This window comes from Arenibacter sp. 6A1, assembly GCF_012272855.1.
Classification (GTDB): domain Bacteria; phylum Bacteroidota; class Bacteroidia; order Flavobacteriales; family Flavobacteriaceae; genus Arenibacter.
The window spans coordinates 1-105,339 of sequence record NZ_JAAXCQ010000017.1 but is presented as its reverse complement, the minus strand read 5'-3'; the positions used below and the strand labels follow the sequence as shown (position 1 = coordinate 105,339).

At 39.2% G+C, this 105,339-nt stretch carries 79 protein-coding genes, 5 tRNA genes and 1 pseudogene; 36 read left to right on the top strand and 49 right to left on the bottom strand.

Annotated features, from left to right (window positions below; genetic code table 11):
• The first annotated feature begins 1,088 nt into the window (after positions 1-1,088).
• A complete protein-coding gene (locus tag HCG49_RS14765; protein ID WP_168470293.1) occupies positions 1,089-5,111 on the top strand; it encodes a hybrid sensor histidine kinase/response regulator transcription factor in 4,023 nt (1,340 codons plus the stop codon).
• 110 nt (positions 5,112-5,221) lie between these two features.
• Here HCG49_RS14765 and HCG49_RS14760 read toward each other — a convergent pair whose 3' ends face one another.
• The 9 genes from HCG49_RS14760 to HCG49_RS14720 form a co-directional block, all read right to left on the bottom strand.
• Positions 5,222-5,659 (bottom strand): hypothetical protein, encoded by a 438-nt coding sequence (locus tag HCG49_RS14760; RefSeq protein WP_168470292.1) that lies wholly within the window; start codon positions 5,657-5,659, stop codon positions 5,222-5,224.
• 117 nt (positions 5,660-5,776) lie between these two features.
• Positions 5,777-6,193: a hypothetical protein gene (locus tag HCG49_RS14755; RefSeq protein WP_168470291.1), complete on the bottom strand. Its 417-nt coding sequence runs from the start codon at positions 6,191-6,193 to the stop codon at positions 5,777-5,779.
• A 147-nt stretch (positions 6,194-6,340) separates the two neighbouring features.
• Positions 6,341-7,039, bottom strand: coding sequence for a hypothetical protein (locus tag HCG49_RS14750; RefSeq protein WP_168470290.1), 699 nt, complete (start codon positions 7,037-7,039; stop codon positions 6,341-6,343).
• On the bottom strand, positions 7,036-11,061 hold the full coding sequence (locus HCG49_RS18755) for a discoidin domain-containing protein (protein ID WP_168470289.1): 4,026 nt from the start codon (positions 11,059-11,061) through the stop codon (positions 7,036-7,038). The genes HCG49_RS14750 and HCG49_RS18755 overlap by 4 nt, the downstream gene beginning before the upstream one ends.
• Before the next feature lie 142 nt (positions 11,062-11,203).
• Positions 11,204-11,656 carry a DUF4488 domain-containing protein gene (locus HCG49_RS14740; RefSeq protein WP_168470288.1) on the bottom strand — a complete coding sequence of 151 codons (453 nt, stop codon included), beginning with the start codon at positions 11,654-11,656 and terminating at the stop codon, positions 11,204-11,206.
• 220 nt (positions 11,657-11,876) lie between these two features.
• Positions 11,877-13,286 (bottom strand): DUF4998 domain-containing protein, encoded by a 1,410-nt coding sequence (locus HCG49_RS14735; protein ID WP_168470287.1) that lies wholly within the window; start codon positions 13,284-13,286, stop codon positions 11,877-11,879.
• 12 nt (positions 13,287-13,298) lie between these two features.
• Positions 13,299-14,492: a DUF5000 domain-containing lipoprotein gene (locus HCG49_RS14730; protein WP_168470286.1), complete on the bottom strand. Its 1,194-nt coding sequence runs from the start codon at positions 14,490-14,492 to the stop codon at positions 13,299-13,301.
• 29 nt (positions 14,493-14,521) lie between these two features.
• The gene (locus HCG49_RS14725) at positions 14,522-16,399 is read right to left on the bottom strand and encodes a RagB/SusD family nutrient uptake outer membrane protein (RefSeq protein WP_205764412.1); all 1,878 of its coding nucleotides are present in this window, start codon (positions 16,397-16,399) and stop codon (positions 14,522-14,524) included.
• A 10-nt stretch (positions 16,400-16,409) separates the two neighbouring features.
• Positions 16,410-19,616 (bottom strand): SusC/RagA family TonB-linked outer membrane protein, encoded by a 3,207-nt coding sequence (locus HCG49_RS14720; RefSeq protein ID WP_240938712.1) that lies wholly within the window; start codon positions 19,614-19,616, stop codon positions 16,410-16,412.
• A gap of 347 nt (positions 19,617-19,963) precedes the next feature.
• Here HCG49_RS14720 and thrS point away from each other — a divergent pair, with 347 nt between their 5' ends.
• The 4 genes from thrS (at position 19,964) to rplT (ending at position 23,262) form a co-directional block, all read left to right on the top strand.
• A complete protein-coding gene (gene thrS, locus HCG49_RS14715) occupies positions 19,964-21,904 on the top strand; it encodes a threonine--tRNA ligase (protein ID WP_168470285.1) in 1,941 nt (646 codons plus the stop codon).
• Between the two features lie 34 nt (positions 21,905-21,938).
• Complete coding sequence (infC, locus tag HCG49_RS14710) at positions 21,939-22,493, top strand: translation initiation factor IF-3 (protein ID WP_084668487.1); 555 nt, start codon at positions 21,939-21,941, stop codon at positions 22,491-22,493.
• A gap of 138 nt (positions 22,494-22,631) precedes the next feature.
• Positions 22,632-22,829, top strand: coding sequence for a 50S ribosomal protein L35 (rpmI, locus tag HCG49_RS14705; RefSeq protein ID WP_072764859.1), 198 nt, complete (start codon positions 22,632-22,634; stop codon positions 22,827-22,829).
• Between the two features lie 88 nt (positions 22,830-22,917).
• Entirely contained in the window at positions 22,918-23,262 is a 345-nt protein-coding gene (rplT, locus tag HCG49_RS14700) for a 50S ribosomal protein L20 (RefSeq protein ID WP_072764858.1), read from the top strand.
• A gap of 363 nt (positions 23,263-23,625) precedes the next feature.
• Here the strand turns inward: rplT and HCG49_RS14695 are convergent, their stop codons facing one another.
• Together HCG49_RS14695 and HCG49_RS14690 are read right to left on the bottom strand one after the other, a co-directional pair.
• Positions 23,626-23,898: an EF-hand domain-containing protein gene (locus HCG49_RS14695; RefSeq protein WP_072764857.1), complete on the bottom strand. Its 273-nt coding sequence runs from the start codon at positions 23,896-23,898 to the stop codon at positions 23,626-23,628.
• Positions 23,899-23,945: 47 nt separating this feature from the next.
• Positions 23,946-24,368 (bottom strand): secondary thiamine-phosphate synthase enzyme YjbQ, encoded by a 423-nt coding sequence (locus tag HCG49_RS14690; protein WP_168470284.1) that lies wholly within the window; start codon positions 24,366-24,368, stop codon positions 23,946-23,948.
• A gap of 118 nt (positions 24,369-24,486) precedes the next feature.
• Here HCG49_RS14690 and HCG49_RS14685 point away from each other — a divergent pair, with 118 nt between their 5' ends.
• Entirely contained in the window at positions 24,487-25,293 is an 807-nt protein-coding gene (locus tag HCG49_RS14685) for an HAD family hydrolase (protein ID WP_168470283.1), read from the top strand.
• Between the two features lie 416 nt (positions 25,294-25,709).
• On the opposite strand, the gene HCG49_RS14680 is transcribed toward HCG49_RS14685, so the two are convergent.
• From HCG49_RS14680 to tgt, 6 genes are all read right to left on the bottom strand, one after another.
• A complete protein-coding gene (locus HCG49_RS14680; RefSeq protein WP_240938713.1) occupies positions 25,710-26,939 on the bottom strand; it encodes an asparagine synthetase B in 1,230 nt (409 codons plus the stop codon).
• 120 nt (positions 26,940-27,059) lie between these two features.
• Positions 27,060-28,604 (bottom strand): replicative DNA helicase, encoded by a 1,545-nt coding sequence (gene dnaB / locus HCG49_RS14675; RefSeq protein WP_168470282.1) that lies wholly within the window; start codon positions 28,602-28,604, stop codon positions 27,060-27,062.
• Between the two features lie 156 nt (positions 28,605-28,760).
• Entirely contained in the window at positions 28,761-29,714 is a 954-nt protein-coding gene (locus tag HCG49_RS14670; protein WP_168470281.1) for an acetyl-CoA carboxylase carboxyltransferase subunit alpha, read from the bottom strand.
• A 58-nt stretch (positions 29,715-29,772) separates the two neighbouring features.
• On the bottom strand, positions 29,773-30,663 hold the full coding sequence (locus tag HCG49_RS14665) for a DMT family transporter (protein ID WP_168470280.1): 891 nt from the start codon (positions 30,661-30,663) through the stop codon (positions 29,773-29,775).
• Positions 30,650-31,729, bottom strand: coding sequence for an LptF/LptG family permease (locus HCG49_RS14660; RefSeq protein WP_168470296.1), 1,080 nt, complete (start codon positions 31,727-31,729; stop codon positions 30,650-30,652). The genes HCG49_RS14665 and HCG49_RS14660 overlap by 14 nt, the downstream gene beginning before the upstream one ends.
• A 3-nt stretch (positions 31,730-31,732) precedes the next feature.
• Positions 31,733-32,863 carry a tRNA guanosine(34) transglycosylase Tgt gene (tgt, locus tag HCG49_RS14655; RefSeq protein ID WP_168470279.1) on the bottom strand — a complete coding sequence of 377 codons (1,131 nt, stop codon included), beginning with the start codon at positions 32,861-32,863 and terminating at the stop codon, positions 31,733-31,735.
• A 170-nt stretch (positions 32,864-33,033) separates the two neighbouring features.
• Between tgt and HCG49_RS14650 the strand changes: the two genes are divergently transcribed.
• Genes HCG49_RS14650 through HCG49_RS14640 form a run of 3 tightly spaced genes read left to right on the top strand, consistent with a single transcriptional unit; the run spans position 33,034 to position 35,508 of the window.
• On the top strand, positions 33,034-33,879 hold the full coding sequence (locus HCG49_RS14650; RefSeq protein ID WP_168470278.1) for a transketolase: 846 nt from the start codon (positions 33,034-33,036) through the stop codon (positions 33,877-33,879).
• 38 nt (positions 33,880-33,917) lie between these two features.
• Positions 33,918-34,871, top strand: a complete 954-nt coding sequence (locus tag HCG49_RS14645; protein ID WP_168470277.1) for a transketolase family protein — start codon at positions 33,918-33,920, stop codon at positions 34,869-34,871.
• 49 nt (positions 34,872-34,920) lie between these two features.
• The gene (locus tag HCG49_RS14640) at positions 34,921-35,508 is read left to right on the top strand and encodes a porin family protein (protein ID WP_168470295.1); all 588 of its coding nucleotides are present in this window, start codon (positions 34,921-34,923) and stop codon (positions 35,506-35,508) included.
• Positions 35,509-36,308: 800 nt separating this feature from the next.
• On the opposite strand, the gene HCG49_RS14635 is transcribed toward HCG49_RS14640, so the two are convergent.
• The 3 genes and pseudogenes from HCG49_RS14635 to HCG49_RS14630 all read right to left on the bottom strand — a co-directional run bounded on the left by HCG49_RS14635 (position 36,309) and on the right by HCG49_RS14630 (position 40,770).
• A complete protein-coding gene (locus HCG49_RS14635) occupies positions 36,309-37,286 on the bottom strand; it encodes a hypothetical protein (protein ID WP_168470276.1) in 978 nt (325 codons plus the stop codon).
• 509 nt (positions 37,287-37,795) lie between these two features.
• Positions 37,796-38,125 (bottom strand): annotated as a pseudogene (locus HCG49_RS18610) (IS4 family transposase); the annotation flags it as partial.
• Positions 38,126-40,005: 1,880 nt separating this feature from the next.
• A complete protein-coding gene (locus tag HCG49_RS14630) occupies positions 40,006-40,770 on the bottom strand; it encodes an FKBP-type peptidyl-prolyl cis-trans isomerase (RefSeq protein WP_168470275.1) in 765 nt (254 codons plus the stop codon).
• A gap of 79 nt (positions 40,771-40,849) precedes the next feature.
• On the opposite strand from HCG49_RS14630, the gene HCG49_RS14625 reads away from it, so the two are divergent.
• Genes HCG49_RS14625 through HCG49_RS14615 form a run of 3 tightly spaced genes read left to right on the top strand, consistent with a single transcriptional unit; the run spans position 40,850 to position 42,305 of the window.
• The gene (locus HCG49_RS14625) at positions 40,850-41,224 is read left to right on the top strand and encodes an RNA-binding S4 domain-containing protein (protein WP_168470274.1); all 375 of its coding nucleotides are present in this window, start codon (positions 40,850-40,852) and stop codon (positions 41,222-41,224) included.
• A complete protein-coding gene (locus tag HCG49_RS14620; protein ID WP_168470273.1) occupies positions 41,208-41,795 on the top strand; it encodes a methyltransferase domain-containing protein in 588 nt (195 codons plus the stop codon). The genes HCG49_RS14625 and HCG49_RS14620 overlap by 17 nt, the downstream gene beginning before the upstream one ends.
• Before the next feature lie 9 nt (positions 41,796-41,804).
• Positions 41,805-42,305, top strand: a complete 501-nt coding sequence (locus HCG49_RS14615) for a phosphoribosyltransferase family protein (RefSeq protein ID WP_168470272.1) — start codon at positions 41,805-41,807, stop codon at positions 42,303-42,305.
• Here the strand turns inward: HCG49_RS14615 and HCG49_RS14610 are convergent.
• The gene (locus tag HCG49_RS14610) at positions 42,294-42,809 is read right to left on the bottom strand and encodes a shikimate kinase (protein WP_168470271.1); all 516 of its coding nucleotides are present in this window, start codon (positions 42,807-42,809) and stop codon (positions 42,294-42,296) included. The genes HCG49_RS14615 and HCG49_RS14610 overlap by 12 nt on opposite strands.
• Positions 42,810-42,946: 137 nt before the next feature.
• Between HCG49_RS14610 and HCG49_RS14605 the strand changes: the two genes are divergently transcribed.
• The 9 genes from HCG49_RS14605 to HCG49_RS14565 all read left to right on the top strand — a co-directional run bounded on the left by HCG49_RS14605 (position 42,947) and on the right by HCG49_RS14565 (position 47,813).
• Positions 42,947-43,019: transfer RNA gene (locus HCG49_RS14605), tRNA-Lys, on the top strand.
• A gap of 178 nt (positions 43,020-43,197) precedes the next feature.
• Positions 43,198-43,270: transfer RNA gene (locus HCG49_RS14600), tRNA-Lys, on the top strand.
• Between the two features lie 99 nt (positions 43,271-43,369).
• Positions 43,370-43,453: transfer RNA gene (locus tag HCG49_RS14595), tRNA-Leu, on the top strand.
• A gap of 63 nt (positions 43,454-43,516) precedes the next feature.
• A tRNA-Lys gene (locus HCG49_RS14590) sits at positions 43,517-43,589 on the top strand.
• Between the two features lie 154 nt (positions 43,590-43,743).
• Positions 43,744-43,816 (top strand) — tRNA-Lys (locus tag HCG49_RS14585).
• A 309-nt stretch (positions 43,817-44,125) separates the two neighbouring features.
• The gene (locus HCG49_RS14580; protein WP_168470270.1) at positions 44,126-45,049 is read left to right on the top strand and encodes a MerR family transcriptional regulator; all 924 of its coding nucleotides are present in this window, start codon (positions 44,126-44,128) and stop codon (positions 45,047-45,049) included.
• 8 nt (positions 45,050-45,057) lie between these two features.
• Positions 45,058-46,512: a phytoene desaturase family protein gene (locus HCG49_RS14575; RefSeq protein ID WP_168470269.1), complete on the top strand. Its 1,455-nt coding sequence runs from the start codon at positions 45,058-45,060 to the stop codon at positions 46,510-46,512.
• 10 nt (positions 46,513-46,522) lie between these two features.
• Complete coding sequence (locus HCG49_RS14570; RefSeq protein ID WP_168470268.1) at positions 46,523-47,362, top strand: phytoene/squalene synthase family protein; 840 nt, start codon at positions 46,523-46,525, stop codon at positions 47,360-47,362.
• A 1-nt stretch (position 47,363) separates the two neighbouring features.
• Positions 47,364-47,813, top strand: coding sequence for a sterol desaturase family protein (locus HCG49_RS14565; RefSeq protein ID WP_168470267.1), 450 nt, complete (start codon positions 47,364-47,366; stop codon positions 47,811-47,813).
• 30 nt (positions 47,814-47,843) lie between these two features.
• Here the strand turns inward: HCG49_RS14565 and HCG49_RS14560 are convergent, their stop codons facing one another.
• The 6 genes from HCG49_RS14560 to HCG49_RS14535 form a co-directional block, all read right to left on the bottom strand.
• A complete protein-coding gene (locus HCG49_RS14560; RefSeq protein WP_168470266.1) occupies positions 47,844-48,407 on the bottom strand; it encodes a TlpA family protein disulfide reductase in 564 nt (187 codons plus the stop codon).
• Positions 48,408-48,639: 232 nt separating this feature from the next.
• The gene (locus HCG49_RS14555; protein WP_168470265.1) at positions 48,640-49,200 is read right to left on the bottom strand and encodes a TlpA family protein disulfide reductase; all 561 of its coding nucleotides are present in this window, start codon (positions 49,198-49,200) and stop codon (positions 48,640-48,642) included.
• Positions 49,201-49,276: 76 nt separating this feature from the next.
• The gene (locus tag HCG49_RS14550) at positions 49,277-51,544 is read right to left on the bottom strand and encodes an aconitate hydratase (protein ID WP_168470264.1); all 2,268 of its coding nucleotides are present in this window, start codon (positions 51,542-51,544) and stop codon (positions 49,277-49,279) included.
• 196 nt (positions 51,545-51,740) lie between these two features.
• A complete protein-coding gene (locus tag HCG49_RS14545) occupies positions 51,741-52,694 on the bottom strand; it encodes an AAA family ATPase (protein ID WP_168470263.1) in 954 nt (317 codons plus the stop codon).
• A 4-nt stretch (positions 52,695-52,698) separates the two neighbouring features.
• Positions 52,699-54,144: a peptidylprolyl isomerase gene (locus tag HCG49_RS14540; protein ID WP_168470262.1), complete on the bottom strand. Its 1,446-nt coding sequence runs from the start codon at positions 54,142-54,144 to the stop codon at positions 52,699-52,701.
• On the bottom strand, positions 54,137-55,021 hold the full coding sequence (locus HCG49_RS14535) for a peptidyl-prolyl cis-trans isomerase (protein ID WP_168470261.1): 885 nt from the start codon (positions 55,019-55,021) through the stop codon (positions 54,137-54,139). The genes HCG49_RS14540 and HCG49_RS14535 overlap by 8 nt, the downstream gene beginning before the upstream one ends.
• Before the next feature lie 136 nt (positions 55,022-55,157).
• Here HCG49_RS14535 and HCG49_RS14530 point away from each other — a divergent pair, with 136 nt between their 5' ends.
• The 5 genes from HCG49_RS14530 (at position 55,158) to HCG49_RS14510 (ending at position 60,518) form a co-directional block, all read left to right on the top strand.
• Positions 55,158-55,403: a hypothetical protein gene (locus tag HCG49_RS14530; RefSeq protein WP_168470260.1), complete on the top strand. Its 246-nt coding sequence runs from the start codon at positions 55,158-55,160 to the stop codon at positions 55,401-55,403.
• Between the two features lie 18 nt (positions 55,404-55,421).
• A complete protein-coding gene (locus HCG49_RS14525; protein ID WP_168470259.1) occupies positions 55,422-56,552 on the top strand; it encodes a hypothetical protein in 1,131 nt (376 codons plus the stop codon).
• A 284-nt stretch (positions 56,553-56,836) separates the two neighbouring features.
• Positions 56,837-58,486 (top strand): beta-N-acetylhexosaminidase, encoded by a 1,650-nt coding sequence (locus HCG49_RS14520; RefSeq protein WP_168470258.1) that lies wholly within the window; start codon positions 56,837-56,839, stop codon positions 58,484-58,486.
• A 358-nt stretch (positions 58,487-58,844) separates the two neighbouring features.
• Entirely contained in the window at positions 58,845-59,354 is a 510-nt protein-coding gene (locus HCG49_RS14515) for an SRPBCC domain-containing protein (RefSeq protein WP_168470257.1), read from the top strand.
• Positions 59,355-59,624: 270 nt separating this feature from the next.
• Positions 59,625-60,518 (top strand): DMT family transporter, encoded by an 894-nt coding sequence (locus tag HCG49_RS14510; RefSeq protein WP_168470256.1) that lies wholly within the window; start codon positions 59,625-59,627, stop codon positions 60,516-60,518.
• Between the two features lie 483 nt (positions 60,519-61,001).
• Here HCG49_RS14510 and rimO read toward each other — a convergent pair whose 3' ends face one another.
• From rimO to recR, 11 genes are all read right to left on the bottom strand, one after another.
• Positions 61,002-62,303 carry a 30S ribosomal protein S12 methylthiotransferase RimO gene (gene rimO / locus HCG49_RS14505; protein ID WP_168470255.1) on the bottom strand — a complete coding sequence of 434 codons (1,302 nt, stop codon included), beginning with the start codon at positions 62,301-62,303 and terminating at the stop codon, positions 61,002-61,004.
• Positions 62,304-62,987: 684 nt separating this feature from the next.
• Positions 62,988-63,950, bottom strand: a complete 963-nt coding sequence (ftsY, locus tag HCG49_RS14500) for a signal recognition particle-docking protein FtsY (RefSeq protein ID WP_168470254.1) — start codon at positions 63,948-63,950, stop codon at positions 62,988-62,990.
• Positions 63,951-64,040: 90 nt separating this feature from the next.
• Positions 64,041-64,193: a DUF4295 domain-containing protein gene (locus tag HCG49_RS14495; protein ID WP_168470253.1), complete on the bottom strand. Its 153-nt coding sequence runs from the start codon at positions 64,191-64,193 to the stop codon at positions 64,041-64,043.
• A gap of 6 nt (positions 64,194-64,199) precedes the next feature.
• Positions 64,200-64,382 (bottom strand): 50S ribosomal protein L33, encoded by a 183-nt coding sequence (gene rpmG, locus HCG49_RS14490; RefSeq protein ID WP_072764828.1) that lies wholly within the window; start codon positions 64,380-64,382, stop codon positions 64,200-64,202.
• Between the two features lie 21 nt (positions 64,383-64,403).
• Positions 64,404-64,640 carry a 50S ribosomal protein L28 gene (rpmB, locus tag HCG49_RS14485; protein ID WP_072764827.1) on the bottom strand — a complete coding sequence of 79 codons (237 nt, stop codon included), beginning with the start codon at positions 64,638-64,640 and terminating at the stop codon, positions 64,404-64,406.
• Between the two features lie 72 nt (positions 64,641-64,712).
• Entirely contained in the window at positions 64,713-65,960 is a 1,248-nt protein-coding gene (locus tag HCG49_RS14480; protein WP_168470252.1) for a competence/damage-inducible protein A, read from the bottom strand.
• Positions 65,960-66,301: an Hpt domain-containing protein gene (locus HCG49_RS14475; RefSeq protein ID WP_168470251.1), complete on the bottom strand. Its 342-nt coding sequence runs from the start codon at positions 66,299-66,301 to the stop codon at positions 65,960-65,962. The genes HCG49_RS14480 and HCG49_RS14475 overlap by 1 nt, the downstream gene beginning before the upstream one ends.
• On the bottom strand, positions 66,302-66,913 hold the full coding sequence (locus HCG49_RS14470) for a fumarylacetoacetate hydrolase family protein (RefSeq protein WP_168470250.1): 612 nt from the start codon (positions 66,911-66,913) through the stop codon (positions 66,302-66,304).
• Between the two features lie 99 nt (positions 66,914-67,012).
• The gene (locus HCG49_RS14465; protein WP_072764823.1) at positions 67,013-67,789 is read right to left on the bottom strand and encodes a 3'-5' exonuclease; all 777 of its coding nucleotides are present in this window, start codon (positions 67,787-67,789) and stop codon (positions 67,013-67,015) included.
• A gap of 142 nt (positions 67,790-67,931) precedes the next feature.
• Complete coding sequence (locus HCG49_RS14460) at positions 67,932-69,275, bottom strand: dihydrolipoamide acetyltransferase family protein (protein ID WP_168470249.1); 1,344 nt, start codon at positions 69,273-69,275, stop codon at positions 67,932-67,934.
• A gap of 89 nt (positions 69,276-69,364) precedes the next feature.
• Positions 69,365-69,982 carry a recombination mediator RecR gene (recR, locus tag HCG49_RS14455; protein WP_168470248.1) on the bottom strand — a complete coding sequence of 206 codons (618 nt, stop codon included), beginning with the start codon at positions 69,980-69,982 and terminating at the stop codon, positions 69,365-69,367.
• A 209-nt stretch (positions 69,983-70,191) separates the two neighbouring features.
• Between recR and HCG49_RS14450 the strand changes: the two genes are divergently transcribed.
• A complete protein-coding gene (locus HCG49_RS14450) occupies positions 70,192-71,652 on the top strand; it encodes a sodium:solute symporter (RefSeq protein ID WP_168470247.1) in 1,461 nt (486 codons plus the stop codon).
• 386 nt (positions 71,653-72,038) lie between these two features.
• Here HCG49_RS14450 and HCG49_RS14445 read toward each other — a convergent pair whose 3' ends face one another.
• Positions 72,039-73,049 carry a 3-oxoacyl-ACP synthase III family protein gene (locus HCG49_RS14445; protein ID WP_168470246.1) on the bottom strand — a complete coding sequence of 337 codons (1,011 nt, stop codon included), beginning with the start codon at positions 73,047-73,049 and terminating at the stop codon, positions 72,039-72,041.
• 359 nt (positions 73,050-73,408) lie between these two features.
• On the opposite strand from HCG49_RS14445, the gene htpG reads away from it, so the two are divergent.
• From htpG to HCG49_RS14425, 4 genes are all read left to right on the top strand, one after another.
• Entirely contained in the window at positions 73,409-75,295 is a 1,887-nt protein-coding gene (htpG, locus tag HCG49_RS14440) for a molecular chaperone HtpG (RefSeq protein WP_072764819.1), read from the top strand.
• Positions 75,296-75,560: 265 nt separating this feature from the next.
• The gene (locus HCG49_RS14435; protein WP_168470245.1) at positions 75,561-75,914 is read left to right on the top strand and encodes a DoxX family protein; all 354 of its coding nucleotides are present in this window, start codon (positions 75,561-75,563) and stop codon (positions 75,912-75,914) included.
• A 66-nt stretch (positions 75,915-75,980) separates the two neighbouring features.
• The gene (locus HCG49_RS14430; RefSeq protein ID WP_168470244.1) at positions 75,981-76,613 is read left to right on the top strand and encodes an MOSC domain-containing protein; all 633 of its coding nucleotides are present in this window, start codon (positions 75,981-75,983) and stop codon (positions 76,611-76,613) included.
• A gap of 116 nt (positions 76,614-76,729) precedes the next feature.
• Positions 76,730-77,329, top strand: a complete 600-nt coding sequence (locus HCG49_RS14425) for an alpha-ketoglutarate-dependent dioxygenase AlkB family protein (protein WP_168470243.1) — start codon at positions 76,730-76,732, stop codon at positions 77,327-77,329.
• An 87-nt stretch (positions 77,330-77,416) separates the two neighbouring features.
• Here HCG49_RS14425 and HCG49_RS14420 read toward each other — a convergent pair whose 3' ends face one another.
• Positions 77,417-78,187 carry a S1/P1 nuclease gene (locus HCG49_RS14420; RefSeq protein WP_168470242.1) on the bottom strand — a complete coding sequence of 257 codons (771 nt, stop codon included), beginning with the start codon at positions 78,185-78,187 and terminating at the stop codon, positions 77,417-77,419.
• Between the two features lie 305 nt (positions 78,188-78,492).
• On the opposite strand from HCG49_RS14420, the gene HCG49_RS14415 reads away from it, so the two are divergent.
• The 5 genes from HCG49_RS14415 (at position 78,493) to HCG49_RS14395 (ending at position 84,769) form a co-directional block, all read left to right on the top strand.
• Positions 78,493-80,733: a transglycosylase domain-containing protein gene (locus HCG49_RS14415; protein ID WP_168470241.1), complete on the top strand. Its 2,241-nt coding sequence runs from the start codon at positions 78,493-78,495 to the stop codon at positions 80,731-80,733.
• Positions 80,734-80,966: 233 nt separating this feature from the next.
• Positions 80,967-81,476, top strand: coding sequence for a hypothetical protein (locus HCG49_RS18605; RefSeq protein ID WP_168470240.1), 510 nt, complete (start codon positions 80,967-80,969; stop codon positions 81,474-81,476).
• Positions 81,477-81,908: 432 nt separating this feature from the next.
• Positions 81,909-82,709, top strand: a complete 801-nt coding sequence (locus HCG49_RS14405; protein ID WP_168470239.1) for a Cof-type HAD-IIB family hydrolase — start codon at positions 81,909-81,911, stop codon at positions 82,707-82,709.
• Between the two features lie 38 nt (positions 82,710-82,747).
• Positions 82,748-84,010 (top strand): DUF819 domain-containing protein, encoded by a 1,263-nt coding sequence (locus tag HCG49_RS14400; RefSeq protein ID WP_168470238.1) that lies wholly within the window; start codon positions 82,748-82,750, stop codon positions 84,008-84,010.
• A gap of 45 nt (positions 84,011-84,055) precedes the next feature.
• Positions 84,056-84,769, top strand: coding sequence for a DUF4369 domain-containing protein (locus tag HCG49_RS14395; protein ID WP_168470237.1), 714 nt, complete (start codon positions 84,056-84,058; stop codon positions 84,767-84,769).
• Positions 84,770-84,821: 52 nt separating this feature from the next.
• On the opposite strand, the gene HCG49_RS14390 is transcribed toward HCG49_RS14395, so the two are convergent.
• From HCG49_RS14390 to HCG49_RS14350, 9 genes are all read right to left on the bottom strand, one after another.
• Positions 84,822-85,091 (bottom strand): hypothetical protein, encoded by a 270-nt coding sequence (locus tag HCG49_RS14390; RefSeq protein WP_168470236.1) that lies wholly within the window; start codon positions 85,089-85,091, stop codon positions 84,822-84,824.
• Positions 85,092-85,122: 31 nt separating this feature from the next.
• The gene (locus HCG49_RS14385) at positions 85,123-86,085 is read right to left on the bottom strand and encodes a type I phosphomannose isomerase catalytic subunit (RefSeq protein ID WP_168470294.1); all 963 of its coding nucleotides are present in this window, start codon (positions 86,083-86,085) and stop codon (positions 85,123-85,125) included.
• 101 nt (positions 86,086-86,186) lie between these two features.
• The gene (locus HCG49_RS14380) at positions 86,187-86,603 is read right to left on the bottom strand and encodes a 6-pyruvoyl trahydropterin synthase family protein (protein WP_168470235.1); all 417 of its coding nucleotides are present in this window, start codon (positions 86,601-86,603) and stop codon (positions 86,187-86,189) included.
• The gene (gene idi / locus HCG49_RS14375; RefSeq protein WP_168470234.1) at positions 86,600-87,133 is read right to left on the bottom strand and encodes an isopentenyl-diphosphate Delta-isomerase; all 534 of its coding nucleotides are present in this window, start codon (positions 87,131-87,133) and stop codon (positions 86,600-86,602) included. Before idi ends, HCG49_RS14380 begins: the two co-directional genes overlap by 4 nt.
• Positions 87,134-87,418: 285 nt before the next feature.
• Complete coding sequence (locus HCG49_RS14370; protein ID WP_168470233.1) at positions 87,419-88,387, bottom strand: type IX secretion system membrane protein PorP/SprF; 969 nt, start codon at positions 88,385-88,387, stop codon at positions 87,419-87,421.
• A 3-nt stretch (positions 88,388-88,390) separates the two neighbouring features.
• Complete coding sequence (locus HCG49_RS14365; protein ID WP_168470232.1) at positions 88,391-90,415, bottom strand: gliding motility-associated C-terminal domain-containing protein; 2,025 nt, start codon at positions 90,413-90,415, stop codon at positions 88,391-88,393.
• Positions 90,416-90,446: 31 nt separating this feature from the next.
• On the bottom strand, positions 90,447-99,146 hold the full coding sequence (locus HCG49_RS14360; protein WP_168470231.1) for a beta strand repeat-containing protein: 8,700 nt from the start codon (positions 99,144-99,146) through the stop codon (positions 90,447-90,449).
• A 349-nt stretch (positions 99,147-99,495) separates the two neighbouring features.
• Positions 99,496-102,873, bottom strand: coding sequence for an FG-GAP-like repeat-containing protein (locus tag HCG49_RS14355; RefSeq protein WP_168470230.1), 3,378 nt, complete (start codon positions 102,871-102,873; stop codon positions 99,496-99,498).
• Between the two features lie 232 nt (positions 102,874-103,105).
• The gene (locus HCG49_RS14350) at positions 103,106-105,139 is read right to left on the bottom strand and encodes an immunoglobulin domain-containing protein (protein WP_168470229.1); all 2,034 of its coding nucleotides are present in this window, start codon (positions 105,137-105,139) and stop codon (positions 103,106-103,108) included.
• Between the last annotated feature and the right edge of the window lie 200 nt (positions 105,140-105,339).

Sequence of the window (105,339 nt, the reverse complement as noted above, 5' to 3'; positions counted from 1 at the left end):
GTTCATCCTGAGCCAGGATCAAACTCTTCATCGTTGATTTTTATATAACTTGATCAACCATTAATAGCTAATTGCCCGGCCCGTGTTTTCGATTTTTATTCAATATTTCCGATCTGTCGCCAGAACGGAAATACGCTGTCTTTACAATATGTCTATGAACTTTTTATTCTTTCTCGTTTGCCTTATTTCCTAAAGCGGCTGCAAATGTACAGCTTCTTTTTTATCCGGCAAGCTTTTTTAAAAAAATAAAATTCTTTCTTTTAGCTTAACTGATAATGGAAACAAAACTCAATGAACATGGCGCTCTTAACGCCTTTTCCGTTTGCTCGGCACTGCCTCGCTAGTGGACGGCAAAGGTACGCCTCTTTCTAAAACTGGCAAGGTTTTTTTTGAAAGATTTTATGATTATTTTCAGAAGTGCTTTTAACTTATTTGTTTTCAGTTACTTACACACCTAAACTACTTGAAAGCCAAAAATTGATCAGCAATTAACAATGAATTCCATTATTAATTAGCTTCTTGCTCGCTCCGCGAAGTCTCACGACTTCGCAGAACAGGCCATCCTATATATAAGGATAGCATTGGATGTGTTTAAAATATGGCCGCCACGCTGTTCCTTTCTAGTACGGGCACGAGCGTGACGCTCGCGCCAGCGATCGGCGTTCAACTGTCCTATATATAAGGGTAGTTTAAGTCTACTGTGAACAGTAAATAAAGTTAACATTGAAATCAGTCAGCTTCGTCCTCAACTAAGTCTTTCGCAGCATACAACATTTCGAAACTTTAACTATATAATGCACCGCAAAGTCGGGGGACTTTGCGGAACAGGACTTTGCGGAACAGGCCATTTGTTTACTGTTAGTAGTAAAAAGCGTTAGGGATTGCAGCGGCATCCTTTTTTAGAGGGCCGCGGGACCTTTAAAAAAGATACAGCGGAAAGCCCGACCCGTTAGGGGAACGCCCAACCCCCTACAAAAACCACTATTGTTCGGTTTTTAACTATTTAAACATAGGAAAAGCTCTGCATTGCATATTGTATAATCGTATATTATGAGCTAATTTTACAGATTAGACCAAACACCTACCAGATGTTAAAAACCAAGCTTCTCATTATATTTTTTCTAATTTCCATTAGCTCATGGGGACAACAGGCCAAGAATTTAATTCCGATTAAGGTCACCATTGACAATAAGGATATTCTTCCCAACGATATGCTGCAGGACAGTCTTGGATATATATGGCTTGAGCATACTAGCCGTATGGTAAAATACGACGGTGCGACCTACGTGGACATTCCGTTTGATACAATTTTCCCCTTGGAAGACCACAACCAAACCGACTTTATTGAGAAAGCCGAATTGGATGAGAACGGGAAGCTTTGGGTATTGTCCTTAAACGGACGTATAGCGCATCAGAATGACAAAGGAACCTTTACACCTTATAACCTCTTTACCCAGAAACAAACATCGCCTTCCAAGAAAATAAACAATATAACAGCCAGCTCTAATTATTTGCTCTTTGGCACCGAAGACGGCAAAATTTACTTTAAAAAACCTTTAAGCACCCAAATTGACAGTGTTAACCTAGGCCAAAACGACACTTCTATCATAAGAGGAATTCATGATATTGTAGAAAAGGACGGTATTATTTGGTTTTCTACCAAGAGCGGTAGAATTTATAATTATAATATTAATACTAAAAAGAGCTCGGGCGTTTTGGCCTACGGATACAAGATTAACAAGGCTTATGGCAAAATATGGTTTGCAAATGCGCAAGGCAACCTTTGTAGTTTCACACCCAGTAAAAGCACTGAAAAATATACCGTTGAATTAGAAATAAGAAGTATTATTAAGGATATTTCATGTGACAGCAAAGGCAATGTATGGGTTGCTACCGATGGAAACGGGGTTTATCAAATGAATACTAGCACCAAAGAGGTCGTCCACTTCTATAGAAATGAAAACAGTGAGTTTTCCTTGGCCTCTAATACAGTCCTCAAAATAAGGGAAGACAACCATGGCAATGTATGGTTTTTTCCCAACAGTGAACACCTACAGATACTTCCTAACACCTTAAAGGGTTTACATTACCATTCTGGCCATGAAAATTTCACCCCCACACGAATCTTGTCGATGTATAAGGCCAACAACAATATTCTTTATATAGGCACGGACGGGAGAGGACTAACCGCCTACGATGAAAAAAACAATTCCACCACAACCTTTGATGATAAGGATGGTTTTAAAGGTAAATACGTTCAGTCCATATTGGAATTAGATGCTAGCACCTTATTAATTGGCACTTACCGAGAAGGTTTATGGGAATTAAACCCTACTACAAAACGAATCCGTCCGTATTCTTTGAGCAAGGAACTTGGGTATACACCAACCAGTATTACTGTATTGTTTAAGGACTCAAAGAATAGAGTATGGATATCGTACGAATCTGGGCTGTCCATATTTGATGCCGCAATGAAACCCTTAGCACACTTTAATTACGGTGACAACGGGCTAAAAGGCTATACCGTCATGAATATTATAGAAGACAAGAACCGCGGTATTTGGGTTAGCAGCGTCAATGGCGGCCTGTTTAATTTTACAGAAAACAAGCATGAACTGAGCAGTTCTCAATTTAAAAATATTACCCCTGAGAACAGTAGCTTGAACACTAACCTATATCATTATATCAATGATATGACGGTAGATGACAACAATAATTTGTGGTTTATTGCCAATAGCACCTTAGCCGTTTACGACATAGATGCTCAGCTATTTAAAAAATTGGAATTTCCGAACGATTTTAAGGAGATTCGCTTTAGATCAGTTCTTTCTTCGGATACTAATACGCTATGGCTGAGTACTAATGAAGGGATCTTTAAATATAACCCGAACACCCAAAATGTAGAAGAATTTGGTATTGCCGACGGGCTTCAAGGATACAATTTTAGAAGCGGAAGCAGTTACAAAGACAGCGATGGGCTCCTGTATTTTGGAGGCTCTAAAGGATTGAATTATTTTCATGCGCAGCAAATGCAACAAAAAAAGGAATACCCAAAATTATTGATCAATGGCATTGAGGTACTCAATAGACCTGCCGCATCTATTATTCCCGATCAGATAAACAAAAAAATAGAAGATATTGGACATTTAACCTTAGGCCCGTCTCAATCCTCATTTAGCTTTAGGTTTTCTGCCTTGGGAAACACCTTAAAATCGTATTACCAATACGCCTATAAACTTCACGGTTTTGACAAGGAATGGATTTCTTCCAAGAGCAACAATATGGCCACCTACACCAATATACCTCCTGGCCGCTATACTTTTGAAGTGAAGGCCGGGACCAAGAAGGGTCTTTGGGATATTTCTCCAAAAAAAGTAGCGATTATCATTGAAGCCCCTCTATGGAAGCAAACTTGGGCCTACATTCTTTATTTTATCGTGCTATGCGGGATGCTATATGCGATTACTACTTGGTTGAACCTGAAGAACAAATTTTTGGTTGCTTCTTTAAAAAACAAGCAAAACAAGGAGTTCTATGATATGAAGATGAATTTTTTCTCTAAAATGTCTCATGAAATCCAAACTCCGATCACCCTTATTAGTGCCCCAATAAAGGATATGATTAAAAATGCCAAAGAAAAGGACAGCAACCAGCAGCGACTACAAATGGTTTGGAACAATACCCAAAGGCTCTCTAGGATTGCTGCCGAGCTTACCACGATGAAGAATTATGAATTAGGAAAGCTTCAGCTCAAGGTTACCGAAGGGAATTTAATTGATTTTATAAAGGATATTGCCTATGGGTTTAAGGAACACGCCAAATACAAAGGCATTTCCCTGAAGGAAACCTATGCCGAGCTACCAGAAGCCTTGTGGTTCGATACTCAACGATTAGAGCATATTGTATACAACCTCCTTTCCAATGCGATAAAATTTACGCCAAAGGATGGCTGTATTAACTTGAATGTATCTGTCTGTGAAAAGCAGAAATACATTTTAATAAAAGTTTCCGATAGTGGTCCTGGTATCCCAGAAAAGGATATCGATAAAATCTTCAACCTCTTTTACCAATCTAAAAACGGTAAGGAAATTGGCGGTACCGGCATTGGCCTTGCCTTGGTAAAAGAATTGGCAACACTACATCATGGCGATATTACTGTACATAACAATAGTAGTAGCGGCGCTACCTTCACCCTAAAAATTCCGCTTAGCGGCGATGATTACCGAAAGGAAGAAAAGCAGGATGTAACAATACCAGAAGAAGCCCCAATAAGAACACGACCTACTTTGATAGAAAAAAACTCTTCTAAGAAAGAGAAGACCATTGCCATCATAGACGACAACTTGGACATTCAGATTTATTTGAGATCGATATTCGACGATTCGTTTAACCTTATTAGTGCGGATAATGGGCTATTAGGAAAACAGCTTATTGAGGAACATCTCCCAGACCTGGTGATCAGTGATATTATGATGCCTGAAATGACCGGGATTGAACTTTGCCAAGAACTTCAGAAAACGGAAAAAACCAGTCATATCCCAGTGGTCTTATTGACTGCTAAAAGCAGTACGGAAGTTAAAATATCGGGAATGAATGCCGGGGCCATTTCGTATTTACCGAAACCTTTTAACAGGGACGAGCTCTTGCTAAAGGTAGAGAACATTCTGATGCAGCAAGATCGGTTGATGATCAAGTTTAAATCGGATCAACTGAGTTTGCCCAATACCACGGAGGTAGACTCTAAAAGCGATGAGTTTGTCAGAAAAATGGTGGATGAAATTGAAAACAATATAGATGACATCAACTTTAAGCTCGAAAATATTTCGGACGCTTTAGGAATGAGCTATTCTGCCCTTTACCGTAAATGCACCCAAATAACGGGAAAAAAACCTGTAGAATTCCTTAGAATGTACCGTTTAAAGAAGGGGGCCATTTTGATCGGCAAATACGATTACCTTGTTTCCGAGGCGGCATACTCTGTTGGTTTTGGGGATACCAAATATTTCTCCAAATGTTTTAAAAAGGAATATGGCATGACCCCTGCTGAATTTAAGAAAGAAGCTCAAAAGGATGATTTGGAGGCATTTTTAAAGACACATGATTTAAGCTAAGGATGTCTTTTTTGGGCTCCTAGCTATCTATAAAAACCAAACCCCATCCTTTTTTTGAGTAGGATGGGGTTTGGTTTTTTAAAGAGGTGGACTTTTAGATCCTATATTTCTTACTGTTTTACATACTTATGCGCCCTCCCAGTTGACAACCGTAATTCTTGGTCTTCCATTTCTAACTGGAATCCGATAACAAAAACCTTGTCCTTAGATTTTTGAACTTTTACTAGAACATCTGTACTAGAAGAAAGTCCAAAATTTTCATTGCCTAGCTCTTTTTTATATTGCCAAGACCAACTTCCCTTTTCTACTCGCGATGTATTTTTATTTCCAAAAACCACGGTTGCCGTGGCATCGTCGTGCAAGGTAAAGGCCATCACAACCTCGTCCTTGGGATGAATTCTTTGAAAAGATTCTGACGAAAAGTGCCAATCTCCGATCATTTGTTCTCTTTGCGTCTTTAGGGAGGTTTCTTTTGCTGTTTTGCTTTCCAGGCAAGACACCAGTAGCAGTACGCAGACTAAAGCTGTTATGGTATTTTTTAATTTCATATTTTTTTTAGAGGTTACTATTGGGATGCACACTTTAGGTTTCAACAGCGATAGTTATACCACAAGCTAAATCACCCCTAGCTGTATAGGAATAGATTTATATTCATGGGAAACCTCCTAATTTTTGGTCTCCGAGGAAATAGCAGATTCCTTTTTCAGGACTTTTCTGCTCACTTTAAATCCAATACCCAAAAAAACCAGAATAATTCCAAAGATCAAATAGTCCCACTCTCCGCCAAACCTTACGGAAGGGAAGCCCGAATTTCTTTTGCTTTGGGAAAGTATCACTTTGATAATATTGGCTATCACAAAGCCAAATCCGCCAATAAAAAACAATTTGTTTAATACGATCAGGAGCCCTGAAATATCCTCCCTATTGGTGTCAGTAGTTTTATTAATAAACTTGTCCCTTAAAAAATTCAGTATAGCTAGCAGTAAAGAAAAAATAATGATCACCAGCACTAATTTTACAAAAAGCACATCATACCCATCCATACCGGGCATATTTACATTAAAAGATTGTTGATTATCCATAATAAGGCATTTAAAAATTGTTAATAGGTAGGTATGTTCATAGAAAACTCCCTGTCCATTGCTTTCGAGGGAGTTTTTTTAGAATGTCAACTGCTCTTAAGATTCAATTATTATCTTTTCTCTTTTACAACATTCTTTGTCTACACCTTATTTCACATTAAACTGAAAAAGGTCTGAATAGGAGATATTTCCTTGAGTATCCTTTGTTTTTACCTTCCAATAATAATTGGTGGCGGCCTTTACCTCAACGTTTTCTAGTTTGGATACTGTTAGGTTTTCTTTAAAGAGCTCTGGGGAATCACTTTCTCCAAAATAAAGATCATAACTTTCAATATCCTTATCTACATCACTACCGCTCCACTCTAATACTATACCCGCTGAAGCAAATGCTACCTCTTGGTTTATCTGGGGAGCAACAACCTCTGCTGGGAAGGGAGCATAAGAGGAAGACGCAACACTGGCATTATAAAATTTCCAAACAGGACTCTCGGCTTTTTCCGAAGACCCTTGACTTCTAGAGATTACATACCAAGAATAAGCCACTCCCCTTTCCAAATCAAGGGCTACCTCACTTTTAGAAATATTATGCCCTGTAATTAAACCTGTAGACAGGTTTTTCAACTTCAGCTCATACCTATTGGCATGCAAGGCATCTTCCCAGTCGAAGGTAACAGTACTTTTAGTGTCACTTTTTACAACCCCTTCGATACATTCCGAATTGTTCAAAGGAAAAACTAAAGTGGCAGCTTCAGGACTAACCACCTCTTCTTCTTTAGGTGCATCACCGCCGTCACTACAAGAAAAGGCGGTGAATATCATCAACAGTGCAATTAATGATTTTTTCATTTTTTAATTATTTTAAAGTTATGTATCCCTTCTTGGGTAGTTAAGCGAACCGAATAAATTCCACTATACACAAAGGCCACATCAACACGCAACATACTACTAGTTACCTCTTGGGTTCTGGCAAGAATTAGTTTACCTCCACTATCATACATTTGTATCTGGATCATTTTAGACTTGTCTTCCCCTAAATTCATATATAGATAGTCTTCTACCGGGTTAGGATACACCAATATTTTTTTAGCCAGCATTATTTGTTTTTCAAATACTCCCTGACAATCTTTTTCGGTAGTTACCGATATATGGTTGGCACCTTCATCCAAGGCTAGGGTAATCTCATTTTCCGATGTTTCCCAAACTTTTCCATTAATAGACACCTTATAACTAGTACCGTTGTACATCTTTAGAGATAATTCTTTGGTATCTGGATCGTAAAACGACATTACGGCAATATCTTGGGGCTCACTGACAGACACATCATAACAGCGTTCAAAAGCAGGCTGACCGTCTACAGTAAAACAAAGTTGATAGGTTCCTCCCTTAAGATCCGAAATCTCCAAAGTTTCTGTAAAACTATAGGAAGAAGTCTGACCATGCCCTACTACCTTCACCTGGTAGTTTAAGGCTTCTTTGGCAGTAATGATTAATTTTCCATTATCGCTACTTCTACAGGTTTCGGACAACACCTCTACGCTAAAATTATTAGCTGGCAAGGAAAATAAGGTACAGCCATGTTCGTCTACCACGGCATTCGGTTCAGATTTTGGGCAAAGATCGTCAACATCTAAGACACCGTCATTATCGTCATCATCGTCACAGGCATCTCCTATGCCATCGCCATCAAAATCGGCCTGATCTGGGTTATCCATCCCCGGACAATTATCGTCTAGGCAACCTATCAGGCTTACTTCTGCTATAGAGGCAAAAACTTGCCCATTGACTTCTGACAAGGCTTTTATTCTCATATAACGTCCTTTTACTGGTTCGTCAAAATTGATACGCTGTGGACTGGAACTATTTTCGAAAACCCCAGTTTTCACAGCTTCTCCCCAATTATTCTTGTCATAGCTAAAGTATAATTCGTACTCTGCTATTCTTCCGTTAGAACCATTGGATCTAGGTAAATAAGTAAATTGACTTATACTGTATATATTCCCAAGGTCAATTTGTAATTCATGCGGGTACGGATCAGTACCAGTACTCCATCGGGTATGCCATATCGTATTGGGGTCATCGTCAAAAGCCATGGTTCCCAATCCCGGATAATTTGTTTCCTCACTACTGACATGAACCAGAGACCATTCGTTCTTAGGCAATTCTCCTGGGTTGCTACAGTCCGTAATAGAGGGGCAGGTAGTAGTCACTACCATTTCTTTGATGGTCTTGGAATATACTTTTCCGTTTTGGGTGACCGTCATAGTAACATCGTAAGCTCCTGGATTTCCCAAAACAACTTTGGGGTTCCTACTATTAGCATCGCTGATATAACTCGGTGTTGGCGTAATATCCCATTTCCAAGTAGCCCCTTCATGTTTAATCATGGAATGATCGTCAAAATTTAGGGTATCTAGCATACAATTGCTGTATCCTTTTTCTACCCAGGGGTTTAAAACGGGCTCAAAATTTTGGTCTTGCATATAACTTTCCCATACACCGCCACTACCGGCCACTCTTATTTTTGCATCCCTATAAAAAGGAACTGCTGTTATGGCAGAAAAATTATCTGGGAAATTTTTTGAAAACAATTCCCAATCGTTCATTGATGCGGTTCTATAAAATATTTTTGCAGGCACACCATATCCTTTCTTGGTCACCAAATAAACTAAATCTTCGCCCGTAGCACTAGGTTGTATTACTAGGGATTTGGTATTTAAGTTAACGCTTCCGGTAATATTTTCCCAAGAATCCCCTCCGTTTATAGATTTAAAAACTTTTCCTTTGCTCCCTCCCCATGTTCCATTGGAAAAGGTAGCATAAATTGTATTCTCGTCATATGGAGAAACCACCATACTGATACGCCCTTTCATACCATCGCCTCCATTTTCACTACTAGTAAGTGAGGTTTTATTAGCCCAGGTAAGTCCACCGTCTTCACTTTTGTAAAGCCCGTAGTTTTTAACGTCGACATACATGACCTTGGGGTTTTTAAAACTCACCTCAACCTGCATGACCAAGCCCGGGAAGCTTTTTAAGGAAGAGAAGCTTTCGCCCATATCGGTACTGGTCCAAAGATCGTTACCTTCTCCAAGGAACAATACCTCGTGATAATTAGGATGGTGCACTATGCTACCTCTATTCCCTCCATACTCGAGCATATTAGGAAACTTAGAAAACAGGAACCTTCCTTCTGGTGCTCCTTCCGCTGTTTTGGGCAGTATCCACCCTTTCCCCAAATCGTTAAAGGCGACATGCCTGCTTTTTCCTTGTAACACCCAACCGGTCGGCGATTCGGCCCCTCCCATTCTTAGGGCCTTGTCCCCGTAAAAATCTGCTATCGCCGTATTCCCATTATGGTAGCGGCCTCCTACAATGATATCTTCGTTCCACCCTTGGTCGAACCCCCACATATCCGAGCCTACCATGCCATTTATTAAAGGCTGAAAATCGGTTTCAAAGGCATCTGTTGAAAAACTTAATCCACCATCGGTAGCCACATATACAGAGCCATCGTGCATCCAAAACATATCTTGAATATCTGGGTGAATAGAAAAACGCCCAAAGTACCCCCCAATGGCATCAAAAGAACTTCCGCCATTATTGGTTTTGAACAAGGTTGTTGTTCCCACCATAAATTCGTTTTCATTTAGTGGAGAAACCTCTAGGACAAGGTCGTAATATCCCTGACCGTTATTATAAGGAAAGGCCTGGGTATCACATTCTATAACTTTTGTCCACACCCAATCCCCATTGGTTAAAGTCCCTTTATAAAGCAAAGGAGAACCTTCGCTGAGCATGGTTGCATATAAGATATTGGTATTGGCTGCCGACATAGCGAGCAATCCTCCCGAATGTTCTTTTAAAGCAGCCGGAAAACTTACCATTTTAACGAATGTATTCCCCCCATCGGAAGAGGATACCACCTCAAAATTCCCCAAGCCATTTGTTGTCAAACCAAAGATCACATTACTGTTCCCAGGCATAATCTGAACATCCCAGGCCTTATTAGTTACTTTTTGCGTCCAAGAATTCCCTGAATCTGTACTAACATATATTCCCTTATTAGAAGAAATCACCAATTTATTAGGGTTGTTCTGATCTATAAGGATATGATTTACGTGCATTTCGGTATTCAGTATTGGCACCCAAGTTTCTCCGCCATCCAAGGTTTTATGTACTTGGTTGTGAGAAGAGGCATATACTAAATTGGCATTGGTAGGATGTATGGCAATACTGGTTACTCCCGAATGAAAAAGGTAATTTGGTGCCATCAATTTCCATGTTTGCCCTTTATCTACAGACTTATTAACAAAGCCAGTTTCTGTACCTACATAAATGATATTGTTATTGGATTTAGCTACGGCTACCGAATATACGTTTACTTGCCAAGGAGCAATCCCTGGTATATTGGGACTATTAGATTCGTTTAGCCAATAGGTGTTCTTTGGCCCTAAAAAGCTCCAGTTGGCATTGGAGGTATCCGTGCCTTTAAATTGTATGGATGCTCCTTTATTACTTAAGGACGATTCATCTTTCTTGGGTAGTTGAATAGTACCATCGGATTGCACATAATCGGATATTACCCGCCTCCATATTTTATAGTATTTTTCAATAGGGGTTTTCCCTGGATCTGTAGCCTTATAGGCCTTATACCCCTTTTCTATTTCCTGGAAATTAACAGGGTACTCGTATAGTTTTTTTGCCCAATCCGGAAAAGACTCTTGATAATTGGGCTTATAAGTTATGATTATTCCCGGTAATTCGTCGTAGGGAGTAATGGGTATCTGCGCCTTGCTTTCTGGTATAAAACCAAGGAAAGCAATAATGGCTATACCTTTTTTTATTAAAGAAGTAATAGTTTTTTTCACGATTTTAATTGTTAAGGTTGATTAGGCTTATTTAATAGAAGCAAATAAAGGTGGTTGTCCTTTACCCCGTAGCACTTCCAAAAGGTTTTAGTTACTACACATAGGAACATCTCCTTTCCCATTCCTGTAAATAAACAGGTTTTTACAAGGACAATGGCATTCGTGTCCATCTTTCATTGACCCAGTCTATAGTATTTGGGCTCCAGGCCATCAGCAATGTTTTCTCGTCAATCAATTCAAATTTAAGGTTGCTATTTTTTCCGTTTAGCAAAGGATTCATGGTATGTTGAACTATGTTTTCAACCAAGGTATTCTCTGATGTAACCTTATAGGTACCATATTGTCCAATTGCAGTACCTTTTGATGGGTCTTCTATTCCCCATGTTATAAAAGTATAATAGGTACCATCTGCATTGATTACCTTATAATTTCCACTTTTTACATCCATAATCTTCCCTGTTCTAGGATTGGTTATCCCTGTCTGTTTCCAGATGCCCACGAGGGTTTTGGAAGCAGGTATATGCACTGGGGAGTTTTGAGCGGATAAAGGCACGGATAAAATGCTTAATAGAAATAAAATATAGATGTTTCTCATAGGATGATATGATTATTGTATGTAATTAATCGTTTGTTGAAACAGCAAAATTTTGAATAACCTTCCAATTTATATTCTTTCTACTATAATAAGAACACCTAAAACCCAATTTGAAACTTTAAAATGTTTCTTATTCTCTTTATTCAATAGGAAGTATGGTTAGTTTTAATAAAAAAAGGAGGAGGAACTATGCCCTCCCCCTATATTTATTAATAACTATTTACTCAAGTCCGTAGACATTGATCTCTGCCAAGAAGGCATAAAAGTTAGGTCCTTCCAAGGCCACATATTTAAAATACCTAGCTTTTGGGTTTTGGGGCATTGCATATACCTGCCCATCATTAGTTTGCGGATTCATGTTGTACGACCCAAGGTCTGTCCAAGTTTCGCCATCCATACTTATCAAGAACTGATGTTTGGTCTGTCCTCGTGAATCTCCTTGTCGTCTAAACACTTCAAAACTTGTGATGGTTTTCTCTGCGCCCATATCGATTACAAAATGATGTGGATAAGGAGGTGCTTGGTTTGACCAATCTGTATGCCAAAACGTAGACAAATCACCATCTATAGTATGTAAGGCTTTGCGCGTTGGTTCATCTGAAGAATACTCTACTACTGTCCAAGCTGATTTGTCTAGCAATACTGCTGCTTCTGGCGTTACCGTAAACTCCTTTGGTCCAAAAGAGTTACCATATAAATCTGCCATAGTTACTTCTATGATTTGTTCTCCTTCTTCCATTCCCGAAACAACAGCCTTCCCATTAATATCGGAAGATGTAACTGTTTGTGTTTTTACAGCTCCGCCAGCTGTAAAACTGAACGTCACTTGTAAATTCAAGCCATCCGGATTAGACCAAGAAGCCTCTACACCACCTAGTACACTCGCAAAAGAGGTTGTTTCCAAAATGCTTGGTATTGCTGGCAAATCAATGTTTTTCCAATCGGATTCAAATTGATCAATAGAGGTCTCTTCCCCTTCTATTGCCTGGGTTGGCACGTAATAGGTACGCACCATAATAGCAGCATCCAGGGATACATCGGTCAATACGGTCTCACTTTCGTCCTTGGCTACCTCAATAATAGTTTCCTCGCCACTGTTATTTGTATATGTTACCTCGGATTTTCTTTGGTATTCGTTACTTAATCCAAAGGTGACGGTAGCATCCCCTTCTGAATAAGAAAAGCTATTGACCGGTCTACTCTCTAGCAGGGATCTATATTTTTCGCCATAGGAAGAGGCAAAAACTGATACCGGAACCGAAATATTTCCGTGTGCATCTCTACTAAACACCTCAAACTCATAGTTCTTCTCCTCTAAGTCGGTCACCATCAAATTTAATTGATCCGTTTCAGCTTCAGATTTTTCATAAGTAAACACCTGTTCGGAGTTTCCTTGATCATAAGAAACTACAATTTCGGATACGCTAAAGGCAGAGGTGATATACCCACTGATCTGCACCCTATTTTTACCAGAAAAGGACGTAATTGAATCTACTTTATTGGTATAAAATGTTTCTCCATCTTTAATGAACTCTTGGTGAACATCGTTCTGGTCTGCACAAGACACGAACATGGACAGCCCAAGTACCCCTAGGAAAAACAATTTACTTTTATTATATATTGTTTTCATTTTTCGTTTGTTTTAGTTTGAAATATTTCCCCAAAATGTTATTTCCGATGCATTGATATAACCGGCACCGTCCCAGGTTTCGTGCACTGCAAGTCTGAAATATCTAATTTCTGGTGCTTCATCAAAAGTATATTCGTCCCCTGCGTTTAGGTGATCTATATCCTCATCGGTATTTTGACCTATTGGCAAGCCCGATGGCTTAATAGACTCACACTCTCTTAAAAGTATCCAGTTCTCCAGATTTTCAGGATCTGCAGGCAATTCTTTAGCTCCGTAAACGGTATACTTTTTGGGATTTCCATGAGTATAAGCATGCAAGGACCCGTGAGACATTCTTTGATAAAGTGTAAACCTACTCAATTTAACCACCACCCCAAGATCGATTGAAAAGATCTGTGGATTAGGACGATCCCCCTGAGTATGAACGATTGATTTCATATCGTCATCATAGAAATTAGTATAATCTCCTTCCCAGGCATCCCAATTGGTATCATTGGCCAAGATTAATTTTTTGAACTGTTTCTTATCCAAACGCTCTTCAAATAATGGAATGATCATTTTATTAGGCGTAGCAGGATAAATAGTATCCGAAAAATTATCGTACCGATCTCTGATTACTGCCGCAAACTTTTGTTCTACGGACTCATATCCCCTTAACGAAAAACTAGTTTCGGACTGGGAGGTATAAATAGTCCTTACCTCTTCTAGTTCCTTTTTATCGTTTTCGGCAAACAACGAAATAGAAATAGGCGTCTTTTCTTCATTGACCCAATGAAATTTGGCCCCACCGAAATCTTGGGTAATCGCTAGATTTTGTTCAATAATTTTAACTGGAGGTGTCAGCGGATTTCCCGTAAAAGAAACAGGTTTCGAAGCATTTTCCGAACGGTCTACCGCAATTAGAGTAATGGTTTTCTCTTCGGTATCTCCAAACCCTAGAATTTCTATTTTATTGGTATATCCAGAAGACCTAGTTTCTACCTGTACTCCTTTACTATTGTTATATACTGCTTTCACATATAACAGGTCACTGTCTTTAGGCAGGTCGTAGGTAATACGAAACCCTCCATACACAGGGGTAAATTGCACATTTTCGACCCCCGCGGGAGCTTCCCCATCGATGGTGATGGGTGTATGCTCATAATCTTCTTCACAGGCTACTACCAAGAGCAGGCATACGAATAATAGACTAAATATTTTTTTCATGTCTTTATATTTTTAGTATTTGTTTAAACTTACCATCCTATATTTTGCTCTAGGCTTGGGTTGTTAATAAGTTCGGACTCTCTAATAGGCCACAAATAATCTTTAGTGGTAAAAGAAGGCGTATACAATATTCTTACATTGTAATAATCTTCCACTGACTGTCCTAAGACACTCCACCCCTTTATTGGCTTGTTCATATATACTTCGGCCAATTTCCATCTTCTCAAATCCCAGAACCTAGGACCTTCAAAAGCAAGCTCTATCATACGCTCTCTTTGAATAATGTCGCGCATCCCTTCTTTGGTGGTGGGTTTGTTTGGCTCTAAAGAGAAATCTCTCCAGCTTTCTACCACTCCATTTAATCCGGCTCTTTCTCTAATGGCATCAATATACTGATATACTTCTGCATCAGGGGCAGCCTTCACTTCGTTCAATGCTTCGGCATAGTACAAATACAGGTCTGCCAATCTGATAATTGGGAAGGCATACCTGTTAGGACTAAAACTAGTTCCGTTTTTGACCGTTGTTTTTAGGTTGACCAACTTTTTAGGCCAGTACCCTGTTACGGAATACTGAGAAATCTCAAATACGGAGGCAAATTCTCCTTTTCTACCATGTACGTACCAAGGATCGGTATCTAATTCTCTTCCGTTTCCAAACCAAGTACCTCTATCAAAAGAAAGGTCGGCATAGAACCTAGTTTCTCTATTAAAGTTTAGGATAGCCGTTTTTTGTCCTGGCTCTACATGAAAACGATCCTTGCTGGTCGCCGATTTTGTTTTATATCTGTTGGCATAGTTGTAGGTTACGTCTTCGTCAATAGGCACCCCATTTTCTGAATAATACATTTCGGCCACTCTAAGCGTAGGCGCATGCCTTGAAGCTACCGGATTGGTTGTATATCCGTACAATCTTGGCATAGCTTCTGACTGAAGACCATTAATATTGCTTGTATGCCCCCAAATGATTTCCTTGTTCCATCTTTCGGTCACCCTTCCTCTTAAGGCTGCCTTTAAGATAGTAGTATCATTTTGATCAAAAGGATCCTGATAATCATCTTTTGTGTACAATGCAACCCCTGAAGCCTCAGAGATCTCTATTGCTTCTTTAGCTGCCAAGGCCGCTCTTTCCCATTTAGAAGCATCGTATTCCAAAGGAAACAAAGGTGCCCCTTCAGAATTGGTCAAACCGCTATACACGGTATTCCCATTAAATAAAGGACTTGCATAGGTCATCAGTACTCTTGCCTTTATGGCTGCAGCGACAGGTTTGGTTACCCTTCCTAATTCTTCATCCTCATATTGTAAGGTCTCTGGCAAAAACTCAATAGCCTCGTCCATAAGTCCAACGATATATTCAAAAGACTCTTCCAGGGTGTTCCTTTCCGAACGAACTGCTTCCGTGGAGGCCGATACCTCTACTGCATCGTCCACAATAATGATGGGCCCATACATCTTTACTAAATAAAAGTGATAGTAAGCTTTCAGGAATTTAACCTCTGCCTTCCATTTGTCTTTTAGGTATTGGTCCAAACCTGGCACCTCATCTACGTTATCAAGAAAAATATTACACTTTCTTATCCCTTCGTATAAACCACCGTTCCACTTATCAAATCTAGGATTGTTTATATTCTGGAAACCTTGGGCCATCGTAGGGCCATTATAACCTTTAATAGCTTCGGGAAACCATGTTTCATCGCCTCCCTTAAGGGCCGGGTTATCGTTTACATCCCCAGGACTAGGCAAATAACCATAACAGTTATACAGAAAATTCTCTGTATTATATCGGTTAGCGAATGCTAATTCTATCGTAGCCAGGTTATCTGGAACAATGTCTAAATAATCTTCCTCGCAAGATGATACCATCCATGCCAAAAGAAAAACAAATACGTATTTATAATTTCTCATATTCTTTTTTTTAAAGTGATATTTGAATACCGGCGTTAAATACTCTTTGGGTAGGATACCCCAAACCGTTACCTGCCATTTCCGGATCCCACAACTTAAACTGACTAATGCTAAACAGGTTATTACCAGTTACATATATCCGTACTTTTTCCATTCTAAACTTGTTCATTAGTTTTTGAGGCAAGTTATATCCTAATTCTACAGACTTTAATCTTAAAAAAGATCCGTCTTGCATAAAGTAGGTACTCGTCTGGTTGTTGTTGTTATTAGGAGTAGCCGATAAACGTGGCCATTTGGCATAGATGTCTCTATTAGTTTCGGACCAGTGGCTATCTGCCCAAACCTGCAATAATTGGTTGTTTCCTTCTGCCCCAAATTGAGTATCTATAAAAGGTGCGGTATCATAAGGATTTATCCAAAAAGATTCATTGGCAAGTCCTTGGAAAAAGAAAGACAAATCAAAGTTCTTAACTCCACCAGAAACTCCAAATCCATAAACAATCTCCGGAGTAGTAGGGTTCCCGATAGGCACCTGGTCTAATTGGGAAATTCTACCATCTCCGTTCACATCCTTGTATTTAATATCTCCGCCCCCGTACTCTCCAAAAGTTTGTACTGGTGAATTGTTCACTTCCGCTTGGTCTACAAATAGGCGTTCTGCAATATATCCTCTTACTTGTCCTATAGGCAGGCCTACCCATGACTTCCATGGTGTAGCAGAGTAATCTGGCTCCTCCATTTTAGTAATTTCATTGGTAGCATAGGTAAAGTTACCTCTTGCTTGTAACCAAGCCCCATTTCCTAAATCTGTAGAATATGTCAGCGTACCATCTATACCTTTACTTTTGGCTTCTCCAATATTAGCTCTTACACCAGACTCCAAGCCCATATGAGCTAGTATGATCCTATTAGCCAAAATATTGCTTCTTTTTTCCGTAAAGTAATCGGCCTCCAAGCTCCATTTTTCAAATAAGCCAAGTTCCACACCGATATTCAGTTTCTTAGCAAGCTCCCAAGTGATATTCTCATTGGCATATCGTTGAATGGAAACCCCTGATTTACCATAATCGAAATCAGTACCGGTTACATAACCTCTACCGCTAGTCAAATTCACTTGCGACAGGTAAAAGAAACGGTCGCCAGAACCACCAATATTATCATTACCCACTAGCCCGTAGGTTCCTTTAAGCTTAAAATTGCTCACTACAGGTTTTATGTTTTCAAAGAAATCTTCGTTAGAAATAACCCAGCCCAATCCTGCAGAAGGGAAAAAGCCCCAACGCTCGTTCTTTGCAAAACGCTCAGAGCCATTGTAACCAAAGTTAAATTCTCCGAAATATTTATCGCCATACCCTAAAGTATAACGACCAGCAAGTCCCATGTTTCTGTATGGTAACGATGCCTGTAAATTTCCAGCATTGGAAACCGTTCTATTGTTCATGGTATACACCATCATTCCGGACAGGTCAAAATCTTCGCCTAATTCTTTATTATATCGTAAAGAAGCTTCTAAATAGGTAGAAGAGGTTACAAACTTTCCTGCCTCATTATAATCCAAATATTCGGTCCCACTTTCCTCGTTCAAAGGCTTTAGGCTTACGACATTGGTTTCTCTATTCAATACTGGCTGATAGTAATAAGGTCTGTAAGATCTATTGATTGCATTTCCAGACTCTCTATTGGCGTTCACTACAACTTTACCAACCAAGCCTTCGGTGACAAAAGAGAAATCTTGCTCTAATTCAATTTGCGAAATAATTTTAGATGACCCACTTTCTCTATAACCTTTCACCATATCGGCATAAGGGTTGATATAGTTACCATCGCCATAATTACCAAAAAGAACATGGTTGATATAAGAGTTCGTTTCGTCCTTTTCATAATAAGGCCTAAAATACACGGGGTTACTCCTCATTACCTTACGGTACAGTTCTTGACCAGAATCGATAGGACCAGAATAATCATCATAATTCCCGATAAAATTCAACTTCAAGGTCGTTGTTTCGGTCAAATTAATATTGGTATTAGAACGCAACTGAAATTTCTTGTAATCTATGTTATTACTGAAATTGCTTATAGAAGGCACATTAAGCACACCATTATCTTTAGAGGCTGCTAAAGACACATAGTACCTTGCCACTTTACCCCCACCATTAATACTAAAGTTAAATCGCTTATTTATGGTATTATCCTTAAACAATTCCTTTTGCCAATCGGTCGTAGGGTATAGTAGCGGATTGTTTCCAGCAATAGTTTGGTCAATTTTTTCTAAAGAATACGGCAAAATCCCTAAAGGATCTCTTGTTCTTACCGCCTCGTTATGAAGTTTCATATACGTAATAGGATCGGCAAAATCCACATCCTTTGTAGCTCCAGAAGAAGAAACTTCAAATCGAGCACTTATGCTCGGTGGTCCTTCGGTTCCTTCTTTTGTGGTCACATAGATAACCCCGTTAGCTCCTCTTGCCCCATAAAGGGAGGTAGCCGTTGCATCTTTCATAATAGAAAAAGATTCAATATCATCGGGTTGCAACCTTGCCAAGTCATTGGTCGTCAGTTCTACCCCATCGATCAAGATCAGTGGGCTGTTTCCATACCCAAAGGAAGTAACCCCTCTAATAAAGAACTGGGCATTATCTTGTCCTGGCTCTCCAGTTCTTTGGTATGCAATCATACCAGACACCTTTCCTGCCAAGGCAGTGGTTAGGTTACTGGAAGGAATTTTCAATTCTGCTGGCTTCACAGTGGCGATAGAAGCAACAACACTTGATTTTTTCTGTTTACCAAAACTTACCAGAACAACTTCATCTAGCGCTTCAGCATCTTCGGCCATAACCACATCAATAACGTCACTACTGGCTACTGTAACCCTTTTAGATTTCATACCTATATATGAATACTCTAAAATATCACCTTCATTGGCTTTAATTTGGTACTCCCCATCAAAGTTGGACTGCACCCCTCTTGTAGATCCTAATACCACAACATTTACGAAGGGAAGCACTTCTCCCTTTTCATCTTTAATAGTTCCTTTGATTACTCTTGTCTGTGTAACACTTTCATTCATTTCCTCTACAGGCGATACCGTATCATAGGCCGAGGAAATTTGAATGGACAAGAAAAACAAGGCGGTAAAGAGCGCATGCCCTAACCGTAATTTCCTTTTTGAACGGACACCTTCATGTCCACTTTCATACAGAATTGTTTTTTGCATCATGTAAATAAGTTTTAGATTATTTTAAGTTAAATTTTAGTTGGTTGAATGTGTTCCTATCGCCACAACAGAAACCACATTTTTAACTTTCGTTAAAATTCTCTAAAAACTACTTCATCAATAGTGGAAATTATCGCCACTTTAGGGGGTCATTTCTTCTAATCTGTTAATTTTTTAAGTAAATACGGGGCTTTGGGGAGGACACCTACTAATTAACCTAAAATTAACATCCTATTAATTTTACGTTAAAGGGTCTCAAAAAAAATCGACTTAAAACTAAAATTCAATCCCTCACAACGTTGTTCAACTAATCACTTTACAATATCTTTGCTCTTGTTAAAATGAATCCTATGATTAAAATTACTTTACCCGACGGAACCGTTAAGGAATTTGCTAAAGGAACAACACCTTTAGAGGTAGCCAAAAGCATAAGCGAAGGCTTGGCAAGAAATATTATTTCTGCAAAATTTAATGGAACCACGGTTGAAACGGTTACCCCTTTGAATGAAGATGGGGCTCTTGTGCTTTTTAGCTGGAACGACAAAGAGGGTAAAACCGCATTTTGGCACTCTACTTCGCACGTCATCGCTCAGGCTTTGGAAGAATTATATCCTGGCATAAAATTAACCATAGGACCTGCTATCGAAAACGGCTTCTACTATGATGTAGATTTACCTGAAGGAAGTATTTCAGAAAAAGATTTTCAACAGATAGAAAAGAAGGCTTTGGAAATTGCCAGAGGCAAGCACGACTTTAAAATGCGTTCTTCAACCAAAGCAGAGGCCTTAGAATTTTACAAATCTCAAGGTAACCAATATAAGGTAGAGCTGATAGAAAACTTAGAAGACGGCACCATTACCTTCTGCGACCATGATACATTTACCGATTTATGTAGAGGTGGGCATATCCCCAATACCGGAATCATCAAAGCTGTTAAGGTATTAAGTGTTGCCGGCGCCTATTGGAGAGGTGACGAAAAAAACAACCAATTGACCAGGGTTTATGGAATTTCTTTCCCAAAACAGAAAGAGCTTACCGAGTACTTAGCCTTATTGGAAGAAGCTAAAAAAAGAGACCATAGAAAACTTGGCAAGGAGCTAGAGTTATTTACCTTTTCACAAAAGGTAGGACAAGGTCTTCCCTTATGGCTTCCAAAAGGAGCTGCTTTAAGAGAAAGGCTAGAGAATTTTCTAAAAAAGGCGCAGAAAAAAGCCGGGTATGAAATGGTGGTTACCCCACATATCGGTCAAAAGGAGCTTTATGTTACTTCGGGCCATTATGCCAAATACGGAGAAGACAGTTTTCAACCTATAAAAACCCCGAAAGAAGACGAGGAGTTTTTATTAAAACCAATGAACTGCCCACACCACTGTGAAATTTATAACACAAAACCATTTAGCTACAGGGAACTTCCTAAGCGATATGCCGAATTTGGAACGGTATATCGTTATGAGCAAAGTGGAGAATTACACGGCCTTACCAGAGTACGTGGTTTTACACAGGATGATGCCCATATTTTTTGTACTCCCGACCAATTGGCCGATGAGTTTAAGAATGTTATAGACCTTACCTTATATGTATTGGGATCTTTAGGTTTTGAAAACTTTACGGCACAAGTTTCCGTACGGGATTTAGAAAAACCGGAAAAATATATCGGTTCTGTAGAGAATTGGGAAAAAGCAGAAAGCGCCATTATCAATGCTGCTAAAGAAAAGGGGCTTAATTTTGTGATCGAGAGTGGCGAAGCTGCTTTTTACGGTCCAAAATTAGACTTTATGGTAAAGGACGCCTTGGGAAGAAACTGGCAGTTAGGAACCATTCAGGTAGATTACAATTTACCGGAACGTTTTGACCTTACTTATAAAGGAAGCGACAACGAGTTACACCGGCCAGTAATGATCCATAGGGCTCCTTTTGGAAGTATGGAACGTTTTATTGCCTTACTCCTAGAACACACAGGAGGAAATTTCCCACTCTGGCTGGTACCAGAACAAGCTATTATACTGCCAGTGAGCGAAAAGCATGAAAAATATGCCGAAAAAGTTTTAATTTCCTTGGAAAATAACGACCTTCGCGCCCAAGTTGACAAGAGAAACGAAACGGTAGGCAAGAAAATCCGAGAAGCAGAGATGAACAAGATTCCATTTATGCTTATTGTAGGAGAGAATGAAGAGAACGAAGGAACCATTTCTATAAGAAGGCACGGAGGCGAAGATTTAGGAGCTTTAACGGTAAAAGCCTTTTCAGAATTGGTCACTAAAGAAATAAATAGTACCTTAAAGTCCTTTTAATAAAAAAATTAAGTTTAATTAAAAACCACAAGTCATAGCAATACGTAAAAGATTCAGACCCCAACCTAGAAGGGAAAATAAAAACCCGCATAATATCAATGAACTGATTTTATCGCCCAAGGTTAGGTTGGTTGGCGACAATGTAGAAGTAGGTGTGTACAGCACAAGGGATGCTTTAGCCAAAGCCCAAGAATTGGAATTGGATTTAGTAGAAATATCCCCTACCGCTGATCCACCAGTTTGTAAAATTATCGATTACAAGAAGTTTCTATACGAGCAGAAGAAACGTGAGAAGGTCATGAAGGCCAAAGCCACCAAGGTAATTGTTAAAGAAATTAGGTTTGGTCCACAAACAGACGAGCATGATTACGAGTTTAAAAAGAAGCACGCGGAGAAATTCCTTAAAGATGGTGCTAAATTAAAAGCTTATGTATTCTTTAAAGGTCGTTCTATTGTGTACAAAGACCAAGGTGAAATTCTTTTACTAAAGCTGGCTTCCGAATTGGAAGATTTGGGTAAGGTAGAACAAATGCCAAAATTGGAAGGAAAACGTATGACGATGTTCCTTGCTCCTAAGACAAAAAAATAAGATTTATTTTTTATAGGAGTCCTGTACATTAGGCCAAAGCAGTTGTTTTATACTCCTGTGACATCTAATTAAGAGAAATACTGAATTACATTCAGCATTAAAAAAAGTAAGCGAGATAACTTAATACATAGGAAGAAAATGCCTAAACAGAAGACAAAATCCAGTGCCAAAAAGCGTTTTAAGCTTACCGGTTCTGGTAAAATCAAAAGAAAGCACGCCTTTAAAAGTCATATTCTTACGAAGAAGTCTAAAAAGCGTAAGCTAGCGTTAACACACTCTACTTTGGTTCACCAAGCAGACGTTAACAGCATTAAAGAACAATTACGTTTAAAGTAATCGTTTTTCGGTAATTATTAACCCTGGAGTTAGGCTTTTACAAAGTATTCAACAGAAGAATCGCCTACTACAAAAAACAATTTAAATTATGCCAAGATCAGTAAATTCAGTTGCTTCAAGAGCTCGTAGAAAAAAAGTAATGAAGCAAGCCAAAGGTTACTTTGGAAGACGTAAAAACGTTTGGACAGTAGCTAAAAATGCGGTTGAAAAAGCAATGTTATATGCTTACAGAGACCGTAGAAACAAGAAAAGAACTTTCCGTTCTTTATGGATTACCCGTATTAATGCTGGTGCCAGATTACACGGATTGTCTTATTCTCAGTTTATGGGTAAAGTAAAAGCCAACAATGTTGAGCTAAACCGTAAGGTTTTAGCCGATTTGGCCATGAACCACCCAGAAGCTTTTAAGGCTATCGTAAACAAAGTAAAATAAATTAATAAACGTATCTCGCTTACTTAAAAGCCTGTTCCTTTCGGAACAGGCTTTTTTTATTCTAAGAACCCCACAAAGAAGGCTTACTACATTTGCTATAAACCAAGTAGCAACAGACCTACAATGATTATAGCTCGGAACCACTTACTGCAGATCAGCTGTAAACCCAAACCCTAGCCAATTAAAATAGATTTTCCGAAAGCAGTGTAGGATGATTTTAAAATCACATCGCCTTCTAATCCCTTTCTGTTTTAAGGGATGTATTCTAATCAAAAGCTAGCCAACAACGACGGTTCATTAAAAACCCTCATATTACACTAGAGACTTTTTACCACTTTCAAAACCAGGATTTCAATTCTATTCTTAAGCGACCTTAATTTTAGCAATGGCCGCTTTAAACTCCTCCCAATCAATAAGCTCATCCCCGCTAGTGTCATACCCCTCTATAAGTTTATTCGCCACCATACCTCTTATAAACCCACTAATTTCGGCTTGTTTTAACAGCGCTACCACCTCACTCTTTTTTAGCTTCCCATCTCCGTTCTCATCAAAAAAATTAAAGGCTTCTTGCGGATCGCTAAAATGATTCGTCACCAGGATCTGAATTTTATTTAATATCTCTTCTTTTGCTCCCATTGTTTAAAATTTAATAGCTTTTCTAAGATACAAAATTTATATCACCCCTAAATACCAAAACAACTAAGCACAATGTTTCTACCCTGGGCATAATCCCGATGCTCGCATAAATACACCCCTTGCCAAACCCCCATATTGAGGCGGCCATTGGTAATTGGAATATTTAGGGAGCTCCCCATCAAGGAAGCTTTTATATGCGCCGGCATATCATCGGGCCCTTCATAATTATGAAGGTAATAGGGGGCATTTTCGGGAACCATAACATTTATGTGACTTTCAAAATCTTCCCGCACCGTAGGATCGGCATTTTCATTGATAGTTAAACTGGCAGAACTGTGCTTAATAAACAGCTGCAGCGTCCCTGTCCTAATTTTTTTAATTTCAGGAAAGCTTTTTATAAGCTCGTCGGTAATAATATGAAAGCCGCGTTTATAGGCGCGTAATTTTATTTCCTTCTGATAAAAAAGCATAGATTCCAAAATTTAATTGTTGTCAAATTTCGTGAATTATTAAGAAATGTGAAACTTTTTACAACTAGGCTTTAAATCAATTAAATACCGATACCTTTGCCTATTAAATTATATGAATATGGACTTATCTAAGGTAAAAATGGTGGTAACGGATATGGACGGCACCTTACTCAACTCTAAACACGAGGTCAGCCCACAATTTTTTTCGTTATTTGAAGAATTAAAGAGGCGAAACATACATTTTGTTGCCGCTAGTGGTCGCCAGTACAATAGTATTGCAGACAAGCTTCAACCTATTAAGGACCAAATAACCATCGTTGCGGAAAATGGCGCCTATGTAAGGCAACAAGAGAAAGAGCTATTAGCTACCCCCTTACCTCCAGAAACCATTGCCAATGCTTTGGCTATATTAAAAGATATTAAAGGAGTACACCCTATACTTTGCGGAAAAACAAATGCCTATCTCAACGGAGATTCGGACGAATTTATCAGCAAGTTAAAGGAGTATTATTCCGAGTTCACCGTATTAGATGATATCAGCCAATTTAAGGGCGAGATCCTAAAAATTGCTATTTACCATTTTGAAAGTTCGGAGAAGTATATCTATCCGGCGGTAAAGCATTTGGAAGCCAATTTGCAGGTAAAAGTTTCTGGCGCCAATTGGGTGGACCTATCCCATAGAAATGCTAACAAGGGATATGCCCTGCAGCAATTACAAGAACAGTACAATATAAGCAAAAACGAAACTATGGTCTTTGGAGACTACAACAATGATTTGGAAATGTTGGCGATGGCAGATTTCAGTTATGCCATGGCAAATGCCCATACCAATGTTTTAGAAGTTGCCAATTATACAACCGGCACTAACGATGAGTTTGGTGTTGAATCTGTTTTGGAAGCGCTGATCCATAGCCAACAGCTGTAGGCAAAACACCATTTAAACGATCATACTTTTTATAAATAGCCCTTTTTAGGGCTATTTTTATTTCTCCCTCACCCATGAGATTATAAAATCTGGGGTAATATAAATCTTAACAGCTTTTAGTATTATTATCTGGGCGTTCCCTCCTTCGTCGGTCGGGCTCTTCGCTATATCCCTCGCTCCGCTACGGGGATGCCGCTGCGATCCCTAACGCGGCCTAACACTAAGTAATTAACCATGACAAGTGGAAATCTGACAATGAAAGAATTAAGGATTCTTTTCTATGAAATGGCTACTTCGCCGAAGCCCCATTTCAGGGCAGCGAACAGACTCTTTAAACAAGGTTCCTTCTCCTACTTTATAAAAACGATTAAGCCGTAAACCTTATTAGCCAGTATATGAACAGAGTCAATAAAAGACTAGGTCTTTTGTTTCTTTTTCCGTGCGGCCGGAAACAGTACATTATTAAGGATTAACCGATACCCCGGAGAAGTTGGGTGCAATTCTAGTTCTGTTTTAGGATCGCCCACCCTATGCTGGTAATCTTCCGGATCGTGACCACCATAAAAGGTAAAGAATCCTTTCCCTTTGATCCCGTGAATATATCGGGCCTCGCCATTTATTTTATTTTCAGCCAACACTAATACTGTCGGTTTAATTTCTTCCCTTGTAAAGGCCGTTGTTTGCCCCATAAACCCTTTTACCAAAGCGGTATGGTTTTGACAAAGCATTGTAGGAATAGGATCCCATTTTGCCGAAAAATCCATCAAAGAAAAATAATCCGACTCTTTAGGGACCCTCGATCTTTTATTGGTCATGTCTATTGAGGAAAATTCGTACTGCAAAGGATTCCGTTCCAGCGTAAAATTAGTGAAGGCAAAAGTACTTTCAAAGTCAAGTTTATTTTGATAATTGGCATCGGAAGGATCGCCATCGAACATAGGCTCACAGATATCAACACCAGCGGCCGCTAGGGCAATATCAAAGCTATCGGTTGCAGAACACATTGCAAACATAAATCCGCCTCCAATAACATAATTCCTAATTTTTAAGGCAACATCCCGTTTTTGTTCCGACACCTTGGAATATCCTAATTTTGCCGCCATGGCTTCGGCATTTCTCTTCCCCTCAATATACCAGGGTGTAGCCCTATACGCACCATAAAACTTACCATACTGCCCTGTAAAGTCCTCATGGTGCAAGTGCAACCAATCATAGAGCACCAATTTATCTTCTAAGACCTCTTCATCGTAGACTTTGTCATAGGGTATTTCGGCATAGGACAGCACCATGGTCACGGCATCGTCCCAAGGCGGATTGTCTTTAGGCGAGTAAACGGCTATTCTTGGTGCTTTTTCTAATATTACAGCTTCTTGGTTTTGGGACGGACTACTGATACCTTCCAAAATAGACAAGGCCTGGGCATCTGAAATAACTTCAAAAGACACTCCTCTAATCTGACATTCTTTACGGATACTTTCGCCGTCTGGCAATAAAAAAGCCCCACCCCTATAATTTAATAGCCACTGTACCTTTTGTTGCTTGGTAAGCACCCAAAAGGTTATCCCATACGCTTTTAAATGGTTCTTTTGAGATTCGGCATCCATAGGAATAAGGATGTTCGAAGCAAAGCTGCTCCACGAACCCATCAATAAGGCCAAGATCAACACCCTCCTATATAGCAGTTTTAAAAGCATGGGAAGATAAAAATCTAGATTCACTTGAAGGATTTAGACCGTAAGATACACTATAAAATTCTTCTTTTAGAATTAAAAGGGCACATCATTATCGTCCATACCGCCATTGTTCATAGAACTTCCGAATGCTTCATTGGCATTGGGTAGGTTTTTGGTGATAAACGGATTATCCTCATTGGCGTTCATTTTGGATTGATACTCGAAGGGAGAATCAAAATCATCCAAGTTATCGAACTTACCTAAGTTACCGATAAACTTCAATCTGATATTTTCCAGACCACCGTTCCTGTGTTTTGCCACAATGAATTCTCCTTGACCAGCTGTTGGGGAACGCTCTTCATCGTCCCATTCATCAATCTTGTAGTATTCTGGTCTATAGATAAAGGACACAATATCCGCATCCTGCTCAATCGCTCCAGATTCCCTCAAATCCGATAATACAGGGCGTTTACTACCACCTCTTGTTTCTACGGCACGCGATAACTGCGATAAGGCAATTACAGGTACACTAAGTTCTTTTGCGAGTGCTTTTAAGTTACGGGAAATAGTAGATATTTCCTGTTCCCTATTTCCTCCTTTCTGACTTCCTCCTGCAGTCATCAACTGCAAATAATCTATGATGATCATTTTTATTCCGAACTGAGATGCCAATCGTCTGGCCTTTGCTCTTAGATCGAAAATAGATAAAGAAGGAGTATCATCTATAAATAATGGGGCATTCTCCAAGGCTTTCACCTTTACGTTCAATTGCTCCCATTCGTGTTTTTCTAGTTTCCCGGTCCTTAATTTTTCAGAAGACAATCCGGTTTCCGAGGATATTAACCTGGTAATCAACTGCACCGAGGACATCTCCAGAGAAAAGAAGGCTACTCCTATATTGGAGTTTACAGCAATATTCCTTGCCATGGACAAGGTCAAGGCCGTTTTACCCATACCAGGACGTGCTGCTACAATAATCAAATCACTAGGTTGCCATCCAGAAGTAAGTTTATCCAACTTATCAAATCCGGACGGAATTCCACTCAACCCTTCCTTACCGGCAATTTCCTCAATTTTTTTCTTGGCCTGCATCACCAAATTCTGTGCGGTTTCTGCAGATCTTTTTAAATTCCCTTGAGTAACGTCGTATAATTTAGATTCGGCGGTATCCAACAAATCAAATACATCGGTAGCATCGTCGTAGGCTTCCTCTATAATTTCGTTGGAGATCTTGATAAGACTTCTTTGAATAAATTTTTGAAGAATAATACGGGCATGAAACTCGATATGCGCCGAAGAGGCTACTTTTTGGGTCAGTTTAATCAGGTAAAAATCACCCCCTGCACCTTCTAAGCGCCCGTCCTTCTTTAATTGGGACGAAACTGTTAATAAGTCAATCGGCTCGGAGTTTTCGAACAATTTAAAAATAGCCTCAAAAATAAATCGATGAGCATCTTTATAAAAGACTTCGGGGTGCAAGATGTCTATCACTTCATCGACACCTTTCTTGTCAATCATCAACGCGCCAAGCACAACCTCCTCTAAATCAACCGCTTGAGGTGGTATTTTTCCTTTTTCAAGGTTTATGATAGTCGACTTATCTATCCGATGACCAATAACAGGATTTGTTTTTTCCATGAGTGCTAAATTAGACAAAAAAGCTTTAAAAAGGTGTTAACGATATCAACAGTTCATCAACAATTTCATTGTTAATAAGTTACAAATATTGTTGATAAGCAAAAAAAATCTGGAGAATTAATTCTCCAGATTTCCTCAGCTTGACAAATAGGCTTGCTATCCGTTATATACACCCATATTGGCATATTTATCCATACGTGAATTCACCAAATCTTTTGGTGATAACTTTTTTAATTCCTCGTAATGGGAAGATATTTTACCTTTTATGATATCGAATGTTTTATCGCGATCGGAATGTGCTCCACCGGCAGGCTCCTTCACGATTTCATCGATCAATTTCATTTTTTTCATATCGGTAGCCGTCAGTTTAAGCGCTTCGGCCGCCAATTCTTTATATTCCCAACTTCTCCAAAGGATAGAAGAACAAGATTCGGGCGAAATAACAGAGTACCAAGTATTCTCCAACATCAGCACACGGTCTCCTACTCCTATTCCCAAGGCACCTCCAGAGGCTCCTTCACCAATAATCACAACAATAATCGGCACCTTTAAACGGGTCATTTCCAATATATTTCTTGCAATAGCTTCTCCTTGTCCTCTTTCTTCGGCTTCAATTCCTGGATATGCTCCTGGAGTATCAATGAAGCAAACAACAGGTACGCCAAATTTTTCCGCAGATTTCATCAATCGCAAGGCTTTTCTATAGCCTTCAGGATTTGCCATCCCAAAATTACGATATTGTCTAGTTTTGGTATTATACCCTTTCTGTTGGCCTACGAACATATAACTTTGATCGCCTATTTTACCAAGGCCGCCAATCATAGCTTTATCGTCTTTTACATTTCGATCGCCATGCAATTCTAAAAAGGTATCCCCACAAAGGGCTTTTATATAATCTAAAGTATAAGGCCTATTGGGGTGTCTAGATAATTGCACCCTTTGCCATGCGGTAAGATTCTTATAAATTTCCTTACGAGTTTCTGCCAACTTTTTCTCTATTTGCTTACAGGTCTCAGAAACGTCCACATCACTTTCCTCTCCGATGATCATGCACTTGTCTAGCTGCTCTTCTAGTTCTTTAATTGGTAGTTCAAAATCTAAATACTCCATAGGTTTAAAAGTTTGTTTCTTTCAAAAAGCAAATATAAAACTTTAAAGGGAAGCTACCCTAACTCGCTTTTTTTAATTTTCCTCTATTTTTTAAAATACCGTTCGCCACAACTGTACAAAGTATCATCAAGGCCCCTACATAGAACAAGGCGTCCATTTTTTCGCTATCTCCCAAAAATATAAATGCCAGCACTAATCCGTACACTGGCTCCAAGTTAATGGTAAGCATTACGGTGTATGGCGAGATAAATCTCATAACTTTTACAGATGCGATTAGGGCATAAGCAGTACACACCGAGGCTAGGATAAAAATAAATATCCAATCGTTTTGTGATACTTCAAAAAATTCTGGTGTAAAGCCACCGGTAAACAATATATATAAGGACAAAAAGAGCACCCCACTGCCCAATTCATAAAAGGCTATCACTGAAGGTTTTTCGGACTGTATCAATTTTCCATTGATCAGGGAAAACACGGCCGACAAAAAAGCCGAAGTCAATGCCAAGAGCACCCCTAACAAATATCCGGACTCCACATCGAACATCACCAACAATCCTAGTATAACCACCACTCCAAAGAGCAGTTCGTACCAAATCATTTTTCTGCCATACCAAAATGGTTCTAAAAGTGCGGTAAAAAATGCTCCTGTAGACAAACAGGCCAAGGTTACCGATACATTGGACACCTTAATAGCCTTAAAAAACGTCACCCAGTGCATAGCAATCACAATACCGCCAATAACCAACATTATCAAGGTCTTGGGAGGTACTTTTAAAGGAAACCTTTTAAAGAGGATATATCCTAATATTAAGGTAACGGCTATCGTCATCCGATACCAAACCAACGGCAAGGCATCTAAGGTGATCAATTTTCCCAATACAGCCGTAAACCCCCATACAAATACTATTAAATGTAAAAGGAGGTAGTTATTAAATTTAGCGTTTTGCATTATTCAACAAATAAAGTCCAATGATTCCAAAGGCTACATTTGGTATAATCACAGCCAATAAGGGCGAAAAGCCTGCTTGTTCTGCAAGGGTACCAAAAACCTTGTCGAAAAATATATAAATAAAAGCCACTCCTATCCCGAAGGCCAAATTAACCCCCATACCACCTCTTCTCTTTACAGAAGATACCGCTACAGCAATTATAGTCAAGATAAAAGCGGCAACAGGAAGCGCCCATCGTTTGTATTTTACCAGGACATAGGTATTGATATTGGAAGCTCCTTTTCGTCTTTGAGTTTCGATAAATTCATTGAGCTCGAATAAATTCTTCGTTTCTGCAGCATAGGATACCGGAGTAAGATCGTCTATTCTAAAGTCAAAAATTGTATCCAACCTACGCTTGGTTTCCAGGATTTCGATATCGTTCACCAAGCTTCTTTTTTCATAAGACGTTAAGCGGTAGATACTATCTTTTTCTACCCATCTGATGTTAGCAGCTGAAATTTTATAGTCCAAGGTATTCTCCTTGTTAAAATGTTCCAAGGTAAAATTATACCCTATCTGCCTAGCCGGATCAAAACTACTGACATAGATATAATCGTTTTCATTCAATTGATTGAAAAGATTCGTAGTTACCCTATCTTGTTTTCCTTTTTTTAGATACTTATAAATAAACCCGTTATACCCGATACTGGCTTGAGGCACTATAAACATGCTCATAAAAAACATGATTACAGCGATTAGGGTTGCTCCAATAAGATAGGGCCGCATAAACCTGCCATAAGATACCCCCGAGCTAAGAATTGCGACAATTTCGGTGTTATTCGCTAATTTAGAAGTAAAGAATATCACCGACAGAAACAGAAAAATAGGAAATAATAAATTTCCAATAACCAGTGTAAAATTTAAATAATACATGGCTATTTCTGCCAAAGGCGCCTCATTATCGATCATTTTACCTATCTGTTCTGCCAAATTTGCCATGATCCCAATGGGAACAAAAAGCAAAAGCATCACAAAAAAGGTTGCTAAATACCGTTTAAGTATATATTTATCTAATATGGTTATCACTTACAATCTTTTGTCCATTTGTTTTACCATGATCGATTTCCATTCCGAGAAATCTCCGGCTAAAATATGTTTTCTAGCTTCACGAACCAACCAAAGATAAAAACCAAGGTTATGAATAGTAGCGATTTGTTTCCCCAAATATTCGTTGGCAGCAAACAAATGGCGTAAATACGCTTTTGAATATTCTAAATCTACAAAAGTGATTCCCATTTCGTCTATTGGCGAAAAATCGTCTGCCCACTTTTTATTTTTGATATTGATAGTACCATGAGCGGTAAAGAGCATTCCGTTTCTAGCATTCCTGGTCGGCATCACGCAATCGAACATATCGATTCCCAAGGCAATATTCTCCAATATATTAATAGGAGTCCCTACCCCCATTAAGTATCTAGGCTTGTCTTCTGGCAACACTTCACAAACCACTTCGGTCATGGCGTACATTTCCTCTGCTGGTTCTCCTACCGATAGACCGCCAATAGCATTACCTTCTGCTCCAACGCTAGCGATATATTCTGCCGACTGCCTTCTTAGGTCCTTATAGGTAGACCCTTGTACTATAGGAAAGAAGGTTTGTTCATACCCATAGGTAAAAGGCGTTTTATCTAAATGTTTAATACAGCGATCTAACCATCTATGCGTCATATGCATAGATCTTTTTGCATAATTGTAATCACAAGGATAAGGAGTACACTCATCAAAGGCCATAATAATATCGGCTCCGATATCTCGTTGAATCTCCATAACGCTTTCAGGCGAAAAGAAATGATAAGAACCATCTATATGGGACTTAAACTTTACCCCTTCTTCCTTTATCTTTCTATTTCCGGACAATGAGTACACTTGATATCCGCCGCTATCGGTCAGAATATTACGATCCCAACCCATAAATTTATGGAGACCTCCGGCCTGCTTCAATATTTCTATTTTAGGACGCAGGTACAAATGATAGGTATTCCCTAGAATTATATCAGGATTTATTTCTTCTTTCAGCTCCCGTTGATGCACCCCTTTTACCGAGGCTACGGTACCTACCGGCATAAATATAGGAGTTTCAATTTTACCATGGTCAGTTATAAGCTCTGCGGCTCTGGCCTTGGATTTAGGGTCGGTGTGTTGTAAGGTAAATTTCAAGAAATATGATTTTTATGAGCGCAAAGATAGTCAACCAAGCTTACTAATTTCCCTAACAAAAAAATAAAGTTATGTTATCGGCAATGAAATTTGACAAAATAACACTATTCGAACTTGTATACCCAAAAGATAGCCATTACTTTTGATAACTTTTTAAAAACATACATAAAATGCCTAAACTACAAGAATTACAAGATTTGACCATTCAGGTACGCAGAGATATACTAAGAATGGTTCATAAGGTCAGCTCCGGGCATCCAGGAGGTTCATTGGGGTGTACCGAATTTTTGGTTGCACTATACAATGAAACAATGCAGTTACAACCCGAGTTTGACATGGATGGTAAAAATGAAGATCTTTTCTTTTTATCAAACGGTCATATATCTCCGGTTTTCTATAGTGTATTGGCAAGAAGAGGATATTTTCCTGTTGACGAATTAAATACTTTTAGATTAATCAATTCTCGTTTGCAAGGGCACCCAACTACTCACGAAGGTTTACCAGGGGTTCGTATTGCCTCGGGATCTTTAGGACAGGGAATGTCTGTAGCCTTAGGAGCAGCGCAAGCGAAAAAATTAAACCAAGATCCTACCTTAGTATATACCCTACATGGTGATGGAGAATTACAAGAAGGGCAAAACTGGGAGGCCATCATGTATGCCGCTGGAAAGAAAGTAGACAACCTTATTGCAACCATAGATTACAATGGACAGCAAATTGACGGTTCTACTGATGATGTATTGCCAATGGGCGATTTAAAATTGAAATTTGAAGCTTTTGGTTGGGACGTTCTTGAAATTAAAGAAGGAAATAACTTAGAAGCTATTATTAAAGGACTAGCAGAGGCTAAAACTAGAACTGGAAAAGGCAAACCTGTTTGTATCTTATTACATACTATTATGGGGCATGGCGTAGATTTTATGATGTACACGCACGCTTGGCACGGTAAAGCTCCTAGCGACGAGCAATTAGAGAATGCTTTGGCTCAAAACCCAGCAACTTTAGGCGATTATTAATCCCCTGCATTTCCAAATAACAATAAAGAAAATACACTATGAAAAAATATATAGATCAAGGTAAGAACGATACAAGGAGCGGTTTTGGAGCTGGACTTACTGAACTAGGAAGAACCAACCCAAATGTAGTTGCCCTTTGTGCGGATTTGATTGGTTCCCTTAAAATGGAAAAATTTATTGAGGAAAATCCTGAGCGTTTTTTCCAAATAGGTATTGCCGAAGCAAATATGATGGGTATTGCAGCGGGACTTACCATTGGCGGAAAAATTCCGTTTACCGGAACCTTTGCCAACTTTTCTACTGGAAGGGTATACGATCAAATCAGACAGTCTATAGCCTATTCTGACAAGAACGTAAAAATATGTGCTTCACATGCTGGACTTACTTTAGGTGAAGACGGTGCTACCCACCAAATATTAGAAGACATAGGGATGATGAAAATGTTACCAGGAATGGTCGTTATCAATCCTTGTGACTACAACCAAACAAAAGCGGCAACCATTGCCATTGCAGATTACGAAGGTCCTGTTTACCTACGCTTTGGAAGACCAAAAGTAGCTAACTTTACCCCAGTAGACCAGAAATTCGAAATCGGAAAAGCTGTGATGCTTAACGAAGGTACCGATGTTACAATTGTAGCTACCGGTCATTTGGTATGGGAAGCTTTGATCGCTGCCGAAAACCTAGAGAAATTAGGTATTTCTGCCGAGGTTATCAATATCCACACTATTAAACCATTGGATACTGCAGCTATTTTAAAATCTGTAGAAAAAACAGGTTGTATCGTTTCTGCTGAAGAACACAACTATTTAGGAGGATTAGGAGAAAGTATTGCTGGATTCTTAGCGACTGCACGCCCTACACCTCAGGAGTTTGTAGCTACCAAAGATACTTTTGGAGAAAGCGGAACCCCAGAGCAATTAATGGAAAAGTACGGCTTAAATCACGGAGCGATTGAAAACGCCGTTCAAAAAGTCCTTAAGAGAAAGTAATCTTGGTATCATTTTTGGTTAATATTAACTTTAAAAATTAATTCATATGATGAAAAAAACATTTTTATTGGCAGTATTTGCTTTAGGAAGCTTCACTGCTATCGCACAAAAAGAGCCTGGATTCGGGATCAAAGCGGGTATTAACTACGGTGCTAACGGTGATTATTTTGAATCTACTGAAGAAGCTTATAAAAATCCGGATAGCAATGTTGGTTATCACGTTGGTTTTTTTGGCAAGGTAGGTACGGATATTTACTTTAGACCAGAACTGGTGTACACCAAAACAAAATCGGACTACGAAAACAACAGCCTTGACATGAGCAAACTAGACCTTCCTCTTTTAGTGGGAGTTAATCTTGTTGGCCCATTACAGGTTTTCGCCGGTCCTTCTTTCCAATATATTTTGGATACGGATTTTGACGGGGTTACCATTGGTGATGTTGAAAATGATTTTACAGTTGGTATGAATATTGGTGCTGGAGTTTCTTTCGGGAAGTTTGGAATAGACCTTAGGTACGAAAGAGGTTTTACCGAAAATGAGGTCTCTGTAATTAGAAACAACGGAGGCGTTATTGCTAACGACAGAATAGACACCAGACCAGATCAATTAATTTTAAGTTTAGCCATAAGCCTTTAAGAAGCTTTAGCTTTTATAGCTTTACAGTACAAAACCGCCTATTGGATATTTTCAATAGGCGGTTTTCTTTTTTTAGTCCACGGCCTGAAGGCCGTGGCAATTGATACTGAAAAACTCCTTCCTTTAGTACAGCCTGAAGACCGTAGCAATTCATGCTTCTGATAATTCTTCTTTTAATGCCAAGCCATAAGACCTTAACTATTCACTGTAGCAGCTGATTTCATTTGCATCCGGCCTGAAGACCATGGGAATATATTTTAAAAAAAATCACCTTAAGACGAAAATCCTAAAAGCCTTGCTATTCGAAATACTCGACCTGAAAACCCTTTCGGATATAAAACCATAAGATTTTGCGGCCTTTTTTTCGCGTTAGGGACCGCGGCGGCATCCCCGCAGCGGAGCAAGGGATATAGACAAGGGCCCGCCCGACAAAGGAGGGAACGCCCAAAGCATTCTTAGAAGCCCTCTAAGAATAAAGCATCACCTATTGGTAACATTATCCCTATTATTTTTTATCGTCCTGCCAGATAACTCATCTATGCGAAATTTGGATACGAAAAGTCGCTGCACAAAAAAACCAGCTTCTGAACTATTTTCAAAAGCTGGTTTTATATAAATTATAAACAGAGACAGACTATTTCGTATCCGCATCTAAATAATCAGGAATACCATCCCCGTCAGTATCCGGGAAGCTTACATTCCCTTCTGCATCAATTTCTATTTCGTCCCTAGTTGGGGTACCATCTCCGTATTTAACTTTTAAGCCGCCAGTCGTTAATTTTGAAAAGCGATTATTTTTTTTAGTTCATGTCTGAAGCATCATAATCCCAAACGTAATTAGAGCCAAAATGCGATTGACGTATTTTTCCTGAAAATTTCAAATCTAAAGGCTCATCATTGCAATAATGTGGTGGGTTACAATTGATCTCACCAACCAAAACAGTATAGGAACCTGTAAAACAATAAGTTTCAAAATTAATAGGTGGTGAGATTGGATTACTTGGAATATATTCATAAGCAGCTAAATTAGTGACTACCACACTCATCGCTTCATCACCCACATTATTCCATTTACATTTCCAAAACGAACAATATTTAGCTTGTAAGCTAAAATTTAAAAATATTTTTTTAGAAATCATATTACCATCTTGAAAAATTGTCTCGCTAAACAATCGATTAACAAACCTCCTATCCCTACTACTTCCTACAACTGTATTATTACAATTGACACCATGAGCAGCTCCAAAAGTATTATAAAACGTGTAATTAGTAGCATGATTGAAAACCTTATCAGTATTACTTGATTTTTCAACTTTAAGATCAACAATTTCATTAACAATCTTTCCGATTATTTTATTTTCTTCAAAACGGTTAGACAAAATTTTCTTCTGATTGCTTTTAATAAAATGACCATCTTTTAATTTTATAATATCCTCACCTATTTTAAACTCCATATCCTTATTTAAAACAGCCTTTAAGGCATCTGAATAAAACGTGGTTTTATCAACCTCCTCTTCAAAATTGGTAGTATCTATCGGCTGTTCGTACGTTGCTGTCAAAAATGAATTCCTAAACCCTTTTTGATTAAGCCAAATCTCAAATTCCTCTTTAGAACTTTTTTTAGAAAGCTCATCATAGGTTTCAATAAACTCATTAAAATCACTAAAATTTATCCAATTACTATTTATCATTTTGGCCTCACTCTTAACTTCTTCAAAATCATTAGAACAAGCAAAAAACAAGAAACTAATTGCAAATAGAAAACTTAACTTCTTCATAACTATAATTTTTATTTAGTATTCCTTCGTAATATTAGGGTATTTTCCTTCTTATATTGTAACTTTTAATAAAATATTAACCTATTAATTTATTAAACAAACATTAGAAGAACAATTTCAAAAACAAAACCTACGCTCTTGGCTAAAAACCAAAAGAAGTACAAACCGTGTGATGAATTATTTAATTGAATCTAATTCGTTTTTTCCGGACATAAACCTTAAGAACAAAAAAGCTTGGCTTATTAAGTTTTTATGTTGACATCCTATTGTGTAGAACCTAGACACTTTAAGAACTTAAACCGACCAATAAAGACCATTAGTAGATATCGTATTACGTACATCAAATTGAAGAATGCTATTTTCATATGTGTTTTTTTGAATTTTAGGTCAATTAAGGGAAAAGCTATTCCATGAGACGTTATTCCCTATCTATTTAAAGTTTACCATAAGCCTAAATGTTTATAAGTTAACTCAAGTTACGCATCTGAATTATTTCAAGTAACAGATTGTTATTTAAACTCATAAATATTTGTAAGAAACCCAAAATATTGGATATTATCTTGGATGCAACCAGTTATTATCAAATATTTATAACAGTTTTTCCAAAACAGTCAAAATTAAGATGACAACTGCTAATATCCTGTTATTTAACTTTTTTTTCAATAATCTTGTTTCTAATCTTTAAATAATCCACCTATGGTTTCGTTAACTTCCATCCGGCACAGGATGCTTGTGAACATATATTGGGCCATTGTAATTGTTATTTGCTCGGTCTGAACATCAAAATTGATAGACTGGAATTTTCCAAGCCCAAAGAGCGGCTTGGCTTCTTTAAAGAAATTATGCTAAACTTTACATAATTTCTTTCGGGACATAAAACAACAACTGCACATAAAGTCTATCATTGGAACCTGTGAGAATGTGGTGATGATACAAATTTTCACCGCATTAATTACCATACGCGTCCTTAAAGCGTTAACAGCCTAGCCAAAGCACCCTTGGTATCTATCAATTTTAGTGGCATATATTTGACTAAACCTTTTTATAAAGCTAGATGTAAACAAATGTCTCGATAACCCCTTTGGAAAGGAACAACGACCTCCAAACACATCCAAGGGGTTCTTTTTTGAAAACCTATGGAATAATGCGCATAAGCCAGTAAATTGGCTAAATTAAAAGTGCATAAAATTTATTTAGAACAGGATTGTTAATCAAAATAATCTTTATCAATCACAACAAAAGGTTTTTTATATCAGATTAAATCCTTTTAAGAGAATGTTATAGTAATTAAATTCTCTGGAAAATATTATCAGATTAGAAATGAAGTTACACTGATAATTGTTTCCATATTTTCCCAGGTTATCCAGCTTTTCTTTTTCAATTAAGACAAACTCATTTAAGAAAGAGCTAAAGAGCCTTATTGTAAGCGAATTCACGTATTCAAGTTTTCAATAGCGAGCCACTTAGTCGAAGAATCTTATTAATTTACGGATAGCATTTATAAAAAGTTGCTAGATAACAACAAAAATCCTAAACTTCTTCGATTATTAACCCTTGATAAGATACCTCGATTAAAAAGGCCTCATAAGCCTAAACAGTAGTTCTTGCCCTCGCTAATCAGTAATTCCTGAGACGCAATACAACCACTGATAACGGAGATTCTCATCGCTCCCAAAAAATCATAGGCAATGAACATTATAGCATATCTGTTGCTATTATACATCTTCCTTGTTGATAAACACGCTTAGAGCGAAGGAAGCTTAAAATTTATTTTATATAAGGGGTTTTCCTGCAATTTTATTGTAAAAAACAAGATACACAGCAAAACGCTTTCGAAAATTTCGATTTGAAGGTTTAATTGAAACAAAAAATAATATCGCATAACTATTTCCTATTTAAATAATAGCCACCTATTATTCATTCAGCTTTTAAAACAACATATTACTTATGAAAACACATACGTATTAATAGTAAGGATAATTACTTAGATATAAAAGGAAATCTTTCTTTATGAGGTATGAAACCAGTATCCGTTGATTGGCATCACCCTATATATAACTAAACTATCTGTTTTTTAAGTTAAGCTTAAAGCTTCGCCACGGTGACAACTCCTTCCTTTAGTACAGCCTGAAGGCCGTGGCAATTCATGCTTCTGATAATTCTTCTTTTAAAGCCAAGCCATAAGACCCTAACTATTCACTGTAGCAATTGATTTCATTTGCATCCGGCCTGAAGACCATGGGAATATATTTTTTAAAAGATCACCTTAAGACTAAAATCCTAAAAGCCTTGCTATTCGAAATACTCGACCCGAAAACCCTTTCGGATATAAAACCATAAGATTTTGCGGCCTTTTTTTCGCGTTAGGGACCGCGGCGGCATCCCCGCAGCGGAGCAAGGGATATAGACAAGGGCCCGCCCGACAAAGGAGGGAACGCCCAAAGCATTCATAGAAGACCTCTAAAAATAAAGCATCAACTATTGGTAACATTATCCCTATTATTTTTTATCGTCCTGCCAGATAACTGATCTATGCGAATTTTGGATACGAAAAGTCGCTTCACAAAAAAACCAGCTTCTGAACTATTTTCAAAAGCTGGTTTTATATAAATTATAAACAGAGATAGACTATTTCGTATCTGCATCTAAATAATCAGGAATACCATTATTTTTACTATCCATGAATGTAACATTTATATCCTCTTTAATTCCTTCAGCTCTACTTAACGAAATTATTATCCGGATTTTCTTTCGTTTTAGCAACCAATAAGTTGATGTGAAATAATAAAGGAGCATAAGCCTGTCCCACCGAAGGATTTTGAAAATAACCTAAACCAGACGGGATGAAAATTAATCCAACGCCACTACCGGTAACTTCGAAGGTACCATCTCCGTTCTCAACAATTTCTCCTCCGGCTTTAAATTTTGCAATTCCTTCCCTAAAACCCGTAACCGCAGGAGGAATCTGGACCTTTTCAGATAACGTACCCGGTAAATCAATCCAACTAGCGCTCCCTAACCTACTATCAAAAACAGAACCATCCAAACGCATTCCACTATAATTCAGATACACTGAATCCTTTGGAGTAGCTTGTTTCCCAACACCTTCCCTAGCTATTAAATAATAAAGGTTGTGTGGAATATCGGTTTCTACGATAGCTTCCGCTCCCAAACGCAAATCCGAGGTAGACACTTTTACCACTTCTATCTTCACCTGATCTATCAAAGGAATTTTCTCGGAATTACTTCCAGCTATCGTATCAATTACAATCCTATAATCAAAATCCTCCGTAGGGTTTTCAAAGGCTTCGTAATTGTAAAAATGAGTTTCTAGAAAGGTTTTTATCTCGGCATCATTTTCCAGCGCCACTTCACTTAATAATCTTGGCGGTGTTGGTGGTATAGAAGATCCACCATCATCTTTCTTACATGAGTATACGAAAGTGACAATTAATGCGAGGAAAAGAATTCTTTTAATATTCATTGATTTCTTATTTAAAGGCCGCAAGATACAATTTTCCCCTATTTTTGTAGAAGACGTTAACAAAGAATTTCAATAGTTTATGCGGATTGACAAATACTTATGGAGCACCCGTTATTTTAAAACCAGAAATATCGCTTCGGAAGCATGTAAAAAGGGACATATAAAGATTAACGGGCAGGTGGTTAAACCTTCCCGAGAAGTATACCCTACGGACAAAGTAATTGTCCGAAAAGATCAAATTAATTATGAATTTACTGTTTTAGACATCCCAGAAAGCAGGGTCGGCGCTAAATTAGTAGATATCTATCGAAAGGACACCACTCCAAAAGAGGCTTTTGAACACAATGAACTTTTAAAGTATTCCAAGGATTACTACAGAAAGAAGGGAACCGGACGCCCCACAAAGAAAGACAGAAGAGAAATAGACGACTATTTGGATGAAGAACCTGAATAAAGAATTTTGGGAAGACAGGTATATCAGCCAGGATACCGGATGGGACATAGGCCATATTTCTACGCCCTTAAAGTCCTATATAGATCAACTTAGGGATAAAACGATCAAGATTTTAATTCCTGGGGCCGGAAACGGCTATGAGGCGGTGTACCTTGCAGAACAAGGGTTCTGCAATATTACAGTAATAGACATAGCCAAACCGCCGTTAGAGCAGTTAAGAGGCAGGCTTAAAGAAGCCGATGCAGTAACACTTATTGAGGGAGATTTTTTTGATCTGGAACTTTCTGATTTTGACCTTATATTGGAACAGACCTTTTTTTGCGCCTTGGACCCGAGTCTACGACCGGCCTATGTCCGTAAAATGAAACAACTCTTAAAACCTAAGGGAAAATTGGCAGGGCTACTGTTTAATTTCCCCTTAACGGAATCAGGTCCGCCCTTTGGAGGAGACCAGAAGGAGTACAAAATGCTTTTTTCAAAAGACTTTACCATTAAGGTATTGGAAAACGCCTACAATTCTATAAAACCAAGAGCAGGTAAAGAACTGTTTTTTATCTTTGAATCCAAATAATTGCACATTATGGTCAATAACATATTATCACACCAAGAAATACAACACAAAATCAAGCGCATCGCCTATCAAATATACGAAGCCAATGTTTTTGAATCCGAAATAATCATCGCTGGGATTGTTGGGGGCGGATTAAACTTTGCCAAAAAAATCCAAGCTGTTCTCAATACCATTACAGAGGCCCAAATTACCTTATGCGAAGTGAGCATGAACAAATCGAATCCGCTTACCACTGGGGTACAGACTTCCATTCCAGAAGAAGAGTACACCAACAAATCGGTAGTTTTGGTAGACGACGTCCTTAATTCGGGTACTACCTTAATATATGGAGTACATCATTTCCTTAGAGTTCCCTTAAAGCAATTAAAAACGGCTGTGCTGGTGAACCGAAATCACAAGAAATACCCTGTAAAGGCCGATTTCAAGGGTATTTCGCTTTCTACTTCATTACAAGAACATGTAGAGGTAGAGTTTAGGCCAGAAAACGACCGTGTCTATTTAACGGAGTAAGCCTTTTATCTCTTCAACAATTTCCTGAGGCTCTTTATGATCACAATTTATGATATAGGGAGCCTTTAGGTAATAGTTATTTCTTTCGAACAAGTGCTTCCCTATAAATTCTGGCAACTCATCATTGGGAATATTTTTTATCAAAGGCCTGTGATCTTTTTCTTTTATTAGCCGTTCGGCGAGTCCAGGAATGGATACTTTTAGGTAAAAAACATAGTCGGCCATAGCCAACATAGTCTCCATATTTCCGGAATAACAGGGTGTACCTCCCCCTGTAGAGAGAATAAAATTATTTTTTTTCGTTAAAACTTCATTTAGATATTGGTGTTCTTTTTTACGAAAAAAGATCTCCCCACGCGTCTTAAACACATTGGAAATAGAATCTCCAAGTCCGTCTTCAATAACTTCATCCAAATCTAAAAAACTGCTTGCCAAATCTTTAGACAACAATTTACCGATAGTAGACTTACCACTACCCATATATCCAACCAATGCTATTTTCACAATTCTAATTTCCTGTAAAATTGCCTCATTAAAATGGGATATCAAAAAAAAACCAAAAAAATTGAAAAAGCATTTGGTGGCTTCACAAATGGTCGTATATTTGCACCCGCAAACACGCCGTGTTAGCCACAAATAATGACTTGGTAGCTCAGTTGGTAGAGCATCTCCCTTTTAAGGAGAGGGTCCTGGGTTCGAGCCCCAGCCAAGTCACTAAAGTTAGGTTTCCACTTAACTTTTTTATTTTTTAATAACGCCTAAAATAACGGCTTAGGGTTATCTCTGAAATATTGAATAAAAGATTTAAATGCACAGCAGTCAGATGCAAGCATAGATCTGATCATTAGAAACGTATATTAAGATAGGTTTATTTTTATACGATATACATTCTGACTTGGTAGCTCAGTTGGTAGAGCATCTCCCTTTTAAGGAGAGGGTCCTGGGTTCGAGCCCCAGCCAAGTCACTAAAGTTAGGTTTAACCGCTTAACTTTTTTTTATTTGAAATAGTTTCTAAATCATTTCTTTTAGAAAGGCGTCCGATTTTTGGATATCTAACTCAAGAGCCCACGTGGTGAAATTGGTAGACACGCCACCTTGAGGGGGTGGTGTTCGCAAGGACGTGCTAGTTCGAATCTAGTCGTGGGCACTAAGCAGTATAAATAATAGTTTTTACATTGTTTTTATTTTTTTGTCCTGCGCAGCATATAATGACTTGGTAGCTCAGTTGGTAGAGCATCTCCCTTTTAAGGAGAGGGTCCTGGGTTCGAGCCCCAGCCAAGTCACTAAAAGGCAAGAGTTTTATTCTCTTACTATTGTTTGACATCGTTTCTAAAGCGTTTTAGAAATTATAAAAACAGATTCTAGTTTATATCTAGTATTCAGAATATCATCAATAGCCATTATTAATTGTTTTGGTTTTTGCTTTAAATACATAATGACTTGGTAGCTCAGTTGGTAGAGCATCTCCCTTTTAAGGAGAGGGTCCTGGGTTCGAGCCCCAGCCAAGTCACAAAAAAGCTAAGTGTTTCACTTAGCTTTTTTTGTTTAAAACAGTTATTAAAGGCGATTCTTTTAGATAAAGCTTTCTTTACTTCTTTTAAGCACCAGCCCCTTTGATTTTCATTTTCTCCCCTCCCTTATCTCTAAATCCCTTTATTAAAACTATTTTCCCTTAGAAATAATTATATTTCCTAGACTACTATTCTACTCTCCAGCCCTTGAATTCAGTAATTCAGCTGAATTTCCGTACTTTTTAGTTACTATTAATACTATCTATTGAATTTTAATTGTAATTTTGTTTAGCTTTATTAAGTAAAACATGAACAGAGTTAAGAAAGAATTCAGTATTCGGGATCTAGAAAATTTATCTGGAATAAAGGCGCATACCATCCGGATTTGGGAAAAGCGGTACAATCTTCTTTCTCCAGAACGCACCAGTACCAATATAAGAACGTATAGCATTACAAGCCTTCAAAAGCTATTGAACATCACCTTACTATACAACAATGGTTATAAGATTTCTAAAATAGCTGAATTATCCCAGAAGGAATTTAAAGATTTAATTGCTACTATAACGACTTCAGAAAGCACCCAAGACCATGCTGTGGCCTCCTTTAAATTGGCGATGATGAATTTTGATCAAGCTTTATTCTTCAAAACCTTAGAACAAGTCTCAGAAAATAGAACGTTCAAAGAAATTTTTCAAGATGTATTTCTCCCTTTTTTAAATGAGATTGGCCTACTATGGCAAACAGACACTATAAGCCCGTCCCATGAACACTTTATAACACATCTCATAAAGCATGTGATCTTTGTCCATACCGAAAAATTAAATTCCAATACCGACTACGATACCGACAAGACCTTTGTTTTGTTTTTGCCAGAAAATGAAATTCATGAACTAGGTCTCCTATATTTAAATTACGAAATCAATCTAAGCGGTTATAAGACCATATACCTAGGACAGTCCATGCCCTTGGAAAATCTGGTAGATTTAAATAAGTATTTTGACAACCTTTATTATATCTCTTATTTCACTGTTGCTCCTTCCAAGGACAAAATTGATGCCTACCTAACCAATTTTCAAAATTTGATAGGTCAATACAACAAAAGGGAACTTTGGTTGCTAGGACAACAAACAACTCATTTAGAGCAAGCGAACCTACCCCAAGGTATCCGAATCTTTAGCACCATCGATATAGCCATTAAGGAATTAAACAAACTAGAAACCGTTAATTTATAGCCATTAAAATGAGTAAAAAGGCAGTCGTCATAGGATCCGGATTTTCATCGCTATCCGCAGCTTGTTATTTAGCAAAACAAGGCTATAAGGTATCTATTTATGAAAAAAACAACACCCTTGGTGGTCGGGCCAGACAGTTTACCAAGGACGGCTTTACCTTTGACATGGGGCCTAGCTGGTATTGGATGCCCGATATCTTTGATAATTTTTTCAATGATTTTGGAAAAAAAAGGTCCGACTATTATCAGTTGGATAAATTAGACCCGGCCTATAAAATATTTTTCACCGATGATGTGATTACCATCGGGGACTGCATGGATAAAATTTGTCTGGAATTTGAACGCATCGAAAAAGGCAGCTCTGAGTTATTGCGAAAGTTTATTGCCAAAGCCCAAGACAACTACGACATTGCCATTAACAAAATTGTATTACGCCCTGGTAACTCCCCTTTAGAATTGGTCAGTAAGGACACCATTACCAGAATAGACCAATTCTTTAAAACCATCAGTGACGAAGTACGCCGCAGGTTTAAAAACCCCAAGCTTATTTCGACCCTAGAATTCCCTGTATTGTTCTTGGGCGCTAAACCTTCCAATACGCCCTCTTTTTATAGTTTCATGAATTATGCCGATTTTGGCTTAGGCACATGGCATCCCAAAGGAGGCATGTACCAGATTATACATGCGATGAGCAGTCTGGCAAAAGAGCTTGGCGTAAGCATCCATGTCAACAGTGCTGTAGAAGAGATTATAGTGACAGAGGGAAAAGCTACCGGCATAACAATTGCCTCCCAAAACATTGCAGCAGACATTGTAGTGAGCGGTGCCGATTACCATCATTCCGAAAGCCTTTTAGCCCCACAATACAGACAATATTCCGAAGCCTATTGGGAGAAAAAGGTTTTTGCGCCCTCTTCCCTGCTCTTCTACGTGGCTATTGATAAGAAGCTAAAAAACGTCTCCCACCACAATTTGTTTTTCGACACCAGCTTTGAAGAACATGCCAAGGAAATCTATGACCATCCACAATGGCCCAAAGCGCCATTGTTTTATGCAAATTTCCCCTCGATAACCGATGATACTATGGCACCTTACGGCTATGAAACAGGTTTCTTTCTTATCCCCATTGCCCCAGGGCTCACCGATACCCCAGCATTGCGCATTCAATATTTTAATATTATATTGAAGAGGTTTGAGAAACTGACCGATCAAAAGGTTAGTGCTAACATTCTTTTTAGGGAGGATTTTTGTATCAACGATTTTATAGAAGAATATAATTCTTATAAAGGGAACGCCTATGGAATGGCCAATACGTTAATGCAAACAGCCTTCCTTAGGCCTAAATTAAAAAGTAAGAAAGTAGCCAACTTATTTTTTACAGGGCAGCTTACGGTTCCGGGGCCAGGAGTGCCTCCAGCATTAATTTCAGGAAAATTGGTTTCTGAGCTTATTCATGACAACTAAAAAAACACCTATGAAGAACATTTTTGATCTCGTATCATATAAATGTAGCAAGTTGGTTACGGAGCAATACAGCACCTCTTTTTCACTTGCCACCAAAATGTTACACGCTTCTATAAGAGGCGATATTTATAATATTTATGGATTTGTTCGTTTTGCCGATGAAATTGTTGATAGTTTTCACCACTACAACAAGCCATATTTATTCGACAAATTTGAGCAGGATCTTGAGGAGGCCTTGGAACAAAAAATTAGCTTAAACCCAATTTTAAATTCGTTTCAACACACTTTTCACAAATATGACATTCCGCTTCATCTGGTACAATCTTTTATGAAAAGTATGCGAATGGATTTAAAAAAGACTATTTACAGCACTCCTAAAGAATACCAAGATTACATTTATGGCTCGGCAGATGTCGTTGGCCTTATGTGTCTAAAAGTATTCGTTCAAGGCAATAACAACCAATATGAACATTTAAAAGTATCGGCGATGGCACTGGGATCTGCTTTTCAAAAAGTAAACTTTTTAAGGGACTTAAAAACAGATTTTGAGGAGCTGAATAGGTCGTATTTTCCCAATACCAACTTAAAACAGTTGAATGAGGAGGATAAAATTCGTATTATTAATGAAATTAAGGCCGATTTTAAACTAGGGTATTCTGGTATTACACAATTACCGCCACAAGCAAAGTTTGGGGTATATACGGCCTACAAGTATTATTACAAGTTGTTACAAAAGCTACAAAGCACTCCGCCACAATTCATTAAAAACAGTCGCATACGAGTATCCAATCCACAAAAATTTCGCCTGTTGGCACAATCGTACCTCAATTACAAACTAAAATTAGTCTAGAATGAATACTTTTATTTGGATCCTTATATTTCTTGCCACTTTTTCCTTCATGGAATTTATGGCTTGGTTTACCCATAAATATATTATGCATGGTTTTTTATGGAAATTACATAAAGACCATCATAAAAAAGACCACGATTCTTGGTTTGAGAGGAATGATGCCTTTTTTATCTTTTATGCCTTGGTGAGTATGGGATGTTTCTATGCCGGTGCCGAAACAAGCTTTTGGTATGGTTGGCCATTAGGCTTTGGAATAATGGCCTATGGTGCCGCATATTTTATGGTTCACGATATTTTTATCCACCAACGCTTTAAACTCTTTAGAAACGCCAATAACTGGTATGCAAAAGGTATTAGAAGAGCTCATAAAATGCATCATAAACATTTAGGCAAACAAGATGGTGAGTGTTTTGGAATGCTTTTCGTCCCTTTTAAATACTTCAAGAAATAAAATTGACTATTACTACCTAGGTTGCCCTCCTTATTGCGTTACTAATGAATCTAGGAGTTCTCTGGTTTTCTCTCCGTTCCAATCGGCAGCACCTGTTTTGGCCACAATTATTTTTCCGGTTTTATCTAGAATATAAGTTGCCGGTATACTTTTAGAAAATAGTGCTGTAGGGGTTGTAGAAGCCTCGAAATACACGGGTAGCTCATACCCTTTTTTGGTTAAAAACTGCTTTACTTTTTTCTCTTGGTCCTGTGCCACGAACATAAAGACCACCTTATCCCCATAGTCGTTGTACAGTTGTTGTAAACTAGGCATTTCTGCAACGCACGGCGGGCACCATGTGGCCCAAAAATTTATCAGGACTACCTGTCCTTTTTGCGCTTCAAAATAAAATGGATTATTCTGGAGATCGCGTAATTTCCAATCGTAATCTCCTATAGTTTGCTGTTCGCGTTCTGCTACAGGTGTGGGGTTAAACGCCAAAAGCCTATTGATCTGTACTTTTACATGAAACCCGACAGGGGTAAATAGGAAAATCGCCAAGGCTACTACCATCAGTAGGTTATAAAGCTGACTTTTTCCTATTTTTTTCATTTGTAGCTATTTATTGATTTGTAACCGTCCTATGTAATTCGCATAGCTGACTTGATCAATGAGAGCAATTTTCGCTCATGCTCATTCCATAATATGAAGATATGGAATTTAAACGTTGTAAAACAAAGTAAAAGCTTTCGTACGCTTTTTTGACAACAATATTCACTGGACTATTACAAAGCATTAATAATCCCTTTAGAAGACCTAATCCCTTGCTTAATGTAAATATTGTTTACTTGGCCAAAAGAGAATTCAGTAATTTGTACATGTCAGCATTATCCCAATCGGCAACGCCCTCTTTTTGGATAATAATATTGCCTTTCTTATCTAATAAATAGGAACGCGGAGGATTGCTTCCCGACAGCGGAGAACTATCCCCAACAACGGAGTAAGTCACTGGAAAAGTAAAATTTCGTTCCTGCATAAATTTCTCTACAGGCTCCTTTTCTTCATTGGTGATAATATAGAAATCGACTTTGTCCTTATAGGCATCGTACAACTTTTGAATACTTTCTAGCTCGGCATGACTAGGCAGCTTCCATGACCTCCAAAAATTCACAAATACTACCCGGCCTTCTGATTCCTTAAAGTTGAAAAAATCCCAATTTTCATCTTTCAACCTCCAGTTGTAATCGGTAATATTTTCTCTATTGGCTTCTTTGGTCACTGTCGGGGAAAAGGAAAAAATCCTATTCAACATCACCTTGCTATAATCGCCCAATGGCGTTACAAAAAAGGATAATATTACCACCATTATGGCTATATTTAAAATCGTTCTTCCCTTAACTTTCATGTTGCTAAACCTTTTGCCAAAACTAAAAAACTCCTGATAATAATCAGGAGTTTTTACTAAGTATTTAAAATCTAAATTAAGCGACGTTTTCTCTCTTGATAACGTTAAGGGCCGACCCTTCTTTAAACCACTCAATTTGCGATTGATTGTAAGTATGATTCAATTTAATCAGGTCTTTACTACCGTCTGCATGAACCAACTCTAAGGTCAACTGCTTTTCCGGTGCAAATTCATTGATATCGATAAAGTTAAAGATATCGTCTTCCTGAATTAGCTCGTAATCGTTTTCATTGGCAAAAGTAAGCCCCAACATCCCTTGTTTTTTAAGGTTTGTTTCATGGATACGGGCAAAAGATTTTACGATTACCACGGCAACTCCTAAATGTCTAGGTTGCATAGCCGCATGCTCACGAGAAGATCCTTCACCATAGTTATGATCACCAACAACTACCGTTTTAATACCGGCCGCTTTATAAGCACGCTGTGCATCTGGTACACCTACGTACTCACCTGTCAATTGATTTTTTACAAAGTTGGTTTTATTATTAAAGGCATTCACAGCTCCAATAAGGGTGTTGTTCGCAATATTGTCTAAGTGTCCTCTAAAACGCAACCATGGTCCGGCCATAGAAATATGGTCGGTGGTACATTTTCCTAAGGCTTTTATCAACAATTTAGCGCCTTGTAAATTTTCTGGTTTAATAGGTACAAAAGGCTCCAATAACTGTAGACGTTCAGAGCTTGGATCTACCTTAACTACCACTGAAGAACCGTCTTCATCTGGCGCTAAGTATCCAGCATCTTCTACTTCGAAACCTTTTGGAGGCAATTCTATCCCTCTTGGTTCATCCAATTTCACTTCTTCCCCATCTTCATTGATAAGGGTATCGTTCATAGGGTCAAAATCTAACCTTCCAGAGATGGCTATTGCGGCCACCATTTCTGGAGAACCTACAAAAGCGTGGGTATTAGGGTTTCCGTCCGCTCTTTTAGAGAAGTTACGGTTAAAGGAATGAACGATGGTATTTTTCTCGTCTCCTTTAAGATCACTACGATCCCATTGTCCAATACATGGTCCACATGCATTTGTAAATATAGTAGCACCAAGGCTTTCAAAGATATTTAAAAGACCATCGCGTTCTGCGGTAAATCTAATTTGCTCTGATCCTGGGTTAATTCCAAAATCGGACTTCGATTTTATCTTTTTATCAACGGCTTGTTGTGCGATAGAAGCTGCCCTGGTCAAATCTTCGTAAGAAGAGTTTGTACAAGACCCTATCAATCCCCAATCTACTTTTAAAGGCCATCCGTTTGCTTTCGCTTTTTCGCCCAATTCACCTACTGGTGTCGCTAAATCTGGCGTAAACGGACCGTTTAAATGTGGTCTAAGGGTATCTAGATCGATTTCAATAATTTCATCGAAATAGTTTTCTGGATTAGCATATACTTCAGGATCTGCCGTTAGGTAATCTTTTACTTCATTGGCAGCATCGGCAACATCGTTACGATCTGTAGCACGTAAGTAACGCTCCATAGACTCGTCGTACCCGAAAGTAGAGGTCGTAGCTCCTACTTCGGCACCCATGTTACAAATGGTCCCTTTACCAGTACATGAAAGATTTTTGGCTCCTTCACCAAAATATTCAATAATAGCACCGGTTCCTCCTTTTACGGTAAGGATACCAGCTACTTTTAAAATTACGTCCTTAGCCGATGTCCAACCAGAAATGCTTCCGGTTAATTTAACACCGATCAATTTTGGAAATTTCAACTCCCAAGCCATACCGGCCATCACGTCTACAGCATCTGCTCCACCTACTCCAATAGCAACCATCCCTAGGCCACCAGCGTTTACGGTATGAGAATCGGTCCCGATCATCATCCCTCCTGGGAAGGCATAATTCTCTAGTACTACTTGGTGAATAATTCCAGCACCTGGCTTCCAGAATCCGATTCCATATTTATTGGAAACTGATTCTAAAAAGTTAAAAACTTCTGAACTAGTGGTATTGGCTACTTTTAAATCGGCTACAGCGCCGGTTTTCGCCTGTATTAAGTGATCACAATGTACAGTAGTAGGAACGGCCACCTTAGGCTTACCTGCTTGCATAAACTGTAACAAAGCCATTTGTGCCGTAGCATCTTGACATGCAATTCGATCTGGTGCAAAATCTACATAGTCTTTTCCTCTTTTGTAGGCTGTGGTAGGATTTCCATCCCATAAATGAGAATATAAAATTTTCTCAGAGAGCGTAAGAGGCTTGCCAACAACTTCACGAGCTTTATCTACACGTGATGTCATATTAGCATACACCTTTCTAATCATATCAATATCGAATGCCATTATCAATTAAGTTTTTAAGTTAAAGTAATTTGTCAAAATTAAGAAAATACATTGCGGATTTAAAATTTTTGAAGTAAGATTCCGCCAATTTTCCATAATTATAAAAAACACTGCCATCAAAAGCAGGTAAATGCAATAAAACAGCTGTTTTTATGTACACTTCCTCTTGCTCTCTTCCAAGCTATGTTCTAATTTCTTACAAAAGTTTATTTATAATATCTTCTTCAGAAATACCTTCGGCCTCCGCCTTATAATTTTTTATAATACGGTGCCTTAAAATACCATGCGCCACGGCTTTAACATCCTCTATATCGGGAGAGAATTTACCATGTACGGCAGCAAAGGCTTTGGCTCCCAAAACCAAATTCTGCGATGCCCGTGGTCCTGCGCCCCAATCTATGTATTGCTTCACATAATTTGATGCACCATTAACATTGGGCCTTGTACTATGTACTAGTTGGACGGCATATTCGACCACCTTATCCGGTACGGGTATTCTGCGTACCAACTGTTGTATGTCTAAAATTTCGGCAGCACTAAAAAGTGGGTTGATTTTTGGTTTTTTATCTGAAGTGGTTGCCTTTACCACCATGATCTCTTCTTCAACAGAGGGATATTTTAATTCTATGGCGAACATAAAACGATCTAACTGCGCCTCGGGCAAGGGGTAGGTACCTTCTTGCTCTATAGGGTTTTGTGTTGCCAATACAAAGTAAGGCATATCTAGTTTATAATGCTGTCCGGCGATCGTTACCGCCCTTTCCTGCATGGCTTCCAAGAGCGCTGCCTGCGTCTTAGGAGGGGTTCTGTTAATTTCGTCGGCCAAGATAATATTAGAAAATATAGGGCCCTTAATAAACTTAAACTCCCTATTCTGATCTAGTATTTCACTCCCTAGGATATCGCTCGGCATTAAATCTGGGGTAAACTGAATACGCTTAAACCCTAGTCCCAATGCCGAAGCTATAGTGTTTACCATTAACGTCTTGGCCAAACCTGGCACCCCGATCAGTAAGGAATGCCCCCCGGTAAAAATTGAAATCAACAGCTGATCTACTACCTGCTCCTGACCAATTATAACCTTGGCAATCTCCTTTTTTAGGGCGTTGTTTTTTTCTACTAATTCCTTAATGGCCGCAACGTCTGACATGCAATTAATCCTTTAACCAATTATTTGCAAAATTGCAATCCTTATTGGCAGCATTAACGCTTACATAGGTATCTTTAATGTGTTTGTCCATCCACTTTTTGATCGCCTTAAATTGCTTATCCCTTAGGGCCAACTCTTGGATTTTTATATAATCCTGGGCAAAATCGGCCACATGCTCATCGTACCTATTGGTAATCTTCATGATTTTGTATTTCGCCGCTCCTCCTCTAGGGTCGTTCTCCAAAATAGGACGAGAAATCTCATTGTCTTTTATATTTCTAACCTGGTTGTACAGGGCAGGCTCCATTTTAGTAAGCTCAAATCGAGAACTGTAATCGGAGGGGTTTCTCAACAATCCACCATCGTATTTCGTTTCCTTTTCATCAGAGAAATTTAATGCGGCCTCTGCAAAGGTAAATTCACCATCCAAAACCTTTTGGCGAATACTGTCTAATTCTTTCCTAACATCATCCATGGCTTTTTGAGAAACTTCAGGAGAAATAAGAATATGTCTTAAATCTAGTTCTTGTCCTCTAACTTTCTCCACATAGATAATATGATACCCAAAAGTTGTCTCAAATGGATCTGAAATTTCACCCTCCCTAAGGCTAAAAGCGACATCTTTAAACTCTTTTACAAAAGGCGTTTGTCTTGTCATACTATAAAACCCGCCGTTAGATTTAGAACCTGGATCTTGAGAATACAGAATAGCTTTTACACTAAAGCTCGCCCCGTTATCTTCTACATCGGCCTTAATTTCATTTAGCTTATCGATCACTTTTTGTTTTTCCTCTTCCGAAGCTTTTGGTTCCTTTACAATTTGGGCTATCTCTAATTCAGCTCCAAAAACAGGTCTTTCATCTACTGGGATATTGTTAAAAAACTGACGTACTTCTTCAGGGGTAATTTCAATTTCGGAAACAATCTTGTTCTGCATCTTTTCAGAAAGCATTCGCAATTTGTTAATCTTGAACAGATCTTCCCTAAAACTAGCCTCGTCTTCTTTCTTGTAGTACTTCAGTACTTTTTCGACAGAGCCAATCTGGGAAACCAATTGTTGTATTTGCCTATCTCCTGTAGCGTTTACTTCGTCATCTGACACTAAAATACTGTCCTGCACCGCCTGATGGGCGTACAAACGGTCTTCCATTAGTTTTCCTAACAGACCACAGCGTGTAATATCGGCCATAGAAGCTCCCTGACTTTTTAGGTCAATCAAGGTTTTTTCAATGTCGGATTCTAAGATTACATAATCGCCAACTACAGCGGCAATACCATCCAACTTAATTTTTTTAAACGTACTGACCGAATCGCTTTTTGTTACAACTGCCTCCGCTACATTCGCCTCTTGCACATCTACGGTGGTATCCGGATCGTTTTTAACTTCTTGGGCATTTAAGGCACCCATTAAAAATAAAAAGGAAAATCCCGTTTTAATTAACTTATTCATACACTTCAAATTCTTTTTCTTTAATAGCTTCATCTATAATTTCTGCTTCCAGCTTTTTCATAAATTCTAACTTCCGTCTACTCAAAAGCAATTGTTTAATGGTTGGTTCAACATACGACAACGGAGCAATTTGGTTAATTTCCAACACTTCATTAATCTTTGCCAAATATACCCCTAAAGAGTCCTGTAATTCAAAAAATTGTGAGTTTTTTAAGTACAACCCCTGATTATCAGGCACTATCAATGGAATTTCTTCCATAACCCGTATAGCACTCACCCAAATTGAATCGTTTAAATTATACTTTTTAAATTGTATACTTATAGAATCCAAATACTTTTTATCTTCTTCTTTAAAACGTTTTAACTTATTAGACACCAGATCTTTATCTAAGTAATTTACCGGCAAAGCTACGAATCTTAACTTTACCAATTTTTCTTTGAGTTTAAAATTTTCTTTTTGTCGCTCATAAAAATCATTCAACTGCTCCCTACTTACCGATGTATCCTGAGACTGTAGCACCAATGCTTCTTTATAAGCCCCGGTATATAGGTCCGTACGATAGTTTGAAACCAACTGCTCAAAGATCTTCAGCTTTTTTTCAGGCAAATTTATTTTTGCTTTGCTCAAGAGCAACTGCTTACTGGCCCAAGTATTAATATAATTGGTAACATAGGTAGCACTATCTGCTTTTGACTTATTGTTTTCAAAAAGAGATTCTATATCTTCTTTGTACAAATAAGCCTCTCCTACCCTAGCTATAGGTGTTTTATCCTCATTATTCTTAAAAAAAGAACCACAAGACCCTAAGACTACCCCTAACAAGGCTAGCAAAAGCCATTTAGACGTTATACTTAAATTTTTTCGTAAAAAATACATATAGCAAAATTAACAATTCAGCAATCCTGTGCAAGTTCACTTTTTTTAATAAAAAAAAATTATATTTAACAGAATATTTACGGCAAATAACGGCCATTAGCATTGCAAATTCACCTATGATTGGTACTTTTATCGCATGAATGAAAGAAAAATAAAATTAATCTGGGATTTTAGGGGGCCATCTGCCTTAAAAACAGCGGAACATCACCGCATTCATCTCGAGGAGTACATTACCGCTGAAAACCTAGCCCTTAATATTACTGGATTTAAGGACCTAAACGATATGCACTCCATCGCTTATCTTGTCGTACATGAATCAGAAATGATTGCCGTCCGGGATGCCTTAAAACCACACCGAGGAGAAGTGTATTCTTCTGAATAAAAGTTTTAGACAAGGCATATGACCAAAAGGACTCTTTTCGCAGGTTTTTTATTAGCGTCATTCCTATTTTCATGTGCCGAGGACATCCCACAGAAAAACATTTTAGAAAACGCCCTATCGACCACAGACCCAACTATTAAAAGGGTTATGGATAGCGTTTCGCATTACGACCTACAGATACGCTATACACGGATAACCAGGTATAAGGACAGCGTTTCATTTAAGGATTACGATTTCCAAACAAATCAACAAGCCTACTTTTATCCAGGAAATACGGTTGGGCTGCTTACTGCAGTGCTGAGTTTGGAAAAACTTAACGAATTGGACAAGCTGGACTTGCATTCTCGTTTTTACATCGAAGGCGACACTATAGAAACTACTTTTGCCAATGAGATCACAAAAATTCTCATCCATCATGACAACGAAGCCAATGACAGACTTTTTGAATTTTTAGGACAGGATAGGATTAACAACGCCCTAAGGAATAAAGAAATTTTTCCTGTACGTATCTCCCATAGGTTGTCGCCAACAAATGCCTTTGAGCTTACCACAAAACCTATAATAGCCTACCTTAACGACAGCACTACCACGCCATTAGGCCCAAGCATAAACACCCCTCCCTTAGCTTTAAACCTCCCAAGGACAAGGAGAGTGAATTCCCATACCGAGGGCGATTCATCAACAGAAGCACCTATTGATCTTAGTCTTCACAATTATTTCCCCCTCGAAGCCCAAAATCAGGTATTAAAAAGAATCTTTTTTCCCGATAATTTTCCAGCACACCAACAATTTAACCTTAGCACAGAACAGTACCATTTTCTCCGGAAGGCCATGCAGGTCCAAGCAACCACAGAAAAAAGCCCTTCAGTGGTTGAACCCTTGAACTTTTTATCCATGCAAACCAAAGAGGCCGATCTTAACAAGATAGCGGTTTACCATAAAAGCAGCCATGACTACCATACTTTTACCAATTACACCTATATTAAAGACAGCACCAACAAAGTAGAATTTATGTTGAACGCTACTATTTTGGATACTAAAAACCATATCCTTAATGATTCCCTTACACCCCATGATACTTTAAAAATACCTTTCCTTACCCAATTAGCACTGGAGGTTTACACTTTAGAAGTTAACCGAAACCAATAACTCTAAAACTCATGGCTTTTAAAGTCTTTTTTATTTTTAAAGGACCGCATCATTTTTAACAACTACGGTAAGATATTTTAATGATGAATTCTATGAAACTAGGGAAGCAATAGTCCATTTAATGGTACCGTTATGCCATCATAGGATTAATAATTTACAATAGAGAACACCCTAGCCAGAAATAAAATACAAAGAAATCATAAAGCAGATTTATATTTTTGTAAGGTAAATCCAATAATATGATATAAATTTATGGCTTAAAATAACATCAAAAAAACCTAAAAATGAAATTAAAAGCCTGCTGTCTAATACTAGTTTTAACGGTATTAAGTTGTACCGAAAAAAACAAAACATTCTCTGCATCAGAAATATCAATCTTACCAAAACCTGTTTCCCTTGTTTTAGCAGAGGAATCTTTTGCATTTAAAGACGGCTTAACTATAAGTACTACTTCTAAAGAGCAGCAAAATGCCAGCAATGACCTCAAATCTTTTATAAATCAGGAGACTGGGTTTAATTTAGAATTAACCGAAAATTCGGGCTCTGTTAATTTTGAAAAAGCAGACAACTTAGAGCCAGAGGCTTACGAGTTAATTGCAACCCCAAAGAACATCACTATTAAGGCCAATGATGACGCAGGATATTTTTATGGCGTACAAACTTTAAAACAATTGTTTTCTAAAGAAGTTTCGGAAGAAACGAAGGAGCCTCAATATTTGGTGCCGTCGGTTACAATTAAAGACAATCCGCGTTTTAAGTGGCGTGCTTATATGCTTGACGAGTCACGTTATTTCCATGGAGAGGAGTTTGTAAAACAGATGCTAGATCAAATGGCTTTATTAAAAATGAATGTTTTTCATTGGCATTTGGTAGATGATGCGGGTTGGCGAATCGAAATTAAAAAATATCCGTTATTAACAGAAGTTGGCGCGTTCCGTTCCGATTCTGAAATTGAAACTTGGAAAAGCGGAAAAACTTCCGGAGAACCTCACGGAGGGTTTTATACCCAAGAACAGATAAAAAATATCGTTGCCTACGCAGCTGAAAGAAATATTACTGTAGTTCCTGAAATTGAAATGCCCGGACACTCGAGTGCTGCCATAGCCGCTTATACATGGTTAGGAACAGCGGGTGTAGATATAGATGTACCAGTGAAATTTGGACGTTTATATGATAATTATGACGTTACAAAACCCGAGGTTATTCAATTTATTAAAGATGTTTTGTTAGAGGTATTTGAATTGTTCCCTTCTGAAGTCATTCATATAGGAGGTGATGAAGTAGGGTATAAAGTATGGGAAGAAAGCAAACATGTTCAAAAGTATATGAAGGAGAATAATATTAACACTCCTGCCGATTTACAAATTCAATTTACCAACAACATTTCAAAATTTATTGAAGAGCATGGGCGTAGAATGATGGGTTGGAACGAAATTATGGGCAAAAACATTCACAAAGGCTTTGAAGAAAAGAAAGATGATAAAGAGGCCGAAACGGAATTGGCTAAGAACGTGGTAGTACATTTCTGGAAAGGAGACCTAGCCTTGGCGCAAGATGCTGCTAAAAAAGGTTATGGAATTGTGAATTCGCTCCATAGCAACACCTATTTAGATTATAGCCATGAAAATATTCCTTTAGAGAAAGCTTATAGTTTTGACCCTATTCCTGAAGGCTTGGAAGAACAATATCATGAAAATATTTATGGTTTAGGCTGCCAAATGTGGAGTGAATGGACACCGACCCATTCAGATGTTGAAAGACAAACTTTCCCTAGAATTGCTGCCTACGCAGAGGTAGGTTGGACACCTCTTGAAAACAAGGACTTTGAAAGTTTTAAAGTGGCTCTTAAGAAAATGCAGAAACACTGGAAAAACCTAGGCATCAATTACTACGAAGACAATGCAAAAACTGAAGCGGAATCACAGGTTCAATAATCGGCAATAGTAGTAATCGACAAACATTTTTTAAAGCGGGATTTCCTAGAAGGATTTCCCGCTTTTTAGTATATTCTATTTTTTTTACCCCAAAACTTCAGACACAAAAAAAGATGAGATTTTCAGTGAACACCCTTATTGTTTACCAGTTTTTATTCTCCTAACCCCTAAAGATATCTCCCGACCTACCATAAAAGAAGCCACCGCTACCAACCGCTTATCGATATAACCTACATAGCTCGACCCTATTAATGAGGTAGAGAATGTTAATCCCTACTATTTTTTTAGTAATGAAAGAGGTATCTTTAAGAAAAAAAGATGCTTTAGAATTTGACCGAAACCAATAAAACCTACACTCATGGCTTTTGAATCGTTTACCAAAAAGATATACATAAAAACAGAAATCGAAAAACTGTATTGGTGCTGGGCCACACCACAAGGCATTACTTCTTGGTTTTTGCGAGACGCCCGTTATACCGCTAAAAAAGGACAAATTATTAAAGGAGAAAGCGATAAAATTGAAGCAGGCGATCATTACCGCTGGGAATGGCATAATTGGGAGGGAGAAGAAACCGGTGAAGTTTTGGGCGCCAATGGCAAAGATACCATCGCATTTACTTTTGCAAAAGTTTGTAGGCTTACCATTAGCATGGAAAAACAAGACGACCATGTATTGCTGACATTGCATCAGGACCAGATCCCAACGGATGATAAAAGTAAACTTCAAATCCATTATGGCTGTAGCAACGGATGGACCTTTTGGCTGACCAATTTAAAGGCCTACCTAGAACACGGCATTCTACTCAATGAAACAACCATAGACCTTAGAAAAATCCCCATGGCCGAATTGGAATTTGTCAACATTTAAGAATTTTTTCCTTTTTGCCCTTACACACTATCCATAGAATTTATCCCTTCCAAGCAGTACTGTCTCCTCCTTTGCCAAAAAGCCACAATTGGGAGCCACCAAAAACCGATCTAAAAAAACAGGACGAAACTTCCAAAAGCCTCCATTTTATGGAGATTTCGCTAACAAGCCCAATAATACTCTGATAACCAAAGTATTAAAAAAACGTTATTTTATTTTTCTCCGTGTCAAACTGTGAGTTTTTTTGCTAGTTTTGCCGAATTTATAAAGATGTTTACAAAACCTCAGATTGCCTTGTTTATTGGGATTTTATGCATTGCCATTTTCCCTATTTTAGTAAAGCTAAACTACACCCCAGGTGTTATATCGGCATTTTATAGAATGGCCATTGCCTTGGCTGTGCTACTACCCTATGCCATCATCAAGAAAAAAATTAAAATTCCGTCTACAAAGGTTTTATTATTAACACTTTTGTGCGGTGCGCTCTTTGGTTCCGATGTTGCCGTATGGAATATTGCCATTCAGGAATCTACCGCCACCCAAGCCTCGTTACTGACAAATTTGTCGCCTATTTGGGTCGGTATCGCTACTTTTCTTTTTTTAAGCCCAAAACCTTCTAGAAATTTCTGGATAGGAACCATGATCGCCCTATTCGGTATGATTACCCTTGTTGGGTTTCGCTTTTTTCTCGATCTATCTTTCGATATCGGATTTTATTTTGGAATCTTATCGGGGGTATTTTACTCGGCATACCTGCTCTTAAGCAAGCACTTACTGGGCAATACCGATGTGGTTTCCTTTCTAACGCTAAGCCTTTTGGGATCGTCCATATTTTTAGCGGGACTTTCCTGGTACTTAGGCGAGCCCTTCAGCGGTTTTTCAAATATAGGCTGGGGCGTATTAATCGTACAAGGCTTAGTTTGTCAATTATTAGCTTGGGTACTTCTCAGCTATGCCACGAAACATATGCGTGCCACCAGAGTATCGCTAAGCCTATTGGGCCAAGCATTCCTAGCCGCACTATTCGCTTGGATATTTTTAAATGAAGAGATTACCTTACAAATGGTCATTGGCGGAATCATTTTATTGTTTGGCATCAGGGTTACCTTTATTGACAAACCCATTAGTTTATTCCCCAAAAAACAGGTTACAACAAGCCTCTAAGCTTGTATTGGCGTAAAGTTATCACTAGGGCCATTCTATTCTAGAAACCGAATTGTCACACTATTGGCATTATAATTTGGGCGTTCCCTCCTTCGGCGGGCGGGCTCTTCGCTGTATCCCTTGCGCTGCTGCGGGGATGCCGCTGCGATCCCTAACGCAAAAACAACAACCATTATTTAGGCTGCAGATAAGACCATTAGACGGTTCATCGCTTTAAAAATGGCTTACTATAGGATTATTGCAGCTCAGAGATGTACCAATTGAAGGTTCTGATGCTATATTTTGAGCATCTAGCCACTTTATCCAAGTCTCTTTCACCGCCCCTTTGCACACCCAATAACTTGTGAGCTTTTAGGCCGTACACAAACTAGCAGATTTACAAAGAGCTGAGAGAACATTCAACAAAGGAGTTTAACGAAAAATGCCGAATAGCAACGGTATGCCTACCGCCGTTATTCGGCATTATAATCTGATGATTATTATTTACACCGGTTCACCGTACAAATCAAAATCGGCTGCCTCGGTAATCTTTATATCTACAAACTCCCCTTGTTTTACGTAGTGCTGTGCTGCATCTATCAACACCTCATTATCTACATCTGGAGAGTCAAATTCCGTACGTCCTACAAAATAGTTTCCTTCTTTACGATCGATAATACACTTAAAGACCTGCCCAACTTTTTGCTGGTTCAATTCCCAAGAAATTTGCGATTGAATTTCCATGATCTCATTGGCCCGTTCTTGCTTCACCTCTTCCGGAACATTATCTTCTAAGTTATAGGCATGGGTATTTTCCTCGTGGCTATAGGTAAAACATCCTAATCGCTCAAAACGCATATCTTCTACCCATTGTTTCAGCACCTGAAAGTCTTCTTCGGTTTCTCCAGGATAGCCAACGATTAAAGTGGTCCTAATAGTCATACCAGGTACGGCCTCCCTAAACTCCTTCAACAATTTAGTGGTTTTTTCCTGAGTCGTTCCACGACGCATACTTTTAAGAATGGCGTCCGAAATATGCTGTAACGGAATATCGATATAGTTACATATTTTAGGCTCTTGGTTCATTACCTCGAGTACATCCATAGGAAACCCAGCAGGGAATGCGTAGTGCAATCTAATCCACTCAATTCCTTCAACCTTTACCAACTCCTTTAAAAGTTCGGCCAAATTTCTTTTCTTATACAGATCCAAACCGTAATAGGTAAGATCTTGAGCAATCAATATTAGTTCTTTTACCCCTTTGGCGGCTAATTTATTAGCTTCTATCACCAAATCCTCTATTGGAGTACTTTTATGTTTTCCACGCATTAATGGGATAGCACAGAACGAACAAGGCCTGTCGCAACCTTCCGCTATTTTTAAATAAGCATAGTTCTTTGGTGTGGTAGTTAAACGCTCTCCAATAAGCTCATGCTTATAATCTGCTCCTAGTGCTTTTAACAAGTTTGGCAGTTCGCTAGTCCCAAAATACTCATCTACATTCGGAATTTCCTTCTGTAAATCGGGCTTATAACGTTCACTTAAACAACCGGTAACAAAAACCTTATCTATTTCCCCAGCTTCCTTCTTCTGAACATAATCTAAAATAGTATTTACACTCTCTTCCTTGGCATTGGCTATAAACCCACAGGTATTTATGACAACGACATTCCCCTCCTCTTCATGAGCAACATCTTTCCCATTGGCCTTTAACTGCCCCATGATAACCTCTGAATCGTATAAATTCTTGGAACACCCCAAGGTTACCATATTAATCTTATTCTTTTTAAGTGTCTTTGTACGCATATTTATTTAAATAATATGCAAAAATACAACTTGCAAAATGATTGTTGTTCGTTTAAAGCATTTTTTATGAATTCTTGGCTAAACTATTATCCCCTAAAGACCTGAAATCAATTCAACCCAGAAAGTTTTGGAGGAATCGCACCGCCAATTACATACCAATCCCAGAAAAAAATATCCCCAAAATCCTAACAAGCGTTCCCCTCTATTAAAAAAACATCTTTAAAACTTTAGGCCTATTTTTCTCTTTCATACAAATCCCGGCCTGTGTTATAACACCAGACCTAAGCAGCGGGCAGGAGAAAGACCAATTTTAATAGTACCAAGAGCTCCCTTTTACCGAGTTAGACAGCAATAAACAAATCGAAAAAATAAGAAGTAAGCTAGCAGTCACCATCCTAACAATGGTTATCAGCAAAAGAAAAATGCTCTTTATTACAACAAGAGTATATGGCAAGAAGCAGTATGTTGTTATCCGCGGAATTGCGTTAGGGATCGCAGCGGCATCCCCGCAGCGGCGCAAGGGATATAGCGAAGAGCCCGCCCGACGAAGGAGGGAACGCCCTAAGCACAGTATGAACCTCATAAAAACAAGAAATTCCCTCTATGGGGAACATCATGATCTTGTGCTATTGAATTTGATAGCCATCTATTTTAGACAGCTATCAAAATGCCAATAGATATTTTTTAAGCTTTGTTACTAAAAAAGGAATCTACAAATTCCATTTTATTGAACACTTGTAAATCTTCGATACCTTCTCCGACCCCAATATATTTTACAGGGATCTGAAATTCATCAGAGATACCGATGACCACGCCTCCTTTAGCCGTACCGTCTAATTTAGTGACCGCAAGAGAAGTAACTTCCGTTGCCTTGGTAAACTGTTTAGCCTGCTCAAAGGCATTTTGCCCGGTAGAACCGTCCAAGACCAATAAAACATCGTGGGGGGTATCGGCTACCACCTTTTGCATCACGCGTTTCACCTTGGTCAGCTCATTCATCAAATTCACCTTATTGTGCAATCTTCCGGCAGTGTCAATAATAACCACATCGGCGTTTTGCGAAACGGCAGAACTCAAGGTATCGAATGCCACCGAAGCGGGATCACTACCCATTTCCTGACGTACAATAGGCACATCGACCCGATCTGCCCATACCTGCAACTGATCTATAGCCGCCGCCCTAAAAGTATCTGCAGCACCAAGAACCACTTTAAGGCCTTTCTTTTTAAACTGATAAGCCAGTTTCCCGATGGTAGTAGTTTTACCCACACCGTTTACCCCAACCACCATAATAACGTATGGTTTCTTGTCTTTTGGAATACTGTAATCGGTTTCGTCGCCAGAATTGGTTTCCGACAACAAGCCCGCTATTTCTTCCCTTAGGATTAAATTGAGTTCCTGCACCCCGAGGTATTTATCCCGGTTTACCCTTGCCTCTATTCTATCTATGATCTTCAAGGTAGTATTTACTCCTACGTCTGACGATACAAGAACCTCTTCTAAACTATCTAAAACCTCGTCATCTACTTTAGACTTTCCAACAACGGCTTTACCAAGTTTTGAAAAAAAACTGGTTTTAGTCTTTTCTAGACCCTTGTCTAAAGACTCTTTTTTCTGGGTAGAAAATATTTTCTTAAATAAACTCATTTCTGTAGAACATTCTTTTCCTCAAAGATATGAAAATAAAAAAGCCACTTTCCAAAGAAAGCAGCTTTATAATCTATAATAAATAGATTATTATTTCTTACCTAACCACTCGTTCACCAATTCCGGTGCCATTACTGACTCCGCAAATGAATAAGCACCAGTCTTAGGAGACTTTACCATCTTAATGGCCTTAGTCAATCTTTTTGAACTTGTTTGTAAACTCGCTACCGTTTTCTTTGCCATGACGTATTATTTTATTTCTTTATGAACTGTCATTCTCTTCAAGATAGGGTTGAATTTTTTAATTTCCATCCTATCTGGAGTGTTCTTTTTGTTCTTAGTGGTTATGTACCTAGAAGTACCTGGCTTGCCAGACTCTTTATGTTCTGTACACTCCAAAATAACCTGAATTCTGTTACCTTTCTTTGCCATCTTAATTTTAGTATTTCAGGATTACTTAATCAACCCTTTTCCCTTTGCTTCCTTCAAAACAGCGGAAATTCCTTTTTTATTTATACTCTTTAAAGCCTTTGCAGACACCTTTAAGGTGATCCAACGATCTTCTTCTGGAATATAGAAACGTTTTTTGGAAAGATTTACATCAAATCTTCTTCTGGTCTTATTAATCGAGAAGGACACATTGTTCCCAAACATGGCTCTCTTTCCAGTAACATCACAAACTTTTGACATTTCGCTACTTTTATTTTGTTTTAAACAGGTTGCAAATTTAAGCTAATTTTATCGTTCAGACAAAATTCTTGCCTAGAATTTTAAAATTTCTTTTTGAAGCATTTCAAACGCCTTATTTACAGACTTTTGCACAATGCGTTCTCGATGGCTTCCCATCATATATTTTTCAACGACGACCCCTTTTGGTGAAGCCACGGCTATAAACACGGTTCCAATGTCTGCATCGGAATCTCCTTTTGAAGGACCTGCATTTCCAGTTGTAGCGATGGCAAAATCTGTTTTCAACAAAGCGTTTAAATTCTCTGCCATAGCAGCGGCCACCTCCGCACTGACCACGGAATACTTCTCTACAAGCGCTTCTGGCACCTTAAGCACCTCTACCTTGGTTTGGGTCGCATAACTCACCACACTTCCTTTAAAATACGCCGAAGCCCCGGGAAGGGCTGTAATTTGTTCTGCAATTTTCCCACCGGTAAAACTCTCTGCCGTCCCCAAGGTCATTTTTCTTTTCTTCAGTAATTGCGCTACAACTTCCTCTATAGACTCATCGCCTTCTTCGCCGTACACAAGATCGCCCAAGAGCGATTTAAGCCGCTCTACCTCATCGTTCATTTTAAGAAACAGCGCTTCCCTATCGATCCCTTTAGCCGAAAGACGCAATCTTACCGACCCCAAGCTAGGCAAATAGGCCAATTTTATAAAAGAAGGAAGATTAGTCTCCAGGGGTTCTATCTTTTCGGCGATGGCACTCTCTCCCATTCCATAGGTTACTATGGTTTTATGAAAAATAAAGGGACGCCGAAATTCCTGAATAATTCTTGGGATAACTTGTGTCCTTATTAAATTCTTCATTTCGAAGGGAACACCTGGCAAGGATATCACTACTTTTCCATTATTAGCAATCCACATTCCAGGAGCTGTACCATATTCGTTGTGGAGTACTTTTGCCTTAGAAGGCACCCAAGCCTGCATTCTATTAATATCGGATATTGGTGTAGAGATGTGTTTTCTAAAAATACCTTCTACATGGGCCAACACCTCCTTATTTTCGACCAAGGTATCGTTAAAATACTCGCATAAGGTATGCTTGGTAATATCGTCCTTTGTAGGTCCCAGTCCACCGGTAATTATAATAATATCTGCTCTGGACTCGGCCTCTTTTAAGGCTTGCAGGATATGCATCTTATCGTCTTGAACCGAGCTTATCTGATAGACAGACACCCCTATTTTATTGAGTTCCGATGCTATATAAGCAGAATTTGTATCTACGATTTGACCGATGAGAATTTCATCGCCAATAGTTATTATTTCTGAAAACATTAAAAGCTAAAATCGTTTCTTAATTCAGAGATCACCTGATTGATATCCTTTTTAAGCATAGGTACCAAACGTGTTATCTCTGCTTCTTCGGTTTCGCCTTTTTTTCCTAGCGTTTCAATGTTTAAGGCAAGTTTTCGGGTATCCTCCATCCCTAACAAATCGACATTTGGCTTTATTTTATGGGCCATTTTATATACACTTTCAAAGTTTTTCTGCGTCAAGGCTTCTTCCAATTCCGCCAAATCTTGAGGCACCTCTTCCAAGAAAACTCCCACCACGGCCATGATAAAATCATTGTCACCCTCGGCCAGTTCGTTAATTTTGTCTAGATTATAAATCATTTATTTTATGTTTAGTGAGAATACCTCTTCGTTTTCTATGGTTCCCGAAAGATAATCATTTGCACTTATTTTACCAACCCCTGCTGGTGTCCCTGTAAAGATTACATCTCCTTTTTTAAGCATAAAAAACTGGGACACATACGAAATCAGCTCATCAATGGTCCATAACATAAGGCTGGTATTCCCCTGCTGCACGACCTCCTCATTTTTTAGAAGCTGAAAATTTAAATCCTTTAAGTCTTTAAAATTAGATTTCGGCAACCACTTCCCAATAACGGCAGCCCCATCAAATCCCTTTGCTTTTTCCCAAGGCAACCCTTTTTCTTTGAGCTGTGCCTGTAGGTCTCGGGCCGTAAAATCTATCCCCAACCCTATCTCATCATAATAAGTATGGGCAAATTTAACATCTATATGCTTGCCAACTTTTTTAATTTTCACCAATACTTCTACTTCGTAATGCACCTCGTTAGAAAACTCCGGAATGTAAAAATCCTGTTCTTTTGGCAAAACGGCAGAATCGGGCTTTATAAATACCACCGGATCTTTTGGCCTTTCATTGTTTAATTCCTTAATATGATCCGCATAATTGCGGCCGATACAGATTATTTTCATTTCAATATATGATATCTCAAGGATTATTATGTCGGCAAAAAAGCATAGAAAAGCAATATTTCTATACTAAGCCCCTTATTTTTATGTATGATTAAGCGTTTAGGACAACTTATTATTTAATTTACTCAGTTTTATCTGGGTAAGTACCTTTTTTGTATAAAGCGGAAAATCTGCGTTCAGGATCCAACCAAAATAACCTGGTTCTTTCTCCAGGATATCGTGTACTTTTTTCCCTTTGTGTTTTCCGAAGGCAAAAATCTCCTCGCCCTCCTTGTCCAATCCAATAAATCCGGCAAAATCTACCGATTGTTTTCTAGTGGTGAATTCCGATAGTTTCTTAATATTATTTTCCAATTCCGGATAGCGTTCCAATTGGGACAGCAACACCTCATAAGTAGCCAAAGTATCGGCTTCTGCACTATGGGCATCGATCAGGTTTTTATCGCAATAAAACTTATAGGCCGCTTCTAGGGTACGTTTCTCCATTTTGTGAAAAATCGTTTGCACATCTACGGACACCATATTTTTCATATCAAAATCTACCCCTGCGCGCAACATTTCTTCTGCCAAAAGAGGAATATCAAAACGATCAGAATTAAAGCCTCCCAAATCGCTATCCTTGACCATTTTATAAATCTCTTTGGAAAGTTCTTTAAAGGTGGGCTCATTAGCGACCTTTTCATTGCTTATTCCATGTATAGCGATTACCTCATCTGGTATTTGCATTTCCGGATTTACCAGCCAGGTTTTACTTTCTTTATTTCCGTTTGGAAAAATTTTTAAGATCGCTATTTCTACAATTCTATCTTTTACTACATTGGTACCGGTAGTTTCCAGATCGAAAAAACAAATAGGCTTTGTAAGGTTTAATTGCATAATTCAGGGCTTTTTTGCAAAGATAGGCTTTACCTAGATTTAGACTAAAGATTGACTCACTTTCTTCCTTTCACTAAATAATAGGATATAAAAAAAGCCCCTTAAAACAGGGGCTTATATATTGGATATTAAAAACTTTAAGCTACACCTCACGGTTTACATCCCAAGCTTCTAAATAATCGGCTACCGTTTTTACGAACATCCCCCCCAAGGCACCGTTCACCACTCTGTGGTCATAACTGTGCGACAGGTACATCTTACTTCTAATAGCAATAAAATCGCCTTCTTTGGTTTCTACCACGGAAGGTATTTTCCTGATTGCTCCCAAGGCAAGGATCCCTACCTGAGGCTGGTTAATAATTGGTGTGCCGAAAACACTGCCAAAGGTCCCTACATTGGTAACCGTATACGTACCTTCTTTTATTTCATCGGGTTTTAAGGCATTGTTTCTGGCTCTGTTTGCCAAATCGTTTACTGCCTTGGCCATACCTACCAAATTTAACTGGTCTGCATTTTTAATCACTGGCACTATTAAATTGCCGTCTGGCAATGCCGCAGCCATCCCTATATTGATATTTTTTTTCTTTATGATAGTATCCCCATCCATAATAATATTCATCATAGGGTACTTTTTAAGGGCCATGGCAACCGCTTCCAAAAATATAGGGGTAAACGTAAGTTTTTCACCTTCCCGCTTTTCAAAGGCCACCTTGGTCTTATTTCTCCAATTCACAAGATTGGTAACATCTACTTCTATAAAACTCTGCACATGGGCAGAAGTAGCAAGGCTAGCGGTCATGTGGTGGGCAATAAGTTTCCCCATCCTACTTAACGGAACAACCTCATCCCCTACCGCTGTGGGCTGTTTGGCAGCCATCGTATTTTCTGTCGCCGCAGCCAGTTTTTGCACTGACCTATCTTCTACTTTTTGAGCTGCAACACCCCCCTCGGCAGCTTTATTAGGTTTCCCTTGGGCTATATATTCTAAAAGATCGTTTTTAGTCACTCTCCCCTCACTACCGCTACCAGCAATGGCATCTAATTCGGCAACCGAAATCCCCTCTTTTTTAGCTATGTTCTTTACTAAAGGAGAATAAAACTTTTCGGTACGACTATAATCCATGGCTGATGCCGTTGCCGTTTCTTGGGCAGCGACAATCGTATTTTCTAATTCCGCGACTGTTTCTTCAGACACTTCTTCAGAATCAGAAGAAGTATCTACTGCAGGGGTGGACACATCGGCACCATTTACTTCAATAATGGCCACCGTTTGACCTACTTTTATAACATCATCAACGGAAAATAATTTTTCTATCAAAACCCCATCTACCTCACTAGGAACTTCAGAATCGACTTTATCCGTGGCAATTTCAAAAATAGCTTCGTCCATTTCAATGGTATCGCCCACTTCTTTTAGCCATGTGGTTAAAGTTGCCTCTGCAACACTTTCTCCCATTTGCGGTAATTTTAATTCAAATTTTGACATATCCTTAATTAATGCTGTGTTATTGATTCATGTTTTGCGAAAATAATAAATAAAAAGCCTTACAGTTATTTTTTACTCATTTAATATCGCTATTTTTTAAAAGAATTTTCGAAGGGTATTCTATTGAGAATACTTCTTCCCAAAGTCACTTCATCGGCATATTCCAATTCATCGCCTACGGCAATCCCCCTAGCAATAGTAGAGGTCTTTACTGACAATCCTTCCAATTGTTTATAGATATAAAAATTGGTAGTATCGCCTTCCATGGTAGAGCTCAGGGCAAATATCAATTCTTTTACCTGCCCTTCCTTCACTTTATGTATGAGGGTCCCAACGGTTAAATCATGAGGCCCAATACCTTCCATGGGCGAAATCTTCCCACCTAATACATGATAATGCCCTTTAAACTGATCAGTGTTTTCTATAGCCATCACATCGCGAATATCTTCTACCACACAAACTGTGGTTTCATCGCGTTTTGGATTCGCACAAATTTCGCATAATGCTACGTCCGAAATATTATGACAGTTCTTGCAAAATTTTATTTGGTCTTTTAACGATACCAAAGCTCCTGCCAATCTGGTGGTTTGTTCTTTGGGCTGTTTTAACAAATGTAGTACCAACCGCAAGGCCGTACGTTTCCCTATACCAGGTAATTGAGATACCTCATAGACTGCGTTTTCTAATAATTTAGAAGAAAATTCCATACTTACAAAATTACAATTTTATACCATTTAATTCATAGTTTCCTGTTGTAGACTGTTTTAATTTTGCAATTAGTTTGCTTAGAACAGGTTGCATGGCCAACGCCTGTGCCAATTCTCCCAAAAGAAGGTCTGTCTATAATTGGAGAATAGTTCCTGGATATTTTAATATCCTAGTTTTTTGTACTTTTCCGCCCTAATACACCCAAATTATGACCGCTACCCATATCCTACTCCTTATCGGATGTTATTTCCTCATGCTTTTAGCAATTTCCTATTTTACGGGAAAAAACGATTCAAACGCTGATTTTTTCAAAGCGGGAAAGCAATCGCCATGGTATTTAGTAGCCTTTGGTATGGTAGGTGCCTCCTTATCTGGTGTCACCTTTATTTCTGTCCCTGGATGGGTAGAAGCCTCTCAGTTCAGTTATATGCAGGTGGTATTTGGGTACTTGGCAGGTTATGTCGTTATTGCCTATCTCTTACTCCCCCTTTACTACAAACTTAATGTCACTTCTATATATGAATATCTTGAAGGGCGTTTTGGCATTGTCAGTTACAAGACAGGGGCCTTTTTCTTCTTTATTTCGAGGGTTTTAGGTGCTTCTTTCAGATTATTTCTAGTTGCCATTGTACTACAACAGTTTGTTTTTGACGCTTGGAACGTTCCTTTTGAGTTAACCGTTACCCTTTCTATTCTCCTGATATGGATCTACACTTTTAGAGGGGGTATAAAAACCATTGTTTGGACAGATACCTTACAGACCTTGTTTATGTTAGTTTCTGTGGGCCTATCCATATATTTTATCAACCAAAAAATAGGATGGAATTTCAGTGAGTTTTTAGCTTCTGAAGAATTAAAACAATACAGCAAAATTCTATTTACGGACGACTTTTTTAATAAGGCACACTTTATAAAATCATTTATAGGAGGTATGTTCATCACCATTTGTATGACTGGATTGGACCAGGACATGATGCAAAAGAACCTTACCTGTAAAAGTTTAAAGGACGCTCAAAAAAACGTCTTGAGCTTTAGTGTGGTCCTTATAGTGGTGAACTTTGTTTTTTTATTATTGGGAGCCTTATTATTTATATATGCAGCAAAGAGTTCTATTGCACTTCCCTTAATGGATGGCACCCCAAAACCCGATTTACTTTTCCCCGAGATTGCCTTAAACAGTGATTTAGGGATTATTGTGGCCATTACTTTTATGCTGGGTCTTATTGCAGCCGCCTATAGTAGTGCCGATAGCGCCCTTACGGCCCTGACCACTTCTTTTTGTGTCGACTTTTTAAATATTAACAAAAAGCCCGAAAACACACAAAAGTCTATCCGTAAAAAAACCCATATCGGTATGAGTGTCTTGTTAATTATTGTCATTGTTATCTTTAAGCATGTACTAGACAAGAATGTTATTGACGGACTTTTAACAGTCGCCACCTATACCTATGGCCCCTTGTTGGGACTCTTTAGTTTTGGAATTTTCACCAAGTATAAAATTAAAGACCAATTTGCATGGGTCGTGGCATTGACTTCTGTTGTGCTTATTGTTCTGATAGCGAACATTCCTAAAGAAGTTTTGGGTGGTTATGAAGTCGGCTACGAGCTACTGCCGTTAAACGGATTGATTACTTTCTTTGGTCTATGGCTCATTCGGAAAAAGGAATAAGAACGCTATTTAGCGTACTTCATTTTGGCAGGCAGCCCCGTATTTTAGCGGGAAAAGTACTGTATCCTTACATAGAAGTTGTTTTTAAAAACTGCGTACACTCCTTTGGACAAGGCATTTATATGTCCATTTGTTGATTGGTAAAACGATTCCCGCCATCAAGACATGGCGACTTTTACACTTCTACAGCCTTTTGGTTTTAGGGAATGTTAATTATGATGTTAAAGTCTGATTTCCTTGTAATTATAAAATAAAACATACGACCTTTATAGTGACCTAAAGATAGTTTCATTGATAAAGCTGTATGTTTTATGGTTAATGGTTAGTGTTTAGTATAGTTTATCAATGAAAGAAACCCGGAGTTAAAATTCCGGGTTTCACTTTTTTTACCATCTGATGACAGCACTGCCCCAAGTAAAGCCACTACCAAAGGCGGCCAATACCACCAAGTCTCCCGATTTTAATTTACCCTGTTCCCAAGCCTCTGTCAGTGCTATAGGTATGGAAGCGGCAGTAGTATTACCGTACTTCATTATATTATTAAAAACCTGGTCGTCTTGCAGTCCAAATTTCTTTTGGATAAATTGGGAGATTCTAAGATTTGCCTGATGAGGCACCAACATATTGATATCCTGTGCCTGCAGGTTGTTTGCTTTTAGGCCTTCTATAATGACCTCACTAAAGCGTACGACGGCATTTTTAAATACAAATTGACCGTTCATATATGGAAAGTAAGACTCATCGTTAGGATCATTATCGGCAATAATATCATTGACCCAGCGATTCCCCATCCCGGGAGCTATCAGTGCCAATTCCTCGGCGTGCTGTCCTTCGGAATGTAAGTGCGTAGAAAGGATTCCTATTTTGTTATCCTCGGTACGACTAAGGACTGCTGCCCCGGCCCCATCACCAAAAATCACCGATACTCCTCTCCCCCTTGTGGTCATATCCAATCCGTGCGAGTGGAGTTCCGAACCAATGACCAGCACGTTTTTATACATGCCTGTTTTTATAAATTGATCGGCTACCGATAGGCCATATACAAATCCGGAACATTGGTTTCTAACATCCAAGGCCCCTACGGTTTTAATTCCCAAATCTCTTTGTACCAAAACACCAGGTCCTGGAAAATAATAATCGGGACTTAAGGTTGCAAATACGATAAAATCGATATCGTCCTTATCAATACCTGCGCGTTCTATGGCAATCTTGGCGGCTTTTACCCCCATAGAAGTAGTGGTATCCCCATCGCCTTTCACCACATGCCTTCTCTCTTTTATCCCGGTTCGTTCCTGGATCCACTCGTCATTGGTATCCATTATCTTGGATAAATCGTCGTTGGTAACAATATTTTCGGGAACATAGTACCCTAAGCCGGTTATTTTTGAATTGAACATTTCGTAATCCTTTAGGTTTAGAGGCACAAGGTGCCCCTTGGTTATTGTAAAATCTAAAATATATATAAATTATACATCAAGAACTAATATAATCGAAAATATACCAATCCCCAATTAAAAAAGAATTCTCAACAATAAGCATCCAGAACACGGATACTTATTCCTATGGCTACACCGATGCTACCATCGGACATAAAACTGCTATGACCATATACTATAGGACAAACTCACAAGCATTCGTTACTACTCTAATGACAAAATTAACATTCGAAAAATAAACAATGTCAGTTTGTCACCTTGAGGCACTATGGTATTTTTTTTGTCCATCAATACCCATAACTCTAAAAAACTATTGAAGTATGGCCACAGGCAAGATTAATGTTTCCGTTGAGAACATATTTCCGCTTATAAAAAAATTCCTTTACAGCGATCATGAGATTTTCCTCAGAGAGCTAGTGTCTAATGCAACCGATGCTACCTTAAAATTGAAACACCTTACCGCTATAGGTGAGGCCAAGGTAGAGTACGGCAATCCTATTATTGAGATAAAAGTAGACAAAGAAGGCAAAAAAATCCATGTAATTGACCAAGGTCTGGGAATGACCGAGGAAGAGGTTCAGAAGTACATTAACGAAGTAGCTTTTTCTGGCGCTGAAGAATTCTTGGACAAATACAAAGACTCTGCTAAGGACTCTGGTATTATCGGACATTTCGGTTTAGGTTTCTACTCTGCCTTTATGGTAGCTGAAAAGGTAGAAATCATTACTAAAAGTTTCAAGGACGAACCTGCAGCACACTGGACTTGCGATGGTTCTCCAAACTTCACCCTAGAAGCATCTGACAAGAAGGAGCGCGGTACAGAAATCATCCTTCATGTTGCCGAAGATTCTCTTGAGTTTTTAGAAGAGGCCAAAATTGGTGGACTTCTTGAGAAGTACAACAAGTTTATGCCTATTCCAATTAAATTTGGAACTAAGACAGAAACCTTACCGAAACCAGAAGATGCCAAGGAAGAAGATCCGGCACCTACTCAGGAAGTAGATAATATTATTAACAACCCTACTCCAGCCTGGACAAAACAACCAGCAGACTTAAAAGAGGAAGATTATAAAGGTTTCTACAGGGAATTGTATCCAATGCAGTTCGAAGACCCTTTATTCAACATCCACTTAAATGTAGATTATCCTTTTAACCTAACAGGTATTCTTTATTTCCCAAAATTAAGTCAAGATCTTAATGTTCAGAAAGACAGGATACAGTTATACCAGAATCAGGTTTTCGTAACAGACAATGTAGAAGGGATTGTTCCAGAATTCTTAACAATGTTAAGAGGAGTTATTGACTCTCCGGACATTCCATTAAACGTATCTCGTTCTTACTTACAAGCCGATGGTGCTGTAAAAAAGATATCATCTTATATTACCCGTAAGGTTGCCGATAAATTAAACTCTATCTTTAAAAACAACAGAGAAGATTTAGAGGCTAAATGGAACGATATTAAAATCGTTATTGAGTATGGAATGCTTTCTGAAGAAAAATTCTTTGAAAAAGCCGATAAATTTGCCCTTTACCCAACCGTAGACGGTGCTTTTTACACTTTTGAAGAATTACAAGAAAAATTAAAGCCTGCACATACGGACAAGGACAACAAGCTTGTAATCTTGTACGCTTCTAACAAAGAGGAACAACACAGTTATATTGAAGCTGCCAAAGCTAAAGGCCTAGAAGTATTGTTATTAGACTCTCCTATCATTTCGCATTTAATGCAGAAACTGGAGACTTCTAAAGAGAATATCTCTTTTGCACGTGTAGATGCAGACCACTTAGATAACCTTATCAAGAAAGAAGATGCTCAAATTTCCAAGCTTTCTGACGAGGAGAAGGAAACTTTAAAAACCGATATTGAAACTGCTATCAACAACAAAAGCTATACTATACAATTAGAAGCTATGGATAGCGACGCCTCTCCTTTCATGATTACCGAGCCAGAATTTTTGCGACGTATGAAAGAAATGCAACAAACCGGTGGTGGCGGAATGTTTGGAATGGGTAATATGCCAGAAATGTACAATCTGGTGATCAATACCAATCACGAACTAGTTTCAGAAATCCTGAATACCAAAACAGCTAAAAAGAAAGAGCGATTAATCAATCAGTCTTTAGATTTGGCCCGTTTATCAAAAGGATTGTTAAAAGGTGAAGAACTTACCAATTTCATTAAACGTAGTTATGAAATGGTAAAATAAAATAGTACTGTTATAAGTACTAGTACCATAAAAGAGGCTGTCCTAAAAAAACAGTCTCTTTTTTTTGTCTTTATATTTTTGACCAAACTTGGAATGAAACTTCTATTTTATAAATTCGTACCAGGAAAAGACCTTTATATAAATGAATGTCCCATGCTATTTTGTATCCTTTAAAAATGTACCTCAATAATAGATAACAGATTGTTGACAGCTAAAAAATTGTTGCCAAATAATGGCTAAAGCTTACCTTTAAGAAAAAATAAATATGAGCTACCCTTGGCATCTTTACCTTATGGCCACCCTGTATATCCTTGCTGGAATGATGCATTTTATAAAGCCTAAGATGTATTTAAGGATAATGCCTCGTTATTTACCATATCCTAAACAATTGGTTTCCTTAAGCGGAATTGCTGAAATACTATTAGGTATTGGTGTATGCTTTCCATTAACGCAAGCACTTTCTATTTATGGAATCATTGTTATGTTGGGCGTTTTCCTATTGGTACATTTCTACATGCTCACTGGCGAAAAGGCTTCGGCCGGAATCCCTAAATGGATATTAACACTCAGGATTCCTCTTCAATTTGTACTTATGTATTGGGCGTATTCGTACTTGTAGGCATAGGGTGCTTAACAATTAGAAATCGTTCATCATTATAAAACAAAGCTTTATTACCTTTATACAATGAAAATTATCTCGACAAATATTGGTTCTATTACGACCATTGTTAGAAATGGACAAGAGGTGCAGACGGGGATTTATAAACACCCCAGCACCACTCCCATATATTTAGGAAATACCGATGTTTTGGATGACAAAGTAATTGACCGCGCTCATCATGGCGGCATAAACAAAGCTTGTTATCTGTTCTCCACGGACCAATACCCTTATTGGCAGAACTTATATCCCCATCTAAACTGGAATTGGGGAATGTTTGGTGAAAACCTCAGCATTGAAGGTTTTGATGATACTGAAATAAGAATCGGCGATATATATCGGATTGGCCAAGCTTTGGTACAAGTAACACAACCCAGAGAACCGTGCTACAAACTTGGGGTTAGGTTTAAAGATGAGGTCATGGTGCTACAATTTTTAAACCACGGCTATCCCGGCACCTACGTTAGAATTTTGGAAGAGGGCTATGTACAAAAAGGTGATGCTGTTGTCCTAATAGAAAGATCTGAAAATACCTTGACCGTTTCGGAGTGTTTAAGGATTATTCTTTCCAAGGAAAAAGATCGCTTACTACTTCAAAAAGCTATTGATAACCCTTCCTTACCGGAATACAAGAAAGAGCGACTAAAAAAATATTTATAAACCGCCCTTAATTCGGATTAGGATAGGGGCCATGTATAGGTTAACCGAAAAATAAAAAAGAGAAGGTGTACACTCCCAACAATCGGTAGGAAAACAGCCTTCAATATTTCACTATTATGAACGGACTTTTTTCACAACCCGAAAAACTGCATCTTCCGGACAGTGACATTACTTATTTTCCCAATTTTTTAACCGGAACGGAAGCCGACCACTACTTTACTACATTGCTTACCACAGTACCCTGGCAGCAAGATCTGATTACCGTTTTTGGAAAAACCCATCCCCAGCCAAGGTTAACAGCCTTATATGGCAACAACGACAAGCCGTATTCCTATGCTAACATTACCATGCACCCCAACAGTTTTACACCTCTTTTATTGGCCCTTAAAGATAAGGTGGACACAGTTGCCGGAATATGTTTTACTAGTTGTTTGTTAAACTTATACAGAACCGGCAAGGATAGTAATGGCTGGCATGCCGACAATGAAAAAGAGTTAGGCCTACATCCTGTTATTGCTTCGATAAGTTTGGGAGAGGAACGCTATTTTCATCTTAAACATAAAACCAAAACGGCACATAAACACAAAATACGCTTACAGCATGGTAGCCTATTATTGATGAAAGGTGAAACCCAACAGCATTGGCTACATCAGATACCCAAAACCACCAAAGCCATTAAAGAGCGTATCAATTTAACCTTTAGGGTTATAAACTAAAAAAATCGACTCTAAAGAATCGATTTTTTTATATTTCACATCCAAAAAACACCTTGCAAGAGGCATGTCCTTGTACTAGCTTATTTTCTAAAACATATCGTTCAACACCTTTGCTAAACGGAGTCCACCCCGCTGTAACTGCTGCTCTACAACGGACCAATATTTATAACTGTATTGGTATCCCAATTTTTCACCCACCTTTACGGAGCCGTATAACTCCTCTGCTAAGGCATGAGATTCTTCTACCCAATCCAATACATTGCCCTTCTGAATGGTCTTTATCTGTGTTTTAGAAAGCTTCGGCATATTATTGGCCAATTCCATATAGCTCATTCCATAACCATCGATCATATTACTATCCCATAGGCGGTGCAGGTTTGTACCTTTCCCAAACCATCTTACTTGAATATCGTTACCTCCTTTATCCTCCAATCGACCAGCATGCATCGGTTGATGCAAATCGCCCACCAAGTGCACCAACATTTTCAGGTAAAAAACCTTGTCTTCTTGGGTACTATTTTTAGCTGTAACGATCGCTATACACTGCTGAATTCCGCTCACTATATCGCCGGACCTACTAGGAGTTACCTCTGTATATTTTTTCCCTAAAGGATAGTTTACATAGTGCCAAGGACCGAATTTAGAAAAACTGCGATCTGATTTTATATCATCTCCAAAAGTAGACACTAAGGCCAATCCCTGACCGTTTAATAATTTATCGATAGCTCTTTTGGCCTTACGCGATAAATGGTTCTGGGCAATTTCACCAATAGTCCTATGGCCCGTTTTGGACCACTCCATGTCGTTGCCAAAAGAAAGCTGCACGACAAGAAAAAATAAAATAAACACCTTATTCATATGTATATATGTATTGTTTTTTAACGATTATATTTAATTCGCATGGCCGAATTCGTATTTACGAGCAGTTTTGGCTCATACTCATTTCGAAACTGTATAGATTTCAATTCTTTCGGGCCTTGACAACCCTATATGATCATATAATTAGCTTGAAAATTTTAATTGTATTACTGCCACCGACAGTAAGTTCTTATTAACTCACCCTGAGCGGACCAAAATTACCAAATAGTTTTTTAAGGTATTGTTAAGTCTTGCTCCTTTTTAATTTTTTAAATTACTATTGTAGTACCTAAATCATTCCAAGGATGCAAATACCTATTAAAAATCGCTTTTTAAAATTCGGAACCCTATTCTTTTTAAGTTTTCTATTCGCTGGATTCTTATTTTTCGCAAGCATTTACCTAGGAGCTTGGGGCAAAATCCCGAACAAAAAAGAACTATCTGATTTTAAATACCAGCGCGCTTCCGAAGTTTATTCTGCCGATAGCGTCCTTATCGGCAAATTTTATTTATTTGACAGGCAGCCAATAGCCTACGAAGCTATTCCCCAACATTTATTACAGGCATTAATAGCCATAGAGGACGAGCGTTTTTATGAGCATAAGGGGATAGACTATACCAGTTTAATGCGTGTAATGGTGAAGTCGATTGCCCTTCAGGACAAATCTTCCGGTGGCGGCAGTACCATAAGCCAACAGTTGGCCAAAAACATTTATCCTCGGGAAAAACCGGGGAAATTAAATTTAGCTGTTTCCAAGGTAAAGGAAATGATCATCGCCAGGCGAATGGAAACTATTTATTCTAAGGAGGAGATTTTAACGCTTTACCTCAATACCGTTTCCTTTGGCGACAACACCTTTGGCATAGAAAGCGCTGCCTTAAAATTCTTTAACAAGACCGCCAATGGCCTCACCATAGAGGAAAGTGCCGTGCTGGTAGGCATGCTAAAGGCCACTTATGGTTATAATCCCAGGGTGTTTCCAGAAAACAGTTTAAGCAGACGAAACCTAGTACTGCAATCTATGCAGCAAAACAATTTTATAACAGCTGAACAAAAAGATAGCCTTACCAACATTCCTATACAGCTCAATTATAAGGACTACGACCATAACGAAGGGATTGCCCCTTATTTTAGGGAAGAGGTACGCCAACAGCTTTTGAGCTGGGCCAAAGCCCAAAAAGACAAGGGTGAGTCCTATAACATCTATACGGATGGCCTAAAAATTTACACCACCCTGGATTACAAGATGCAAGTTTTGGCCGAAGCCTCTATGGTCGACCATATGAAAACACTACAAGATAATTTTGAAAAAAGTTATGGTAAAAATGCCCCATGGATTAAAGACAAGCGATTGATAAAAAAGATCATTTACAATTCCCAAGCGTATAAACGTCTCCTAAAAAAAGGGCTATCGGAACAAGAAGCCTTGGAGCAGTTACACCTTAAAAAAGAAATGGTCTTAGCAGACTGGGGCGAAGAAAAAAGTCGGCTTGCCAGTACGGTGGATAGTTTGCTACATTATACTAAATTTCTAAACACCGGTTCCCTTTCTTTGGATCCATCATCCGGAGCCGTTAAAACCTGGATCGGGGGCGTTAACTTTAAATATTACAAATACGATCATATTTCACAAAGTAAGCGGCAGGTAGGTTCGTCTTTTAAACCCATTGTATATACGGCAGCCTTAGAAAAGGGTATTTCTCCTTGTACTTATTTCTCTGCCCAAGAAGTTGCCTATGAAAACATGGAAGGATGGTCTCCTAGTAACGCTGGCTCTAAAGACGAAACCTTCCTTAATTATTCTATGGAAGAAGCCCTAAGCAATTCGGTCAATACGGTTGCTGTAAAAGTATTGGAGAAAACAGGCATCGATAATGTAATTCAACAAGCAAAGAAGATGGGTATTAGCAGCGATTTACCTGCCTTACCTTCTTTGGCCCTAGGTACCGCAGAATTAACGATTAACGAACTTGCCGGTTCCTATGCCAGTTATTTAAATCATGGGAAATCGGTAAAACCTTTTATTATACAACAAATAACCAATAGCAAAGATTCTATTCTTGAAGTTTTTAATCCTATAATTGCTAAAAAGAGGGCTTTTTCTGAAGAAAATGGTCAAATCATGATAGAAATGATGAAGGCTACGATCAATAGTGGTACTGCTGCCAGAATCCGATCTACCTATGGTCTTAAAAATGATATAGCCGGAAAAACGGGAACCACCCAAAATAATAAGGATGCATGGTTTGTGGCCCTAACCCCCCGTTTAGTTCACATTACATGGGTAGGGTTAGACAATCATGAAATAGGCTTTAGGAGTACCCGGTTGGGCCAAGGGGCAAATGCTGCCTTGCCAATGTTTGCTACTTGGATGCAAAAACTCAATGCAGACAAATCCTTTGATTATATTACCAAGGCAAAATTTGATGCCCCCACCTCGGCCGTTCAACACAAATTAAATTGCGAGCCCGTAAAACGAGATGGTTTCTTTAAAAGGCTTTTTAAAAATCCTAATAAGAAAAAAACAAAGGACTTTAAATCATAACAATACATCTAATATAATTTTGAAGGGGCGGTTAAATTTTATACATTCATTGTAACATGACCAATTATGGCAGGCGCCTCAAAACGTTTGAAATAACTTTGACACAGCTTTCCAAAATAGCTTTGTAGCTAAGAACGAGAAATGGTGCGTGGTGCAGGGTTTGGCCCTGATACTTCCCTAGTTTTAGCTCATAGGATGTCGCTATAGTAACAATGAAACCTAACCTTTAAACCATGAGATTATTTACAGAAACACAACGCTTTAACCAATGGTGGGTTCTATTATTACAATGGGCAAGCGTTGGTTTTTTACTGTATGCCTTTTATCTATGGTTTATAATGGATACTGCCGTAGGCAATGTAGCGAGCAATGATACCACCGGACAGTTCATTCTTGTAATAAGCCTTGTGGGTACCCTAGTGCTTTTATTGGTAATACAACTGAAAACAGAAATAGATGAGGTAGGTATTCATTTTCAATTCAGGCCTTTTCATTTTCGAAAAAAAACGATCCTCTGGGAGCAAATGGAAAGTTGTTCTGTTCGAAAATACAACCCGATAATGGAATATGGCGGATGGGGATACCGAATTTCCCTAAAAAACGGGAAGGCTTATAATGTACGTGGCAATATTGGTATACAAATCGTTCAGAAATCGGGTAAAAAAGTTCTTTTAGGGACGCAAAAGGAGGCGGAGATCCAAGAAATCATATCCCAGTGTTTAAAAAAATATAAAAACACCTAAACTACTCCTATACTCCTGGAGAACCGATAATCTTCAGCTTCTTTTAGAAAGCTATCAATTAAGAATCCCATATTGTGTTTCATGCCCATTGAATTATTCTAAGCTTGAACAATAGCTCCATTTAGTCATTTTTTCGCGTTAGGGACCGCGGCGGCATCCCCGCAGCGGAGCAAGGGATATAGCCAAGTGCCCGACCCGTTAGGGAAACGCCCAAATAATCATACAATTCGCCCTATAACTCTTGTACCACCTTAAAGACTTTAGGAAGTCAAAAGCCTCAAAAACTTAAGAAAAATAGTCAACGCCCTGATTTTAATATTAAAGCCTGTTTAAAAATTAGTGCTACCGCCATATTTTGCTATTTTTGAAAGCTATGAAATAATTATTTCAAAAAGAACAATCATACAAATAGCAATTGCACATACTTCTACAATGAAATACAAAATATTATGCTCAGATATTGATGGTACGCTTTTAACGACTAAAAGTGAAGTTTCTGACTTTACCATCTCGGAAATTACCCGAATTAAGAAGGGGACAAAAATAACCTTGGTTTCGGCAAGGATGCCTTCTTCCATGCACTACATTCAAGAGAAATTGGCCATTAACGAACAACCGATAATTTGTTATAATGGCGCTTTGGTATTGGACAAGGACAACCAGGTGATCTCTTCGACCATCATAGAAATAACATCTCTACACAAGCTACATCGGTTATCAGAGCCCTTTGAAATTGATTTAGGGCTGTATTTCCAAGACGAATGGTACGTGCCAAGGAATTCTGTTAGGGTAGAACGAGAAATTCACCATACCCATGTAACTCCTATAATAAGGGCTACTACGGATACGCTAGCGGATTGGAGCAACAGGAACATTGGAGCCCATAAAATTATGATGATGTGCACTAAGGAGTCTGCCGATGCCATTCTGCCCATACTTGAGGAAAAAATGGGCGAGATACTCCATTTTTACAGATCTAACGATACCCTTATTGAGGTTTCCCCAAAGTCGGTATCAAAACTATCGGCCATTGCTTCATTGTTATCCCCAGAGGAGACCTTAAAAGATGTGGTTGCCTTTGGCGACAACTACAACGATATGGAAATGCTTATGCATGTGGGCTGTGGGGTTGCCGTTGGCAATGCCAGGGAAGAAGTAAAGGCCATTGCCGATTATGTTACCTTACCACATACCGAAAATGGGGTTGCCTATTTTATCCAACAGAACCTTTAATAATATTTACATTTAAAGACCATTCAAATTTATCATTCATGACTGAACCTATAATTACCAACGATGCTGTCGTTTTTGGGCTCCTAAGCTTATGTTTAGGGTTTATTTTTTATACTTCTTCCCTTAAAACGGGATTTTGGAGCAAATTTTACAATTTTGTCCCAGCAGTTTTAATGTGTTATTTATTACCCGCAATTTTGGCCAGTAGCGGACTTGTTTCGGATGATACTTCCAATTTATATTTTATGGCCAGTAGGTATTTACTTCCTGCTGCTTTGGTATTAATGACCTTAAGCATAGATTTAAAAGCCATAAAAGACCTTGGCTCCAAGGCATTGATTATGTTCTTAACCGGTTCGGTAGGTATTATCATTGGCGGACCTATTGCTATTTTAATAGTCTCTATTTTTTCTCCAGAGACTGTTGGCGGAAATGATTTTGATGCTATTTGGAGAGGTTTATCTACCATTGCCGGGAGTTGGATTGGCGGTGGGGCCAACCAGGCTGCTATGTTAGAGATATACAACTACAATCCGGAGAAATATGGCGGCATGGTACTGGTTGACATTGTAGTTGCCAACGTTTGGATGGCCATTATCTTACTAGGGGTCGGGAAGACAAAAAAAATAGATCGTTGGTTAAAAGCCGACACTACGGCCATTGAAAAGCTACGTGTTAAGGTATCGGCCTTTTCTGAAAAAATCACTCGGGTTCCTACCCTAACCGATTATATGATGATGCTCTTTTTTGCTTTTTCTGCTGTTGGGGCGGCACATTTTTTCGGGGATATTATCAGTTCTTTTTTGATTGATACTTTTGACATAGTCAGTAATAAAAAAAGCTTTTTATCCTTTTTAGGCTCTAATTTCTTTTGGCTTGTTGTCCTTGCCACTGTTGCCGGTATTGCTCTTTCCTTTACCAAGGCCAAGAACTATGAAGGTGCCGGAGCCAGTAAAATAGGAAGTGTTTTTATTTACCTATTGGTAGCAACCATTGGTATGAAAATGGATTTGAGCAAGGTATTTGAAAACCCAGGATTAATTCTCATTGGATTTATTTGGATTAGCATACATGCTGTTTTGTTAATAATTGTCGCCAAATTAATTAAGGCCCCTTATTTCTTTTTGGCTGTCGGCAGCCAGGCCAATGTGGGCGGAGCAGCTTCTGCACCGGTGGTGGCTGCAGAATTTCATCCTTCCCTGACTTCTGTAGGGGTGTTGTTGGCCGTATTTGGATATGTGGTCGGAACAGGTGGTGCTATCCTTTGTACAATTCTTATGGAAATTGCATCAAAAGGTTAAAAATTCCATAAACTTTAATGATATTTGTATTGCTAAAATTAAACTATGAAGAAAATATTAATGGCTGCTGCCATAGCACTTTTTATAAGCTCGTGTGGAAGCAATGCCGAAAATACGATGACTGTAACCGGTAACGTAAAAGGACTAAAAAAAGGAACCTTGTATTTGCAACATGTTCCTGATTCGACCTTGGTCAATATTGATTCCCTTTCAATTTCCGGGGATGGAAAATTCTCTTTTACCACTACTTTAGAAAGTCCGGAATTGTTTTACCTGTACTTGGACAAGAAAGACAATAACGATATCAACGATCGAATCACCTTTTTTGGAGAACCGGGAACCATCACCATTAACACTGCATGGAATACCTTTGATACCAATGCTAAAATTGAAGGGTCTAAGACCCATGAAAAATTAAAGGAGTACCAGGCGGTAATGTCTAAATTCAACACCAAAAATTTAGATTACCTAAGAGCTAGTCTTGACCCTAAAAATCAGGTTAATACTGCCGTAATGGATTCTCTTCAGGATTTAAGCGATAAGAATGTTCGCAGGGGGTACCTGTTTGCGCTTAATTTTGCGATGAACAATGTAGACTCTTATATAGCGCCTTACATTGCTATAAAGGAAGTATCGGATGCGAATATTAAATACTTGGATTCCATCAACAAATCTTTAACTCCGGAAGTTGCCGAATCTAAATACGGTAAGGAATTAAAAAAATATGTAGAAGCCTCTAAGGCCCAAGCAAAACAATAAACAAAAAAAAAGCATCCTGAAAAGGATGCTTTTTTTTGACTTTATTTTAGGATTACCCTATTTTATTAAGTTGTTCGATCAAAGAACCAGCTTTGGTCTCTAATTCTTGTTTTACAACTTTAAGATGTGCTTTTCTGTTCTCAACATCTTTCTTGTTCACTTTTTCAATTAAGTCATCAAAGGTTGCTATCGCCTCATCTACAATTGCATTTCCTTCAGTAGAGTTTTGCTTATTTGCTGAAGCCTCAACTAGGTAAACAGCTTCAATGATATCTCCTAAAACGTAATTGATGTCTTTTTTTAAATTCTTTATACTTGCCATTGCTAATATTTTTATGCAAAAGTAATCATTTTCAGATTGTAACCTCTAAAAGTTTTGCTCCGCTTGCTATTAATTTAATAAAATTGGAATTTGCAGGGATCAAAACCGTTTCTCCTTTATTAATTTTAGCACTTCCAAAATCGTTCTCTACCGTTGCGCTTCCCCCTACACACATGTATATGGTAAAAGAATCTCGCGTTGCGACATCCAATTCCAAATCTTCTGTTAGCTCCAAAAAGTTGGTGTTAAAATAAGGGCAGGCCACCATTTGGTTAACGGTATCTTTTTCTACGGAGTACTTTACTTTAAAATCGTCCTTCTTTTCGTAATCTACTGCATCCAAGGCTAATTCTGTATGAAGTTCCCTTAGGTTACCGTCCTTATCCTTTCGGTTAAAATCGAACACTCTATAGGTAATATCGGAGGTCTGCTGAATTTCGGCCAATAGCACTCCGGCTCCGATAGCATGAATTTTACCAGTATTGATAAAAAAGGTATCTCCTTCTTTTACCGTTTCATAGTTTAACAGCTCTAAGAGCGTATCGTCCTCAATACTTTTGGCATACTCTTCCTTAGAAACGTCTTTATTAAAGCCTACGATAAGTTCTGCACCCTTATCGGCATCCATAATGTACCACATTTCTGTTTTCCCAAAGGAATTATGGCGTTTTTTGGCCAGTTCATCATTGGGATGTAATTGAATAGAAAGGTCTTGTTTGGCATCGATAAACTTTATAAGAATTGGAAATTCCTTCCCAAAACGCTCAAACACACTTTTCCCCAATAATTCTTCCGGATACTCATTGATCAGTTTCTGCAAGGAAGTTCCTTGTAGGTCTCCATTGGCCACTACGGACACATCGCCTTCTACTGCCGATAGTTCCCAGCTTTCGCCAGTAATGTCATTTTCGATGGGCTTTCCTAAAACGTCTTTTAATTTAGTACCGCCCCATAGGCGTTCTTTTAGTATAGGATTAAATTTTAATGGGTGTATTTTCATATTGAATTTAAATAGAAATGTATAAATATATGTGTTGATAGTAGCCCTTTGGGGTCATGTTATTAGGAATAGACCTAGACCTCATTTCTTAAAAATTATGCTTCGGGTCCGGTATAGGTAACAAAATTCCTAGGAGTTTCGTATAAAACTACCTCTAAATCGTTTGATGCCGCTATAAAAGGTCTAAGCTTGTTCCATATAAAAACTGCTATATTTTCTGCGGTAGGGTTTACCGTTTTAAATTCTTCAATTTCTATATTCAGATTTTTATGGTCCAAGGAATCTTCGATCTCTGTTTTGATAAGATCCTTAAGGACTTTCATATCTATAACAAAGCCTGTTTCCGGATCTATTTTACCGGTAACACTCACAATGAGTTCGTAGTTATGACCGTGAAAATTGGGATTATTGCACAGGCCAAAAACCTCCTCATTTTTTTCAAAACTCCAATCGGGTCTATACAGTCTATGGGCAGCATTAAAATGTGCTTTCCTACTTACCTTTACTCTCATATTGCAGTGCTATCCTGAGTTATATGGTCATAAAATTTCTCGAAAATAATTTTAAACCAGGCTGTATAAATTTCTGGAGATTTCTCCATGTCTTTCTTGATATCTATGGGTTTCATCCATTTCCAGGAGGCTACTTCATCTGGGTTAATATTGGGTTCCCCATTGTAATGTCCAATCATCACATGATCGTACTCATGTTCTGTAAGGCCGTTATCGAAAGGTGCTTTATAAATAAAAGACACTACCTCTTTTAAAGGCACTTCAAAGCCCATTTCCTCAACCAACCTTCTTCTTCCTGCTTCAATATTGCTTTCTCCCACTCTTTGGTGGCTGCAACATGTATTGGCCCATAACAAGGGGGAATGGTATTTATGGGCCGCTCTTTGCTGTACCATTGTTTCTCCTTTGTCATTCATAACAAAGACCGAAAAGGCCCTATGAAGTAAGGCTTTTTCATGGGCTTCCATTTTAGGCATCACCCCAATTTGTTCATCAAATTGATTTACCAAAATTACTTTTTCCTCTTCCATTTTGTAAAAATAAAATCTTTCCCCAATTATATGGGTTAAGGCTATCATAAATATTAATTCAGCTAAAAATGTTAGAATTTTATACTCTAAAGCCAAGCCCACGGGCATTTTTTTAGAGCGAAATTCCATTTTTTCGGAAAGTAATACTATTTTCTGAGAATTGACATTGAATGATGCTCAGACTAGCCAAACTAGGCAACATTTCCCTATATTATCATTAAAACAATGGCAGTTCCCCTTCACGGGAAGTGTAGCGGTATTATAAAGGTTTTAAAAAGAATAGCGTTAGAAAAACCGAGGTGATTTTAAATTCCCGAGATGTTTAATAAGGTCGTATCTCAAAATTATTTCGAAAGATCCGTCGTTAAAAGTAGCTCTCCCCAAGGCGGTTGTTTCCTTATCATAGCTCATCCCTATCATGAATTCTCTAGAAACCTGAAAGCCGATCATGGCACTGAGCGCCGCATTCCACCGGTATCCTGCGCCCATAATAAACTTTTCGTCATACATGAAGTTGGCAGAGAGGTCTAGTTGTAAGGGTGCCCCTTGCACTATCTTTGATAATATTGTGGGCTTGAATTTTAAGGTCTCATTAATATCAAAAACATAACCTGTTATCAGGTAAAAATTCATTTGTTCCTTTGCCGTCGATAGATTTTCCCCATCAAAATGGGTCGACTGCAAAAACCTTGGCACCGATATTCCCGCATAATATCTCTCGGTGTGGTAGTATATTCCTGCCCCGATATTGGGCGAGAATTTATTTTTTATATCCTGTTGCAGGGTGGGATCTTGTCCTCCTGGATTGTTATAATCTTGGTTAAGTTCCGAAAAGCGTATGTCCAATAAGTGGGCACTCGCCTTTAGTCCAAAACTTATGCGGCCTTCGGCAGAGGTAAAAATAGTATAAGAAAAGTCCGTATCAAAATAGGTTTCCGAGGTTGGCCCAATCTGATCATTTACGATAGAAACCCCCAATCCTACTCCTCTATACCCTATTGGGGAATGGATATTTAATGTTTGGGTTTTGGGTGCCCCATCGAGGCCCACCCATTGGGAGCGGTGCAGGGCCGCCATACTCATATGCCCGCGAGACCCGGCATATCCTGGATTTACACTAACAGTATTATACATATACTGAGTATACTGGGAATCTTGCTGTGCCTGAACTTTTAATCCAAGAAACAGAACCACGGCCGTCAATCCGATTGTTAACAGCTTATAGGTTGGTATGGTTTTTAAAAGGTTTAGCATTTATTATCTATTTATGTAAATATATCCCGTAAGCTTAGTCATCTTCCCATCGGCTGTCTTGGCGTAATTCAGTATATAGAAATAGGTACCTACAGGTAATTTGTTGTCTTTAGCCACTGTTACCCTTCCTTCTGAGGTGCCATCGAAATTATTGGAGGTATTGTCATACCCTCTGGTTCCATATACCAAAACGCCCCATCGATTGTATATTTTTATAGTATTGTTTGGATAGTTCTCAATCCCCTTTATGGTCAACACATCGTGTATACCATCGTTATTTGGGGTAATTACGTTGAACACTTCAAGCTCGTCTTCCAAAACGATCAGGTCGGGATCTAAATAATTCGGAATACCATTTCCATTAAAATCATCATTGGCAAAATTCCCATCGCCATTGGTATCTTCATCCTTGGTTAAAATTCCATCTCCATCGTCATCAGGATCTCTATAGTCTACCTCGTCATCGCCGTCTGTATTGGGAAGATCATTTATCGGATCGTTAATTTCGTCGTTCACATCTATATCTATTAAAACAGCCCCCTCATATCCATCGTCCAGCCCGTCATTATCCTTATCGGAGCCAATAATTACCACATCTGGAATACCGTCATGGTTGTGATCGTGGCCTTCTATATAATCGGGCACCCCATCGTCATCACTATCGTCATCTAGGTAGTCGGGTATACCATCTCCATCGGTATCTATAGGAAACAGTCCTAAATTCCCATCTTGTTCATAGGCATCGTCCAGCCCATTATTGTTGGCATCTATACCACTAGGTGGAATATATCCTAATGTTGTCTGTGCTTCTACATTATCGGGAATACCATCGTTATCACTATCGATATCCAAATAATCGGGAATACCATCGCCATCGGTATCTGTCGGATTTGTAGAAGGGTCGTTATCCCCATCTAAATTTAAATCCTCAAAACTATCCAGAATACCGTCGTTGTCACTATCGATATCGACCACATCCTTGGCATTTACCATTACTTGCACTTTAGCGGTGCTACACTTTAAATTAGCATCGCATATGGTATAGGTAAATTCATCTGGCCCCACATAATCCAAATTAGGGGTATAGGTAAAATCGTCATCGGTAAGGTCGTTAGGGGTCCCGTTATCGTTTATAAGCACGGTACCGTTTACCGGGATTGTGGTTACAATTGTACCCGTCACTGGAATATCGTTATCGTTTGCCAGGATATTAATATTCACAGGGTCGTTTTCCCAAGTAACTATCGTATCATCGAAAGCATCTACGATTGGCAAAACAGTTACATCGACGGTAGCCGTACTACAATCGCCAAGGACATTACAAACGGTATAGGTAAAGGAAGTATTTCCATTAAAATTAGGATTTGGCGTAAAGGTTACACGGTCATCGGTCGGATTATTCGGTGTTCCATTATCATCAATGCCAATATTGCCATTAAACGGATTGGAGACCGTAAGCATCCCATTATCGGGTAAATATGGGTCATTATCAAAAATAGGGATCAGTACGGACTCATCTTCATAGACTACTATAACATCATCAACAAGGTCACTGGATTGGTACATGCAGACCACGGTAAAATTGGGCAGGTTAGTATCGCAGCCTGCTTTGGTAAGGGTGGCCGTATATTTTTCTACGTTAGTAGTTGCCGTAACCACGGGCCGTAATTGATCGCCACTGACAGCGGGAGACCAACTGACTGTTGCTGCTCCTCCGACACTGGATGAGATATCGAGGGTTACCTCATTATTAGGAGCATTACAATCGGTTACTATAAAATATCCACTGGCATTAGCACCACAAAGTGTGCCGTCATAGGTGGCAAAATAAATACCTGGTTGGGTCACCTCATAAAAGAAGTCGGTTCCCAAAACAGTATTGGTATCTGTGGCCTCGTACCATTTGTAGTTATGTTCGTCACTGCTATTAGGTGCCTGCAGCAAAAACTGTGCGTATGCCCCATTAGCCCCTAGTAATGAACTTAGCAGCGCAACAAAAAGAATTTTATATATGATGTTTGTCTTCAAACCTTTCTTCTGTGTTTGTTGATTCCTCTATTTATTTTACTACAAAAACAACGTTGATAAGGGAATTATAATCTGTTGGTGATGCAATAACATCGTAGGTCATTACTCCAAATTCATCTACACTTACATTTGCAAATACGGTATTATCATAATAAGTAACATAGTAATACAAATCGGTATTAGCATAGGTTGGTATGGCTGCTGGTGCTGAGGTACTTGCCACCATGGGGGAGCCAAACTGGGCCGTATATTGGTTATATAGATTTATCGTTCTTCCTGTCCCTGTTGAGGAGGCATCCACCGCAATGGAAGGCGGATAAAATATATTTGGCCGTACATTATTAACAACATATGGATTTGCACTGCTTCCATCTCCAGTGACACTAATATCATTACCAGCTGTCACTTTTGTTTCAGTTCCGTCCGCAGTAGGAACCGTAACCGTATTTCCACCAGTGATACTCAATTGATCTCCAGCGATGTTTAAGGTTTGGTTATCAGTATTCGTATATCCTGACAAGTCAATATCTGTTGCGCTACCATTATTGGTAATCGTAAGAATATCTCCAGTAAGGTTTAAATCTTGGATCTCATTGGTAGGGTCACTGTCGGCATCGTCTGCATTGATCGTTACCGAACCACCATCTACTAATGAGATGATCTTTCCGGTTGCATCTATCGATAGGTCTTGGGTATCCGTATTATCCATAAAAGAAATTAGATCTACAGTACCTCCATCTTCCAAGGTTAGTATGGTACCTGCTAAGCTCAATGCTTGGTCATCCGTTCCACTATTGTTCAATGAAGAAAGATCTACAGTTGTTGTTCCTCCGGCATCAATGATATTAAGGTCAGTACCGGTTAAATTGGCACTGGTGATCAGTTCATTTGTTGGATCGGCATCGGCATCGTTTACATTTAAGTTAAGAGTATTCCCATTCTCTATGCTAATGTTTCCAGCAGCACCTGTTGTGGATATCACCTGATCATCCGTTCCACTATTGTTCAATGAAGAAAGATCTACGGTCGTTGTTCCGCCGGCATCAATAATATTAAGATCGGTACCTGTTAAATTGGCACTGGTGATCAGTTCATTCGTTGGATCCGCATCGGCATCGTCTGCATTGATCGTCACGGAACCACCATCAACTAAGGAAATGATCTTTCCGGTTAGATCTATTGATAGGTCTTGGGTATCCGTATTCGTATAGCCAGAAAGGTCAATGTCGGTTGCGCTACCATTATTGGTAATTGTAAGAATATCGCCAGTAAAGTTTAAATCTTGGATCTCATTGGTAGGGTCATTGTCGGCATCATCGACCAAGCTAGCAAGGTTCACCGTTACAGGCGCCCCATTTTCTATTGCAATCTCAAGGCTAGTGCCCGTAAGTGTCGCGGAGGTTAGGTCTTGCTCGTCCGTGTTGTCCATATAACTGCTTAGATCGACCTGGTTCCCTACTGTTGCAGGAGTGGTTAGGGTCAAAATATCTGAGGACAAACTCAAATCCTGAAGCTCATTGGTTGAACTATTGTCATTGTTCGCGGGGAAGTTTACCGAGAGGTCAAAATCGTTCACTGTTCTGGTTACGGTCACAGACGCATCAACTGAAGCAACGTTTTGAATCTCATTGGTGGGATCACTGTCTGCATCCTGGATATTGATGGTAGTATTCCCTCCTCTTTCCAAGGCTATATTTACCGATTCATTGGCCGTTACTACTGAACTGCTAATGTTTTGGTTATCGGTCCCTGCTGCTGCCAATACAGTGGTAAAATCTACAATTTGCGTACCCCCATTTTCCAATGTCAGCGTTAGCTCTTTCGTAGTGTTGTCCAAGGAGAAAGCGGTTATTTGTTGGTTATCCGTATTGTCCAAGAAACTGCTCAAATTTACTGTTACAGGAGCTCCGTCTTCGATCGCTATCGTCAATATATTACTGGCATCGATCGTGGCACTAGTAAGGTTTTGGTTGTCAGAACTTACATAACCACTAAGGTCTACAGTAGTATCTGCACCTGTTCCGTTACTTAAGGTTAATGTATTGGCCGCTAAATTAATCTGTTGGTTATCGGTATTTAAAAATGTTTTATCAATCCATTCCACTGTACCCGATGCGTTCGTCACCATTACTTTATCATTACCTCCAGAGGCCATATCTTCTGTCAATATGGTTCCGTTTAATATGTTTTCTGTCTGAACAGCATTGTCTGCAAGTTCTGCATTCGTAATTCCGTCCGCGGACACATCTAAGGTATAAGGACTAACTGTTGTCCCTGATCCTGAACGCACCAAGGTTCCGTCAGTAGCATTTACCACTTCATTGCCGATAACCCCGTCGTTTTCCGTAACGGTTACTGAACCTAAATCTACTAATGTCCAGGAAGAAGTTCCATTATCCCATTGCATCACTTGTCCGTCGGAAGTACCGTCTTGTAATTTTGATAAGGTTATTGCTTTATCCACAATTTTCGCGCTAGTCACAGCTCCATCCGCCAACTCTGTGGTTCCTACAGCTCCTGTGGCTATCTCCAAGGTAACATCTCCTAGCAAAGCATTTAGATCGCCCCCGACCGTTAGATCGTTAGACGTAATATTCCCATCGCCAGTGATTGCGGTGCCGTCTACCGATAATACCCCAGTTACAGACCTTGTCAAGCCTGTTCCTGCAATGGAAGCATCTACCTTTAATGGTGTTACGGCATTGTCCGCAATCTTTACACTCGTCACTGCATTATCGGCTATTTTGGTCGTTACGATGGATAGGTCCTCTACTTTAAAAGGATCGGCGGTAGTTCCTACTCCTGTAATCGTTACCTGATCGGCAATGGCAGCGAAGCTAGACTTGTCGATCCACTCCACCATACCCAATGCATCCGTAACCATTACTTTATCATTACCACCAGAGGCCATATCTTCTGTCAATATGGTTCCGTTTACTATGTTTTCTGTCTGAACAGCATTGTCTGCTAATTTAGCATTGGTCACCGCATCATTGGCCAATTTAGCCGTTACGATGGATAGGTCTTCTACTTTAAAAGGATCGGCGGTAGTTCCTAATCCTGTAATCGTTACCTGATCGGCAATAGCAGCGAAGCTAGATTTATCGATCCACTCAACCATGCCCAATGCATCCGTAACCATTACTTTATCATTACCTCCAGAGGCCATATCTTCTGTCAATATGGTTCCGTTTACTATGTTTTCTGTCTGAACAGCATTGTCTGCTAATTTAGCATTGGTCACTGCATCATTGGCCAATTTAGCCGTTACGATGGATAGGTCTTCTACTTTAAAAGGATCGGCGGTAGTTCCTAATCCTGTAATCGTTACCTGATCGGCAATGGCAGCGAAGCTAGATTTATCGATCCACTCCACTGTACCCAATGCATCCGTAACCATTACTTTATCATTACCCCCAGAGGCCATATCTTCTGTCAATATGGTTCCGTTTAATATGTTTTCTGTCTGGACAGCATTGTCTGCTAATTTAGCATTGGTCACCGCATCATTGGCCAATTTGGCCGTTACAATGGATAGGTCTTCTACTTTGAAAGGATCGGCGGTAGTTCCTAATCCTGTAATCGTTACCTGGTCGGCAATGGCAGCGAAACTAGATTTATCGATCCACTCCACTGTACCCAGTGCATCCGTAACCAATACCTTGTCATTACCACCACTTAATATGTTTTCGGTCTGAACAGCGTTGTCTGCAAGTTCTGCATTCGTAATTCCGTCCGCGGACACATCTAAGGTATAAGGACTAACTGTAGTCCCTGATCCTGATCGAATTAAAGTCGCATCTGTAGCTCCAACCACTTCATTTCCGATAACCCCGTCGTTTTCCGTAACCGTTACTGAACCTAAATCTACTAATGTCCAGGAAGAAGTTCCATTATCCCATTGCATTACCTGCCCGTCCAAAGTACCGTCTTGTAATTTTGACAAGGTTATTGCTTTATCTACAATTTTCGCGCTAGTCACCGCATCATTGGCCAATTTAGCCGTTATGATGGACAGGTCCTCTACCTTGAAAGGATCGGCGGTAGTTCCCACTCCTGTAATCGTTACCTGATCGGCAATGGCAGCGAAACTAGATTTATCGATCCACTCTACTGTACCCAGTGCATCCGTAACCAATACCTTGTCATTACCACCACTTAATATGTTTTCTGTCTGAACAGCATTGTCTGCTAATTTTGCATTAGTCACCGCATCATTGGCCAATTTAGCCGTTACGATGGATAGGTCCTCTACTTTGAAAGGATCGGCGGTAGTTCCTACTCCTGTAATCGTTACCTGGTCGGCAATGGCAGCGAAACTAGACTTGTCAATCCACTCCACCATGCCCAGTGCATCCGTAACCATTACTTTATCATTACCTCCAGAGGCCATATCTTCTGTCAATATGGTTCCGTTTACAATGTTTTCTGTCTGAACAGCGTTGTCTGCCAATTTAACATTGGTCACCGCATCATTGGCCAATTTAGCCGTTACGATGGATAGGTCCTCTACTTTGAAAGGATCGGCGGTAGTTCCTACTCCTGTGATCGTTACCTGATCGGCAATGGCAGCGAAACTAGATTTATCGATCCACTCCACTGTACCCAATGCATCCGTAACCATTACTTTATCATTACCTCCAGAGGCCATATCTTCTGTCAATATGGTTCCGTTTACTATGTTTTCTGTCTGAACAGCGTTGTCTGCCAATTTAGCATTGGTCACCGCATCATTGGCCAATTTAGCCGTTACGATGGATAGGTCTTCTACTTTAAAAGGATCGGCGGTAGTTCCTACTCCTGTAATCGTTACCTGATCGGCAATAGCAGCGAAACTAGATTTATCGATCCACTCCACTGTACCCAGTGCATCCGTAACCATTACTTTATCATTACCTCCAGAGGCCATATCTTCTGTCAATATGGTTCCGTTTACTATGTTTTCTGTCTGGACAGCATTGTCTGCTAATTTAGCATTGGTCACCGCATCATTGGCCAGTTTGGCCGTTACGATGGACAGGTCCTCTACTTTAAAAGGATCGGCTGTAGTTCCTACTCCTGTAATCGTTACCTGATCGGCAATAGCAGCGAAACTAGACTTGTCGATCCACTCCACTGTACCCAGTGCATCCGTAACCATTACTTTATCATTACCTCCAGAGGCCATATCTTCTGTCAATATGGTTCCGTTTACTATGTTTTCTGTCTGAACAGCATTGTCTGCCATTTTAGCATTGGTCACCGCATCATTGGCCAATTTAGCCGTTACGATGGACAGGTCCTCTACTTTGAAAGGATCGGCGGTAGTTCCTACTCCTGTAATCGTTACCTGATCGGCGATCGGTGCAATGTTCGCTAAAGGAATTGAAACAAAGTTACCTTCGCTATCCGTTAGAATAAGGTCTGTACCGTTTTCGGTCAGAGTGGTATTCGTTGTATTTGTATTTCCTGTAATAGTAACTGAATTTCCAGAATCATCCGTAATAGAAAATGTTCCATCACCGTTATCTAACACAGTTGAACGTTTAGCATCAAAAGTTGTAGTAACTCCACTTTCATTTTCATAGGTAAACGTTCCGTCTCCGTGATCAGTTAATGTTGTTATGGTTTCTGACATGGCAACCGAAGCAACATTTAAATATAAACCACCGTCTGAACCCGCTACAATATCATTATTAGCATTGGTACTAATAAGGTTTATGCTATTGGGCGCTCCACTTTCATTCGTAAAGGTTAATGTTCCATCATTATTTTTAACTAATGTTGTCAGCGTCTCCAGGTTCTTTACAGCAGCGGTCAGATCAACCTGAATTGTAGTACCGTCCTCATCCGTATAATCCAAATGGGTGTTATCGGCGTTTAAGGCGATCGTCGTTAAAGTCTCTAGGTTGGTAATATCGATAATGGTAGGGTTTCCTGCTTCATCCGTATAGGTAAAAGTACCATTGGCGTTTTCTACAATGGTCGTCAGCGTCTCCAGGTTCTTTACAGCAGCGGTCAGATCGACTTGAATTGTAGTACCGTCTTCATCCGTATAATCTAAGTTAGTATTATCGGCGTTTAAGGCGATCGTAGTCAAGGTCTCTAGGTTGGTAATATCGATAATGGTAGGGTTCCCTGCTTCATCCGTATAGGTTAAAGTACCATTGGCGTTTTCTACAATGGTCGTCAGCGTCTCCAGGTTCTTTACAGCAGCGGTCAGATCAACCTGAATTGTTGTACCGTCCTCATCTGTATAATCTAAGTTAGTATTATCGGCGTTTAAGGCGATCGTCGTCAAGGTCTCTAGGTTGGTAATATCGATAATGGTAAGATTCCCAGCTTCATCCGTATAGGTAAAGGTACCATTGGCGTTTTCTACAATGGTAGTCAGCGTCTCCAGGTTCTTTACAGCAGCGGTCAGATCGACTTGAATTGTTGTACCGTCCTCATCTGTATAATCTAAGTTAGTATTATCGGCGTTTAAGGCGATCGTCGTCAAGGTCTCTAGGTTGGTAATATCGATAATGGTTGGGTTCCCTGCTTCATCCGTATAGGTAAAAGTACCATTGACGTTTTCTACAATGGTAGTCAGCGTCTCCAGGTTCTTTACAGCAGCCGTTAAATCGACTTGAATTGTAGTACCGTCTTCATCCGTATAATCCAAATGGGTGTTATCGGCGTTTAAGGCGATCGTCGTCAAGGTCTCTAGGTTGGTGACATCGATTATGGTAGGATTCCCAGCTTCATCCGTATAGGTAAAGGTTCCATTGGCGTTTTCTACAATGGTAGTCAGTGTCTCCAGGTTCTTTACAGCAGCGGTCAGATCAACCTGAATTGTAGTACCGTCCTCATCCGTATAATCCAAATGGGTGTTATCGGCGTTTAAGGCAATGGTAGTTAAGGTCTCTAGGTTGGTAACATCGATTATGGTAGGGTTCCCTGCTTCATCCGTATAGGTAAAGGTACCATTGGCGGTTTCTACAATGGTAGTCAGGGTCTCCAGGTTCTTTACAGCAGCGGTCAGATCGACTTGAATTGTTGTACCGTCCTCATCCGTATAATCCAAATGGGTGTTATCGGCGTTTAAGGCGATCGTTGTTAAGGTCTCTAGGTTGGTAATATCGATAATGGTAGGATTCCCAGCTTCATCCGTATAGGTAAAAGTACCATTGGCGTTTTCTACAATGGTAGTCAGCGTCTCCAGGTTCTTTACAGCAGCCGTTAAATCGACTTGAATTGTAGTACCGTCTTCATCCGTATAATCCAAATTGGTGTTATCGGCGTTTAAGGCAATGGTAGTTAAGGTCTCTAGGTTGGTAACATCGATTATGGTAGGGTTCCCTGCTTCATCCGTATAGGTAAAGGTACCATTGGCGTTTTCTACAATGGTAGTCAGGGTCTCCAGGTTCTTCACCGCAGCGGTCAGATCGACCTGAATTGTAGTACCGTCCTCATCTGTATAATCCAAATGGGTGTTATCGGCGTTTAAGGCAATAGTAGTTAAGGTCTCTAGGTTGGTAATATCGATAATGGTAGGATTCCCAGCTTCATCCGTATAGGTAAAGGTACCATTGACGTTTTCTACAATGGTAGTCAGGGTCTCCAGGTTCTTTACAGCAGCGGTCAGATCAACCTGAATTGTAGTACCGTCCTCATCCGTATAATCTAAATTGGTGTTATCGGCGTTTAAGGCAATAGTAGTTAAGGTCTCTAGGTTGGTGACATCGATTATGGTAGGGTTCCCTGCTTCATCCGTATAGGTAAAGGTACCATTGGCGTTTTCTACAATGGTAGTCAGCGTCTCTAGGTTCTTTACAGCAGCGGTCAGATCGACTTGAATTGTAGTACCGTCCTCATCTGTATAATCTAAATGGGTGTTATCGGCGTTTAAGGCAATAGTAGTTAAGGTCTCTAGGTTGGTAATATCGATAATGGTAGGATTCCCAGCTTCATCCGTATAGGTAAAGGTACCATTGACGTTTTCTACAATGGTAGTCAGGGTCTCCAGGTTCTTTACAGCAGCGGTCAGATCGACCTGAATTGTAGTACCGTCCTCATCCGTATAATCTAAATTGGTGTTATCGGCGTTTAAGGCAATAGTAGTTAAGGTCTCTAGGTTGGTGACATCGATAATAGTAGGATTCCCAGCTTCATCCGTATAGGTAAAGGTACCATTGACGTTTTCTACAATGGTAGTCAGGGTCTCCAGGTTCTTTACAGCAGCGGTCAGATCTACCTGAATTGTAGTACCGTCCTCATCCGTATAATCCAAATGGGTGTTATCGACGTTTAAGGCGATCGTTGTTAAGGTCTCCAGGTTGGTAATATCGATTATGGTAGGGTTCCCAGCTTCATCCGTATAGGTAAAGGTACCATTGGCGTTTTCTACAATGGTAGTCAGTGTCTCCACAAATCTCAGACTTCCTAAATCTACACTCACACTACCTCCATTTTCCAAAGTCAAGGAAAGCAGATTAGTTGTTGCATCAAAACTAAAACTTTGTAGTTGTTGATTATCGGAAGAAGTTAATTCCCAAGAATCACCATCCCAAAAATAAATGGTGCCAGTAGTGGTATTCACATAGATATCACCTATATCTGCTCCTCCGGGGGTAGTAGCTCCAGGAGTAGCTACAAGGGTACCACTAAGTACCTCGCAATTACATTGATCCTGTAAAGTAACCGTAGTCTGAGAAAATGAAATTCCAGTTACGAGAAAAATGATTATTAGCAGAATTCTTTTGTCCATGGTTGTTGATTTATGCGGTATTCAAAATTTTGGTACTTATTGGTCAGTTATTTTACCATTACTAAACCTCAGTTTCTTGATGGTTTTTAACCATCGTATTTGGATAACATCAAGGCAGCAAAGAATTAACTATTAACAAAATTAACTTTACTATACCCTCTGAAAAATAAATGTTGTGTAAGTGCCCATTCACTATGTAAAGAGCATATTTTTAGGGGTAACGATTCTTAAAAACCATATTTTTTTTGGTAGTCGTTGGTCGATTACCCTCGTATTTATCGTAAACACAAGGTGGTTATTGGATGATAAAAATTGTATTTTCTTTCGCCGTTAAGCAAGTTGGCAAGGTCTAATTCTTTTTAACCCTATGGGTAATTCTTCGGTTGGTAATTACGGTATTAACCCTTACCAATAAAATAGCTATATCAGAGGTTTCCGTTGCACATATATACATGCTATTAGCAAGAACCGCCCTATATCGGTTTCCATCTTCCGTAGCCGTAGTATTATTAATCGTTAGGGTATTTGTGTTTGATCCGCTGTATATTCCGGTATCAGATAAATCAACCCAACTAGCCCCATTGAATAGTTGCCATTGATAACTGTCGGCATTCAATGCCATCACAGATATCGAGCCGGTACAGCCTGGACATATTTTTATATCCACTGGTTGTGTGGCAATTGATGGTGGGGAATCGGCTTCTTTATAGTCATATATACTGTTCGCATCTATATCTGTCGGTACTGGATAGGAGGCTTCAGTTACTCGTCCATTGGCATCCGTTACCGAAGGATTGCCATTTCCATAATAATGATTATCACCTCCATCAGCATTGGGGTTGTAATAAGCCTCATTGGCATCGCTACAGCCGTCATCATCACTATCGGTATCCAAATAATCTGGTGGATTGGTACCGTCAGAATTGAGAAGGGTATAATTAAGGGTTCCACTTTCGGGGATTGTCTCTACTAAATCGGCCAACCCATTGAGCCCATATAGCCCATTAACAATACCATTGGTATGTGCTTGATTATGATCAGCCTCCACCGCATCATAAATACCATCGTTATCGCTATCAAGATCTAAATGATTCGCCACTCCGTCAGAATCATTATCAATACCATAGGTTTCCGGATTCAAGAAGTTTGTTATACAATTAAACTCTATACTGTGTTGCCTTCCTGTTGCCGAAGCCCCGGCTACCCTAGCAACGGCCCCCACCCGAAATGACATTTCAGATTTCGAATTATAATTTACGCTTACATTTACTTCGGGATCAGTATTGCTAGAATCCGGATGATCCACCATTCCGGCAGTTGCTATCACCCAGGCACCTTCATTGGTAATGGTGAGTTCGGTTGGACTTTCAATGGTGTAGGTAGCCGGATTGTTTACCCAATTTTCCTCTCCGTAAGCGGCACCCCCATCAATATCGTTAAAATTCATAAAAAATTTAGGAATTACCACAGGAGTGGATCCTCCCGAGGCAACAAATTGAATATTGTACTCAACATATGCTCTATCCCCTATATTGGGTAAGTTAAAGCCCGTTTGCGGTTTAAAATTTGGAGCATCGGCCCCATTATTGTCCACATTATAAACCGTTGCATTAAATACCTGAACAATGGTCACCAAAGCATCTGTAGCCGTAGTAACATTCGTAATCCTATATACTGCGCCTTGAGTTTTATCCACTCCGGATTCTAGTGAAGCAGGCGCGCTAAAATCAAGATTGATTTCTCCCCCACAAGAAGGTTGCGAGTTGCTAACAACAGTACTTAACTCATTATCATCTGGAATGCCATCGTTATCGTCATCAAGATCTGTATTGTCTGGAATACTGTCGTTGTCCGAATCGGCATATATGGTAATATAGATGGTAGCGGTACTTTCTTCGGCAGTAAAAGTACAATTAGCATTGTCCCTTATGGTATAATTAAATTGGTCACCTCCCGAAAATCCGGGGTTCGGTGTATAGGTCACCGTACCATTCCCGTTCAATACGGCCGTACCGTTGGAAGCAGATGTAATGGAGATTATTTCCATAGGTTGTCCTTCGGGATCGGTATCGGCCCCACCTCCGTTATCGGCCAATGGATCAAAGATTACAGGGCTATCCTCAACTGTTGTGATATAATCATTATAGGCAGTTGGGGGCTGGTTGGCAGAATCGGGAAAGACATCTACAATATTGATATTTCCATTTTTAAAATCGATTGGTACAAGTTGTTTTCTGACCACCACCCTACCGGTTGAAGTTCGTGGAAATGCCACCTCAACCACGATAGGAACCAGAGGACCACTAGGCAAACCAAAATGGATAAGACCTGGTTGTTGTGTACCATGTCCATACCCCCCATTAACCTCCCGAGTGCCAGAAATAACATTCCCATCACAGTGCAAAATCTTGGAGGTTGCCCCTACCCCAAAACGTTGCTCCAGATTAATAAGTCCAAAATCGTCCCTATCTTCTATAATATTGATATACAGATGATTTGGCTGATCCAAAACCCCTAGATTATTGATATACAAAGAATTACTACCTGTGCGATTCATATAAAGGTCCAAATCCCCATCTTTATCGATATCGATAAATGTACATCCCTCACCTGCTGTATTAAAAGTTAGGCCCGAGTCTATAAATGTCATGGCACCTCCTCCGTTGTTGATTTGGTTCAGGTATAGTTTACTGGTATTATTTCCCGTCAAAAAAATATCGATATCCCCATCATTATCCACATCGCCACAGGCAAGACCTTCAATCTGGCCAGAAAAGCTAATAGGAATTCCGGTAACTGCTCCTAATGGGGTCCATGTTCCGTCACCATTATTACGGTGTATTTGGTTATTGCCATTTTCTGTCCAAAAAAGATCAAAATCCCCATCGTTATCAAAGTCGTAGAAAGCTACCGACCCCTTGTTACCATTAGCAGCCTGATCAATATCTACCCCATCCTGAAAGGTTCCCCCAAGGTTTGTAAACAGGTCTACTTGATCTCTTTTTCTAACCACTATATCGACCCATCCATCATCATTAAAATCTGTAGCAGAGCCGTAATCACCATCGGTAGCATCCTGTACCAACCCTAAGGGCCAGGTACTTGGTACATTCTGATTATAGGGAGGATTTGGACTATCTGCCTTTGTTGTAACATGGGTAAAAAAGCCATTCCCGTCATTTTGCAATATATCAATACCAAAATTATGATTATCCACAAATAGGTCAAGATCGCCATCGCCATCATAATCCAAGGCCCCTGCCCCTTCGGTGTTCATCCCATCGGTCATCGTAATAAAACGCTGACTAGGGACGGTACCCCCAATTCCATCCCCAAATTTATTGCTACTAGGGTCTTGTAAATAAATACGTAAATCATCGTGTTTGTTTCTGAAAATATCGGGATAGCCGTCATTGTTAAAATCAACGAATAGAACTGTCCTTTCAAGATTTCCTCCCAATAAATCAGGAGCTAATGCTGCTGTTTGGTCTGAGAAGCTCCCACCATCATTTCGCAAAAGATAGCCTCTGCCATTTGTATTGATTACCAAGTCAAAATCCCCATCAAGATCATAATCGGCCCAAGCATGTCCACCGTCTTTATTACCTCCAATACCTAGGTTATAAGCAGCAGCGCTTTCGGTAAAAGTTGTTTGGGCGGTAGCTACGGAGACATGCAGTAAGCACGTTAGACCGATTAGTCCGAATAAAAATTTATTTAATAACATTAGGTTACTTTTTTCCTGATTGTGCCCTACAGCTACCATTGAGGGAACGGCATGAGTAAGACTACTTTAATTTACAAGATTGACTTTTCCCAGGATGTGTCATAATTTTTGTTGTATATCATTCCATTCACATGGTATAACCACATTATATTGAAGGGCTATACGGATAAACTTACCGTAACTACAGATAAAAAGAATGCTATACACGCCAAAACCGTAAAAAATTTTGATCTTAATTCTTTTTAACCCTATGGGTAATTCTTCGGTTGGTAATTACGGTTCTTACGCGTACTCTCAACAAGGCAGAAGGCGAAGCTATAAGGGCGCAACTCGATCCGCTTTTAGAGGCCAATAATCGATATCTATTGTTGTTTTTATCAATATCCACGGCGTTTACGGTCAAGGAGATAGACTGTGTCCCAGAATACTCGGGACCATTAACAATATTGTTAAAAACCGTTCCTCCATCGGTACTTAGCTGCCACTGGTAGGTGTCGGCATTGGTCGTAATCACTGTAAATGAGGTATTTTGGTTTACGAATACGGTTCTATCGGCACTGATAGTGGCTGTAGGCGGACTGTCTTCTATAACGGTAATGGGAGTTCTGGAACCACTTATACAATTGGTAATACTATTCCGTGCTTCTGCATAATAAGTCCCTGCCCCACTAGGGGTAAAGCTTGTATTACCGCTCAACAGCAATACTCCCCCAGAAGCACTATCGTACCAATCGACCGTTTCTCCTACCTCAACACTAGCATCAATAGAAGGAACAGGATCTCCAGTACAATACGCCTTGTCTCCCCCACTGTTAGGTGCATTCACTACTGGACAAGAGCAATCGGGAGCCGATACCGGAAGATCTCTAGAACAGCCATTAGCATCGGTCACTGTTACTACTATATCTGTCCCGCTAGGGACATCGGTAATATCCCATACATTTCCCGCAGTATTGATAACCGTACCTGCCGTACTGCTTACTGTCCCACTACTTACCGTGACTTCTAAGGAATAGGCCGTTAAAAATATATTACAGCTCGCCGATCCGGTCACGGAAATAGTAGGACGTGGGTGAATGGTCAGGCTCACCGGGGTCCTAGTACTGCTGGGACAAGCAGTTGAGCCATCCTGTGATTCTGCATAATACGTTATTGTACCCACACTATTTAAGGTCGGGCTTGCCACTACGTTGCCACCTACGGGGGCATCAAACCAAACTAGATTAGAACCCGCTGGGACGGTAGCGGTAGCAGTTAAGGTTTGAACGGGGCTATCCGCGCATTCTTCCTGATCGCCACCCGAAACAGGTGCTATTGGTTGTACAACGGTCAAGGTGACCGTATTGGAGGTTTCCAAGCTACATATAAAACTTGTGTTCGATACAATCACGCGATATTGATTGCCATTATCCGACATTTGGCCATTGGTAATCCCTAAGGTATTGGTTGTCGCACCGCTATGTATACCTGTATCCGTCACATCATTCCATACCGAACCATTATAAATTTGCCATTGATAGGTATTAACATTGGAAGCCGTTACCGAGAAGCTTGTATTCCCGTTGGCACAAATTACGGTATCTGTAGGCTGAGTCGTTATAAGGGGTGCTGCTTCGGCTTCTACATAATCTGGCGTGCCATTGCTATCCCCATCAACAGGATTGCTATAAGAAGCAGCGGTAACCGTACCGTCGGAATTTACAGCTGGTGGATTACCACTTCCATAGTAACCATTGCCATCACTATCGGCGGTAACATTACCATAGGCCTCATTGGCATCCTTACAACCATCATCATCGCTGTCTTCATCCAAATAATCGGGTGGCGCAGTACCGTCAGTATTGCGTATGCTATAATTTATCACACCACTTTCTGGGGAGGTTTCTACAATATTTGCCAAGCCATTGGCTCCGTACCCACTATTAACCACCCCATTGGTATGTGGTTGATTATGGCCAGCTTCCACCGCGTCATAAATGCCATCATTATCAGAATCAAGATCTAGATGATTCGCAATCCCATCCGAATCCGAATCAAGTCCATAGGTATCTGGACTTAAGTAATTGGTCACACAAAAGAATTCTATATTGTGTTGTCTTCCTCCCGCCGATGCCCCTGTTACCCTTGCCATTGCCCCAACTCGGATAGTAATTTGGGACTTGGAATTGTAATTCACCCCAAAATTGACTTCAGGGTCAGCGTTACCGGATCCTGAATGATCTAAAATAGATCCAGTTGCAATGATCCATGACCCATCATTGGACATTGTTAATTCTGTGGGATTATCAATAATATAGGTTGATGGGTTATCGGCCCAGTTTTCTTCGGCATAATTGGCCCCTCCATCTATATCGTTAAATTAGCCATCCCCTGAAAAAAGAGTTGAATAACTGTTGAAGTATTGATTTTGCTAGTGTTTTGAGGTGATTTAAAATAGGAAAACTGTTTAAAAAGCTGTAATTTATT

Coding starts and splice junctions, on each gene's coding strand:
- HCG49_RS14765 (WP_168470293.1), top strand. CDS start 1,089: ATGTTAAAAACCAAGCTTCTCATTATATTTTTTCTAATTTCCATTAGC.
- HCG49_RS14760 (WP_168470292.1), bottom strand. CDS start 5,659: ATGAAATTAAAAAATACCATAACAGCTTTAGTCTGCGTACTGCTACTG.
- HCG49_RS14755 (WP_168470291.1), bottom strand. CDS start 6,193: ATGGATAATCAACAATCTTTTAATGTAAATATGCCCGGTATGGATGGG.
- HCG49_RS14750 (WP_168470290.1), bottom strand. CDS start 7,039: ATGAAAAAATCATTAATTGCACTGTTGATGATATTCACCGCCTTTTCT.
- HCG49_RS14740 (WP_168470288.1), bottom strand. CDS start 11,656: ATGAGAAACATCTATATTTTATTTCTATTAAGCATTTTATCCGTGCCT.
- HCG49_RS14735 (WP_168470287.1), bottom strand. CDS start 13,286: ATGAAAACAATATATAATAAAAGTAAATTGTTTTTCCTAGGGGTACTT.
- HCG49_RS14730 (WP_168470286.1), bottom strand. CDS start 14,492: ATGAAAAAAATATTTAGTCTATTATTCGTATGCCTGCTCTTGGTAGTA.
- HCG49_RS14725 (WP_205764412.1), bottom strand. CDS start 16,399: ATGAGAAATTATAAATACGTATTTGTTTTTCTTTTGGCATGGATGGTA.
- HCG49_RS14720 (WP_240938712.1), bottom strand. CDS start 19,616: ATGATGCAAAAAACAATTCTGTATGAAAGTGGACATGAAGGTGTCCGT.
- thrS (WP_168470285.1), top strand. CDS start 19,964: ATGATTAAAATTACTTTACCCGACGGAACCGTTAAGGAATTTGCTAAA.
- rpmI (WP_072764859.1), top strand. CDS start 22,632: ATGCCTAAACAGAAGACAAAATCCAGTGCCAAAAAGCGTTTTAAGCTT.
- rplT (WP_072764858.1), top strand. CDS start 22,918: ATGCCAAGATCAGTAAATTCAGTTGCTTCAAGAGCTCGTAGAAAAAAA.
- HCG49_RS14695 (WP_072764857.1), bottom strand. CDS start 23,898: ATGGGAGCAAAAGAAGAGATATTAAATAAAATTCAGATCCTGGTGACG.
- HCG49_RS14690 (WP_168470284.1), bottom strand. CDS start 24,368: ATGCTTTTTTATCAGAAGGAAATAAAATTACGCGCCTATAAACGCGGC.
- HCG49_RS14685 (WP_168470283.1), top strand. CDS start 24,487: ATGGACTTATCTAAGGTAAAAATGGTGGTAACGGATATGGACGGCACC.
- HCG49_RS14680 (WP_240938713.1), bottom strand. CDS start 26,939: ATGGGTTCGTGGAGCAGCTTTGCTTCGAACATCCTTATTCCTATGGAT.
- dnaB (WP_168470282.1), bottom strand. CDS start 28,604: ATGGAAAAAACAAATCCTGTTATTGGTCATCGGATAGATAAGTCGACT.
- HCG49_RS14670 (WP_168470281.1), bottom strand. CDS start 29,714: ATGGAGTATTTAGATTTTGAACTACCAATTAAAGAACTAGAAGAGCAG.
- HCG49_RS14665 (WP_168470280.1), bottom strand. CDS start 30,663: ATGCAAAACGCTAAATTTAATAACTACCTCCTTTTACATTTAATAGTA.
- HCG49_RS14650 (WP_168470278.1), top strand. CDS start 33,034: ATGCCTAAACTACAAGAATTACAAGATTTGACCATTCAGGTACGCAGA.
- HCG49_RS14645 (WP_168470277.1), top strand. CDS start 33,918: ATGAAAAAATATATAGATCAAGGTAAGAACGATACAAGGAGCGGTTTT.
- HCG49_RS14640 (WP_168470295.1), top strand. CDS start 34,921: ATGAAAAAAACATTTTTATTGGCAGTATTTGCTTTAGGAAGCTTCACT.
- HCG49_RS14635 (WP_168470276.1), bottom strand. CDS start 37,286: ATGAAGAAGTTAAGTTTTCTATTTGCAATTAGTTTCTTGTTTTTTGCT.
- HCG49_RS14630 (WP_168470275.1), bottom strand. CDS start 40,770: ATGAATATTAAAAGAATTCTTTTCCTCGCATTAATTGTCACTTTCGTA.
- HCG49_RS14625 (WP_168470274.1), top strand. CDS start 40,850: ATGCGGATTGACAAATACTTATGGAGCACCCGTTATTTTAAAACCAGA.
- HCG49_RS14620 (WP_168470273.1), top strand. CDS start 41,208: ATGAAGAACCTGAATAAAGAATTTTGGGAAGACAGGTATATCAGCCAG.
- HCG49_RS14615 (WP_168470272.1), top strand. CDS start 41,805: ATGGTCAATAACATATTATCACACCAAGAAATACAACACAAAATCAAG.
- HCG49_RS14580 (WP_168470270.1), top strand. CDS start 44,126: ATGAACAGAGTTAAGAAAGAATTCAGTATTCGGGATCTAGAAAATTTA.
- HCG49_RS14575 (WP_168470269.1), top strand. CDS start 45,058: ATGAGTAAAAAGGCAGTCGTCATAGGATCCGGATTTTCATCGCTATCC.
- HCG49_RS14570 (WP_168470268.1), top strand. CDS start 46,523: ATGAAGAACATTTTTGATCTCGTATCATATAAATGTAGCAAGTTGGTT.
- HCG49_RS14565 (WP_168470267.1), top strand. CDS start 47,364: ATGAATACTTTTATTTGGATCCTTATATTTCTTGCCACTTTTTCCTTC.
- HCG49_RS14560 (WP_168470266.1), bottom strand. CDS start 48,407: ATGAAAAAAATAGGAAAAAGTCAGCTTTATAACCTACTGATGGTAGTA.
- HCG49_RS14555 (WP_168470265.1), bottom strand. CDS start 49,200: ATGAAAGTTAAGGGAAGAACGATTTTAAATATAGCCATAATGGTGGTA.
- HCG49_RS14550 (WP_168470264.1), bottom strand. CDS start 51,544: ATGGCATTCGATATTGATATGATTAGAAAGGTGTATGCTAATATGACA.
- HCG49_RS14545 (WP_168470263.1), bottom strand. CDS start 52,694: ATGTCAGACGTTGCGGCCATTAAGGAATTAGTAGAAAAAAACAACGCC.
- HCG49_RS14540 (WP_168470262.1), bottom strand. CDS start 54,144: ATGAATAAGTTAATTAAAACGGGATTTTCCTTTTTATTTTTAATGGGT.
- HCG49_RS14535 (WP_168470261.1), bottom strand. CDS start 55,021: ATGTATTTTTTACGAAAAAATTTAAGTATAACGTCTAAATGGCTTTTG.
- HCG49_RS14530 (WP_168470260.1), top strand. CDS start 55,158: ATGAATGAAAGAAAAATAAAATTAATCTGGGATTTTAGGGGGCCATCT.
- HCG49_RS14525 (WP_168470259.1), top strand. CDS start 55,422: ATGACCAAAAGGACTCTTTTCGCAGGTTTTTTATTAGCGTCATTCCTA.
- HCG49_RS14520 (WP_168470258.1), top strand. CDS start 56,837: ATGAAATTAAAAGCCTGCTGTCTAATACTAGTTTTAACGGTATTAAGT.
- HCG49_RS14515 (WP_168470257.1), top strand. CDS start 58,845: ATGGCTTTTGAATCGTTTACCAAAAAGATATACATAAAAACAGAAATC.
- HCG49_RS14510 (WP_168470256.1), top strand. CDS start 59,625: ATGTTTACAAAACCTCAGATTGCCTTGTTTATTGGGATTTTATGCATT.
- rimO (WP_168470255.1), bottom strand. CDS start 62,303: ATGCGTACAAAGACACTTAAAAAGAATAAGATTAATATGGTAACCTTG.
- ftsY (WP_168470254.1), bottom strand. CDS start 63,950: ATGAGTTTATTTAAGAAAATATTTTCTACCCAGAAAAAAGAGTCTTTA.
- HCG49_RS14495 (WP_168470253.1), bottom strand. CDS start 64,193: ATGGCAAAGAAAACGGTAGCGAGTTTACAAACAAGTTCAAAAAGATTG.
- rpmG (WP_072764828.1), bottom strand. CDS start 64,382: ATGGCAAAGAAAGGTAACAGAATTCAGGTTATTTTGGAGTGTACAGAA.
- rpmB (WP_072764827.1), bottom strand. CDS start 64,640: ATGTCAAAAGTTTGTGATGTTACTGGAAAGAGAGCCATGTTTGGGAAC.
- HCG49_RS14480 (WP_168470252.1), bottom strand. CDS start 65,960: ATGTTTTCAGAAATAATAACTATTGGCGATGAAATTCTCATCGGTCAA.
- HCG49_RS14475 (WP_168470251.1), bottom strand. CDS start 66,301: ATGATTTATAATCTAGACAAAATTAACGAACTGGCCGAGGGTGACAAT.
- HCG49_RS14470 (WP_168470250.1), bottom strand. CDS start 66,913: ATGAAAATAATCTGTATCGGCCGCAATTATGCGGATCATATTAAGGAA.
- HCG49_RS14465 (WP_072764823.1), bottom strand. CDS start 67,789: ATGCAATTAAACCTTACAAAGCCTATTTGTTTTTTCGATCTGGAAACT.
- HCG49_RS14460 (WP_168470249.1), bottom strand. CDS start 69,275: ATGTCAAAATTTGAATTAAAATTACCGCAAATGGGAGAAAGTGTTGCA.
- recR (WP_168470248.1), bottom strand. CDS start 69,982: ATGGAATTTTCTTCTAAATTATTAGAAAACGCAGTCTATGAGGTATCT.
- HCG49_RS14450 (WP_168470247.1), top strand. CDS start 70,192: ATGACCGCTACCCATATCCTACTCCTTATCGGATGTTATTTCCTCATG.
- HCG49_RS14445 (WP_168470246.1), bottom strand. CDS start 73,049: ATGTTCAATTCAAAAATAACCGGCTTAGGGTACTATGTTCCCGAAAAT.
- htpG (WP_072764819.1), top strand. CDS start 73,409: ATGGCCACAGGCAAGATTAATGTTTCCGTTGAGAACATATTTCCGCTT.
- HCG49_RS14435 (WP_168470245.1), top strand. CDS start 75,561: ATGAGCTACCCTTGGCATCTTTACCTTATGGCCACCCTGTATATCCTT.
- HCG49_RS14430 (WP_168470244.1), top strand. CDS start 75,981: ATGAAAATTATCTCGACAAATATTGGTTCTATTACGACCATTGTTAGA.
- HCG49_RS14425 (WP_168470243.1), top strand. CDS start 76,730: ATGAACGGACTTTTTTCACAACCCGAAAAACTGCATCTTCCGGACAGT.
- HCG49_RS14420 (WP_168470242.1), bottom strand. CDS start 78,187: ATGAATAAGGTGTTTATTTTATTTTTTCTTGTCGTGCAGCTTTCTTTT.
- HCG49_RS14415 (WP_168470241.1), top strand. CDS start 78,493: ATGCAAATACCTATTAAAAATCGCTTTTTAAAATTCGGAACCCTATTC.
- HCG49_RS18605 (WP_168470240.1), top strand. CDS start 80,967: ATGAGATTATTTACAGAAACACAACGCTTTAACCAATGGTGGGTTCTA.
- HCG49_RS14405 (WP_168470239.1), top strand. CDS start 81,909: ATGAAATACAAAATATTATGCTCAGATATTGATGGTACGCTTTTAACG.
- HCG49_RS14400 (WP_168470238.1), top strand. CDS start 82,748: ATGACTGAACCTATAATTACCAACGATGCTGTCGTTTTTGGGCTCCTA.
- HCG49_RS14395 (WP_168470237.1), top strand. CDS start 84,056: ATGAAGAAAATATTAATGGCTGCTGCCATAGCACTTTTTATAAGCTCG.
- HCG49_RS14390 (WP_168470236.1), bottom strand. CDS start 85,091: ATGGCAAGTATAAAGAATTTAAAAAAAGACATCAATTACGTTTTAGGA.
- HCG49_RS14380 (WP_168470235.1), bottom strand. CDS start 86,603: ATGAGAGTAAAGGTAAGTAGGAAAGCACATTTTAATGCTGCCCATAGA.
- idi (WP_168470234.1), bottom strand. CDS start 87,133: ATGGAAGAGGAAAAAGTAATTTTGGTAAATCAATTTGATGAACAAATT.
- HCG49_RS14370 (WP_168470233.1), bottom strand. CDS start 88,387: ATGCTAAACCTTTTAAAAACCATACCAACCTATAAGCTGTTAACAATC.
- HCG49_RS14360 (WP_168470231.1), bottom strand. CDS start 99,146: ATGGACAAAAGAATTCTGCTAATAATCATTTTTCTCGTAACTGGAATT.
- HCG49_RS14355 (WP_168470230.1), bottom strand. CDS start 102,873: ATGTTATTAAATAAATTTTTATTCGGACTAATCGGTCTAACGTGCTTA.
- HCG49_RS14350 (WP_168470229.1), bottom strand. CDS start 105,139: ATGTCCAATGATGGGTCATGGATCATTGCAACTGGATCTATTTTAGAT.